We start from the raw sequence: 111,203 nt of genomic DNA on the forward strand, positions 1-111,203 counted from the left end.
CGCTCGAGTGCGCAGCGCTCGCAATCGCGTCAATGAGCTAATTCAGGTAAGTCGAGATTGAAAGGCTGACGACTGCTGCGCAGCCGAGCGGGAGCAAGCTCCCTCGCCACAGGGTTTGTGTTCGCCCACAGCCTGCGGCTCTCGCATGGCGGCGTATGAGTTGAGCGGGGCGGGGTGGGGCTCGGGTGGCCAATTGATCCTAAGGATTGACCCGATCCAGTGTGGCGAGGGAGCTTGCTCCCGCTCGAGTGCGCAGCGCTCGCAATCGCGTCAATGAGCTAATTCAGGTAAGTCGAGATTGAAAGGCTGACGACTGCTACGCAGCCGAGCGGGAGCAAGCTCCCTCGCCACAGGGTTTGTGTTCGCCCACAGCCTGCGGCTCTCGCAAAAACCCGTCAGAGAATGTTAGCGTGCTTGGCATTCTCCTCCGCCTGTCGAGCCTTCCTGCGATGAAAAAGACCGTACTTGCCTTCAGCCGTGTCTCGCCCGAAATGGTCGAGTCCTTGCGACACGACTTCGATGTGATCGTGCCCAACCCCAAGCTGGGTGACATCAATGCACAGTTCAACGAAGCCCTGCCCCACGCTCACGGCTTGATCGGCGTTGGTCGCAAGCTCGGTCGAGCCCAATTGGAGAACGCCAGCAAACTCGAAGTGGTGTCCAGTGTCTCGGTCGGCTACGACAACTACGACCTGGCCTACTTCAACGAGCGCGGGATCATGCTCACCAACACCCCGGACGTGCTGACCGAAAGCACCGCCGACCTGGCCTTTGCCTTGCTGATGAGTAGTGCCCGACGCGTCGCCGAGCTGGACGCCTGGACCAAGGCCGGGCAATGGCAGGCCACGGTCGGCGCGCCGCTGTTTGGTTGCGACGTGCATGGCAAGACCCTGGGCATCGTCGGCATGGGCAACATTGGCGCGGCCATTGCCCGACGCGGTCGCCTGGGCTTCAACATGCCGATTCTGTACAGCGGCAACAGCCGTAAGCCCCAGCTTGAACAGGAGCTCGGCGCGCAGTTTCGCAGCCTTGATCAGTTGCTGGCCGAAGCCGATTTCGTTTGCCTGGTAGTGCCGCTCAGCGACAAGACCCGGCACCTGATCAGCCACCGCGAACTGGCACTGATGAAGCCGAGCGCGATTCTGGTGAATATTTCCCGTGGCCCGGTGGTCGATGAACCGGCGCTGATCGAGGCCTTGCAGAACAACCGGATCCGCGGGGCGGGGCTGGATGTCTACGAGAAGGAACCGCTGGCCGAGTCGCCGCTGTTCCAGCTGAAGAACGCCGTGACCTTGCCGCACATCGGTTCGGCCACCCACGAAACCCGCGAAGCCATGGCCCACCGCGCCTTGGCCAACCTGCGCAGCGCGTTGTTGGGCGAGCGGCCGCAGGATCTGGTGAATCCGCAGGTGTGGAAGGGTTGATAGAAACAGGGCACGTTCCAGCTGAGCGCGCCCTGCCCCTCGTTACGACAACGCATCACGTCATTCGACGACATCAAAGTACTTGAAATTAGACGGTGTCGTTTCATTCACGAAGTACAGTGCAAATGCCGTTTCGCCAATCAATCGATTGATCGTGTCTTCAGGCACCTGCGCCTCGATTTTCTTCTCTTCGTTCAGCGTAAATCGGTCTTCATAATCGACAATTCCGGGGGTGGCGCTCCCCAGATAAAAAAGGATTTTGTCGGCGGGTTTGAATCCGGCATAAACAAGATCCACCCAAAGACCATCCTTCAAAACACACGCGTGACTCAATTTGCCATTGGCATCCAGCAACTGGATAACTGGCGCCGGCGGCAAAGCCTCGTTTGAGTAATCCTGATTATTTAAAAGCTCACGAATATTCGCGATGATTGCAAGTTGATCTTTATTCATGGCAACTCCACCCTAGGCATTATCGAGACACCTTCCAGAAGCCAGACCACGCTAAACAGAACACCCCCAGGTGTCTACTGTCACAGTTGACAGTAGACACCCCTGAAATAACTGTGACCACCCGAGCATTCAAACTACGACAGGACACAACTTGCAATTCAGTCCCCTGCCCGGCATTTTTTTTGCGTTATAAACTCATGCCCCGACAGCCTGCATAGTGCAGGCCCCGGATGTGGAGAGTGCGCAACATGATAAATTTCACGACGGCCTGCTTAATCAGGCGCAGTAAGTTGCTCCTGGTTTTAATGGCAGGAGGATTTGGCCTGCTTATTGTATTCAGCAATGTGACTGACTACGCCTCCAACTACGAATTTGTTGGACATATCCTCAGCATGGATACAACCCGTCCCAACGAAACCCTGCGCTATCGCGCCATCACTTCCCCCATGCTGCACCATAGAATCTACTGGATGATCATCACCCTGGAGACAACCTACACCGCCTGCTGTTTATTGGGCGCCTATCAGCTTTACACAAAACTCAATGCGCCGCGCAAAGAGTTCCACGAGGCAAAGAAATACGGAATTGTCGGTTTGATGATCGGCATTTTCGTGTATTACTTCTGTATACAGGTGATCGCCAATGAATGGTTCGACATGGACACTTCTGCAGAATGGAATGCCATGGCATGGACCCGAAGCATTATCGGTTACATGATGACCGCACTTATTTATCTGTCACTGAAAACCGACAATTAACCCACATCGTACGGATCACCCCGATAAGGCAAAGTGTAACTTGATCGATCACGCCAACTTGCCACTGCCCACCGTCACTCGCGCCTTGGGTTTGCGAAACACCAACACGTTACCCAACATGACCAGTACCAACCCGGCCAAAGCCGGCGTGGTCCATTGATAGCCTTCGGCGAAGGCCGACACGTTCAAAGCCACTACCGGGAACAGCACCGTGCAATACGCCGCACGTTCAGGGCCCATGCGTCCGACCAGGGTCAGGTACGCGGTGAAACCAATCACCGAGCCCGGAATCACCAGGTACAACAACGAGCCGATGTAACGAGTATTCCATTCAATGTCGAAGGGAATACCTTTGACCAGGCAGTACATCGACAGCATCGCGGCGCCATAGGCCATGCCCCAGGCGTTGGTGGTCAGTGGCTTGAGGCCGGCTTTCTGTTGCAGGCTCGAGAGCATGTTGCCGGCCGAGAAGCACAGCGTGCCCAGCAGCGCCAGAGCCAGGCCAAGCAAGGTTTGCGGGCTGGCGGTATGGCCGACCAGTTCCGGCCAGAACAACAAGCCCAGCCCGATCAACCCCAGCGCGCCGCCCATCAACACATTGCGGGCCACTTTCTGGCCGAAGAACACCCGCGCATTCAGCGCATTCCACAGCGTGGCAGTGGAGAACACCACGGCGACCAGACCGCTGGGAATCCACTGGCTGGCGGTGAGGAAGCACATGAAATTGATGCAGAACAAGCACAACCCCTGGGCCAGGCAGATCAGATGACCGCGCCGGTTCATCACTTGCAGGCGTCGGCTGAGTAGTAACATCACGAACAGCACCAGCGATGCCAGGCCGAAGCGATAAACGATCGACACCGGAATCGCCACCACCCCCAGTTGCAGTTTCAAGGCGATCCAGGTGGTGCCCCAGATCAGCACCGTGAGCAGGTATAGCGAGAGGTTCATGTCGGCAACTCCTGAAGATGGCCTTCAGTCTGTTCTCGAGGCAGGCCGTGCGCTTGCATAAACTTGCGCTTTTGTCAGGCGACGGGCTGGCAGCGTCGAGGCGACGGAGTAGGATGCAAGGCGTTGGAGAGAGCCGATCATGCCCGCACTGGAAACCCTGCAAGTCTTTCAAGCCCTCAACCGCTCGCCGAATGCTCGCCTTGAGCACAGTGCCGAGCTCGGTGACGGCATGGCTGCTGCCCTGTGGAGCAATCATCACGACGCCCAGGACTATGAAGCGCCCAGTCATCACACCCTCTCCTGCTACATCGCCGGTGGCACCGGGACCTTTCGCCGCGAGCAGCCCGGCACCAAGGGCGGCCCGGACAAACTCTGCATCCTGCCTGCCGAGCACCAGTCGGCCTGGGTGATCAACGGTGGAATCCGCCTGGCTCACCTGTACTTCAGCCCCGAGCAATTTTCCCTCGGCTGCGTCACCCTGCTCGACCGTGAACCGCGTGAACTGCAATTGCAGGAAAGCACCTTTCTCGAAGACCCGGTGCAAGCCCGGCGTTTCCGTCAGTTGATTGAATTGAACTGGGACGAGCCCGGCGAACGCCTGCTGACCAGCAGCCTCGCACACGAAATGCTCAGCCACACGTTGCTCAGCCAAGTCGGCCTGCGACAGGGTTTGCGCCTAAAGGGTGGGCTGGCGGCGCATCAGCGTCGACAGCTGATCGAGTACATCGACCAGCAATTGGCCGAGCCGATCAGCCTTGGTCAGTTGGCCGGTTTGTGCGCGTTGTCGGAGTACCACTTCGCGCGGATGTTTCGCGAAAGCTTCGGCCTGCCGCCGCATCAATACCTGTTGGCCCGCCGCCTGGCTCACGCCCGACATTTGTTGCGCAACAGCTCACAGCCGCTTGGAGAGATCGCGCTGGCCTGCGGCTTTGCCAGCGCCAGCCATTTCACCAATCGCTTTCGCCAGGCCATGAAGGGCACGCCCGGCGAATACCGCCAGGCGTTTTTGCGTTAACACGGTCCCGATGCAATGCTCCTACGGAGCCAGGGTGGTGACCGAAAAGGTGTTGGCGTGAAACAGCGGATCCGGCTTGGGCTCAGCCTTGCTCGGCACCAGCTGGGTGAAGTCCATCGCTGGCAGGTAAACCTTTTTACTGAGTGGATCGAAGGCCATGTTGTAGGCCATCGGCAAGGTGCTGACACTGGCCTGCGCCTGGTAGTGATCGGCATCGAGCTGCTGGACGATGCTCAGGTTGGCATCGACTCCGCTGGGGATCAGCAACTGCCGGTTGTCCGCGTCATAGACCAGCGCGTTGACGTCACGGGTGATCGGCAGACGGGCCTTCAACGCGCCGTTCTGAAGATCGGCGACGACCAGTTGCGGCTTTTCGCCCCGGCAGGCAATGAACAAACGTCCGCGCTCGGCATCCTGCGCCAGCGCACTGGGTCGCGCGCAGCCTTCGAATTGCCAGGTGTCGAGGACTTCAAAACTGCTCGCCGAGAAACGAGCGACCTTGCCCTCATCACGCATCGGCAGGAAGAAACTGCCGTCGCCCTTGACCAGCAACGGGTCGATTTTCTTCACGTCCAGTTCATGCGCGGCGCTGATGCGCTCTTGTTTCGGATCGAACACGAACAAGGTCGAACGATCGGCGCGCCGACCGCTGACGATGATCACCTGACCCGTGCGCGGTTCATACACCGCGCTGTTGAGGTTGCTCTGGGCCACCGGGATGCGCTTGAGCAGTTTGAGTGTGGACAACTCGACCACGCCCAGGCTGCCGTCGGTATTGAGCACAAACACCCGGTTCAATGTCGGCACGAACACCACGCCGTTGGCGCCCGCTGAGTCGTCGATGGTTTTCAGCAGACGTTGCTGCTCGACATCGAACACGCTCAGGCCGTTTTCCCGGCGGGCCAAAAACAGATAAGGCCGCGTCGGGTCGAGGGCGACAAAACCCCAGCTGTCTCCCGAGCCGGGCAAGCTCACCTGCTGCTCGCGATGGTAAACCCGGGCATCCGGTGCCGGCGCGGCAGACGCCGCGCCGCTGAATGCCAGGGCCAACATGGCAATCATCAAGGTTTTCATCAGAACTCCAACGTGCTGGACAGCGAGATCTGGCGCGAATCGCCCATCGACACAAAGAACCGGTTGACGGCCGAGGTGTAGTAGGTCCGGTCGAAGAGGTTTTTCACGTTGAGCTGGAACTTGACCTTCTGCCCGTCGAGTTTGGTGTCGTAGGTGGCGAAGGCATCGGCCACGGTATAGCTCGGCAGGTCGAAGTCGTTCACCGCGTTACCGGCCCGCTCGCCGACATACCGGGCGCCTGCGCCGACCCGCAACTGGTCGCCACCGACGATGGTGCCGAAGTCATAGACTGCCGACAGCGAGCCGGTATTTTTCGCCACGTTTTGCAGTCGCTTGCCTTTGTAGGTGGGATCTTCGGTGACCTCGGCGTCGGTGTAGGCGTAGCTGCCGATCATGCTCCAGCGGTCGCTCAACTGACCGGTCAGGTCCACTTCCAGGCCACGGGAACGCACTTCACCGGCTGCACTGTAAGTGGTGACCAGCGGGTTCTCGGAGTTGGACACCAGCACGTTGCGTTTCTTGATGTCGAACAGCGCAATATTGCCGGTCACGCGACCCGGCATGTCGAGCTTGGCCCCCAGTTCCCACGACCTGGCTTCTTCCGGTGCAATGCTGCCATCAAGAACGATCGAGCTGCCGCTCAATGGTGCGATGGTCGAGTTCGGTTTGAAGGATTCGGTGTAGCTGCCGTAGAACGACAACTCGTCGGTATAGCGATACACCAGGCCGGCACGCGGCACCCATTTCTGACCGTTGCTGTCGGTGTTGGCCTTGAACGGACGGCCCTTGCCGGCGTACTGGTCGTACTCCTGGAAACGTCCGCCAGCCACCAGAATCCACTGGTCGTTCAGGTGGATCGAGTCCTGCAGGAACACCGAATCGCTGCGCAGCAGATCGGTCTGATTGCTGTCCGCTGCGCTGACCGTGGTGCCTGCCACTTCACGGCCGTAGACCGGGTCCAGATAGCTGAAGGACGGGAACCGGCTCTTCTGCCGGATCAGGTCGGCGCGGTAGATCTTGCGGTATTCATCATCCACACCGAACACCAGATCGTGTTGCATGCCGGCGACATCGACCTTGCCTTCGAGGCTGGCGGTGGTGAAACGGTCGGTGGTCAGGGCGCCCTGGGTGCCGTCCATGCTACGGGTCAGCGTACCTTTTTTCGGGTCGATGGCGGTGATGCGAACCTGGCTGGCGTCGTAGGTTTCGCGGTTCCAGCTGTAGCCGAAGTGGGCTTTCCAGTTGTCATTGAGCTCGTGGTCGGCTTCGAAATGGTACAGGTCCGAACGGCCTTCCATATTGTTGAACGGCTCGTCGAGACGCCGGCCACGCGGGATGTCCAACGGATGATTGGTGCGCGGGTCAATGGCTGTGCCACGGTCGAACGGTGCAAGAAACTCGCGGTGCTCGTAGGCAAACAACAGCTTGGTGCTCTCGCCGAACCAGGCCAGGGACGGCGCGATCAACGTCTCGCGATGCGTGCCGAAATTGCGCCAGTAGTCTTCATCTTCGTGGTCCAGCACCATTCGGTAAGCCAGTCCGGAGTCGCCCAGTGGCCCGGTGCTGTCGAGGCTGCCACCGCTGCCGTTCTTGCCGTTGCCATAGCTCGAGCCACGCACGGTCAAGGCGTTGTATGGCTGCAATTCGGGCTTCTTGCTGACCATGTTCACCACGCCGCCCGGGTCCTGGATGCCATAGAGCAACGAGGCCGGCCCCTTCAGGACTTCAACCCGATCCACCGAGGCGTTCAGGCCACGGCCCTGCACCAGCGGCATGCCATCGCGCATGATCGAGCCGTTGCGGTTGTCACCGAAACCGCGAGTCATCACCGAATCCTGAGTACTCCCCAGCGTGTTGCCTTGGGTAATGCCGCTGACATTGGCCAACGCATCGTCGAGGTTGCGCGGCAGCTGGTCACGCAACACCTGAGCCGGGATCACGTTGATGGTCTGGGGGATTTCCTGGAGCGAGGCCGATGAACGTGCCACGGAGGTGGTGGACGGCGGCTGATAGCTCATCGGTTGCTCAACCGCCGAGGTGATGGTGGTTGCACCGAGATTCAGCGCGCCTTCGGTGGGCTGTGGTTCAAGGGCCAGCGTGTGGGCGTCGGTCTGGCGAAAGGTGAAACCGGATTTGCTCAGCAAGCGTTGCATGGCTTGCTCGGCGCTCATCTCGCCCTTGATGGCCGGTGCACTGAGACCGTAGGGCGCTTCATCGGTGTAAACCACGCTGATGCCGGTGACCCGGCTGAAGTCGCTCAACGCCTGGGGCAAGGGTTTGCTGGCAATGTTGAAGCTGAACAGCGCGCGGTGTTGCTCACTGGACTGCGCAGCGCACGCCACGCTCAACGGCAACAAGGCCAACACCGAAACGGCTAGCGCAGAAGCACCAAACCACTGTTTAACCGAACCGCCTGCCGCCGATTTTGCCCTGGACTTCATTGCTCGTGACCTGTGTGTAGAAATGCTGCGGATGCGAATGAATCGCACTTTCACCACTACACGAATGTCACTCGGGTTTACCTCACATGAAAATTGAAAATAGTTTCAAAGCCCCTTACACAACCAGACATGCCGCGCTATTTCACCTTCACGATGCGCCCTGCACTCTTCGCAGAACCAACGGGTTTGCCTTGTTGATCCATGCGGTGCAAGTAATCGATCAGGCTATCCAGGTCCGTCACTTCCAAATCGCTACGGTTGATGCCCTGTTTGAAAAGACTGAAGCGATCGCCACCGTCGGCCAGAAAGCCGTTCACCACCAGTCGATAATTGCGCTCAGGCTGCACTGGCTTACCGTTGAGACGAACACTGCCGGGGATCACCCGACTCCCCAACGGGCGCGTAGAGTCCCAGCGATAACTGAAGCCCCTGGAAACCTGCAGCGCATCAAAATTGCCTTCGGCCTTCCATTGCTGATTGAGCAATTGTTCGAGTTGCCGCCCCTTCAGGTCGAAGGCGATCAGGGTGTTGTTAAACGGCTGCACCGTCGCCACCTGCCCATAATTCAGGCGTTTGAGACCTGGCTCCAGGGCCAGGTCGCCACGAATGCCGCCCCTGTTCATAAAGGCGATCTGCGCGCCATGCGCCGCGCCAGCCGCCAGTTGAGCGTCGGCGATCAAGTCACCCAACGGCGTCTCCCCCGCCGCATTGGCACGTCGAGTGATCGGTGAAGCCGCGATGGCGCCGACCGGTTTGAGCAGCACGTTATTGCTGCGTGCTTCAACTTCCCGCTGCAAGGCAAGCATCTGTGGATCGGCTGGATACTGCGCCGGATCGGCCAGCAGGTTAGTCGCGTGAATGCCCGTGACCCGATGCTGACCGGGAGTCACGTCGAGCGTCAGGCGAGTCATCAGATGCCCGTACGAACTGCCCTGAGTCACCAGCAGAGGACCGACCTTGCACAGATAACCCTTATGGGAATGCCCGCTGATCAACACATCGACTGCCGGATCAAGACGCTTGGCTACATCAACGATATCGCCGCTCAGTTGGCTGCAGTCCTGTTTGTCGTAGGGTTCGGGGGTTGAGCCGCCCTGGTGCACCACCGCGACAATCGCATTGACGCCCTGGCGGTTGAGCTCCGGGATCAGCCGATTGATCGACTCGGCTTCGTCCTCGGTACGCAAACCCTGCATGCCCTTGGCGCTGACCACGGAGGCAACATCACGCAGGACCGCACCGACAAAGGCGATCTTCTGGCCTTTGACCTCTTCGATGCGGTACGGCGGCAACAGGGTTTTGCCGGTATCGGTGTCGATCAGGTTCGCCGCCAGGTACGGGAATCCACTGCCGGGATAGCGGGCGCGAAACTGGCAGGCCTTGGTCGGACGATTCGATTCGCAGCCTCCATTGAGCTGGCGCAGGAACTCCGCCTTACCGTTGTCCAGCTCATGATTGCCAATGGCGCTGAGTTTCATGTCCATGTACCGCAGCGCTTCGAGCGTCGGTTCGTCGGCCCACATCGCCGACAGCGGCGGACTGCCACCCACCAGGTCACCGGCACCGATGAACAACAGCTGTGGATCGTCCTTGCGCAGTTGCGTCAGCATCCCGCCGAGGGTCGCAATGCCCCCGGCCTTGAGCATGCGCACACCGTCAGCGGCCGCGCTGTCACGAACCGAATACGGATTGGCCTGCAAGTAACCGTGCAGGTCGTTGATTGCCACGATGTTCACGGCAACCGGTTGAGCTGGTGGCTGAACATGGGCGCAACCGCCCAGCGCGGCGACAGCCAGGGCGACTGCACTGAGAAGCCTTGGCAGGGAATGATGTGTCATGGGGTCATCCTTGTTCGCTAATCGAAATCCGCAGGAGATCAGGCCGATTGCAGTTGGCCGTGTATCGCTTGCGGCACTTCAACCTGCTTTAGCGTAGTACCCATCCCTGCACGCAGCAGGAGGATTTTCAGGTGGTCGGTAATACGCTCGCCCCTCAGCGCAAAATGATCATCCGTCCCAACAGATTGTGCTGCTCGAACCCCAACACCCCTTGCAGGGAATCGAGCACCGCTTGCGGGTCTTTGCTTGGAAAGCTGCCACTGATCCGTCGTGCGGCAAGGTCGTCGTTGAGCACGATGATCCGTCCCGGGTAATGCCGGCCAAGGTCTTTCACCACATCGGCCAAGGGTGACTTGTAGTAATTGAGCCAGCCCTGACGCCAGGCCAGTTGCGCTTCGCTGTCGACCGCGTGGAGTTTTGCCGCGGTGCCGGCGCCAAAAGCCACTTGCTCGCCGGCCGTCAGCACCTGCTGCTCGGCGCCCTTGGTCGGCGTCACACCGACGCGTCCAGAAAGTACCGTCACCTGCGCGCCCGCCGGTTGCAAGCGCACTTCAAACTGCGTGCCGAGGACCCGCGCCTCGCCTTTTTCGGCATCGACCACAAAGGGCTCGCCGGTATGGCTCACGTTGAAAAAGGCCGCACCGCGGCGCAGCCGAACATGCCGCTCACCGTGGCTGAAATCCACGGCAATGGCGCTGTCGGCATCGAGGATGACTCGGGATTGATCGGCCAAGGTCACGTTGCGCACTTCACCCGGTGCCGAGACGTAGTCCGCCGTTAAATCATCGAACCAACGCGAGGGCTGCCAGCCGGCGCCTATCGAAACCATCAGCAGCAAGCAGCCGGCCATGGCCAAACCGCCAGACCAGCGCCGCACGCCGGAACGCCTGGAGCGCTGCATCGCATTGAGATAACCCTGCAAGGCAACGGCATCTTCGTCGGCCAGGGTGCGGGCCGGCACTTCGCTCATTTCCCAGACTACTTGCGCCCGGGCGTAGGCTTCGGCATGCGCCGGATCGGCCTGCAACCAGCGGCTGAACGTGGCGTGATCGCCGCTGCTCGGTTGGTCGTGCAACAGGCTCAGCCAGGCCAGCGCGGCCTGCTCCTGAGCCGGCGTCGGAGTGACATTGACGGTGTGATTCACGGGGCTGTCCCTGGCGTGCGTGATTCAGGTTCTCGCAGACTGGCCTTGCAGGCTTCGAGGGCGCGCATCATATGTTTTTCAACGGCACTTTGGGAAAGCCCCATGGCCTTGGCGATTTCGGCGTACTTGCGCCCGTGGATGCGGTTGAGCAGAAAAATCTGCCGGGTACGTTCGGGCAAACCGCGCAACGCCGCCTCGACATGGCGCAGGTCATTGCCAGCTTCCAGCGCCGCTTGCGGCTCGACGCTGAGGTTGTGCTGTTGCTCCGGCAGCCAGCCTTCGTTGAGTCGCACCCGCGCGCCTTCGCTACGTAGATGGTCGATAGCAATGTTGCCGGCGCAGCGCAACAGGTACGTGCTGAGTTCTTCGACTTGCACCAATGGTCGGCGCCAGAAACGTAGAAACAGGTCCTGCACCAGATCGGCAGCCGTCGCCCGACAACCCACGCGCCGACTGACCAACGCTTCCATTTGCGGCCGCTGGGACAAGAATACCCTCAGAAAATACGCGCGACTGTCCGGGCTGTCGGAGCCGTCGATGTTCTGGGATTCGGGTGGAGTATTGATCATCAAAGGCCGACTCAACGTGGTCCATGCCCTACGCAGGGTCAACGGTGTGCCAATATTAATGATAAATATTCTCATGTGCAAAAGACTCTGATCAGAGCCCGCTACTCAGTCGGTCTGAGCTGATTGGCGAATGCAGTGATTTGCGACGCGGGAACCAGGCTGCTCCCGTGTGATGGGTGACAACAAGGGTCGAGACGCGGGGTCAGGAACAGGCGGTTTTCAACGCGGGGGGATCCAGCTGGTCACGAAACGCCAGGTAGTGCTTGAGCACCTGGATCGGCGCCTCGATTTGCGGGTAATGACCGATTCCGCGTAGCAATACCGTGTCCGGATTGGGGATCAACTGGCGGTAGCGTTCGACCATGTGGGCACCGGACACCGGGTCGACTTCGCCATCGATCACCCGCATCGCAACGGTGCCCGCTTGCATGGCCTTGACCCATCTGTCCCGCTGTATGCGGCGTTGCGGGATATAGTTGATCAGCTTGTGCATGATCCGCGTGCCACGGTTGTTGTCGATCAGGCTCCAGAAATCATCCAGTTCGCTTTCACTTGGACGGGTCCGGGGACCAAAGATCTGCCGGAAACTCTTGACCAGCCCATCCCGACTGAACGCCCGTCCGATCATCCAGCCCAACGGACTGAGCAACAGTTTTTGCATCAACACCGGCTGATGGGTTTCGGGAAACAGGCCACCGTTGAGGAACACACAACTGCCAATCTCGACACGCGCCTCATTATGTCGGGCCAACAACTCCTGAGCCACGCTGTCACCGTAATCATGCGCCAGCAGGTGCACAGGCTGCCGGACACCCAGATAGTCCAGCAGTGCCTGCTGCAAATCGGCCTGCTCCAACAGGCAATATTCATGGTCCAGTGGCTTGGCCGAGTCGCCAAAACCGAGCATGTCGCAGGCGATCACCCGATACCGCTGGGTCAAGGGTTGCCAAAGGTAATGCCAGTCCCAACTGGCGGTGGGGAATCCATGGATCAGCAACAAGGGCTCACCTTGCCCGGCCACCCAATAGCGAATGGTCTGGCCACGGAACACAAAGCTCTGTCCGCGTTTGCGCCAGACGCACAGAGGGATCTCGGAGAGTGGCATTAGAGTCTGAAACCCGGAGCTTGTTGATCGAGTTTACGCAGCAGCGCCGGCCAGGCCAGCGCGCCGCCCATCCCTTGAGCACTTTTGGTCACGCCGGCAATCATCGCCTTGGCGCCTGCAAGGATCTGCGGTTCGATGGCAATCAGTTCAGCCCCGCCGTTCTGCGCCAGCACCTGGATCTCGCAAGCACGCTGGAAGGTGAACATCATCAAGAAGGTATCGGCAATGCTGCTGCCACAGGTCAGTAGCCCGTGGTTGTGCAACATCAGAAAACTGTTTTCACCGAGGTCGGCTTGCAGGCGCGCCTTTTCGTCGTGGTTGAGTGCGACACCTTCATAGGCGTGATACGCCAGGCTGGAGAGCACAAACAGTGATTGCTGGCTGATGGGCAATACGCCCTGCTTCTGCGCGGAAACCGCCACACCGGCCGCCGTGTGGGTATGCAGCACGCACACCACGTCGTGACGCACCTCATGCACGGCGCTGTGAATGGTGTATCCGGCGGGATTGATCTCGTAGGGGCTGTCCATCAGCTTATTGCCGGCCTGATCGACTTTCACCAGGCTCGACGCGGTAATTTCGTGAAACATCATTCCGAACGGATTGATCAAAAAATCTTCAGTCCCCGGCACTTTGGCGGAGATGTGGGTAAAGATCAGATCGTCCCACCCCTGCAGCGCCACCAGCCGATAGCAGGCCGCCAGATCGACACGAGTTTGCCACTCGGCGGCGCTAACCTGGTCTTGCACATCGGATGTCGATTGAACGGGGGTTACGCTCACGGCAAGGACCTCTGGTTCTTATTATTAATTTCGTAGGGGTAAATGCAGTCTAGTCAGCTGTCGGGGTTCGTGTAGTTGCATTCGCAGCCAGCTTACTGACCCAACGAGTCAGCAAGCCTTCGGCTGCTAATAGACGTGAGCGATGTCACAACACCCGGATTATTAGCGGCGTCGCAAACAGGTGCATGTGTGCGGTCAGCCGCGTAGCGCGCTGATCAGTTCCGCCAGCCAAGGTTCGGCGTCAGTTTCCGGGGTCACGCTTTCGCTGGCGTCCAGGCGCAGCATGGGCAGCACTTCGCGCACGCCCAATTCACCGAACAGCTCACGCATTTGTTCACCGCCACCACAGAAAGTATCGCCGTAGCTGGCATCCCCCAGGCCAATCACCGCTCCCGGCAAACCGCGCCAGGCAGCGGGCAGTTGATCGCGAATCATCGAATACAGCGGTTGCAGGTTGTCCGGCAACTCGCCCATACCCGTGGTCGAGGTTACGACCAGGAAGGCTTCGGGAGCGAATGCCTGGACATCGGCCAGGGTTGCACGCGGGTTGTGCCAGGTTTCAAAACCTGCAGCCTTGAGAAGGATGGCCGCATGCCGGGCGACTTCTTCAGCCGTGCCGTACACCGAGCCGGAAAGAATGGCGACTTTCATCAATCTGATCCTGAAGCAGAGTAAAAGACCCGGATATTAACAGCTGAGGCAAAAAAGCTGCGATTGCCTCGCAATTAGGTCTGGTGGCCAGTGGACAGTCCACAACCATGTCATAGAATGCATCTCGTCATTCGATGCAGAAAGGATTCTCTGATGATCAATGCCCAACTGATGCAATTGGCAATCAACGCTTCGAACGATGGAATCGTCATCGCGGAAAGGGAAGGCGAAGACAACATCCTGATCTACGTTAACCCCGCCTTCGAAAAACTGACCGGCTATAGCGCTGAAGAAATCCTGTATCAGGACTGTCGCTTTCTCCAGTCCGGGGACCGCGACCAGGCTGCACTCAGCCTGATCCGTGAAACGTTGAAGGGTGGAAAATCCTGCCGGGAAATACTGCGCAACTATCGCAAGGACGGCACACACTTCTGGAATGAGCTGTCGCTTTCAACCGTCTACAACGAAAATGACAAACAGACTTACTTTATCGGCGTGCAGAAAGACGTCACCATTCAGGTCAAGACGCAACAACGGGTTAACCAACTGGAAGCCCAACTAGCCGAAGTTCAAGCGGAACTACAGGCACTCAAAGCGACAAACGGTCAAAACCAGCTGTCGAATTAATGGTCATTAACTACAATCACCAGTGACTTTGTAATTACTTCTTTCGAGCCAACCATGCATCGCGATACCCTCCTGACTCAGGATGAACTGGATTTCATCCAGACCATGCAGCACAACCCGCAGCTCAATGTTCGCGATGCGACGTCGAGCCTGCTGGTGAATGGGGGCTCGCAAATCCGCGATTTATTGACACGCCTGGCGGCCAACGAGCAGGTCACCATCCAGGCACACTTCGAAAATCAGCAAATGACCTTTCCTCTGCACCTGGTGGAGGATGAGTTTCATGCGCTGCATTTGCGCCTGGGCGTACCGAGCATCTACGAGGACGGACCGATGGTTCGCCCCTGGCGCCTGGCGCTTGAAGAACCCGTAGCCCTGGAGAACGCCAAAGGCCAACCCGGCACGCTATGGGTGCACGAAGTGTCGTTCAAGGGAGTCTTGCTGGAGGTACGCAACCGTACCAAGCCACCGAAAAGTTTCGCACTGTGGTTCAGCCCTTCAGGCTACGAACGCATTGCATTGCGCGGGGCTTTCGAGCGAGAAACCGAACAGGGCTATTACGCCTATCGGCTCAACCAAAGCGACAAGGATGAAACCGAACGCCTGCGTCAGTACATTCTCCAGCAGCATCGCCTGACACATCCCGCGCTGCACATCTGAGCCTCAGGTATCGAGCGTTCCCGCGAGGAACTGCTGCAAACGTTGCTGCATCAGTCCCCCTTCACTTCCAATACAGCCAATCGACGATCCGACCACGCTCTCCTGTGCCAGATCCGCCGAATCACCAGCGAGCATCAGACGGCAATCCAGGCCCATCGCCAAGCGATTCAGACGACGGATAAAGTCAGGTGTAGGCGATTGATTGGAGAACAGTACCAGCGCGTGCGGCTTGATCTTTTCACAGACCAGAGTCAGTTCATCAAAGGGCTGCCCCAGTGCCAACAGCCTGATTCCCACCTGCGCACTGCCCATATACAAAGCCGCCAAGAGCAACTCAAGCTTGCGGCACTGCCCATCAATAGCAGAAACGACTACCCGCAACGGCTGCGTCCCCCGCAACAAAAATAACCGCTGAAGAACCCTGGTACGTAGAAACCCGTCCAGCATCACCCACTCACTGGTTTCTCCGAACTGGTCGTGTTGCTGGAGTAACTGTATCCACAGCGGCATCAAAATGTGCTGGAACACCACGGTCAGGGAATACGTAGAAAATACCTGCCCATAAATCCGCCCCAATTCCACATCGTCGAAATGATTGAGCGCCGCTTTGATCTGTGTTTGCCACTGAACATAGTCAGCCTGAACTGACTCGTCCGCAATGATACTGGGCGATGCTTGGACTTCGCTGATCTTCGCCAGAATCCTGCCCACCTTGCTGACTGCCACGCCCCGTCCGATCCAGCCAAGAATGCTCTGAACCCGTTCAATATCGGTCATGGAGTACAGCCGATGCCCACTTTCGGTGCGTGCTGGTTGAATCAAACCATAGCGCCGCTCCCAGGCACGCAAGGTCACCGGGTTGACGCCCGTCAGGCGTGACACTTCACGAATAGGGAACAGCTGCTCCTGCTTTATCAAGAGCGGAGGCGGGTGAGGCATAGCGATAATAGCCATTACTAGGACGTCCGTGTCAGATTGGATCCCATTTAGCCCTGATCGGTCTTCTACATTCAAGAGGGGCTTATTCGACCAACATCTTTGGAGTATCGAGTGAAATCGGGAATAATCCTTGCTTGCTTTTAAACGCAGCCCTTTACCCCGGTGCTGCGTTTTGTACGCCTCCTACCCGGAACCGCGTGCTTGTCCTACGGAGATACACAATGTCTACCTCACCCGTCACCCTGATGGTTGCACGTCGCGTTGCCAACGGGCGTTATCAGGACCTGATCGCCTGGTTGCGCGAAGGCGAACAACTGGCCACTGATTTTCCTGGTTATCTCGGCTCTGGCGTGCTTGCACCGCCGCCCGGCGATGACGAATTCCAGATTATTTTCCGCTTCGCCGATGAGCAAACCCTGCATGCGTGGGAGCATTCCGTCTCGCGCACGGCGTGGCTGGCACGTGGCAGCGAGTTGTTTGCCCACCCTTCCGAGCATCGGGTCAGCGGCATCGACGGTTGGTTCGGTGCAGTCGGGCAACGTCCACCTCGCTGGAAACAGGCCGTGGCGATCTGGCTGGCATTTTTCCCGGTCTCGCTACTGTTCAACTTTGTACTCGGCCCGCTGCTGGGCGACATAAGCCTGCTGCCCCGAGTGTTCGTCAGCACCCTGGCCCTGACGCCTTTGATGGTCTACTTCTTCATCCCGCTGTCGACCCACCTGCTGGCCGGCTGGTTGAACAACACACAGGGTCGGCCATTGCCCACGGCACCGTCCACCCAGAATCGCTAGCCCTTCTACAGGGGTAGCGCTTGACGTAGGTATGCAGCACTCGTCGCTGGTATAGTTTTGCCATACCCGCGATGCGAGCCATCCATGACCTCTTCCTCAGCTCCGATCCTCATTACCGGCGCCAGCCAACGTGTCGGCCTGCACTGCGCGCAGCGGCTGCTGGAAGAAGGTCACCGCGTGATCATCAGCTACCGCAGCGAACGCCCGGGCGTGCAAACACTGCGCGACCTAGGCGCGATTACACTGTTTGCCGACTTCTCCAGCGAGGCCGGAATCCTGGCGTTTATCACGCAACTCAAAGCCCATACCCAGAGCTTGCGGGCGATTGTGCATAACGCTTCTGCCTGGCTGGCCGAAACCCCTGACACCGAAGTGGCTGCGTTCACCCAGATGTTCAGCGTGCACATGCTTGCGCCCTATCTGATCAACCTGCATTGTGCCGACTTGCTGGAGCGCTCCAGCCCCGCCGACATCGTGCATATCAGCGACGATGTCACGCGCAAGGGCAGCAGCAAGCACATTGCCTACTGCGCCACCAAAGCCGGGCTCGACAGCCTGACCTTGTCCTTCGCGGCGAAATTCGCCCCGAAAATCAAGGTCAACGGTATCGCGCCAGCCCTGCTACTGTTTAACCCCGATGACGACGCGGCGTACCGCGCCAAGGCCCTGGCAAAGTCTGCGCTGGGTATCGAACCCGGCAGCGAGGTTGTCTACCAGAGCCTGCGCTACTTGCTGGACAACCCTTATGTCACCGGCACGACCCTGACCGTCAACGGCGGACGGCACGTCAAATAGGCCGCCCCCCGCGAGGATGTTCCATGACCCTATCGCTGCCCCAGAATTATCGTGAAATCTTAATAGGCTTGGGCGAAGACCCTGAACGCGAAGGTTTGCTGGACACTCCAGCCCGAGCGGCCAAGGCCATGCAGTACCTGTGTCATGGTTACGAGCAGAGCGTCGACGAGATCGTCAATGGCGCGCTGTTCGCCTCTGACAACGATGAAATGGTGATCGTCGACGACATCGAGCTCTACTCGCTCTGCGAACATCACCTGCTGCCCTTCATCGGCAAGGCCCATGTGGCTTATATTCCTACCGGCAAGGTGTTGGGCCTGTCGAAGATCGCGCGAATCGTCGACATGTTCGCCCGGCGCTTGCAGATCCAGGAAAACCTCACCCGGGAAATCGCCGAGGCGGTGCAGCGCGTCACCCAGGCCGCCGGTGTTGCGGTAGTGATCGAAGCCCAGCACATGTGCATGATGATGCGCGGCGTCGAGAAACAGAATTCGACCATGAACACCTCGGTGATGCTCGGCGCCTTCCGCGAGTCGAGCAACACCCGTCAGGAGTTCCTGCAATTGATTGGACGGAGCAAGTAGCAATGCCACAACTTCAACCAGGAATGGCCCGCATTCGGGTCAAGGACCTGTGTCTACGGACCTTCATCGGAATCAATGAGGACGAAATCCTCAACAAGCAGGATGTGCTGATCAACCTGACCATCCTCTATGCCGCGCAAGACGCCGTGCGCGACAACGATATCGATCATGCGCTCAATTACCGCACCATTACCAAGGCGATCATCGCCCATGTGGAAGGCAACCGGTTCGCCCTGCTCGAACGCCTGACCCAGGAGATACTCGATTTGATCATGGCCAACCAAAGCGTGCTTTACGCCGAAGTCGAAGTCGACAAACCCCACGCCCTGCGTTTCGCCGAGTCGGTTTCGATTACCCTCGCCGCGAGTCGCTGACCGTGCCTGGCGCATAAACCGCCAGGCTTTTATTATCCGCGCCACGATTTGATAGCACCGAGCCCATCATGACCGAACAACAACGCCTGGAACTTGAAGCTGCTGCCTTCCGCCGACTGGTCGCGCACCTGGACAGTCGCAAGGATGTGCAGAACATCGACCTGATGAACCTTTCGGGTTTCTGCCGCAACTGCCTGTCCAAGTGGTACAAGGCCGCCGCCGACGAACGCCAGATCGAGGTCAGCCTCGATGACGCCCGCGAAGTGGTTTACGGCATGCCGTACGCCGAGTGGAAAGCCCAATACCAGCAAGAAGCCAGCGCTGACCAGCAAGCGGCGTTCGCCAAAGGAAAAACCCATGACTGATCTGAACACCCTGCGCGCCAGCCTCAAGAGCGGCGAACACGCCTTCGCCGATACCCTGGCGTTCATCGCCGCTGGCTATGATTACCAGCCTCAAGCCTTCAACAATGGTGGCGTGGAAAACGCCGCCGGACAGAACGAAGGCTCGTGCAAGACCCTCGGCCTGGCGCTGCTGGAAGGCTTGAGCGATGAAGAAGCGCTGCTGGCGTTTGGTGAGCATTACCGCTCGGTGGTTGCTACGCCGGATGGCAGCGACCATGGCAACATCCGGGCATTGATGGCGCAGGGTTTGGCTGGGGTGAAGTTCACAGCGCAGCCACTGACCCGTCGCTGATTTCCAGATTGGATGCAACACCCTGTGGGAGCTTGCTCGCGATGGCTGCGTCACATTCAAAACTGATGTCGACTGATACATCGCTATCGCGAGCAAGCTCGGCTCCCACAAAAGCAGTGGGTGCAAAAAAACCGGCCGAGGCCGGTTTTTTCATTTCAACGATTTCAGAACTTGGCGTTCTGCAGGTCGTCCAGGTAACGCTCTGCGTCCAGGGCCGCCATGCAACCAGCGCCGGCCGAGGTGATCGCCTGACGGTAAACGTGATCAGCCACGTCGCCGGCAGCAAAGATGCCTTCGAGGCTGGTCGCCGTTGCGTTGCCTTCACGACCGCCCTGCACCACCAGATAACCGTCTTTCAAGGTTAGTTGGCCTTCGAACAGCGACGTGTTCGGGGTGTGGCCGATGGCGATGAACACGCCGTCGACTTTCAGCTCGTCGAAGCTGCCGTCGTTGTTCTTCAAACGAGCGCCGGTCACGCCCATGTTGTCGCCCAGCACTTCGTCCAGAGTCGAGTTCAGCTTGAGGACAATCTTGCCTTCGGCAACTCGTGCATGCAGCTTGTCGATCAGGATTTTCTCGGCGCGGAAGGTTTCGCGACGGTGAATCAGGGTCACTTTGCTGGCGATGTTGGCCAGGTACAGCGCCTCTTCGACAGCAGTGTTACCGCCGCCGACCACGGCCACTTCACGGTTGCGGTAGAAGAAACCATCGCAGGTTGCGCAGGCCGACACGCCTTTGCCCATGAAGGTTTCTTCCGACGGCAGGCCCAGGTAACGAGCGCTGGCACCGGTCGCGATGATCAGTGCGTCGCAGGTGTAAGTGGCGCTGTCGCCCGTCAGGGTGTACGGCTTGGCGGCGAAGTCGACAGCGTTGATGTGGTCGAAAACGATTTCGGTCTCGAAGCGCTCGGCGTGTTCTTTCATCCGGTCCATCAGTGCCGGGCCGGTCAGGCCGTGCACGTCGCCCGGCCAGTTGTCGACTTCGGTGGTGGTGGTCAGTTGACCGCCAGCCTGCATGCCTGTGATCAGCAACGGCTTGAGGTTGGCGCGGGCAGCATAGACCGCAGCGCTGTAACCGGCAGGGCCGGAACCAAGAATAATCACTCGCGAATGACGTACATCAGACATGACTCACTCCTATCGACCGGCCGGTATTACCTGGCGCGGAACGCCGGATGACCGGCTGGAATTAAAAAAGGACTGTGCAAGCACTTGGGGAAGCGCCGTAGTTGGACAGCCCTGAAAAATAGTGGGTGCAGCGTATCGAGGAGGCGAAGATTAAGGAAATACGGAATAACAATCCAGCTCATAGGCGGTCTCTATCCCCTGGAGGCTGATTTAAAGACGCCTTTGTTACAGTTAATGTCGATGTCATTACCGCGCTTTCGCCTGTGTGGCAAAGCCGGTAAGGTCGGCGCGTTTTCCCATTGCTCGGAGCCCACTATGCCCGCCCCCGTTCTGTCCGGCCCGCAATACCTGCGCGAAGGCCTGAAGCTGGTCTTGAGTCCCGGCCTGCGTTTGTTCGTGTTGTTGCCGCTGGTCATCAACCTGGTGCTGTTCGTCGGATTGATTTATTTCGCCGGCCATCAGTTCAGCCTGTGGGTCGACACCCTGATGCCTTCACTGCCGAGCTGGCTGAGTTTTCTCAGCTATGTACTTTGGCCGTTGTTCGTCGTTCTGGTGGCGCTGATGGTGTTTTTCACCTTCACCATGCTCGCCAACGTGATCGCCGCGCCCTTCAACGGTTTTCTCGCGGAGAAAGTCGAAGTGGTGGTGCGTGGCACTGATGACTTCCCGACCTTCAGTTGGAGCGAACTGATCGCGATGATCCCGCGCACGTTCGCCCGGGAAATGCGCAAACTCGGCTACTTCCTGCCCAGGGCCCTCGCGTTGCTGATCCTTTCATTCATCCCGGTGGTCAACCTGGTCGCTGCCCCACTATGGCTGGCGTTTGGCGTATGGATGATGGCAATCCAGTACATCGACTACCCGGCGGATAACCACAAACTCGGCTGGAACGAGATGCTCGCCTGGCTGCGCCAGAAACGCTGGCAGAGCATGAGTTTTGGCGGGATCGTCTATCTGGCGCTGCTGATTCCGGTAATCAACATCCTGATGATGCCGGCAGCGGTGGCTGGTGCGACGTTGTTTTGGGTGCGCGAGCGTGGCGCTGAAAACCTGGTGGTCAAACCTGCCTGACTGCGTCACAAATCCATCATCGCCCTGACACAATGGCGACATGGCCTCAGTCGACACTGAGGCCATGACGACAGCTCTGCATATTACTCTGATCACCGAAACCTTCCCTCCGGAAATCAATGGCGTGGCCAATACCCTTGGCCGCCTGTGCGAAGGTCTGCGCGCACGCGGACACCTGGTAGAACTGGTGCGACCGCGCCAGGGCAGCGATCAGACCCGCCTAAGCGACGATGAACTACTGCTCTGCCGCGGCTGGCCGCTGCCGGGTTATCCGGGGCTGCAATGGGGTCAGTCGTCGATGCACAAGTTGCTCAGGCGCTGGCAGCGTCATCGCCCGGACGTGCTCTACATCGCTACCGAAGGACCACTGGGGTTGTCGGCCTTGCGCGCGGCGCGGCGGCTGGGTATTTCAGTGGTGAGCGGGTTTCACACCAACTTCCAGCAGTACTCCAACCAGTACGGCCTGGGACTGTTGACCCGGTTACTGACACATTACCTGCGCTGGTTCCATAACCGCACCAAGTTGACCCTGGTGCCCAGCGCCAGCCAGCGAATGGAGCTGGAACGTCGGCAGTTCGAGCGCCTGGCGTTGCTGTCCCGTGGCGTCGACAGTCAACTGTTCCACCCGGCCAAACGCCTGGGTTCGCTGCGTGAAAGCTGGGGGCTGGAGAACGACGACATTGCACTGATTCACGTCGGCCGGCTCGCTCAGGAAAAAAACCTCGGCCTGCTCAAACATTGCTACCAGGCTTTGCAGTCGTCTTATCCACAACGACGAATAAAGCTGATCGTGATCGGCGATGGCCCACAACGTGCGCTGCTGGAAAAGGCACTGCCCGACGCGATCTTCTGTGGCTCGCAGCGCGCAGAAGCCTTGGCGTGTCACTACGCGTCCGGGGATCTGTTTCTGTTTCCGAGCCTGACCGAAACCTTCGGCAATGTGGTGCTGGAAGCACTGGCCTCTGGATTGGGCGTGGTGGCTTACGATCAGGCGGCCGCAGCTCAACACATTCGCCATGGTTACAACGGTGTGTTGGCGATGCCGGGGGACGAAGAGGCATTTTGCGATGCCGCCCGTTGGTTGTTGGAAGAGGCAGAAACCTTGCGCTGCATACGACTCAACGCGCGTCAGCACGCCAGTCGGCAGGGCTGGGGGGCAATCGTCGAGCAATTTGAAGGACAGTTGCGCGGGGCTTGCGAGGTGCAAATCGGGGCACAGCCTTTGATGGCCATGCCCCATTCGATCAAACCAGCGTCATCAACGCCTCACGACTGAACGGCAGGATGTCCTGCTCGCGACCTTCGCGGACTTTCTGCGCCCAGTCCGGGTCGACCAGCAAGGCGCGTCCCACGGCCACCAGGTCGAACTCTTGGTTGTTCAAACGTTCCAGCAGGTTCTCCAGGCTGGCCGGTTGCGCGACTTTGTCGGTGTTGACCATGAACTGCAGGAACTCACCGTCCAGCCCCACGCTGCCCACGGTGATCGTCGGCTTGCCCGTCAGTTTGCGGGTCCAGCCTGCCAGGTTCAGCTCGGAGCCGTCGAACTCCGGCTCCCAGAAACGTCGCGTAGAGCAGTGGAAAATATCCACGCCGGCATCGGACAGCGGCTGGAGAAATTCGCCCAACGCCTCCGGGGTTTGCACCAGACGTGCGGTGTAGTCCTGCTGCTTCCACTGCGAGTAACGGAAGATGATCGGGTAGCCCGGACCGACCGCCGCACGCACGGCCTGGATCAGCTCAATGGCAAAGCGCGAACGATTGGCCAGGCTGCCACCGTATTCGTCGGTGCGCTGGTTGCTGCCCTCCCAGAAGAACTGGTCGACCAGATAACCGTGGGCGCCGTGGATCTCGACGCCGTCCATGCCAATGCTCTGCGCGTCTTTTGCGGCCTGGGCGAAGGCCGCGATCACGTCCTGGATATCTTGTTGGGTCATGCCGTGAACCACGACCTGACCGTCCTTGAGTTTTTCCGATGGCCCGTAGCCCGGCACGCTCGCATCCGGCTCGGTGCCGATGCGTCGTACGCTGCCGACGTGCCACAACTGCGGAACTATCTTGCCGCCTTCGGCGTGGACAGCATCAACAACTTTTTTCCAGCCGGCCAACGCCGCTTCGCCGTAAAAGTGCGGAACGTTCGGGTAACCGTTGGAAGCCTTGTGACCAACCGTGGTGCCCTCGGTGATGATCAGGCCTACACCCGCCGCAGCACGGCGGCGGTAGTACTCGATGACCTTCGAATTCGGTACGCCACCTGGGGAGAACGAACGGGTCATCGGCGCCATGACCACACGGGTCGGCAGCTCCAGGGCACCGAGGTTGAACGGTTTGAACAAGGCTTTGACGGGCATGGGACGCTCCACGTGAAAATAACTTTATGACGGCGATAATATGGAGGCTTGCCAGCCTTGAATAGCACTATTGATTTAGGTGATTAAGGTTCAAAAGACAGGGAGAGGTCTGTAGGAGCACGGCTTGCCGGCGATGGCGTTCTTGAGATCACTATCGCCGGCAAGCCGTGCTCCTGCGGGAGACAGGTTCAGACCAGGGCTTTTTCGATCGCCTGGACGATCGTCGGATCATCCGGTGCAGTACGTGGCGAGAAACGCGCCAGCACGCGACCATCTTTGCCGAGAAGGAATTTTTCAAAGTTCCAGGTGATGTCACCCGGGAATTCCGCGCCCTCGCCCGCCAACAGCCGGTACAGCTGATGACGGTCGTGACCGTTGACTTCCAGCTTGCTGGACAGCGGAAAGGTCACGCCATAGTTGAGGCTGCAGAACTCTTTTATCTCGCTTTCAGTGCCTGGCTCTTGCCCGGCAAACTGGTTGCACGGCAAACCCAGCACACTGAAACCTTTGCCCTTGTATTGCTGGTAGAGGTTTTCCAGAGCAGCGTATTGCGGGGTCAAACCACACTTGGAGGCGACGTTGACCACCAGCACGACGTGCCCTTTGAAGGGCGCCAGAGGTAACTCCTGGCCATCCAAAGTCTTCAATGTAAGGTCGTGAAAAGCACTCATGACGAACTCCAAATTTCCCGTGTTCTTCTCGAAACAGCCTCTTGGCGATATCGCCAAGGACAGCCGCGGACTAAAAAGGCGCCCCTCGGGCGCCTCTCCAGTTCTCGAAGCTTAGCGCAGAAAATCAGTGGTGATGGCCACCTTCGCCATGGACGTGACCATGAGCGATTTCTTCCTGGCTGGCATCACGGATGTCGATGATCTTGACCTTGAAGTTCAAGCGCTGACCGGCCAACGGGTGGTTGCCGTCAACGGTCACGTCGTCGCCGTCCAGATCACGGATGGTGACGATTTGCATCTGGCCGTCTGGCGCGGAAGCGTGGAACTGCATGCCCACTTCCAGTTCGTCGACGCCTTCGAACATGCTGCGGCTCAGGGTGCTGACCAGTTCGGCAGCGTATTCGCCGTAGGCATCTTCAGGTTCTACGGAGACGTTCAGTTCGTCACCGACTGCTTTACCTTCCAGGGCTTTTTCCAGGCCCGGGATGATGTTACCTGCGCCTTGCAGGTACACCAGCGGTGCGCCGCCGGCGGAGCTGTCGATGACCTCACCAGCGTCGTTGGTCAGGGTATAGTCGATGGAGACAGCCTTATTGGCGGCGATCAGCATGGGGCGAGACCTTTTGCATAAGAATATAGAAAGACCCAGTTTAGCGAAGCAAACGCCCGAAAGCGAACAGAACCCGGACGGACGGGTTGCTTCGGCAGGGTCGACGATCCAGGGCTTCCATCAGGACGAGGATGGACACTGGGTTGTAGAGCTTTCCTGCGGCCATACCCAGCATCTGCGCCACCAGCCACCGTGGCAATCACGAAGCTGGGTTCTGGATCCCGCCAAGCGTATTGAAAAAATAGGCCAACCCTTTGATTGCGGTTGGTGCGCTCAGGGCTCGGTTAGCGATAACCTTGACGTCTGAAATATCGGTAGAAGGCCAGTCATAGGCGTTCACCCTTGCCATGCACCTCCAGAGAATCCGCATGCAAACTTTTTTTATCGCGCCCACCGATTTTGGTGTGGGTCTGACCTCCATCAGCCTCGGGCTGGTGCGTACCCTTGAGCGAGCCGGACTGAAAGTCGGTTTCTTCAAACCGATTGCCCAGCCGCACCCTGGCGACACCGGCCCTGAACGTTCCACCGAACTGGTGGCCCGCACCCACGGCCTGAAACCGCCGCAGCCGCTGGGCCTGGCTCACGTCGAGCGGATGCTCGGCGACGGTCAGCTGGATGAGCTGCTGGAAGAAATCATCACCCTGTACCAGCAAGCCGCCATCGGCAAAGACGTGCTGGTCGTCGAAGGCATGGTCCCGACCCGCAGCGCCAGCTACGCCGCGCGGGTTAACTTGCACTTGGCGAAAAGCCTGGATGCCGAGGTGATTCTGGTCTCGGCACCGGAAAACGAAGTGCTCACCGAATTGTCTGGCCGGGTCGAGTTGCAAGCGCAATTGTTTGGCGGTCCAAAAGACCCGAAAGTGCTCGGCGTGATTCTCAACAAGGTCAAAACCGATGAAAGCATGGAGGCTTTCGCCGCACGCCTGAAGGAACACTCGCCCTTGCTGCGCAGCGGCGACTTCCGGCTGCTTGGCTGCATTCCGTTCCAGCCGGAACTGAACGCCCCGCGCACCCGCGACGTCGCGGACTTGATGGGCGCTCAGGTGCTCAATGCCGGCGACTATGAAACCCGGCGCATGAGCAAGATCATCATTTGCGCCCGCACCATGCGCAACACGGTCGAACTGCTCAAACCCGGCGTGCTGGTGGTAACCCCCGGCGATCGCGACGACATCATCCTCGCCGTCAGCCTCGCCGCGATCAACGGCGTGCCGCTGGCCGGGCTGCTGCTGACCAGCGGCACCCTGCCCGACCCACGGATCATGGACCTCTGCCGAGGCGCCTTGCAGGCCGGTCTACCGGTGTTGTCGGTGAGCACTGGCTCCTATGAAACCGCCAACCAATTGAACGGTTTGAACAAGGAAATCCCGATCGACGACCGCGAGCGTGCGGAGATCATCACCGATTTCGTCGCCAGCCACCTCGACGCCAACTGGCTACACCAGCGCTGCGGCACGCCGCGTGAAATGCGCCTGTCACCAGCAGTGTTCCGCTATCAACTGATCCAGCGCGCCCAGGCTGCCAACAAGCGCATCGTCCTGCCAGAAGGCAGCGAACCTTTGACGGTACAGGCGGCGGCGATCTGCCAGGCCCGCGGGATTGCTCGCTGCGTGTTGCTGGCCAAACCCGAAGACGTGCAAGCAGTCGCGCGCGCCCAGGGTATCGAGTTGCCTGAGGGCCTGGAGATTCTCGATCCGGACCTGATCCGTCAGCGTTATGTCGAGCCGATGGTCGCGTTGCGCAAGACCAAAAGCCTCAACGCGCCAATGGCCGAGCAACAGCTGGAAGACACCGTGGTGATCGGCACCATGATGCTCGCACTGGATGAAGTCGACGGACTGGTGTCCGGGGTCATCCACTCCACCGCCAATACCATTCGCCCGGCATTGCAACTGATCAAGACCGCACCCGGCTGCACGTTGGTGTCGTCGGTGTTTTTCATGCTGTTCCCGGAGGAAGTGCTGGTCTACGGCGACTGCATCATGAACCCGCACCCGAGCGCCAGTGAACTGGCCGAGATCGCCCTGCAAAGCGCCGACTCTGCCGCCGCCTTCGGGATCACGCCACGGGTGGCGATGCTCAGCTACTCCAGCGGCGAATCGGCCAGCGGCGAAGAAGTCGAGAAAGTCCGCGAAGCCACTTTGCTCGCCCACGAAGCGCAGAACGCGCTGCTGATCGACGGGCCGTTGCAGTACGACGCCGCGGCCAACGAAGACGTGGCCCGGCAACTGGCGCCGAACAGTCAGGTAGCCGGTCGGGCAACCGTGTTCATTTTCCCCGACCTGAACACCGGCAATACCACTCACAAAGCCGTGCAACGCAGCGCCGACTGCGTCAGCCTCGGACCGATGCTGCAAGGCCTGCGCAAACCGGTAAATGACTTGCCGCGCGGCGCTCAGGTCGACGACATCGTCTACACCATTGCCCTGACTGCGATTCAAGCCGCCAACCGACCTATGGATATTTAAATGCTGGATTCTCTACCTGCACCCTTGCGAGGCGTGATCGCCTCGCTGTTGTTGGCGCTGAACACGATCGTCTGCTGCACACCGCTGTTTGTCGTGGCAATCTTCAAATTGTTGCTGCCCTTCCCGACCGCACAGCGCTTCACCGACTGGCTGATGAGCCACATCCATGAAGCCTGGATCAGCAACAACAAGGCCTGGATGGACTTGCTCGGGCACACGCGCTGGACGCTCAGCGGGCTCGAAGGCCTGGACTATCAGCACTCGTACCTGATCACCAGCAACCACCAGAGCTGGGTCGACATTATGGTGTTGCAGTACGTGCTCAATCGCCGGATTCGCCCGCTGAAGTTCTTCCTCAAGCAAGAGCTGATCTGGGTGCCGGTGATCGGCTTGGCCTGGTGGGCGCTGGGCTTCCCGTTCATGAAGCGTTACTCCAAGGCCTATCTGGAAAAGCACCCGGAGAAGAAAGGCAAAGACCTGGAAACCACTCGCAAGACCTGCGACAAGTTCCGCCATAACCCGGTGGGGATTTTCAACTTCGTCGAAGGCACGCGCTTCACCGAAGGCAAGCATGCGCAGCAGCAATCGCCGTTCCGCTACCTGCTCAAGCCCAAGGCGGGCGGTATCGCGTTTGTGCTGGACGCCATGGGTGAGCAACTGGAAGCCATCGTCAACGTGACCATTCACTACCCGGCCGGGCGCCCCGGTTATTGGGACCTGCTGTGTGGCAACGTGAAAGACGTGGTGGTGCACTTTCAGGAACTGAAGATCCCGCCGCAGTTCATCGGCAAGAACTACGACCAGGATGGTGTTTACCGCCTGGAGTTCCAGGGCTGGATCAACCAGTTGTGGGAAGACAAGGATGCGCTGCTTGAGCAGATGCATCGCGAGTATCCCGCGAAATCTTGAGGTGTCTGGAAGGACCTCATCGCGGGCAAGCCTTGCTCCTACAGATTTGAGTTGATCACGCCATGTTGGTACGACGCCATCTGTAGGAGCAAGGCTTGCACGCGATGGCGATCTCAAGGACACAAAAAAGCCCGCAGATGATTGCTCATCTGCGGGCTTTTTATTAGCAGCTAACGCTTAGATCGCGCCGCGTTTACGCAGCAGGTCCAGCACTTGCTTGACGCTTTCTTCCAGCGACAGCGTCTGGGTGTCGACCACAAGGTCGGCGTCCAGCGGCACGTCATACGGGAAGGAATCGCCCGGGATGTTGTCGCCACCGGCAGCATACAACCCTTGCGGATCGCGTGCGGCGCAGACCATCGGTGACGCCTGCACGTAAACGGTCAGCAAGCGGTCATCGCCAATCAGCGCCTTGGCCTGTGCACGGCCTTCGGCGTCCGGTGCGACAAACGCCGCCAGGGTCAGCAAACCGGCTTCGTTGAACTGACGTGCGACGTGAGCCGCACGACGCCAGTTCTCGGTACGCCCGGCGCGATCCTGTGGCAGACCTTTGTTCAGGTCGTGACGCAGGTTCTGCCCATCGAGCACAAACACCGCACGGCCCATGTCGAACAGCTTGCGTTCAACTGCATAGGCCAAAGTGCTTTTGCCCGCGCCCGAGAGGCCGCTGAACAGCACGGTAGCCGGTTGCTGGCCGAAGCGCTGGGCACGCTCTTCGGTGGCTACATGGGCCAATTTTCCATGGTGCGTGGAGCTGCCATGCGCCAAAGGCTGGGCGACGATCATGCCGGCGCCGACGGTGCCGTTGGTCAAGCGGTCGATGATGATGAACGAACCGGTGGTGCGGTTGCTTTCATAACCGTCGAGGGCAATCGGCGCGTCGAGGCTGATCTTGACCTTACCGATCTCGTTCAGCTGCAAGGCACTGGCCGGGCCTTCTTCCAGAGTGTTCACGTCGACCTTGTTGACGATGCTGGCGATCGAGCCCGGCACGTAACTGGTGGCGCGCTTGATGTCGTATTTCTTGCCCGGTAGCATCGGCTCTTCAGCCATCCACACCAGCATCGCTTCGAAGCTGTCGGTGACCGGCGGCACGTTGTCGGCATGCACCAGCAAGTCGCCGCGGGAGATGTCGATTTCGTCTTCCATGGTCAGCGTTACGGCCTGACCCGGACCTGCGTGTTCCAGCTCACCTTCGAAAGTGACGATGGATTTCACGCGGCTGCTTTTGCCCGACGGCAGCACCACGACTTCGTCGCCCTTCTTGACGATGCCGCTGGCCAGGGTGCCGGCGAAACCGCGGAAGTTCAGGTTCGGCCGGTTGACGTATTGCACCGGGAAACGCAGGTCGGTGAAGTTACGGTCGCCCGCGACTTCCACGGTCTCAAGGATCTCCATCAGCGACTGGCCGGTGTACCACGGCGAGCGCTCGGATTTGTTCACCACGTTATCGCCCTTCAGCGCCGACATCGGCACGAAGTGCATGCTGGTAGGCTTCATTTTCAAGCCTTCAGCGAACTTCAGGTAATCGGCCTTGATCGACTCGAACACGCCCTGATCGAAGTCCTTGAGGTCCATCTTGTTGATGGCGACAACGATGTGCTTGATGCCCAGCAACGAGGCGATAAAGCTGTGGCGACGGGTCTGGGTTTGCACGCCATAACGGGCGTCGACCAGGATGATCGCCAGGTCACAGGTGGATGCACCGGTGGCCATGTTGCGGGTGTACTGCTCATGGCCAGGGGTGTCGGCAATGATGAATTTGCGCTTGGCGGTGGAGAAATAGCGGTACGCAACATCGATGGTGATGCCTTGCTCGCGCTCGGCCTGCAGGCCGTCGACCAGCAACGCCAGGTCGATGTCGTCACCGGTGGTGCCGACTTTTTTCGAGTCGCGGGTAATGGCTTCCAGATGATCCTCGTAGATCATCTTGGAGTCGTGCAGCAGGCGCCCGATCAGGGTGCTCTTGCCGTCGTCGACGTTACCGCAGGTCAGAAAGCGCAGCAGCTCTTTACGTTCGTGCTGGCCCAGGTAGGCGAGGATGTCCTCGCTGATCAAATCAGATTGATGCGACATGACAGCCCCTTAGAAATAACCTTGACGTTTTTTGTCTTCCATCGAGCCGGCGCCATCGTGATCGATGACTCGGCCCTGGCGCTCGGAAGTTCGCGTCAGGAGCATTTCCTGAATGATGTCCGTGAGGCTTTCGGCCTCGGACTCCACCGCGCCCGTCAACGGGTAGCAGCCAAGGGTACGGAAACGCACTTTCTTTTTGACGATGCGGGCTTTGTCTTCGTCGCTCAGGTGCTCGAGGATGCGCTCGTCGTCGATCATGATCAGCGTGCCGTTCTTCTCGATGACCTCGCGTTCGGCGGCGAAGTACAGCGGGACGATCGGGATGCCTTCAAGGTAGATGTACTGCCAGATGTCCAGCTCGGTCCAGTTCGACAACGGGAATACGCGGATCGATTCGCCTTTGTTGACCTTGCCGTTGTAGACGTTCCACAGCTCCGGGCGCTGGTTTTTCGGGTCCCAGCGGTGCTTGCTGTCGCGGAACGAGTACACGCGCTCCTTGGCGCGGGACTTCTCTTCATCGCGGCGCGCACCACCGAAGGCTGCGTCGAAGCCGTACTTGTCCAAAGCCTGTTTCAGGCCTTCGGTCTTCATGATGTCGGTGTGCTTGGCACTGCCGTGGGTGAAGGGGTTGATCCCTTGAGCCACGCCTTCCGGGTTGACGTAGGTGATCAGGTCAAGGCCCAGCTCTGCGACCATCTTGTCGCGGAAGCTGTACATCTCCTGAAATTTCCATTGGGTGTCGACGTGCATCACCGGAAACGGCAGCTTGCCCGGGAAGAACGCCTTGCGTGCCAGATGCAGCATCACGGCGGAGTCTTTACCGATGGAGTACAGCATCACCGGGTTGTCGAACTCGGCGGCCACCTCGCGGATGATGTGGATGCTTTCCGCCTCCAGCTGTTTCAGATGCGTCAGTTTGTCGACCATGGCTACTCACGAAAGCTTTCTTATGAACGGCCAGCGGGCCGTGTTCGAGCGGCGAATGCTAGCACAGCGACCTCTTCTAATCAGGACGCCGACTAGATCGAAAGAGCATATGAATATACCTGCTCGTTCGGGCGCCGCAGGCCCGCTCCCATCGTTGATTTTCGGTTATCAAATCGGATTCGGGCAATCGATGAAAATGTGTTCAAGGGCAAACCGTCGAGCCAGATAATCCCCCAGCGCCTGTACGCCGAAGCGTTCGGTGGCGTGATGACCGGCGGCGATGAAGCTGATGTCGTTTTCCCGGGCGCTGTGGAAGGTTTGCTCGGACGCTTCACCGCTCAGGTACAGGTCGACACCGGCCTGCACCGCCTGATCGATATAGCCCTGGCCACCGCCCGTGCACCAGCCGACGCGCCGGACCATTTTGCTGCCCTCGATCAGCAACGGCTCGCGGCCCATGACCTCTTGCACATGACGGGCAAAGTCGCGCGCGGTCATAGGTTCGGCCAACGAGCCGACCAACCCGACCACTTTGAGGTTTTCCGGGTCCAGCGGGCCTTCGACGGTAATGTCCAGTTGGCGAGCCAATTGCACGTTGTTGCCCACTTCCGGGTGCAAATCCAGCGGCAAGTGATAAGCCAGGAGGCTGATATCGTGCTTGAGCAGGGTTTTGAGCCTACGCTGCTTCATACCGGTGATGCAGGGGTTTTCACCTTTCCAGAAGTAGCCGTGGTGTACCAGCACCAGATCGGCCTTGGCTTCGACCGCTGCATCGAGCAACGCCTGGCTGGCCGTGACACCGCTGACGATACGCGTGACCTGCGGCCGACCTTCGACTTGCAAGCCATTGGGGCAATAGTCGGCAATCCGCGAACTGGCAAGGTAACGATCCGCTTCTTCTACCAGGGTGCTCAGGGCGACGGCCATAAAAGACTCCTAAATATCCCGTTCAGAGGCGCGCGCGGCCTCGTATAATGCGCGACATTATGGGCCACAGGCGGCCCTCCGTAACCTCCCAGGATTTGTTCAATGTTCAAGGGTCTGCGTTTTTTTGGCTGGCCGCTGCTGGCCGGCGTGCTTATCGCGTTGTTGATCATCCAGCGTTACCCGCAATGGGTCGGACTGCCAAGTCTGGATGTGAACCTGCAACAAGCCCCACAAACCACTCAGACCCAACAGGGGCCGGTGTCTTACGCCGATGCCGTGGTCATTGCCGCACCGGCAGTGGTCAACCTCTACACCACCAAAGTGGTCAACAAAACCAGCCATCCGTTGTTTGAAGACCCGCAGTTCCGGCGGTTCTTCGGCGACAACGCGCCCAAGCAGAAGCGCATGGAGTCGAGCCTCGGTTCCGGGGTGATCATGAGCCCTGAAGGTTATTTGCTGACCAATAACCACGTGACCACCGGCGCCGACCAAATCGTCGTCGCGCTCAAGGATGGTCGTGAAACCCTGGCTCGCGTGATCGGCAGCGACCCGGAAACCGACCTCGCGGTACTGAAAATCGATTTGAAGAACCTGCCGTCGATCACCGTCGGCCGCTCGGAAAACATCCGCGTCGGCGATGTCGCGCTGGCCATCGGCAACCCGTTTGGCGTCGGCCAGACCGTGACCATGGGCATCATCAGCGCCACCGGGCGCAACCAGTTGGGCCTGAACAACTACGAAGACTTCATCCAGACCGACGCCGCGATCAACCCAGGCAACTCCGGCGGTGCGCTGGTCGACGCCAACGGCAACCTCACCGGGATCAACACCGCGATTTTCTCCAAGTCCGGCGGCTCGCAAGGCATTGGTTTCGCGATCCCGATCAAGCTGGCGATGGAAGTGATGAAGTCGATCATCGAACACGGTCAGGTGATTCGCGGCTGGTTGGGGATTGAAGTACAGCCCTTGAGTCAGGAATTGGCGGAATCGTATGGCTTGTCCGGGCGTCCGGGGATTGTCGTCGCGGGGATTTTCCGCGATGGCCCGGCACAAAAGGCCGGTCTGCAATTGGGCGATGTGATCCTCAGCATTGACGGCGAACCAGCCGGCGATGGCCGCCGTTCAATGAACCAGGTGGCGCGGATCAAACCGACTGACAAGGTCACCGTTCAGGTCATGCGCAACGGCAAGGAGCTCAAGCTGACTGCGGAAATCGGCTTGCGTCCGCCACCCGCCCCGGTCAAAGAAGAAGAGTAAGCCCATAGGAGTTGCCGGAGGCTGTGATCTTTTAACGCCTTCGGCAACACCCAATACCTCTGCTGATGCAGACGAGCCCTAAAAGCATACATTCTCATTAGGCATGTTATATTGTTTCAATATCGCTATTGGAACGATCTCATGCCGTCTCGTAAATTTGCTCCTCTGGCAGGCCTGGCCCTGGGCCTGCTCGGGGATCCGGTGTTCGCCGAAGACCCACAACCGCTTGAACTGGACACCATCAGTGTCACCTCCGATTACGAGTCTGCCACCGGCCCGGTGAACGGCTATCGCGCCACGCGGTCGTCCAGCGCGACCAAAACCGACACAGCAATCCGCGATATCCCGCAATCCATCAGCGTGATTCCTGCCAGCGTGCTCAAGGACCTGGGCAGCCACAATGTCGAGCGCGCTCTGGAGTTTGCCGGTGGCGTATCGAAACAGAACAACTTCGGCGGCCTGACGCTGTATGAGTACAGCGTGCGCGGCTTCACCACCTCGGAGTTCTACAAGGACGGCTTCAGCGCGAACCGCGGTTACCCAAGCACCCCGGACGCCGCGAACGTCGAACGCATCGAAGTGCTCAAGGGCCCCGCCGCCAGTCTTTACGGGCGCGGCGACCCTGGCGGTACGGTGAACATCGTCACCAAAAAGCCGCAACCCGAAGCCTTCAGCACCTTGCAGACCAGCGCCGGCAGTTGGGATCGTTATCGTACCGCGCTGGACGTCAACACCCCGCTCGACCCGCAAGGCAATGTGTTGTCACGGGTCAATCTGGCGGTCGAGGACAACCACAGTTTTCGTGATCACGTCGACAGCCAGCGGGTGTTCGTTGCGCCGTCGCTCAGTTGGCAACTCAACCCGGACACCAGCCTGCTGCTGGAAAGCGAGATTGTCCGGCACAGCTCGACCTTCGACCGCGGCATCGTCGCGCCGAACAACCGCTGGAGCGGTGTCTCGCGCTCGACCTTCCTCGGTGAACCTGACGACGGCAACATCGACAACTACAACAATCTGTTGCAGGCGACCCTCGAACACCACCTCAACGACGCCTGGAAACTGCGCCTGGCCAGCCATTACAAAGAAGGCAAACTCTGGGGCTTTGCCTCGGAAGCCCGCCCGTTGAACGCCGATCAACACACGGTCAACCGCCGTTACCGTGAGCGCGACAACCGTTGGCACGACAGCATCACCCAGCTCGAACTACGCGGTTTGTTCGACATTGGCAGCTGGCAACACGAACTGCTGATTGGCAGCGAGTACGAAAACTTCCGCAAGAACGAGCGGGTCACCACTATCGCTGGCGGCCCTTACGCGATCGATATCTACGACCCGGTTTACGGTCAGCCCAAACCCGATGACAAGCGCTCGGGCCCGGACTTTTTCGAGCAGGTCGAAAGTCAGGCACTGAACCTTCAGGACCAGATCGTGTTCACCGACCGCCTGCGCGGCATGCTCGGGGCACGCTTCGAACACTTCGAGCAAACCATCGACGATCACACACTGAACAACCGCAGCCGACAGAACCACGACGCTCTGACCCAACGCGCCGGCCTGCTCTATCAACTGACGCCACAGCATGGACTGTTCGCCAACGCCTCGACCTCGTTCAAACCCAACAACGGCCTGGATGCCACAGGCAAATCCTTCGATCCGGAAGAAGGCGTTGGCTACGAGATCGGGATCAAGAGCGAGCTGTTCGATGAGCGCCTGAGCAGCACCCTCGCCGCCTTTCATATCGAAAAAGAAAACGTCCTCGCCCTCGACCCCGCCAGCGATAGTAACCGCGCCATGGGCAAGGCCCGCAGCCAGGGTTTCGATCTGCAAGTGAGCGGGCAACTCACTGACGCTGTGCGAGTGATTGGTGCGTTTGCGTACATCGACGCCGAGGTTACCCAAGGCGACAAAGCCATTGCGACCGGCAGCCGGATTCTCGGCGTGGCCAGGCACAGCGGCAGTTTGCTGGGCGTTTATGAATTTCAGGAAGGTCTGCTGCGTGGCTCGGATGTCGGCGCGGCCTACACCTATGTCGGCGATCGATCGGGCGAAGCCGGCAGCGACTTCGAACTGCCGGCCTACCACACCGTCGACCTGTTGGCCCATTACAAGGCCAGTGAAAACGTCACGTTGGGGCTGAACCTGAACAACCTTTTCGACGAGAAATACTTCGAGCGCTCCTACAGCAACTACTGGGTCAACCCCGGCGAGCCGCGCAATTTCACCGTCAGCCTGACACTCAACCTGTAAAAGGAAGTCACCATGCCACACCTCAAACCCGTAGCGCTCAGCCTGCTGCTCGGCCTGATGTTTACCGGCCAGGTCTCGGCCCATGGCCTGTGGACCGAACAACGTCGCGGCAACATCGAAGTCATCTACGGCCACGGCGCCGAAGACAACGCCTTCAAGGCGCAGAAAATCAGCGGCGCCTGGGCCTATGACATCGGCGGCAAAATGATCCCGGTTACCGTAGAACGCCTGGCCGATCACGCGCGCCTGCAACCGCTCAAATCGCCAGCGGTGCTGGCCGTGGCGCTGGACAATGGCATGTGGTCGCAGACCGCCGACAAAAAGTGGATCAATCAGGGGCGCAGCAAAGTGCCGGGCGCCATCGAGTCGACCCAGACGTTCAAGTACAGCCTGGCGATTTATCAGCCAGGAGCGAAGCTACCTGCACTTGATCAGATCAAACTGCTGATTTTGCCGGAAGTTGATCCGCTGACCGTCGGCCCGGGCAAATCATTGCCGGTGCGGGTGCTGCTCGATGGCAAACCGGCGGCGGGGATCAAGTTGATTGGCGACTATCGCAATGCGCCGAACACCTTGAGTACGGAAACCGATGCTGAAGGCCGGGCGCAGGTGCTGGTGCGCAATGAAGGATTGAATGTGATTGCCGCGCAGGTGGAAATCCCGTTGAAGGACAATCTGGATGTGGCGTCGCGAGGGGTGTTCAGTTCGTTGACGTTCCTCGGTGAACCGCATCACGAGTAAACCGCCACTATCAGACAACACCAAACCCTGTGGGAGCGTGGCTTGTCCGCGATGGGAACACCGCGGTCCAACAAGCTCACCGCGTTATCGTTCTTCGCGGGCAAGCCACGCTCCCACAGGATGACCAGCAGTTCAGAGATCGCCGAGGCCGTCGATCAACGCCTGGTTCTGCTCTGGCGTACCGATGGTGATGCGCAGGAACTGGGCAATCCGTTCCTGCTTGAAGTGCCGGACGATCACGCCTTGCTCGCGCAACTTCGCTGCCAGGCCTGCCGCGTCATGCTGCGGGTGACGGGCGAAGATGAAGTTCGCCGCCGACGGCAACACCTCAAAGCCCTTCTCCTGCATGTGCTTGACCACCCACTCGCGACTCTCGATCACCAACTGACAGGTCTTGTCGAAGTGCTCGCGATCGGCAAACGCCGCCGCCGCACCGACAATCGCCAGGCGATCCAGGGGATAGGAGTTGAAGCTGTTCTTGATCCGCTCCAGCGCCTCGATCAGGTCCGGATGCCCCACCGCCAGGCCCACGCGCAAACCGGCCAGCGAACGCGACTTGGAGAGGGTCTGAGTCACCAGCAGGTTCGGGTAACGGTCGACCAGGCTGATTGCGGTTTCACCGCCGAAATCGACATAGGCTTCGTCGACCACCACCACCGAATCAGGGCTGGCCTTGAGAATTTTCTCGACGGCGTCCAGCGCCAACAGGCAACCGGTCGGGGCGTTCGGGTTGGGGAAAATGATCCCGCCGTTCGGCTTGGCATAATCCGCAACACGAATCTGGAACTGCTCGTCCAGCGGTACCGCGTCGAATGGAATGCCGTACAAGCCGCAATACACCGGATAAAAGCTGTAGCTGATGTCCGGGAACAGCAGCGGTTTATCGTGTTGCAGCAAACCGTGAAAGATGTGCGCCAGGACTTCATCGGAACCATTGCCGAGGAACACCTGATTGCCCTGTACACCGTAATACTCAGCCACTGCCTGCTTGAGCAGGTCGCTGTTGGGGTCCGGGTACAGACGCAGGTTGTCATTCAGTTCGGTTTGCATCGCCGCCAGTGCTTTAGGCGATGGGCCGTAAGGGTTTTCATTGGTGTTGAGCTTGACCAGCTTCGCCAGTTTCGGCTGCTCGCCCGGTACGTATGGCACCAGATCCTTGACGAATGGACTCCAGAATTTGCTCATGCTCAGTTCCCCTGCTTGTCGTCAACGATGCGGTATTCGGCGCTGCGGGCGTGAGCGGTCAGCGACTCGCCACGGGCCAGCACGGAAGCGGTCTTGCCCAGTTCGGAGGCACCCTGCTCGGAGCAGAAGATAATCGACGAACGTTTCTGGAAGTCATACACACCCAGCGGCGAGGAGAAACGCGCGGTGCCGGAAGTCGGCAGCACGTGGTTGGGACCGGCGCAGTAATCGCCCAAAGCCTCGGACGTGTGGCGGCCCATGAAGATTGCGCCGGCGTGGCGGATCTGCGGCAACCAGGCTTGCGGATCGGCCACCGACAGTTCCAGGTGTTCCGGCGCAATGCGGTTGGCCACGTCGATGGCTTGCTGCATGTCGCGAACCTGAATCAGCGCACCACGGCCATTGATCGAGGTGTTGATGATTTCGGCGCGCTCCATGGTCGGCAGCAGTTTGGCGATGCTTGCCGCCACCTGGTCGAGGAACCCGGCGTCGGGGCTGACCAGAATCGCCTGGGCGTCTTCGTCGTGCTCGGCCTGGGAGAACAGGTCCATGGCGATCCAGTCCGGATCGGTCTGGCCGTCGCACACCACAAGGATTTCCGAAGGGCCGGCAATCATGTCGATACCGACCTGGCCGAACACGTGGCGCTTGGCGGTGGCGACATAGATGTTGCCCGGGCCGACGACCTTGTCGACCTTCGGCACGCTTTCGGTGCCATAGGCCAGCGCGGCAACCGCTTGCGCGCCACCGATGGTGAACACCCGGTCGACGCCCGCGATGCACGCCGCCGCCAACACCAGCTCGTTGACTTCACCGCGTGGCGTCGGTACGACCATGACCACCTCGGTCACACCGGCCACCTTGGCCGGAATCGCATTCATCAACACCGAAGACGGGTAAGACGCCTTGCCGCCCGGGACGTACAGACCGGCGCGATCCAGCGGCGTGACTTTCTGGCCCAGCACCGTGCCGTCGGCTTCGGTGTAGCTCCAGGAGTCCTGCTTCTGTTTTTCGTGGTAGCTGCGCACCCGCGCCGCGGCTTTTTCCAGCGCTTCGCGCTGAGGCACGGTGATCCGGGTCAGTGCCAGTTCCAGGCGCTCGCGCGGCAGGATCAGGTCGGCCATCGACGCCACTTGCAGACCGTCGAACTTCTGGGTGAATTCAACCAGCGCCGCGTCGCCGCGTTCACGCACAGCCTTGATGATGTCCAGCACCCGCTGATTGACCGAGTCGTCAGACACACTTTCCCAGCTCAGCAGATGATCCAGATGATGCGCGAAATCCGGGTCAGCAGCGTTGAGTCGGCGAATTGCAGTCGGTGCGGTCATAGCGAGAGCCTCATAGGTTGGCAAAAACTCAGGCGCCCGAAGCTACCATTCGATCCGCTTGGGCACCTGAGAATTCTGGCTATGAGGCGGATAGACGGGCGCGACTCAACGTCGCGCAGGTGAATCAGCCGCGGTGTCGAGACTCCACTGCCTTGCGCAGGGTGTCGATCAACGCCTGGATACGGGCGTGCTGCATTTTCATCGAAGCTTTGTTGACGATCAGCCGGGAGCTGATGGCAGCAATGAAATCCTGTGGCTCCAGGCCGTTGGCCCGCAGCGTGTTGCCGGTATCGACCACGTCGATGATCTTGTCCGCCAGACCGATCAGCGGTGCCAACTCCATCGAGCCATATAGCTTGATGATGTCGACCTGACGACCCTGCTCTGCGTAATAACGCTTGGCGACGTTAACGAACTTGGTGGCGATGCGCAGACGGCCCTTGGGCTCGATTGCGCCGACTTTACCCGCGGTCATCAGCTTGCACTGGGCAATTTGCAGGTCCAGTGGCTCGTACAGGCCCTGGCCGCCGTATTCCATCAGCACATCTTTACCGGCGACGCCCAGGTCAGCAGCACCATGCTCGACGTAGGTCGGCACATCGGTGGCGCGCACGATCAGCAAGCGCACATCGGCCTGGGTCGTGGGGATGATCAGCTTGCGGCTCTTGTCCGGATTCTCGGTCGGCACGATGCCCGCTTCAGCCAGAAGCGGCAGGGTGTCGTCAAGGATGCGGCCCTTGGACAGTGCGATGGTCAACATGGGAAACGTCAGTCCTTATCAAGGTACTCATGCCCGGTCGCAAATGGCGCCGGACACACATCGAGCCGTAACGGGCTCGATCTTAACAAATCAACGGGCACGTCCCTGCGCCCATGAAGCAGAAACTAGCCCGGTACGCGGCGGATTTTCGCGCCGAGCATCTGCAGTTTCTCTTCGATGCACTCGTAACCACGGTCGATGTGGTAGATGCGATCGATCAGCGTGTCGCCTTCGGCGATCAGCGCCGAAATCACCAGGCTGGCCGAAGCCCGCAGGTCGGTGGCCATGACTGGCGCGCCCTTGAGCTTTTCGATGCCGGTGACGATCGCGGTATTACCTTCGACCTGGATGTGAGCGCCCATGCGGTGCAGCTCGTAGACGTGCATGAAGCGGTTTTCGAAGATCGTCTCGATCACAGCGCCAGTGCCTTCGGCAATCGCGTTGAGGGAGATGAACTGCGCTTGCATGTCGGTCGGGAACGCCGGGTACGGAGCGGTACGCACGTTGACGGCTTTCGGCCGCTTGCCGTGCATGTTCAGCTCGATCCAGTCTTCGCCGGTAGTGATTTCGGCGCCCGCTTCCTTGAGTTTTTCCAGAACGGCTTCAAGGATAGTCGGATCGGTGTCCTTGACCTTCACGCGGCCGCCAGTCACGGCAGCTGCCACCAGGTAAGTACCGGTTTCGATACGGTCCGGCATCACTTTGTAAGTGGTCGTGTGCAGACGTTCGACGCCGTCGATGGTGATGGTGTCGGTGCCAGCACCGGAAACCTTCGCGCCCATGGCGTTCAGGAAGTTCGCCAGGTCGACGACTTCAGGCTCACGAGCGGCGTTAGCCAGAACGCTGCGGCCCTTGGCCAGGGCGGCTGCCATCATGATGTTCTCGGTACCGGTCACACTGACGGTATCGAAGAAGAAATGTGCACCGCGCAGGCCGCCTTCTGGCGCCTTGGCCTTGATGTAGCCGCCTTCCACGTCAATGACTGCACCCATGGCTTCAAGGCCACGGATGTGCAGGTCGACCGGACGCGAACCGATGGCGCATCCGCCAGGCAGTGCGACTTCAGCTTCACCGAAACGCGCAACCATCGGGCCCAGAACCAGAATCGACGCACGCATGGTTTTAACCAGTTCGTACGGAGCGATCAGGGTCTTGATGGTCCGCGGGTCGATTTCGACGCTGAGTTTCTCGTCGATCACCGGCTCAATGCCCATGCGACCGAACAGCTCGATCATGGTGGTGATGTCGTGCAGGTGCGGCAGGTTGGCGACGGTAACCGGGCCATCGCACAGCAGCGTTGCAGCCAGAATCGGCAGGGCAGAGTTCTTTGCCCCGGAAATGCGGATTTCGCCATCAAGACGAACACCGCCGGTAATAATCAGTTTATCCATAAGAATCTCGACGCCCTTGGGCTCAGGTGCGCTCGGCCCAGGCCGCGCTGCTGAAAAATTTCATAGTGACCGCATGGATGCTGCCATCGGTGATCCATGGGTTCAAATGGGCATAGATCTGCTGCTGACGCTTGACCGGGCTCAATGCCGCCAGTTCATCGCTAATCACGTTCAGCTGAAAGTTGCAGCCTTCGCCCTCAACTTCTACCTGTACTGATAAAAGAGTTTCGGACAGCTTTCCTTCAAGAAAGCTCTTCACTTCGTTGGCCTGCATGCTCAACCTCAATCGGCGCCCTGTGCGCGCGGGTCGGACATCATACAAAAAAGCCCCGCGCCTGCGAACCCCGCATAGCAGGACTCTGACGGGGGGCTTCTTTATAGATGATAGTTAGGGGTGTGCCAACAGCTCGGTCAATTCGCTGACCTGAGCGATTTCACGCATGTCGTCAGGCAAGGCACGGATGCTCAGCGCCTTGCCCGCCGCTTGCGCGTCACGCATGAAACACAGCAACAACGACAAACCGACGCTGCTGGACTTTTGCACACCCGAGCAATCAACTACCAGGGCTGACGCCGTGCTCGACTTGATCAAGGCCTGGCCCTGCTTGCGCAGGGCCGGCCCGGTACGGTAATCGAGTACGCCGCTGAGCATCAGCTCACCGGCCTCGCCCATGCTGACAGCCGGCTCACTCATTGGGCGGGCTTCTTCTGAGTCGTTTCTGCGTCGGTCTTTTCCTTGGCTTTGGCGACTTCACCGGCCCAACCATTGATGGTCGCGTCCAGGTTATTGCCATTGCGCTGCATCGCGTCGCTGAACTGATCACGGAACAGCTTGCCAATGTTGATGCCGTTGATGATCACGTTACGCAGCTTCCACTCGCCATTGATCTTTTCGAGTGTGTAGGACACAGGATAGATCGCGCCGTTGCTGCCTTTGACCGTCATGCCAACGCTGGTACGGTCTCCCGATTCATCCTTGGCCGCATCAACGGTAATGCCCTGATTGTTGTACTCAAGCAAAGCATTGCCATAGAACTGGAAGAGCCCGCGCTTGAAGTTATCTTCAAAGGTTTTCATTTGCGCAGGTGTGGCATTGCGCGAGTACTTGACCGTCATGATGCTCTTGGAGATGCCCTCGGCATCCACCACGGGCCCGACGATGGTGTTCAAGGCATCGTAGAAACCGTTCGGATCCTGCTTGTACTTCGCTTTATTGGCCGACAGATCGGCGAGCAACCGATTGGTGGTGTCCTGCACGATATCGTGCGCGGACTGCGCAGCCACGGCGTTACCCATGAACGGCAAGACCGCCAGTAATACCAACAGGCCACGTCGCAAGGTTGAGATCATGAAAAAACTCCTTATTTGGCGTCTTTGCTAACGGTATTGAGCAGGAATTTACCGATCAGGTCTTCGAGCACCAGCGACGACTGCGTGTCATGGATGGTCCCGCCATCCTTGAGCAGGGCCTGTTCCCCGCCCACGCTGATACCGATGTATTTCTCACCCAACAGGCCAGCGGTGAGGATAGATGCAGTGGAGTCGGTCGGTAGATTATCTACCCGCTTTTCCAGCTGCATGGTCACTCGTCCGGTGAAGCTGTCGCGATCCAGATCGATTGCCGTGACCTTGCCGATGGTCACACCGGCCATGGTCACTTTTGATCTGACCGTCAAACCGGCGATATTGTCGAAGTACGCATAAAGTTTATAGCTGTCGGTGCTCGAAACAGGGGACAGTCCACTGACCCGCAGGGCAAGCAACACTAAAGCCAGGATGCCAGCCAGCAAGAAAAGGCCGACACCGATTTCCAGGGTGCGGTTTTGCATCAGAAATCTCCAAACATCAAGGCAGTCAAAATAAAGTCCAGGCCGAGGATGGCCAATGAGGCATACACCACGGTTTTGGTGGTGGCACGACTGATCCCTTCCGAAGTGGGCTCACAGTCATAGCCTTGAAATACGGCGATCCAGGTCACGACAAAGGCAAAGACAATGCTTTTAATGATGCCATTGAATACGTCACCGTCGAACGTCACGCTGTTTTGCATGTTCGACCAGTAGGAGCCCTCATACACACCCAACCAGTCGACAGCCACCCAGGAGCCGCCCCAGATACCGACCACACTGAAAATCATCGCCAGCACTGGTAGGGAAATGAAGCCGGCCCACAGACGGGGGGCAATGATGTACTTGAGCGGGTCGACGCCAATCATTTCCAGACTGGACAACTGCTCGGTGGACTTCATGTTGCCGATCTCGGCGGTCAACGCAGAACCGGCACGCCCGGCGAACAGCAATGCGGTCACCACCGGCCCCAGCTCACGCAACAGCGTCAGCGCAACCATCTGCCCGACCGCCTGCTCCGAACCGTAGCTGGACAAAATGTTGAAGCCTTGCAGCGCCAGCACCATCCCGATGAATATCCCGGAGACCACGATGATCACCAGGGACATCACGCCGACCGAGTGCAACTGCTTGACCAGCAAGCCAAATCCGCCGCTGACGCCACCACGCCCCAGCAGGGCGTGAAACAGGAACAGTGATGAACGGCCGAGCACCGCGACGCTGTCGATGCCGGCCTGGCCGAATCGACGAACTCTCTCTATTAGTGAAATCTTGCGCATCAGCGCTTCCCCAGAAGATCTGCGCGGTAATCCGTCGCTGGAAAGTGGAACGGTACCGGCCCGTCTGGATCGCCCTTCATGAATTGGTGAATCCGCGGATTATCGGAGTTCATCAGTTCATCGGGAGTCCCCTGCCCCAACACCTGCCCATCGCCTACAACATACAGGTAGTCGGCAATACTCGCGGTTTCGGCCAGATCATGGGAAACCACGATGCTGGTGATGCCCAAGGCGTCGTTAAGCAGACGGATCAGGCGCACCAGAACGCCCATGGCGATTGGGTCCTGACCGACAAAAGGCTCGTCGTACATCAGAATTTGCGGATCGAGGGCAATCGCCCGTGCCAGCGCGACACGGCGCTTCATGCCGCCGGACAACTCATCGGGCATCAGGTCGATAGCACCGCGCAACCCCACCGCCTGCAATTTGAGCAGGACGATGTCACGGATCATTTCATCCGGAAGTTTGGTATGAACACGCAGCGGAAAGGCAATGTTTTCGAAAACATCGAGGTCCGTGAACAGCGCGCCGCTCTGAAACAGCACGCCCATATGCTTGCGCGCATCGAACAGGTCGCTACGAGACAGCGTGGGCAAATTTTGCCCGTTGACCCACACTTCGCCACTTGAAGGGCGCAACTGTGCGCCCATCAGGCGCAGCAGCGTGGTTTTTCCGCAACCGGAAGGTCCCATGATGCCGGTGACCTTACCGCGCGGAATGCGAATATCGACATTATTGAAAATGCTGCGCGCGCCGCGCTTGAAGGACACTCCCTTCAGCTCGACCGCGTAGGCGTTATCGGCACTCATCTAAACTCCTTGCGATGCAAGCCTCTCACTCGGACGCCGGGCTCCCTGCCGAGAGCACACAACATCCTGGGCAGGCCGAACTGGCGACGAACTATATCACCGCTAATGCAAAGCGCCCAAGGCCGAAGCCCGCGGTGTTCAGCATCAAGACAGGCAAATAGACACAAGTTTCAGCGTTTGCGGGGGTCGCCTGAATAAAGCACGACGAACTAACGTGAGGGATTTGCTCATTACCGCTATAATCGCCGCCTTTTCTCAGGCTATACGATTTCTGACATGAGCCAATCCAGCGACCTGATTCAATCAGCACAACGCACCATCCGCCTCGAGCTTGAAGCCGTAGAAGGCTTGCTGGCCCACATCGACGCAGATTTCGTACGCGCTTGCGAGATGATTCTGGCCAGCAAAGGCCGCGTGGTCGTGGTCGGCATGGGCAAATCCGGGCACATCGGCAACAAGATTGCCGCCACCCTCGCCAGCACCGGCACCACGGCTTTTTTCGTACACCCCGCCGAAGCCAGTCACGGCGACATGGGCATGATCACTCGCGATGACATCATCCTCGCGCTGTCGAACTCCGGCTCCACCAACGAAATCGTCACGCTGCTGCCGCTGATCAAGCGTCTGGGCATCAAACTGATCAGCCTGACCGGCAATCCTGATTCGCCGCTGGCCAAGGCTGCCGAGGTGAACCTCAATGTTCATGTCGAGCACGAAGCGTGCCCGCTGAACCTGGCACCGACCTCCTCCACCACGGCAGCGCTGGTAATGGGTGATGCACTGGCCGTTGCCTTGCTGGAAGCCCGCGGCTTCACTGCCGAAGATTTCGCGTTCTCACACCCGGGCGGCGCTCTGGGTCGCCGTTTGTTGCTGAAAGTCGAAAACGTCATGCATGCCGGCCAGGAGCTGCCGCAAGTAGTACGCGGCACACCACTCAAAGACGCGCTGATGGAAATGACCCGCAAGGGCCTGGGCATGACCGTGGTACTGGAAGCTGACGGCAAACTCGCCGGCATTTTCACCGACGGCGACCTGCGTCGCACTCTGGACCGGACCATCGACATCCATCAAGCCACCATTGACGACGTCATGACCCCGCATGGCAAGACCGCACGCGCCGAGATGCTCGCCGCCGAAGCCCTGAAAATCATGGAAGACCACAAAATCAACGCACTGGTGGTGGTCGACAACGAGGACCGTCCAGTGGGCGCCTTGAACATGCACGACTTGCTGCGCGCGGGAGTAATGTAATGAGCACGGACCTGCTGCAACGCGGCAAAAACATCAAGCTCGCGGTCTTCGACGTCGATGGCGTGCTGACCGACGGCCGCCTGTACTTTCTCGAAGACGGCAGCGAATTCAAGACCTTCAACACGCTCGACGGCCAGGGCATCAAAATGCTGATGGCCTCCGGCGTGACGACCGCCATCATCAGCGGACGCAAGACCCCGGTGGTCGAGCGGCGCGCCAAAAACCTTGGTATTCCTCATCTGTATCAGGGCCGCGAGGACAAACTGGTAGTGCTCGACGAGCTTCTGGCGCAACTGGGCCTAAGCTATGAACAGGTTGCCTACCTGGGCGACGACCTGCCGGATCTGCCGGTGATTCGCCGTGTTGGCCTGGGCATGGCAGTGGCCAACGCCGCCAGCTTCGTCCGCGAAAACGCTCACGGCATCACTCAGGCCCGTGGCGGCGAAGGTGCCGCTCGCGAGTTCTGTGAGCTGATCCTGCGTGCCCAGGGCAACCTTGAAGCGGCTAATGCCGCGTACCTGTGAGCCACTTATGCTGAGCAAGAAAATTCGCAACATAGTGTTTTTCGGGGTCATTGCCGCGTTGCTCGCGGCCGTTGGCTACTGGAACATCAGCCCGGAACGCTTTCTCGACAAGCCGGTAGCGCACGTCGACGAGAGCCAGATCGACTACTACGCCATCAACGCCCACAGCGTGCAGTACCTGCCCGATGGCAAATTGCAATATGACCTGACATCCGACAAGGTCGAGCACGTCAAAGCAACCGACATCACCCTGCTGACCAACCCCGACCTGAACATGTATCGGGGCACCGCGTACCCCTGGCACATCCAGAGCAAGCGTGGCGAGGTCAATTCAGGCGGCACTGAAGTTGAATTGATCGACTCGGTACGTATCGCACGCACGGACGAGCAGAACCGCCCGATGCTGATTACCAGTAGTCGTATGACGGTATTCCCGCAACAGCAATATGCGCAGACCCAGCAAGCCGTTAGAATCGACGGCGCTGGTGGTGTATCGACTGGTAACGGAATGAAAGCGTATTTGAAAGACAGCAGGATACACCTGCTATCGAACGTAAGAGGACAGTATGAGGCTCGTTAAAACTCTCCCTATTTTGCTCAGTCTGGGCGCAGCACTGGGAAGCGTGAGCGCCTGGGCTCTGCCGAACGATAGCCAGCAACCCATTCGCATTCAGGCTGACGATGCTCAGCTGGACGACAAGAATGGCGTGGCCACCTACAAAGGTGACGTGATCATTACCCAGGGCTCGATGATCATCAAAGGCAACACCGTGACCATCACCCGCACCAAGGCCGGCGACATCGATGTCGTGACTTCGGTGGGCAACCTGGCGTATTTCGAGCAGTTGCAAAAGCCGACCGACACGAAACCCGTCCAGGGCTACGGGGTGACTATCCAGTACCATGCCGCGCAAAACCGCATCGTACTGATCGACCGCGCCAAGGTGATCAACGAAGGCAACACCACCGAAGGCGAGAAAATCGTCTACGACACCGTCAAGCAGGTTGCTAACGCAGGCCGCGCTACCGGTGCCTCGGTCACCGCGCCGCGCCCACGGGTCGATATGGTTATCCAGCCGAAAAAGAAAACCGACGAGCAGAAGGCCCAGTAATGGCAACTCTGAAAGCCCAGCATCTGGCCAAGAGCTACAAGAGCCGCCAGGTCGTGCGTGACGTCAGCCTGTCGATCGACAGCGGCCAGATCGTCGGCCTGCTTGGCCCGAACGGTGCCGGCAAGACGACCTGCTTCTACATGATCGTGGGCCTGGTCCAGGCCGATCAGGGTCGCGTACTGATCGACGACCTGGACGTCAGCCACCAGCCAATGCACGGTCGTGCACGAGCGGGTATCGGCTATCTGCCACAAGAAGCGTCGATCTTCCGCAAACTTTCGGTCGCCGACAACATCATGGCCATCCTCGAGACCCGCAAGGAACTCGACAAGGCCGGTCGTCGTAAAGAGCTGGAAAGCCTGTTGCAGGAATTCCACATCAACCACATCCGCGACAACCTCGGCATGAGCCTTTCCGGTGGCGAACGTCGCCGTGTGGAAATCGCTCGCGCCCTGGCCACGGCACCGAAATTCATCCTGCTCGACGAACCTTTCGCCGGCGTGGACCCGATTTCGGTGGGCGACATCAAGCAGATCATTCATCACCTCAAAGCCAAGGGTATCGGCGTGCTGATCACGGACCACAACGTTCGTGAAACCCTGGACATCTGCGAAACCGCCTACATCGTCAACGACGGTCAATTGATCGCCGAAGGCGACGCCGAAACCATCCTGGCCAACGACCTGGTCAAGGAAGTGTATCTGGGCCATGAGTTCCGCCTGTAAGCACTGAGGTGTCTGGTCAGTCGCCGGAGCGCTTGCCCCAATAAAACTATACGTATTTATTGTTACAGCGCTCTAGGCAAACACTTCAGTTTCAGGCATATAATTTGCTTATGTTTGGCGCTCCGGCGCCCTGTAGTGGATGGCGCATGTGCGCCGGCGAATAAGGTGTTAAGCCCCTGCCATGAAACCATCGCTAGTCTTGAGAATGGGCCAGCAGCTGACGATGACACCGCAGCTGCAACAGGCCATCCGCCTGCTCCAATTGTCGACCCTGGACCTGCAACAGGAAATCCAGGAGGCACTGGAGTCCAATCCAATGCTCGAACGCCAGGAAGAAGGCGACGACTTCGATAACGCCGACCCGATGGCGGACAATATCGAGCAGAAACCCAACACCGACATCCAGGAACCCTCCTACCAGGAAACCGCGCCGACGGTAGATAACCTCGAGGAAGGCGACTGGAATGAGCGCATCCCTAACGAACTGCCGGTCGACACCGCCTGGGAAGACGTTTACCAGACCAGCGCCAGCAGCCTGCCGAGCAACGATGACGACGAATGGGACTTCACCACTCGCACTTCCGCCGGCGAAAGCCTGCAGAGTCATCTGCTCTGGCAATTGAACCTGGCGCCGATGTCCGACACCGATCGACTGATCGCGGTGACCCTGATCGATTGCATCAACAATCAGGGCTACCTGGACGAAACCCTCGAGGAAATCCTCGAAGCCTTCGATCCGGAACTGGACATCGAGCTCGACGAGATCGAAGCCGTCCTGCATCGCATCCAGCAATTCGAGCCGGCCGGTATCGGCGCACGCAACCTCAGCGAATGCCTGTCGCTGCAACTGCGTCAATTGCCCGCCAAGACCCCTTGGCTGGCTGAGGCCAAGCGCCTCGTCATCGATTACATCGACCTGCTGGGCAGCCGCGACTACAGCCAACTGATGCGCCGCATGAAGCTCAAGGAAGATGAGCTACGCCAGGTCATCGAACTGGTGCAAAGCCTGAATCCGCGTCCAGGCTCGCAAATCGAGTCCAGTGAAGCCGAGTACGTCGTTCCCGACGTCATCGTGCGCAAAGACAACGAGCGCTGGCTGGTGGAGTTGAACCAGGAGTCGGTTCCGCGCCTGCGCGTCAACCCGCAGTACGCCGGCTTTGTCCGCCGCGCCGACACCAGCGCCGACAACACCTTCATGCGCAATCAGTTGCAGGAAGCGCGCTGGTTCATCAAGAGCCTGCAAAGCCGCAACGAAACCCTGATGAAAGTCGCTACCCAGATCGTCGAGCACCAGCGCGGCTTCCTTGAGTACGGCGATGAGGCCATGAAGCCTTTGGTCCTGCATGACATCGCTGAAGCGGTCGGCATGCACGAGTCGACGATTTCACGGGTGACCACGCAAAAATTCATGCATACCCCACGCGGTATTTATGAACTGAAATACTTTTTCTCCAGCCATGTCAGCACCTCTGAAGGCGGCGAATGCTCGTCCACAGCGATCCGCGCGATCATCAAAAAACTGGTTGCAGCGGAAAATCAGAAAAAGCCGTTGAGTGACAGCAAGATCGCTGGTTTACTGGAGGCACAAGGCATTCAGGTGGCCCGCCGCACCGTCGCCAAGTACCGCGAGTCCCTGGGGATCGCGCCTTCGAGCGAACGCAAGCGGTTGATGTGACGGGCTACGCCATAGCGTTCCAGGGTGTGTTCGAAAGCTTTTCGGACACGCTCTAGTGGCAGGCAAGCCAGCCTGCCGCCTTATGCACTGGCAACGAAGGAGAAGCTGTATGCAAGTCAACATCAGTGGACACCAACTGGAAGTGACCGAACCCCTGCGCATCTACATCGGCGAAAAGCTCGACCGATTAGAAAGGCATTTCGACAAGATCACCAATGTGCAGGTCACGTTGACCGTCGAGAAGCTGCTGCAGAAAATCGAAGCCACGCTGCATATCCCCGGTGGAGAAGTGGTCGCCAACGCTGAGCATAACGACATGTATGCCGCGATCGACGCCCTGACCGACAAGCTGGATAAACAACTCAAAAAGCATAAGGAAAAGACCCAGAGCCTCCTCCAGGGCGCGACCGGTCGTTAACACTCCCAACCCATGATCCGACTTGAAAACATCCTGACCCCCGGCCGTTCTTTGGTGAACGTGCCGGGCGGCAGTAAAAAGAAAGCCCTCGAACAAATTGCCAACCTGATCGCCCGCGAAGTGCCGGGTCTGGCCATGCAGGATGTCTTCGAGAGTCTGGTCGCCCGTGAAAAACTCGGCTCCACCGGTTTTGGCAACGGCATCGCCATCCCCCACTGCCGCCTCAAAGGTTGCGAGTCGCCCATCAGTGCCTTGATGCACCTGGACGCTCCTATAGATTTCGACGCCATCGACGGCGCTCCGGTCGACCTGCTATTCGTTCTGCTGGTCCCGCAAGCCGCTACCGATGCGCACCTGGAACTGCTGCGCCAGATCGCCAGCATGCTTGATCGTAAAGAAGTCCGTGATCGCCTGCGCAGCGCAAAAAGTAATGAAGCCTTGTATCAGGTTGTCCTCGACGAGCAGAACGGTCACTAATCATGCGCTTGATCATCGTCAGCGGCCGTTCTGGCTCAGGTAAAAGTACCGCCCTCGATGTACTGGAGGACAACGGTTACTACTGCATCGACAACCTGCCGGCCGGCCTGTTACCGGAACTGGCCGAGCGCGCACTGATTCACACCGAACTGGCGCAACCGCTGGTTGCGGTTTCCATCGATGCGCGCAACCTGCCGAGCCACCTGTCACGCTTCCCGGAACTCCTGGAAGAAGTGCGCAGCCGGCACATTCAATGCGATGTGCTGTACCTGGACGCCGACGAAGAAACCTTGCTCAAGCGTTTCTCGGAAACCCGTCGCCGCCACCCGCTGAGCAGCGCCAACCGCTCGCTGGCCGAAGCCATCGATGACGAAACCAATCTGCTGGGGCCGATTGCCGACCTGGCGGACCTCAAGGTCAACACCACCAATCTGAACCTGTATCAGTTGCGCGATACCATCAAGTTGCGCCTCTTGAACCAGCCAGAGCCGGGCACTGCGTTTCTGGTGGAATCCTTCGGCTTCAAGCGGGGCATGCCGGTGGATGCCGATCTGGTGTTCGACGTACGTTGCTTGCCGAACCCATACTGGAAGCCGGAACTGCGCGGTCAGTCCGGGCTGGACCAGCCGGTTGCCGAGTACCTGGCAGCTCAACCGGATGTCGAAGAGATGTTCCAGGACATCTCCACTTACCTGCTCAAATGGCTACCGCGCTTTGCCGCCAGCAACCGCGCTTACGTCACCATCGCCATTGGCTGCACCGGCGGGCATCATCGCTCCGTCTACCTGACCGAACGCCTGGGTCAGGTCCTGCAACAATCCCTGAAGAACGTCCAGGTTCGCCACCGCGACCTTAGCTAAAGGATTCACACCGCGATGCCTGCTCTGGAAATTGAAATCATCAACAAACTGGGTCTGCATGCCCGTGCTTCCGCCAAATTCGTTGGCGTCGCGGGTCAGTTTCCCTGCCAGATCAGAGCCGGACGCACCCCGCAATCCATGGTCGACGGCAAAAGCATCATGGCCATGATGATGCTCGCGGCTGGCAAAGGCACCAAGATCCACCTGAGCACTGAAGGTGAGCAGGAGCAGGAAGCGATGGACGCATTGGTGGCGCTGATCAACAACTACTTCGACGAAGGCGAGTAAACACACAACCTTTTGGCGAGCGAGCTTGTGTGGCGAGGGAGCTTGCTCCCGCTCGATCGCGAAGCGGTCGTAATCCAACAATCGCATTCCACCTGAATACTCGCGGCGGCTGGCTTTAGGGCCGCTCCGCACCCCAACGGGAGCAAGCCCCCTCACCACAGGGTTTGCTTCAGGCAATAAAAAAGCGCGCCACCCATTGGGTGGCGCGCTTTTTTTGTATCGCGGTAGCGCTTAGCTGCCCGCTACCGTCATCCGCTCGATCAACACTGAACCGGTGCGAATGTTGCTGCGCAGTTCCAGGTCATTACCCACGGCAATGATCTGCTTGAACATATCGCGCATGTTGCCGGCAATAGTCACTTCCTGGACCGCGAACTGGATTTCACCGTTCTCGACCCAGAAACCCGCCGCGCCGCGAGAGTAGTCACCGGTGACCATGTTCAAACCCTGTCCCATCAATTCGGTCACCAGCAAGCCACGCCCCATGCGCCGTAACAACGCCGCCTGGTCCTCATCGCCATGGGTAACGAACAGATTGTGCACGCCACCGGCGTTGGCGGTGCTTGGCATGCCAAGTTTGCGTCCAGAATACGTACCGAGCACATAAGACACCAACTCGCCCTTCTCGACGAACGGTTTGGCGTACGTCGCCAGACCATCGCCATCGAATGCCGAACTGCCCAAGGCGCGCATCAGATGCGGACGCTCATCGATAGTCAGCCATTCAGGGAACAGTTTCTGGCCCAGTGCACCTTCAAGGAACGACGACTTGCGGTACAGATTGCCGCCCGAAATTGCGCCGAGGAAACTGCCGAACAAACCACCCGCCAGTTCCGCGGAAAACAGCACCGGCACTTCGCAGGTCGGTACCGGACGTGCACCCAAGCGGCTGGCTGCACGTTGCGCCGCACGTTGACCGATGCTCAGCGGATCGGCCAGCAGATTGCCCTGGCGATTAACGTCATACCAGTAATCGCGCTGCATCTGACCGTCAGCTTCGGCGATCATCACGCAACTCAGGCTGTGACGCGTCGACGCATAACCACCGATAAAGCCATGGCTGTTGCCATAGACGCGGCAGCCCTGGTGAGTGCTCAAGGTGGTGCCATCGGCGTTCTTGATCCGGCTGTCGGTGGCGAATGCCGCCGCTTCACAGGCCAGCGCCCGCTCGATCGCTTGCTCAGGGGTGATGTCCCATTCATGGAACAGGTCGAAGTCCGGCAAGTCCTTGGCCATCAGCGCGGCGTCGGCCAGGCCCGAGTGTTCGTCTTCGGAGGTGTGCTTGGCGATGGCCAAGGCCGCGGCGACGGTTTCGCGAATGGCCTCCGGGCCACTGGCCGAGGTGCTGGCCGAGCCTTTGCGCTGGCCAACATACAAGGTAATGCCAAAACCCTGGTCACGGTTGAACTCAACGGTTTCAACTTCCCGCTGACGCACCGTGGTCGACAGGCCTTGCTCCAGAGACACAGCCACTTCGCAGGCGCTGGCGCCCTGGCGCCTGGCTTCGGCGATGATCTGCTCGACTTGCTCTTGCAGTGCCGGCAACGCTTGTGGGCCGACGCTTTCAACTGCACTCATGCTGTTCTCCACTCAAATTCTGCTTTCGGTTAAGGTCATCGAGCGACCGGGCCGGACAAGCGGCCCCCGACTGGTTATCATGGCGGCGTTTCTTTGCGGACTGCCACCATGGTTGATTCTTACGACGACTCCCTCGACGGGGGAGAAAAAAGCAAATCCCAGGTCAAACGCGAGCTGCATGCTCTGGTTGACCTTGGCGAGCGCCTTACAACACTCAAGCCTGACTTGCTGGCAAAACTGCCGTTGACCGACGCTTTGCGCCGGGCCCTGGCCGATGCGCCCAAGCACACCGCGAACATCGCGCGTAAACGGCACCTGCAGTTCATCGGCAAGCTGATGCGCGATCAGGACACCAGCGCCATTTTGGTGCTGCTTGACCAACTCGATGCCTCCACTCGCCAGTACAACGAACGTTTCCACGGTCTGGAACGCTGGCGCGATCGCTTGATCGCTGGCGACGATGCCGTACTGGAAAAGTTCGTCGTCGACTACCCGGACGCGGATCGCCAGCAACTGCGCTCCATGATCCGTCAGGCCCAGCACGAGCTCGCCCAAAGCAAGCCTCCTGCCTCCAGCCGAAAAATCTTCAAGTACATCCGTGAGCTGGACGAGACTCAACGCGGTTTGCGTTAGTCTTCGACCGGGGTGTTCGGCCATGCCGCGCACCCCAGGCTCCATCCCTTACGCGCCCGTGCCACCCACGGTAATCGCGTCGATTTTCAAGGTTGGCTGACCGACACCCACCGGCACCGACTGACCATCCTTGCCACACGTCCCTACCCCGCTGTCCAGCGCCAGATCGTTACCGACCATCGACACCCGGCTCATGGCTTCCGGACCGTTACCGATCAATGTTGCGCCTTTGACCGGCGCAGTAATCTTGCCGTCCTCGATCAGGTACGCCTCGCTGGTGGAGAACACGAACTTGCCGCTGGTGATGTCGACCTGACCACCGCCCAGGTTGGCGCAGTAGATACCCTTCTTCACCGAAGCAATGATTTCTGCCGGATCGCTTTCGCCGCCGAGCATGTACGTGTTGGTCATGCGCGGCATCGGCAGGTGCGCGTAAGATTCGCGGCGACCGTTGCCGGTGCGCGCCAAGCCCATCAGGCGAGCATTGAGCTTGTCCTGCATGTAGCCCTTGAGCACGCCGTTTTCGATCAGTGTGGTGCATTCAGTCGGGGTGCCTTCGTCATCGATACTCAGCGATCCACGGCGACCGGCCAGTGTGCCGTCATCGACGATGGTGCAGAGTTTGGACGCAACCATTTCACCCATGCGGCCGCTGTAGGCCGAACTGCCTTTGCGGTTGAAGTCACCTTCCAGACCATGACCGACCGCTTCGTGCAGCAACACGCCGGACCAGCCCGAACCCAGAACCACCGGCAAGGTGCCCGCCGGCGCCGGAATGGCTTCGAGGTTCACCAGCGCCTGGCGCAATGCCTCACGGGCGTAGCTCATGGCACGGTCTTCAGCGAGGAAATAGCGGTAGTCGGTACGCCCGCCACCGCCATGACCACCGCGTTCGCGGCGACCGTTCTGCTCGACGATCACACTGACATTGAAGCGCACCAGCGGTCGTACATCCGCCGCCAGACCACCGTCGGTGGAGGCCACCAGAATCCGCTCCCAGACCCCGGCCATGCTCACGGTGACTTGCTGGATACGCGGATCGAGCGCGCGAGTGGCCACGTCGATACGCTTGAGCAGCTCGACTTTCTCGGCGCGAGTCATTACTTCCAACGGGTTATCAGGGCCGTACAAACGGGCAACGTCCTGGGTACTGAACGCCTGAACCGTACCGTTTTGCCCGGCACGGGAGATCGAACGCGCAGCACGGGCAGCCAGACCCAGGGCTTCCAGGGTGATCGCATTGCTGTAGGCAAAGCCGGTTTTTTCACCCGATTGCGCACGCACGCCGACACCCTGATCGAGGTTGAAGCTGCCTTCCTTGACGATACCGTCTTCAAGCGCCCAGGACTCGGAGATCTGTCCCTGGAAATACAGGTCGGCCGCATCGATGCCCGGGCCGGCCAGGTCACCCAACACGCTTTGCAGGTTCTCGATCGTCACGCCGCCAGGCGCTAACAGATGTTCACTGACTGAGGACAACAACTCGCTCATAGGTTTACGCCTTAATTCCACGTTCTGAGGCAGGTCGCTGTGCGCCCTGCGAGAAAAAGCGCCGGTGACTGGACACCGGCATCCGCGCCCGGATGGACGCCTGTTCGCTGCTATCGCGTTCGGCCAGCAGCACGGCCTCGCCTTGATCCTGTTCCGCCAGCACGCGCCCCCACGGGTCAACAATCGCTGCATGGCCAAAGGTTTCACGCGGTCCCGGATGAGTGCCACCCTGGGCAGCGGCCAGCACGTAACACTGGGTTTCGATGGCCCGCGCGCGAATCAACACTTCCCAATGAGCCGCGCCCGTCACCGCCGTAAACGCTGACGGTGCAGTAATCAGTTCTGCCCCGGCGGCGCGCAATTCGCTGTACAGCTCCGGAAAGCGCAAGTCGTAGCAAACTGTCAGGCCAACCCGACCGACCGGCGTATCGGCAACCACCACCTTACCGCCATGAGCATAGTCATCGGATTCACGGTAGCGTCCGCGATTGTCCGCCACATCGACATCGAACAAATGCAGCTTGTCGTAGCGCGCCACCGTGTCACCGTGCTCATCGATCAGTAACGAGCAGGCATTGGACTTCGCCAGCGGTTGATCCACCGGCGGCAAGGGCAAGGTGCCGGCCACTATCCATAACTTGAGGTCGCGAGCGGTCTGTTTCAACCAGGGCAGGATCGGGCCGTCGCCCAAGGCTTCGGCGCGACCGATGTCGGCGATGTCGCGACGGCCCATGGCCGCAAAGTTTTCCGGCAACACCGCCAGTCGCGCACCGCCCGCTGCAGCTTGCTCGAGCAGATGCCGAGCCTGGATCAGGTTGGCCGGCACATCGCTCTGGCTGACCATTTGAATCACCGCAAGAGACATGGTGCACTCCGTATCAGGTATGCGGCCATGCTACTCCATAGGACGAACCGTGGCTTTTCAAAAAAGACCTCAAAAAGGTTTGTCGTAAGAGATTTTCGGCTCTTTCCACGGGCCTTTAATGGTGTATTTGACGCTGGCAAAGCGCGCTACGCGATCACCGATCAACTTGTCGATCAGAAACAGTGCACCGCCTACCGCAGGCGCACCGACGATCAGCGCAGCAATCGGCAGGTTGTTGGTCAATGGCAAGGTCACCAACAGGTTCGCATCGACCCTGTCACCCACCAGGTCCAGCGTGCCGTTGAGTTCCAGGTTGCTCGACGGGCCAGTCATGATGATCGGCTCACGAGTGACGTAAACACCGTTGCTGGCCACCAGCAGGCCCTTGACCCGGTCATAACTCAGGCCTTTACCGAACAGGTCGGAGAAGTCCAGGCGCAAGCGACGGCCGATCGAGTTGAAGTTGAGCAGGCCAAACACCCGCAACGCCTGCGCGCCACCTTCGACTTCGACGAACTGACCTTTGCGCAGCGTCGCATCCAGGCTACCGGAGTAACGCTTGGGTCCGACCCAGGCCGGCGAGCCAGGCCAACGGCCGTCGATGTCCATATGGAACTCTTCGCTGGTCACTGTCGGTGCGAACCCCCAGCCCTTGAGCACGTCACCGAGGTTCTTGCCCTCAATGCGTCCCTTGTACCAACTGCTGGTGGATCCCGGCACACCTTCCCAGCCACCTGCGCCCTGCAACTGTATGCCTTTGAGGCCCAGATTCATGCTATTGAAGGCAATGCCCTTGACGATCGGGCGGACCTTCAACGACCAGGCACCTACCAGGTCCGGGCCCTGAAACAACTGGTCAATACTGATATCCAGTGCAGGAATTTTCGTTGGGTCGACCGACGCCAGCGGGTCCGGTGCATTCTCGTCGGCCTGCACTTTCGGATCAGGCGCCGGCAAACGCACATATTGCAGGTTGATCGCAATCGGCGCGGACTTGGCGTCGGGAATCCCGACAGTGCCTTTGGCCTGCTGGCTATCGAGTTGCAATGCCCAGGCTGTCGGCTTGCGATCCAGTTGCAGGCGGGCCTGATCCAGCGTGGTACCAAACCCCGTGAGCTTGTCGACCTTGAAGTCTGCGCCACTGAGCAATTGCTTGGCGTTGCCGCCCGGATCCTTCCCGGCGTATCGATCAATCAGGGCTTTCCACGGTTCGACATCCAGCTCCGACAGCACGCCCCGTATACGCAGACCTTTATCGCCCGGCAACAGTGCGTTGCCGTTACCCAGGAACAACTCGCCACGGCCATCGGCAAAATTGCCGCTGGGCGCCGCGTAAGTGAAGTCCGCCAGATCACCATAGTCGAGCCAGTAACGCCGTTCCGGCCCTTGCAGGGTCATGCGGAACACCGTGTCGCGGCCTTGCGCGGCGGGCATGCCGAACGGTGCCGGCAAGTCGACGACTACGCCCTTGAGGCTGGAACTGACCATCAATCGGCTGTCGGGGCCGTCGAGGTTGAGCTGCAACTGATAAGGGATCGTCCCGGAAACCGGCAACGGCTGAGTGACGTTGAGCCAATCGGTGAGTTTTTTCACCGCCACCTGGCCGCTGGCAGTGACCCGGGTGTTGAACTTGCCAGGGCTGCCATCGGCATAGATCTGTGCACTGATCGGTCGTTCAAAGGCCTGTGCCGTAATGTTCTGGCCACTGAGCCCCTTGGCACTGTCAAAACGGAAATCACCTTTGAGCTGCGTCAGCTCCAGCACAGGATCAGTCAATTTCAGACGCGACTTGGCGGTTTTGAAGTCGACCACAATCTTCGGCTCTTCGCCCTTGGCCAAGGGGATATCCAGTTTCAGGCTGCCCTGCAATTCACCCTCGCCCTGCCAACCGGCGAAGGTCGAACCGGTACCGATCGGTGCGTCCTGCAGAATCTTCAGGCCATCGCCCAGACCACCGTCGAAAGTGCCATCGAGGAACAGGTGCGGGTTCTGTCCGGCAGGCGCATGGGGGATGTTGACGTAAATATCGTGAACCTGAGTGTCGAGCAACTGGCCCTTGCTGGCCAGAATGCGCACCCCACTGTCCTCGATGAACACATCGCCGCTGACCTTGCCGACATGCGGCCAACCCGGCTGGAAGGCCAGCTCGGCGTCATGCACTTTGAAAAACAGGCTGATGCTGCGCGCCGCGGCGACCGCATCGTGGTTCAGCGAACCCTGGTACTGGAAGAAACCTTCATCCACCGCGCCTTTGAGAATCGCCGTGCGCAACCATTCATCCAGCGCGGGGCTCAAGACCGTGGGCAGGTACTTGGCGGTGTAGCGTCCATCACCTTCCAGCAGACCGACCCGCAGGTCCATATAGTCTTCCTGGGTGTGATCGAAATGCAGGCGAATCAGGAAATCGCCGGCAATCTTGCCCTCTTCGCCCAACACCTTCAGGTACGGCGCAATCAGGGTGAAACCTTGTTGATCGAGTTTCCAGGTCAGCCGGGCATTCGCCTGGATGTACTGCCATGGCTTGGCAAAGATCGGGTCCAGGTGCAGGGAAAAATCCTTGCTGTCCATGCGCAGCTCACCCTTGCCGAGGTCACCGCTGATGCTCCCGGAAACGTTACGCGCCGCCGGAGCACCGTGATAAGCATCAAACCCGACACGCTCCAGATTGGCAGCAAAACTGAATTTGCTGTCATCGGTCGCCTCGGGCCGGACATCGATCAGCACGTTGCGCAACGCACCGGTGACCTTCAGCCGCTCGACCACCGTGGCAAAGTCCTTGGGCAGTGGTCCCAGGGCATTCAGCAACGGAGTGATCGGGGTGAGGTCGAAGCGGTCGGCTTGCAGGTGCCAGAGCTCGGAGGTCGTTTCAGTGGTCGCGGTCTGCTGAAGTTGCAGACGGGTTTCCCAGCGGATGTCCTCCAGGGTCATGGCCAGGGAATCGAACGACACCTGGAAACCTTCGGTATTGCGCTGGAAATACCCGTTGAGCGCCAGATTGTTGATCTGGATCGGCTTGCGTTCGGCGTAGGCACCGTTGAGTTGCGGTGCATTGAGACGAATCGCAGCACGCTGCAGGGCTCCCTTGCTCCAGTTAACCCAAAGCTCGCCACCGGCCTTGATCTCGGAAAAATTCCATTTCCCGGTCAGACTCTCGGGCAGCCATTTCGACCAATCACTCTGCGGCAAGCTCAGGTAGGCATCGATTTCTGCCTCTTTCCACTGGCTGGCTTGAGTCCGGCTGCTCAGGCTCATGGCCAGCGGCTGGCCGTCAGGCAAGGTCAACCGGGCATCGAGGCGCTGCTGGCTGATACCGGTTTTAAGATTCAGGCCGACATAGGTCAGGGTCAGCGGCACGTGGTCGATCGGCAGCAAGGTGATCTGGCTGTCGAGCACCGACAATTGCTCCACCATCTGCATGCGGTTGAGCAGTTGCTCGGGGTCCAGCGGCTGATTCTCCTGCACCGGCAAGCCTTCGAGCGCCCATTGCCCCTGCGGGCCCTGCTTGAGGCTGATCTTCAGGCCGTTGAGTTCCAGGTGTCCGATCCGCACCGCACGCGCCAGCAAGCTGGCCCAGACATTCGGCACCACCCGCACCTGATCCAGGTGCAAGGCATTGGCACCCTCGCCGACCACCACGTCATGTGCCAGCAAAATTGGCGCCATGCCACTCCAGCGGCCTTCCAGGCTGCCAATGTGCAACGGCATGCCCAGCGCTTCTCGAGCCTTGGCTTCGACATCCGCGCGATACTCGGCCACCAACGGAATGAACTCACGACCGAGGCTGCTGTAAAGCGCCGCCAGCACCAGCAATAATGCGCAAAGCCCCAGCCCCCAGCGGGTCAACGTGGTCAAGATGCGGATCAGACGATCCATGTCAGTTGGCTCCCATGGCGAAATCGTGCAGCAAGCTGAGGCCGGCCGTTAGTAATGAAACACAGCGGATCAGAGCAGCACCACGTCGTATTGTTCCTGGGAGTACATGGTTTCTACCTGAAAACGAATGGTTCGCCCGATAAAACCTTCAAGTTCCGCGACATTACCCGACTCTTCGTCAAGCAACCGATCAACCACTTTCTGGTTAGCCAGTACACGATAGCCTTCAGCCTGATAGGCGCGAGCTTCACGCAGGATCTCCCGGAAGATTTCATAACACACGGTTTCCGGGGTCTTGAGCTTGCCACGGCCCTGGCAACTGCTGCACGGTTCGCAGAGCACTTGCTCAAGACTTTCGCGCGTACGCTTGCGCGTCATCTGCACCAGGCCCAACTCGGTGATGCCGATGATGTTGGTCTTGGCGTGATCGCGCTCCAGCTGTTTCTCAAGCGTACGCAGCACCTGGCGCTGATGCTCCTCATCTTCCATGTCGATGAAGTCGATGATGATGATCCCGCCCAGATTGCGCAGGCGCAGTTGCCGGGCAATCGCGGTGGCCGCTTCCAGATTGGTTTTGAAGATGGTTTCTTCAAGATTGCGGTGCCCGACGAAAGCGCCGGTGTTCACATCGATGGTGCTCATGGCTTCTGCCGGGTCGACCACCAGATAGCCGCCGGACTTGAGCGGCACTTTGCGCTCAAGGGCCTTTTGAATTTCATCCTCGACACCATACAGATCGAAAATCGGTCGCTCGCCCGGGTAATGCTCCAGGCGGTCGGCGATCTCCGGCATCAGCTCGGCAACGAATTGGGTGGTTTTCTGGAAGGTTTCCCGCGAGTCGATACGAATTTTCTCGATTTTCGGGCTGACCAGATCGCGCAAGGTCCGCAGGGCCAGGCCGAGGTCTTCGTAGATTACGTTCGGCGCGCTGACTGTCTTGATCTGCGTGCCAATTTGATCCCAGAGGCGGCGCAGGTAGCGAATGTCCATCAGGATCTCATCGGCACCGGCGCCTTCAGCCGCGGTGCGCAGAATAAAACCGCCGGCCTCCTTGATGCCTTCCTTCGCGACACAATCGGTGACCACTTGCTTGAGGCGTTCGCGCTCGGTTTCATCCTCGATTTTCAGCGAAATACCGACATGAGCCGTGCGCGGCATGTACACCAGATAGCGCGAGGGAATCGACAATTGGGTCGTCAGGCGCGCGCCCTTGGAGCCGATCGGATCCTTGGTGACCTGCACCACCAGGCTCTGGCCTTCATGCACCAGTGCGCTGATGCTTTCCACCGCTGGGCCTTCACGCAGGGAGATTTCCGAGGCGTGGATAAAGGCTGCCCGGTCCAGACCGATATCGACGAATGCCGCCTGCATGCCTGGCAGAACGCGAACGACCTTGCCTTTATAAATGTTGCCGACAATCCCGCGACGCTGGGTGCGCTCGACATGAACCTCTTGCAGGACACCGTTTTCGACCACCGCCACGCGCGACTCCATCGGCGTGATGTTGATCAGAATCTCTTCACTCATGGCAGGGTCTCGTTCAGGCATATTCACGATTATGGCCGCATCAAATCAGTACGGCGCTTGGCGCGCGACAAGGTTTTGCCAACAGGGTATGCCGAAATGGCCGAGCAGTTCCGCGGTTTCGCACAGCGGCAGGCCAACCACGGCGGAATAACTGCCGTTGAGTGCCGCGACAAACACTGCACCAAGGCCCTGAATGCCATAGCCGCCAGCCTTGTCCTGTGGCTCGCCGCTGGCCCAGTAGGCCGCTGCCTCTTTATGACTGATGAAGCGAAAACGCACCAGACTACGCACCACGCGTGATTCGCAATACTGGCCATCAAGCACGGCGATGGCGGTCAGCACTTCATGTTCACGCCCCGACAGGCTCATCAACATGCTCAGCCCTTCGGCCTCGTCGAGCGGTTTGCCAAGTATCTGCCCATCGAGCACCACAGCCGTATCGGCACCCAACACACAAACGGGCGCACCCGGCTGGTTGAGCGCCAGCAACGCATGACCGGCCTCGGCCTTGGCGCGCGCCAGACGCTCGACATAGGCCGCCGGGGACTCGTTAGTCAGAGGGGTTTCATCGATGTCCGCGCTGACGGCGGTGAACGGCACGCCGATCTGCGTGAGCAGTTCACGCCGACGCGGCGAGCCTGAGGCGAGGAATAGCGGATTCATCAAGACATCTCCCTGTCGAGGTGCGGGCTAATGCCTGACCGAATTAATTGATTTTGTAGCGGCGGCTTAACCCACGCAATCCAAAACTGACCCAGGGCCAGAGCAAGGCGCTGATCAGTGCAGGCAAAAGCACGGCCAGCGTCTGACGGTTACCGGTCAAGGCGCTGAGCCACAATTGCAGCAGTTGTGCGAGTCCCAGGATCACCAGGATCACCAGGCTTTGCTGCCACATCGGAAACATCCGCAAACGCGGTCGCAGCGTCATGATCAAAAAGGTGATCAGGGTCAGAATCAGTGCGTTGTGTCCCAGCAAGGTGCCGAACAGCACGTCTTGCGCCATGCCCAGACACCAGGCCGTGAGCATCCCGACTTTCTGCGGCACTTCCAATGCCCAATACGCCAACGGTAGCGCGAGGAACATCGGACGCAAAATCTCGACGTGCGGGAACGGTACGATACTGAGCAACAAGCCGATGACAAACGTCAGCCAGATCATCCAGCCATTACGGGAGCGGGTGCTGGCCATTATTCTCTACCCTGAGTGGTGGCTGCAGGCGCCGCGGCAGGCGGTTTGGCCGCCGCCGGCTTGGCGACCGCTGCCGGTTTGACTGCTGCGGAATGCGCAGCAGGCTTGGCCGGGGTCGAAGGTTTGCTCGCAGGCTTGGCCGCCGCGGGTGTTGCGGTTGCTGGAGCAACTGCAGTGGCGGCTGGCGCCGGGGCAACTGCGGCAGCAGGTTTTGGCACGGTGGCTGGCACAAATGCCGCACCACCGGGATGCTGATCTGCGTCCTGGGCCTGAGCAGCTTCGTTGGCACGCTCTTCCGGGGTGCGGCTATCGCTGAACACCAGCAACATGTAACGACTGCGGTTGAGCGCTGCGGTCGGTACCGCACGCACGATGGCGAACGGCTGGCCGGAATCGTGGATCACTTCCTTGACAGTCGCCACCGGGTAACCGGCCGGGAAACGCTGGCCAAGACCGGAACTCACCAGCAAGTCGCCTTCTTTAATGTCAGCCGTGTCCGCCACGTGACGCAATTCCAGGCGTTCCGGGTTGCCGGTACCGCTGGCAATCGCCCGCAAACCGTTACGGTTCACTTGCACGGGAATGCTGTGGGTGGTGTCAGTCAGCAACAACACCCGCGAGGTGTAAGGCATCAGCTCGACCACCTGCCCCATCAGCCCACGGGCATCGAGCACCGGTTGGCCGAGCACCACGCCGTCGCGCTCACCCTTGTTGATGATGATGCGATGAGTGAAGGGATTGGGATCGACGCCGATCAACTCGGCCACTTCGACCTTCTCATTGACCAGTGCCGACGAGTTGAGCAACTCGCGCAGCCGAACGTTCTGCTCGGTCAAGGCCGCAAGCTTTTGCATGCGCCCCTGCAGCAGCAGGTTTTCAGTCTTGAGTTTTTCGTTTTCGGCGACCAGTTCGGTACGGCTGCCAAATTGACTGCTCACACCCTGCCACAACCGCTCCGGCAGGTCGGTGATCCAATAGGCGTCCATCAAGACCAGCGACATCTGACTGCGCGCAGGCTTGAGCACTTCAAAGCGGGCATCGACCACCATCAGCGCGACCGATAGCACGGCCAGCACCAGAAAGCGCACGCCCATTGAGGGGCCTTTGGCGAAAAGCGGTTTAATAAGCCGCTCCTCCCAGGCAAATGTTCTCTTTATTCATACGCCATCAAACCGGCCTGGATGCAGACTGACAGAAGATAAACGCCAACAGGCAGCACTGCAAAGTGCTGCCTGCGCGCGAAACAGCATAGAAGCCTCCGGCGAAATTATTCGCTGGAGAGCAGGTCCATGGTGTGTTTATCCATCATTTCCAATGCACGGCCACCGCCGCGAGCAACGCAGGTCAGCGGGTCTTCGGCGACGATCACCGGCAGACCGGTTTCCTGGGCCAGCAACTTGTCGAGGTCACGCAGCAAGGCGCCACCACCGGTCAGTACCAGGCCACGCTCGGCGATATCCGACGCCAGTTCCGGCGGCGATTGCTCCAGTGCGCTTTTCACGGCCTGAACGATGGTTGCCAGGGACTCTTGCAGAGCTTCCAGCACTTCATTGGAGTTCAGGGTGAATGCACGTGGAACGCCTTCAGCCAGGTTACGGCCGCGAACGTCGACTTCGCGAACTTCACCGCCCGGGTAGGCAGTACCGATTTCCTGTTTGATGCGCTCGGCGGTGGATTCGCCGATCAGGCTGCCGTAGTTGCGACGCACGTAAGTGATGATCGCTTCGTCGAAGCGGTCGCCGCCAACCCGTACGGACTCGGCGTAAACCACACCGTTCAGGGAGATCAGTGCGATTTCAGTGGTACCACCACCGATATCGACGACCATCGAACCGCGCGCTTCTTCAACCGGCAGGCCGGCACCGATCGCAGCAGCCATTGGCTCTTCGATCAGGAACACTTCACGAGCACCGGCACCCAGGGCCGATTCACGGATGGCACGACGCTCGACCTGAGTGGATTTGCATGGAACGCAGATCAGCACACGAGGGCTAGGTTGCAAAAAGCTGTTTTCGTGAACCTTGTTGATAAAATACTGCAGCATCTTTTCGCAGACACTGAAGTCGGCAATAACGCCGTCCTTCATCGGACGAATGGCAGCAATGTTGCCCGGTGTACGGCCGAGCATGCGCTTGGCCTCGGTGCCGACAGCAACGACACTTTTCTGATTACCGTGGGTCCGAATGGCCACAACCGATGGTTCATTCAGGACGATACCGCGCTCGCGCACGTAAATAAGGGTGTTGGCAGTGCCCAGGTCAATGGAAAGATCGCTGGAAAACATGCCACGCAGTTTCTTGAACATGGGAAAGGGACCCTAGGCAACGCGTGGGTAAAAAAGTGCGGCAAACTCTAACAACGACAGGGATTTTGGGCAAGGCGCCAATATGTTAAATTGGCCGCTTTTCTGTGCACCAACCCCCACAATCGCGGCCTTATGACCGTAGAAATGCGGTAGTGTTCCGACAATCTAACACACGGACAGCGTCCGTTCTGTTTTCCACTGGAGAATCCCATGGCGCTTGAACGCTCCGACGTGGAAAAAATCGCTCATCTGGCCTGCCTTGGCCTTAATGATGCCGATCTTCCACACATCACTTCGGCCCTGAACAGCATTCTCGGGCTGGTCGACGAAATGCAGGCTGTCAATACCGACGGTATCGAGCCTCTGGCCCACCCGCTGGAAGCCAGTCAGCGCCTGCGCGCAGACGTCGTGACCGAGTCCAATCATCGCGAGGCCTATCAGTCCATCGCACCAGCGGTCGAAAACGGCCTGTATCTGGTTCCGAAAGTCATCGACTAAAGGGAAAGAGCCTGCAATGCATCAATTGACTCTGGCCGAGATCGCCCGCGGACTCGCCGATAAAAAGTTTTCTTCCGAAGAGCTGACCAAAGTGCTGCTGGCGCGTATCGCCCAGCTCGACCCTCAGCTCAACAGTTTCATCAGCCTCACCGAAGACCTCGCACTCTCGCAGGCGAAAGCCGCTGACGTACGCCGGGCCAATGGTGAGAGCGGCGCCCTGCTCGGTGCGCCGATCGCTCATAAAGACCTGTTCTGCACCCAGGGCATCCGCACCAGCTGCGGCTCGAAGATGCTCGACAACTTCAAGGCGCCGTATGACGCCACCGTGGTCGCCAAGCTGGCCGCTGCCGGGGCCGTGACCCTGGGCAAGACCAACATGGACGAATTCGCCATGGGTTCGGCCAACGAGTCGAGCTACTACGGCGCGGTGAAAAACCCGTGGAACCTTGAGCACGTACCCGGCGGTTCGTCCGGCGGTTCGGCGGCGGCCGTTGCCGCTCGCCTGTTGCCAGCAGCGACGGCCACCGACACCGGCGGTTCTATCCGACAGCCGGCCGCCTTCACCAACCTCACCGGCCTGAAACCGACGTACGGTCGTGTTTCGCGCTGGGGCATGATCGCTTACGCGTCCAGCCTCGATCAGGGTGGCCCATTGGCGCGCACCGCTGAAGACTGCGCGATCCTGCTGCAAGGGATGGCCGGTTTCGACCCGAAAGACTCCACCAGCATCGACGAACCCGTGCCGGACTACAGCGCCGGCCTCAACGGTTCGCTGCAAGGCCTGCGCATCGGCGTGCCGAAGGAATACTTCAGCGCAGGTCTCGACCCGCGTATCGCCGAGTTGATCCACAACAGCGTCAAGGAGCTGGAAAAGCTCGGCGCGGTGGTCAAGGAAATCAGCCTGCCGAACATGCAGCACGCGATTCCTGCGTACTACGTGATCGCCCCGGCCGAAGCCTCCTCCAACCTGTCGCGTTTCGATGGCGTGCGTTTCGGTTATCGCTGCGAAAACCCGAAAGACCTGACCGACCTCTACAAGCGTTCGCGCGGCGAGGGTTTCGGCCCGGAAGTGCAGCGTCGGATCATGGTCGGTGCCTACGCGCTGTCGGCCGGTTACTACGATGCCTACTACCTGAAGGCGCAAAAAATCCGCCGCCTGGTGAAAAACGATTTCATGGCTGCTTTTAATGAAGTCGACATCATCCTCGGCCCAACCACGCCGAACCCGGCCTGGAAACTCGGCGCCAAGAACAGCGACCCGGTCGCTGCGTACCTGGAAGACGTCTACACCATCACCGCCAACCTCGCGGGCCTGCCGGGCCTGTCGATGCCAGCCGGTTTCGTCGATGGTCTGCCGGTTGGCGTGCAATTGCTCGCCCCGTATTTCCAGGAAGGCCGTCTGTTGAACGTCGCCCACCAGTATCAGCTCAACACTGACTGGCACACCCGCACCCCGACAGGCTTCTGAGGAGAAACACATGCAATGGGAAGTCGTGATCGGGCTGGAGATTCATACCCAGCTCGCCACCCAATCGAAGATATTCTCCGGCAGCGCCACCACGTTTGGCTCTGAGCCCAATACCCAGGCCAGCCTGGTAGACCTGGGCATGCCCGGCGTACTGCCGGTGCTGAACCAGGAAGCGGTGCGCATGGCGGTGATGTTCGGCCTGGCGATTGACGCCGAAATCGGCCAGCACAACGTGTTCGCCCGCAAGAACTACTTCTATCCGGACCTGCCGAAGGGCTACCAGATCAGCCAGATGGAGTTGCCGATCGTCGGCAAGGGCCACCTGGACATCCCGCTGGAAGACGGCACGGTCAAACGCGTCGGCATCACCCGCGCGCACCTGGAAGAAGACGCCGGTAAAAGCCTGCATGAAGAATTCAACGGCGCCACCGGCATCGACCTGAACCGTGCCGGCACGCCGTTGCTGGAGATCGTTTCCGAGCCGGACATGCGCAGCGCCAAGGAAGCCGTGGCTTACGTCAAGGCGATCCACGCGCTGGTGCGTTATCTGGGCATCTGCGACGGCAACATGGCCGAAGGTTCGCTGCGTTGCGACTGCAACGTGTCGATCCGTCCAAAAGGCCAGGTCGAGTTCGGCACGCGCTGCGAGATCAAGAACGTCAACTCGTTCCGTTTCATCGAGAAGGCGATCAACACCGAAGTGCGTCGCCAGATCGAACTGATCGAAGACGGCGGCAAGGTGATCCAGCAGACGCGCCTGTACGACCCGAACAAAGACGAAACCCGCGCCATGCGCAGCAAAGAGGAAGCCAACGACTACCGTTACTTCCCCGATCCGGACCTGTTGCCGGTGGTCATCGAGGACTCGTTCCTCAATGACATCCGCGCCACCCTGCCGGAATTGCCACCGCAAAAACGCGAGCGCTTCCAGGAGCAGTTCGGCCTGTCGGTCTACGATGCCAGCGTATTGGCCTCGAGCCGCGAGCAAGCGGACTACTTCGAAAAAGTCGTGAGTATCGCCGGTGACGCCAAACTGGCAGCCAACTGGGTCATGGTCGAACTGGGCAGCCTGCTGAACAAACAGGGCCTGGAAATCGACGAAGCACCGGTCTCGGCCGAACAGTTGGGCGGCATGCTGTTGCGCATCAAGGACAACACCATCTCCGGCAAAATCGCCAAGACTGTGTTCGAAGCCATGGCCAACGGCGAAGGCAGCGCCGACGAGATCATCGACAAGCGCGGCTTGAAGCAGGTCACCGACAGCGGCGCAATCTCGGCCGTACTCGACGAAATGCTCGCAGCCAACGCCGAACAGGTTGAACAGTACCGCGCGGCAGACGAAGCCAAGCGCGGCAAGATGTTCGGCTTCTTCGTGGGTCAGGCGATGAAAGCCTCCAAAGGCAAAGCCAACCCGCAACAGGTCAACGAACTGCTGAAAAGCAAGCTCGAGGGCTGACCGGAATGGAGCCAGCTCTGACTACTGGCTCAATTCCCTGTGGGAGCGGGCTTGTTGTGGCGAGGGGGCTTGCCCCCGTTGGACTGCACAGCAGTCCCAAAACTTGGTGGCACGGTTTATCAGATACAACCGGAATCCAGGTTTTGGGGCTGCTTCGCAACCCAGCGCGGGCAAGCCCGCTCGCCACAATAGGCTCGCTCCCACATTTATTTGGGGAGCTCTTTCAATGAAACGTCTACTTGGCGCGTGCGCCCTGCTCTCTCTACTGGCCGGTTGCGCCAGCACGGATGTCATCGATCCACACGGCTACGACAAGACCGGCGTGGCCTCGTACTACGGCGCCAAACACCAGGGTAAACGCACCGCCAGTGGCGAGCGTTTCAACGCCAATTCTCTGACCGCCGCCCATCGCCAATTACCCTTTGGTACCCGGGTGAAGGTCACCAACCTCAATAACGATAAATCCTGTGTCGTGCGCATCAACGATCGCGGACCACACACCCGTGGGCGCCTGATCGATCTGTCTCGCGAAGCGGCCCAGCGGTTGGGCATGCTGGGCAGTGGCACTGCGCAGGTTCGCGTGCAATCCCTCGACAACTGACAGACGGAGCCCAGGCCATTTTCGGACTTGCCGATTTACCACTGCTCAGCGTGCTGCAACTGTTCAGTGGCCTGGTACTGCTGATCGCCGGCGCCGAGTTACTGGTCCGCGCCGCCGTGCGCCTGGCCGCACGCTTGAAGGTGCGACCGCTGATCATCGGCCTGAGCGTCGTAGCCCTCGGCAGCAGCGCACCGCAAATGGCAATCAGCCTGCAAGCGACGCTGATGCAAAACACCGACATCGCCGTCGGTAGCGTGATTGGCAGCAACATCTTCAACATCCTGGTCACCCTCGGACTCTCGGCGCTGATCATCCCGTTGCGGGTCTCCCGGCAATTGGTGCGCCTGGATATCCCGGTGATGATCGGCGCCAGCCTGCTGGTGTTCGCTCTCGCCTGGAATGAACGACTGACACCGCTCGACGGCACGATTCTGTTAGCTGCGCTGGTGCTGTACCTCGGGTTGTTGCTGCATCAGTCACGGCACTCGGTGCGCCCGCACACCACTCCGGCAGACAGCAACAACGCATCCGGCGCTCCGTGGTTGAGCAGCGTGTTGCTGATGCTCTCGGGGCTGGCGTTGCTGGTGTTTGCCGGGCATCTGTTGCTCAGCGCAGCGGTCGAGGTGGCGACCGACCTCGGCCTGTCAGAACGCATTATCGGTTTGACCATCATTGCCGTCAGCACGTCGCTGCCGGAACTGGCCACCTCGCTGATCGCCGCCCTGCGTGGTCAGCGCGACATCGCCGTGGGCAACGTGATCGGCAGCAATCTGCTCAACCTGCTGGGCGTGCTGGGCGTCACCGCCCTGGTCGCGCCGACACCGCTGTCGGTATCGCCCAACGCACTGGACTTCGACTTGCCGGTGCTGCTGGCGGTCAGCGTGCTGTGTTTACCTATGTTCTATTCAGGCTATCGAATCACCCGCGCCGAAGGCCTGCTGTTTCTGGCCTTGTACCTGGCGTATGGACTGCATGTCGTGTCGTTTACCACGGGCATGCCACTGGCCGGCAAGCTTGAACACCTGATGCTGTTTTTCGTCCTGCCGGCGCTGGTGGCGTTTTTGCTGTTTACGTCACTGCGCGCCTGGCACCGCCAACACCACAAGAGGGAATCGCCATGACCGACAAACCCGGCTCCAGCCAACCGACCGGCATTGAAGTACGGCGCCAGGTCATGGGCGACGCCTTCGTCGACCGTTCCATGGGCAATGCCACCGAGCTGACCCGACCGTTTCAGGAGTTCGTCAACGAACACGCCTGGGGTGCGGTATGGAACCGCGGTGGTCTGGAATTGAAGACCCGCAGCCTGATCACCCTCGCAGCCCTGACCTCACTCAAGTGCCCGCAAGAACTCAAAGGCCACGTGCGTGGCGCGCTGAACAACGGCTGCACGGTCGACGAGATCCGCGAAACGCTGATGCACTGCGCGGTCTACGCCGGCGTGCCAGCAGCGATGGAAGCGTTTCGGGCAGCGCAGGAAGTGATCGACAGTTACCAGAAGTCTGAGTAACAGGCTGGACGAATCCATTGTGGCGAGGGGGCTTGCCCCCGTTGGTCTGCGTAGCAGGCCCATCATGTGCAAATGGGCTCTGTCAGGAAAGTCACTGTCGCCGATTTTACGACCGCTACGCGGCCGAACGGGGCGGTGCGGCGTTCCGGCAAGCCCCCTCGCCACAAGTCCCGGTTTGGCACAGAAGCGGCTAAATCCACCCGCCCCACTGCAACACAAAGATCCCGAGGTTGGTGGTGACCGCCGCCATCAACGTGGTGATGACGATGATCGCCGCCGCCAGTTCATGGTTGCCATTGGCCGCCCGGGCCATGACAAAACTGGCGGCGGCCGTCGGACTGCCGAAGTACAGGAACAAAATCCCCAACTCGGGACCGCGAAAACCCCAGAGCCAGGCCCCCAGCGTGGCCAAAATCGGCAAGCCGATCATCTTCACCAGACTTGAACTCAACGCCAGGTCACCGCTCTTGCGCAACGCCGCCAGCGACAGCGTGCCGCCAATGCAGATCAACGCCAGCGGCAAGGTCATCTGCGCCAGGTAGTTGCCGGACGTTTCCAGCCAGCCGGGTAAGCCGATCTTGAAATAGGCGAACGGCGCGGCGGATATCACACTGATGATCAACGGATTGCTGAGCACGCTTTTGCAGATGCTCCAGGGATCGGACTTGATCACCGGGCTGTACACCGCCAGCACGATGGTCGACAGCGTGTTGTAAAACAGGATCACCAGCGCGGCAAGAATCGCCCCGAGGGAAATTCCGTAGTCGCCGTACATGCTCGCCGCCAGCGCCAGGCCGATGACCCCGTTATTGCCGCGAAACGCGCCCTGGGTGTAGATCCCGCGATCCTCGCGCGGGCAACGCCAGATCGCCCAGCCCCAGGCAATGGCGAAACACGCCAGGGTCGCCAGGGCGAAATAGATCAGCAGCGCCGGCTTCAAGGCCGCGTGCAGGTCGGCGTGCACAATCCCGAGAAACAGCAGTGCCGGCATGGTGACGTTGAACACCAATGCCGAGGCGGTGTGGATAAAGTCGTCGTTGATCCAGTTGATGCGCTTGAGCAGAACGCCCAAAAACAACATGGCAAAGACTGGCGCGGTGATGGTCAGCGTTTCGAGAAAGATTGCCAGCATGCCGGGTGAACCTTGAGGGGCGTCGTTAGGGGGCTAATGATAAGCCACTGAAGACGCTGGCGTCTGGTAGACCGCCATCGCGGGCAAGCCTTGCTCCTACAATATTTTTGCCGGGCACAAAACGACGCTACAAAACTTGTAGGAGCAAGGCTGCCCGCGATTGAGGTGACTCGGTCTCAGGTGATGGGCGCCGGGTTGAACAAGGTAATGTCGTTGTGCAGTTTGTGCTGCTCCGCCCAGGTCTGCTTCCTGCCACTGGCCACGTCCAGATAGAAATGGAACAACTCCCAGCCCAATTCCTCGATTGATGCGCGCCCCGTGGCAATCCGCCCCGCATCAATGTCGATCAGATCCGGCCAACGCTGGGCCAGCTCGGTTCGGGTCGAGACCTTGACCACCGGCGCCATCGCCAGGCCATAAGGCGTGCCGCGCCCAGTGGTGAACACGTGCAGGTTCATCCCGGCCGCCAGTTGCAAAGTGCCGCAGACAAAATCACTGGCTGGGGTTGCGCAGAAAATCAGCCCTTTGCGCTTGAACCGTTCGCCCGGGCCGAGCACGCCGTTGATCGCGCTGTTGCCGGATTTGACGATCGAGCCCAGGGATTTCTCGACAATGTTCGACAACCCGCCCTTCTTGTTACCCGGCGTGGTGTTGGCACTGCGATCCGCTTCGCCCTTGGCCAGGTAACGGTCGTACCAGTCCATTTCGCGCACCAGTTCCTGGGCGACTTGCTTGGTTTCTGCCCGCGAAGTCAGCAGATAGATCGCGTCGCGCACTTCAGTGACTTCGGAAAACATCACCGTCGCCCCGGCCCTTAGCAACAAGTCCGAGGCATAACCCAGCGCCGGGTTGGCGGTAATTCCGGAAAACGCATCACTGCCACCGCACTGCATGCCGAGGATCAACTCGGACGCCGGTACGGTTTCGCGGCGACGCAGGTCGAGTTTCTTCAGACGGACTTCGGCCAACGCCATGATCTGTTCGATCATCTCGCCGAAACCGTGACTGGAGTCCTGCAAGCGATACAACCACGGCTCGCTGAGGTCCACCGAGCTGTCGTTCTCGTGCATCACCTGCCCGGCCTGCAATTTCTCGCAGCCCAGGCTGATCACCAACGCTTCGCCGCCCAGGTTCGGGTTGCGTGCCAGGTTGCGCACAGTGCGGATCGGGATGTAGGCGTCGGTGGCGGTAATCGCCACGCCGCAGCCGTAACTATGGGTCAATGCGATCACGTCATCGACGTGCGGGTACTTGGGCAGCAACTCGTCCTTGATGCGCTTGACCGCATGGTCGAGCACCCCGGTGACGCATTGCACGGTAGTGGTGATCCCGAGAATGTTGCGCGTACCGACGGTGCCGTCAGCATTGCGATAACCCTCGAAGGTGAAGCCTTCCAGCGGCGCTTGTGCGGCCGGCACCTCGGTGGACAGCGGCAGGCTGTCCAGCGGCGGTGCGGTGGGCATGCGCAGTTGATCTTCCTTGACCCAACTGCCACGCGGGATCGGCTGCAAGGCGTAACCGATGGTCTGGCCGTAACGGATCACCTGGCCGCCCTCGGGGATATCCTCCAGCGTCACCTTGTGGCTCTGCGGCACGAACTCCACGGTCACCAAGCCGTCCAGGAATTCAGTGCCGGCCGGTACGCCCTGGTCATTGACCACGATCACCACGTTGTCGCGCTCGTGCAGCCGGATGTAGCGCGGCGAGTCGGAATGTTCAATCAACTGCATGACGCCGCTCCTCAGGAATGCGCTTGAGACAATTTGTTAGTCAGTTGGGAGCCATCGGCGGGTGGCTCTTTGAGTACCACGCGCTTGATCGGGCCGACGATCACCAGATAGCTGAACACCGCGACCAGCGCGTTGCAGCCGACAAACACCAGCGCCCATTTGAAGGAGCCGGTGGTACTGATGATGTAGCCAATCACGATCGGTGTAGTGATCGACGCGATATTGCCGAACATGTTGAACAGCCCGCCACTCAAGCCCGCGATCTGTTTTGGCGAGGTATCGGAAACCACCGCCCAACCCAATGCGCCCACACCTTTGCCGAAGAAGGCCAGGGCCATGAAGCCCACGACGATCCATTCAATGTTCACGTAGTTGCAGGCCACAATGCTGGTCGACAGCAACAGCCCACCGATGATCGGCGCCTTGCGGGCGAAGGTCAGCGAGTGGCCCTTGCGCAGCAGATAGTCGGAAATGAGTCCGCCCAGCACCCCACCGATAAACCCGCAGATCGCCGGCAGTGAGGCAATGAAACCGGCTTTGAGAATGGTCATGCCGCGCTCCTGCACCAGGTACACCGGGAACCAGGTCAGGAAGAAATAGGTGATGCCGTTGATGCAGTACTGGCCCAGGTACACGCCAAGCATCATGCGGTTGCTCAGCAGTTGGCGCACGTAATCCCACTTCGGCCCGTCGCTGCGCTTGCCCTGATTCTGATCCATGTCGACCAGACCGCCGTTGTCGGCGATGTGCTTGAACTCGGCGTCATTGATCATCGGGTGCTGGCGCGGACTGTGGATAATTTTCAACCAGATCAGCGAAAACACGATGCCGATCCCGCCCATCACCATAAACACGTGCTGCCAGCCGAAGGTGTAGACGATCCAGCCCATCAGCGGCGCGAAGATCACCGTGGCGAAGTATTGCGCCGAGTTGAAGATCGCCGAGGCGGTCCCGCGTTCGGCGGTTGGAAACCAGGCCGCAACGATGCGTGCATTACCGGGGAAGGATGGCGCTTCGGCCAGGCCCACCAGGAAGCGCAACATGAACAGCGCGACGATGGCGGTGGAGACACCGAACTCACCGACATAGCCTTGCAGCACGGTGAACAGCGACCAGGTGAAGATGCTCAGGGCATAGACTTTTTTCGAACCGAAGCGGTCGAGCAGCCAGCCGCCGGGGATCTGACCGGCGACGTAGGCCCAACCGAATGCAGAGAAAATGTAGCCGAGGGTGACGGCGTCGATGCCCAGGTCCTTTTGCAGGCTGGAGCCGGCAATGGCGATGGTGGCACGGTCGGCGTAGTTGATCGTGGTCACCAGAAACAGCATGAGCAGGATTAAATAGCGGACGTGGGTCGGCTTGGTCGCTTGCATGTAGATGTACTCCCACTAATTATTTTTTTTGCGGGTAATCGTTTTGATTTTTGCTTTCTGTGGGAGCGAGCGTGCTCCCACAGAAAACGGTGTTGCGTGTTACGAACCGATATAGGACGTCTTCACCACGGTGTAGAACTCCTGCGCGTAGCGACCTTGCTCCCGCGATCCATAGGATGAACCTTTTCGGCCACCAAAAGGCACGTGATAATCGACACCGGCAGTCGGCAGGTTGACCATCACCATCCCGGCCTGGGAGTGGCGCTTGAAGTGGTTGGCGTACTTCAGCGAGGTGGTGGCGATACCCGCCGACAAACCGAACTCGGTGTCGTTGGCCATCGCCAGCGCCGCGTCGTAATCGGCCACCCGAACGATGTTCGCCACCGGGCCGAAGATCTCTTCGCGGCTGATACGCATGGCCGCTTCGCTGTCGGCAAACAGCGTTGGCGCAAGGTAATAGCCTTCGGTGTCGCAGGTCACCAAACCACCGCCGCTGACCAGTCGCGCACCTTCGGACTGGCCAATGTCGATGTACTTCAAGTCCTGTTCCAGTTGTGTCTGGGAAACCACCGGGCCGATATCGGTAGCGCTTTTCAGGGCATGCCCGACCTTGATCGACTTCATCCGCTCAGCCATGGCCTCGACAAATTTGTCGTGAATCCCGGCGGTGACAATCAAGCGGCTCGAGGCCGTGCAACGCTGGCCAGTGGAATAAAACGCGCTCTGCACCGACAGTTCGACAGCTTGCTTAAGGTCAGCATCGTCGAGAATGATCTGCGGGTTCTTGCCGCCCATTTCCAACTGCACCTTGGCCTGACGCGACACACAGTTGACCGCGATCTGCCGGCCTACGCCCACCGAGCCGGTGAAGCTGATGCCATCGACTTTCGGGCTGTTGACCATGGCGTCGCCGATCACTCGACCGCTGCCCATCACCAGATTGAACACCCCGGCCGGGAAACCGGCACGGGAAATGATTTCAGCCAGGGCCCAGGCGCAACCGGGCACCAGTTCTGCCGGCTTGAGCACCACGCAGTTGCCGTAGGCCAAGGCCGGGGCGATTTTCCACGCCGGGATCGCAATCGGGAAGTTCCACGGCGTGATCAAACCCACCACGCCAAGGGCTTCGCGGGTGACTTCGACGTTGACGCCAGGACGCACCGACGGCAGGTAATCGCCGGACAAGCGCAGGCACTCACCCGCAAAGAACTTGAAGATGTTGCCGGCGCGAGACACTTCGCCGATGGCTTCGGGCAGGGTCTTGCCCTCCTCCCGCGCCAGCAAGGTGCCGAGTTCTTCGCGACGCACGAGGATTTCGCTGCCGACTTTATCCAGCGCATCGCTACGGGCCTGAATGCCAGAGGTCGACCAGGCCGGGAATGCAGCACGAGCGGCGTCGATGGCGGCGTTCACCTGAGCCAGGTCAGCCTTGGCGTATTCGCCAATGACATCGGACAACTCGGACGGGTTGATATTGGTCGAGTACTCGGCACCCGCGACCCATTGGCCGCCAATGAAGTTGTCGAATCGTTTTACGTCTGCCACAGCGCTTTCCCCTTAACAGAAGTTCTTACACAAAAAGCCGCCGATTGCTCAGCGGCCCTGGTTGATTCAGCGGGTTATTGCGCGCCTTGCTTGTCCATCAACGCCGCGAGCATTTCGAACTCTTCCGGCGTCAGGTCAGTCAGCGGGGTACGTACGGGACCGGCATCGTAGCCGGCGATTTTCGCGCCCGCCTTGACGATGCTCACCGCGTAACCGGCCTTGCGGTTACGGATGTCCAGGTAAGGCAGGAAGAAGTCATCGATCAGTTTGCCGACGGTAGCGTGATCGTCGCGGGCGATGGCGTGGTAGAAGTCCATCGCCATTTTCGGCAGGAAGTTGAACACCGCCGAGGAATAGACCGGAACGCCCAGCGCCTTATAAGCCGCGGCATAGACTTCGGCAGTCGGCAGACCACCCAGGTAGCTGAAGCGATCACCGAGACGGCGACGGATCGACACCATCAACTCGATATCACCCAGGCCATCCTTGTAGCCGATCAGATTCGGGCAGCGTTCAGCTAGGCGTTCCAGCAGCGGCGCGGTCAAGCGGCAGACATTGCGGTTGTAGACGATTACACCGATCTTGACCGATTTGCACACGGCTTCAACGTGAGCGGCAACGCCGTCCTGACTGGCTTCAGTCAAGTAGTGCGGCAGCAGCAGCAAGCCTTTGGCGCCCAGGCGCTCGGCTTCTTGAGCGTATTCGATGGCCTGACGGGTCGAACCACCGACACCGGCCAGAATCGGCACGCTGCTGGCGCAGGTGTCTACAGCCGTCTTGATCACTTCAGAATATTCGCTGGCCGCCAGGGAGAAGAACTCACCGGTGCCGCCTGCGGCGAACAAGGCCGAAGCGCCGTATGGGGCCAGCCATTCGAGACGTTTGATATAGCCCGCGCGATGGAAATCGCCCTGAGCATTGAAATCGGTAACCGGGAAGGACAGCAAACCGGAGGAGAGGATGGACTTCAGTTCTTGTGGATTCATTATTCGAACACCCTGGACGCACGTTGTGATGAGAAAACCTGCTCAGCTCTCGCCGAAGTTGTAAGTCATCGTACAACTTAAAATACGACCGTCAACTGCATTTCATCGCCAGATGGAAAATCCGGGTAAGAAAAAGCACTTCCTTGACGTAGGAGATTTTGCAGCTATGCTCGACAACAACTGTATATACATACAGTTATTAGAGACGCAACCTACGACATATCAAGGAGCTAGAAATGTCAGGTCTACACACCCAATCGCAGGAAAACCTCAATCATGACGACCGGATCATTGCCGATCTGGATCAGCTGTTCAGCGAACGTGGCATTGCCATTTCCGGTGACGGCGATCACCTGATACTGCTGACTCACAGTCAACACAGCCCCAAACATCACGCACCTGATCTGGCTGGAAAATCGCTGAACACCGAGCCTGCACCGCGCTTCGAAGGCGGCGAACACACCGCCATCGGCGATGCCACCCTGCTGCGCTTCGTCAAGGACGCACCGGCCATTGCGGCCTGGCAAGTGCCATTGCACCTGCCCAATGGCCTGGCACTGAGCTACGGCCAAATCGTTTCGCTAGGCGGTGATTTCTACGGCATTCCCGACCAGCCAATCTGCGATGGCGCGACCCCGGTTGATCGCATCCAGCGTTTTACTGCCGCGTTCAACTCACTGGCCGTACTGCCGGCGTCACGAGCAGAAGCCGGGTTGATTCTCGGCGTGATGCAGAAGGAAATCGCTGCCGCCAATCAGGCGATCAGGGACGGCAAACAACCCCACGAGGCCTACGACGCACTCGGTGATACGTTGTCCGAAGAGTGGAACAAAATCACCGGCGGCGGCAGTTTCGTCTCAGCACTGTTCCCCTTGGGGCGCTATCTGAAACTGGCGGCGAACAACGCCGACCACTTCGGTGAATGGGCGTTGCTGGCGTACATCGCCGGGCACACCGCCGCCCTGCAACAGGCCGTTCTGGCCCACAACAGTGGCGATGAAAAGCAGTTGGAACTGGCCTACGCAATGAACGCTTTTGCCGACCATTACCTGACCGACCTGTTCTCTGCCGGCCATCTGCGAATCCCGCGCAAACAACTGGCAGCAGCGGTTACGCCGAGTGACCTGGGTTCGCTGATCACCCGTTTCATGCACGACGAAGACAGCAAATACGGCCTCAACGTGAACAACGCCAACGGTGATCAGTGGCATGCCTACGGCGACAAACGCTACTTCGACTCGGTCGACAGCGCCAACCGCAAACAGGTCAAACTCGCGGTCCAGCGCTCGGCCGACGAAGTCTTCGGGACCTTCCTCAGCGGTTCACTGCCCGCGCCTTCCAGCTACGTTGCGCTGAAGTATCTGCCTGACCTCAACGCCGTGAAAAAACCGGCGGGCAACTTCTCCGGGTTATTTGTTCTGGATGGCAACAAGGTGCTGCGTCGCAGCGACGTCAACAACCTCAACGACAGCAGCCGGATCGACAACTGGTGGGGCTGGAGCACCTACTTGCTGCTCAAGGACTACACACCGAACAAACCGACCGGCTACCTGGAATCCCCCGCCATCGCACCGACGATCCAGGCTGACGGCTGGCAGAGCCAAACACCCGGCGAACCCAACTGGTTGCCAGGCAATGCCGTGCGTTACGCCTTCAGCTACACCAACGGCTTGAATGAGTCCTACATCGGCCCCTGGTCGAATTACGCGGAGTTGAGCGAACGCTTTCAGCCAACGCTGAACGTGCCGGGCAACGGCGCCTCACGCAACATTTTCCGCCAGTTTCGCGGTGGCTCACCCGAGCTGATCGGCTCGATCGACGCGCACACCAGCACCTTCATTGACCGCAACGCCTGATAAGGAAATCACCGATGACTATCAACCTGACACTCGAACTGGCCTCGGGCCAATCCCTCAACGGCGCACCGCTGGAACTGCTGGCCAATGGCGTGCCGGTTGCACGGGCAGTTGTGGATGAAAAGGGAAACGTAGCGTTTAACGCCAAACCCGGAGTCGGGAAACTGGCGGTGAGGGTGGATCGTTCGATCCTCAAGACTGGCTGAAGTTATAGTGAGATAGCTGGCGGCCCCTTCGCGGGCTTGCTCGCGAAGACAATCTGCCAGGCAACACCGTTCTTGCAACCGGACCTCCGAATACCTACCACTCGTCGAACCTGTAATTTCTGACAGTAGGCGGGCTTAGTCGGCTGTGACTTAAATAGCTCGGGAGTTAGCAAACCGGCTCCTTTAGCGCAGCGCTCAACGCCGCGCTTATCAAACGGTTTGAAATATCGTTAAAGGGATTTTGATCATGACCGCACAACAGAAGGTTCTGCTTGCCCCCCCCGCCCTTAAAGAAGCCCAAGAAGGGGTGCTTTACGTTCACAACTTGATAGACCCGGCCCACGGATTGGTTCCGTCGTATGCAAACATGGTGGCAGGCCAGACAGTCAAGTTTACCGTTCAACCCTCTTACGGCAATCATTGGAGCGCAGTGCACGTTGTAACTGCTGCGGAGGTGGGAAAAAATATTACTGTCGCCATCCCGAAACACGTCTTTGAAAAGAACCTCGTTGCAGGCGCCACTGCCAAACTGCATTACAGCGTCGTTGACCAATCCGGCAATGTGGTCGTATCCCCAGTCTTGACCATCAAAGTCAAAGAATAACCCCTCCCGCCTCAGCGCTGCGCTTCTGCCTCTTCATGGGCATGGCGCAGTCGATCACGGCTGTTGGTCAGGTGCAGGCGCATGGCTGCGCGGGCTGCGTCCGAATCCTGGCGGGCGATGGCGTCGTAGATTTCTTCGTGTTCACGCGCCAGACGATTCATGTAGTGCTGCTGGTCATCGTGGGCCAGCCGCGCAGAATTGAGCCGGGTACGCGGAATGATGCTGGTGCCCAAGTGGGTCATGATGTCGGTGAAGTAGCGGTTGCCGGTGGCCAGGGCAATCTGCAAATGGAACTGGAAGTCCGATGCCACCGCATCGCCGGCGTGGGCCGCGCTTTCGTTGAGGGCATCCAGAGCTGCGCGCATCAAGGCCAACTGTTCGGGGCTGCGGCGTTGCGCGGCCAAACCTGCGGACTCCACTTCCAGGCTTATGCGCAACTCCAGGATCGCCAGCACATCGCGCAAGGTCACCACGGTCGCCGGATCGATGCGAAAGCCGCTTGGGCTCGGCGTGTCGAGCACAAACGTGCCGATGCCATGACGGGTTTCAACCTGCCCCGCCGCCTGCAAACGCGATATCGCTTCACGCACCACGGTGCGGCTGACGCCATGGGCCTCCATGATCGCCGACTCGGTGGGCAACTTGTCGCCACGCTTGAGCATGCCGTCGCGAATCTGCTCGGACAGCACCGTAACCAGTTCCTGCGCGAGGCTGCGGCGCTTGCGCGGAAGACGGGGGGCGTCGATCGGGTTTTCCATGGTGAACATCAGTCTCAGGCAAACGGTGGTGAACGCATCATAGCGCAGCGCAGTTGTACGATCACTGCCGGTGAACTTCGCCCCGTAGAAGCAAGGCTTGCCCGCGATGAACGATGATGCGGTTTATCAGAGAGACCGCATCAAGACCATCGCGGGCAAGCCTTGCTCCTACGGCAAGCGAGACGGTGTTTACGCGGTAACGGTCTGCTCCAGCAGATGGCCGCTGTCGATCCGCACATGCCGTGGATGGAAACGTTTCAGGCTGCTGCGATGGCCGACGCTGACGATGCTCAGGCCTGGCAAGTGATCGATCAGTGCCTGATACAGCGACGCTTCATCTTCTTCGTCCATCGCCGAGGTCGCTTCGTCCATGTACAGCCATTGCGGCGCGTAGAGCAGCGCTCGGGCAAACGCCAGACGTTGCTGCTCACCCGGTGAGAGCATTCGCTGCCAGTGATTGGCTTCGTCGAGGCGGGAAACCAGATGCGGCAAACGGCAGGTTTCCAGCACGCGCACGTAGTGCTCGTGCGTGTAGGTGTCGCCGGCCTGTGGATAACTCAGGGCGTCACGCAGGCTGCCAATCGGTAGATACGGCTTTTGCGGGAGGAACAGATAACGCGCAGCCGGCAGTCGGATATTGCCGTGGCCTGCAGGCCAAAGGTGCCCCATCGCCCGCAGCAAGGTGGATTTGCCACTGCCGGAACGACCGCTGAGCATGACGCGCTCGCCCGCCTCTACCGTCATGTCGGCATTAGTCAGCAAGTGACGACCGTCGGCCAGGTCCAGCCCCAGGTTGTGGATCTTCAGCTCCGAGCCCTGATTCTGCACGTCGATGGCCGGCTGGCGCTCTTCGTTTTCGCTCATGGCCTGACGGAAACTCAGCAAACGGTCGCAGGTGGCGCGCCACGAGGCGAGTTCCTGGTACGCACTGATGAACCAGCTGAAACTCTCCTGCACGTTGCCGAAGGCCGAGCTGATTTGCATCAGCTCACCGAGTTCGATCTTGCCGGCAAAGTAGCGCGGCGCGGCGACCATGAACGGGAAGATAATCGCGATCTGGCCGTAACCGGAGGTAAAGAAGGTCAGGCGCTTGGACACTTTCATGATGTCCCAGAAGTTGTGCCAGACCCTGCCAAACCGTGTGCTCAAGCGCTGATGTTCGTTCGGTTCGCCGTTGTACAGGGCGATACTCTCGGCGTTTTCACGCACCCGGACCATGGAAAAACGCAGGTCGGCTTCGAAGCGTTGTTGTTGGTTATTCAGACCGATCAAGCGGCGACCGATCAAATGCGTCAGCCAGCTGCCAACCGCCGCATAGACCAGCACGCACCAGAACATGTAGCCGGGAATGGTAAAGCCAAACACCTCGATACTGCCCGACACACCCCACAGGATGATCGAGAACGACACCAGGTTGACGATATTGCGGATCAGGCCCAGCCCCAAAGCCAGGGTGTTGGACGTGAAGTTGTTAAGGTCTTCGGAAATCCGCTGGTCCGGGTTATCGGTGTAACCGCCCTGCTCCAGCTGATAGTAGTTCTTGTCGCCGAGCCAACGGGCGAAGTGCTTCTCGGTGAGCCAGGCCCGCCAGCGAATAGTCAGCATCTGGGTCAGGTAGAGCCGGTACACCGCACCGACAATCGCCACCGCGGCAATCGCGCTGAAATACAGGATCAGATGCCAGAACGCCGCTTCGTCCTTCTTTTGCAGGGCGTTGTAGAAGTCCTTGTACCAGGTGTTGAACCACACCGAGATCCCCACGCTGATCAGCGACAGCACGATCACTGCGATCAGCAGTGCCCAGGCGGTACCCTTCTCTTCACTGCGCCAGTACGGCGTGATCATCTGCCAGACACGGCGAAAAAACTGCCCGCGCACACTGTCGTTGACCGCGGAATATTCAGCGTTCTGATTCATGGTTCAGACTCGATAAAGAAAAGAACAGGCACAAGCCGATCATAGATGATCGGCTCGGGTTGTCGCGAGGTCTGGCGATAACCGTTCAGCGCCGGTTCAGCGACGAACGGGACGCTTCTGCAGTTTGCGCTGCAGGGTGCGCCGGTGCATGCCCAGGGCGCGGGCAGTGGCGGAGATGTTGCCTTCATGCTCGGTCAGCACGCGTTGGATGTGCTCCCATTGCAGGCGATCCACCGACATAGGGTTTTCCGGCACAAGGGTATCAAGGTCGGCGTGTTCTGAGAGCAAAGCGGCCAGCACGTCATCGGCGTCGGCCGGTTTGCACAGGTAGTTGCAGGCACCGCGTTTGATCGCCTCGACGGCAGTAGCAATGCTCGAGTAACCGGTGAGGATCACCACGCGCATTTCCGGGTCGAGTTCGAGCAGCTTGGGCAGCAGCACCAGGCCCGAATCGCCGTCCATTTTCAGGTCCAGCGCGGCAAAATCAGGCAGATCGGCCTGAGCGATGGTCAGGCCTTCTTCGGCAGAGCCTGCGGTGCTGACCCGAAAGCCGCGGCGGCTCATGGCGCGGGCCATGACGCGGGTGAATGTTGCGTCGTCGTCTACCAGCAACAAATGCGGCAGGTCTTCGCCTTCGACTTGGATCTCGTCACTCATGTTCGTCTCCTCGGGCGACACGGGGCAGGCGCAGCTCGGTGAGCGTACCGCCTTCCTCATGACTGTAGAGTTTCACTGAGCCGCCAGCGCGTGTCACGCTGGCCTTGCTCAAAAACAGGCCCAGGCCGAAACCTTTGCCCTTGGTGGTAAAAAACGGCTTGCCGATCTGTTCGGCAATCGCCAGCGGCACACCGGCGCCATGGTCGCGAATACTGATGGTCAGCTCGACGGAATCCCAGTTCAGCGTCACTTCCAGCCCTTCGGGGCAGGCATCGGCGGCGTTGTTCAACAAGTTCAGCAAGGCCTGGGTCAGGTCCGGCGGCGGCGCCAGACGCGGTTCATCGCCAAGTCCCAGGCGCCGCAAGCGGTAGGTTGCTTCGGGACGCATCAGATGCCAGCGGTTAAGCGCTTCATCGAGCCAGACGCTGACGCCCTGCATCTCTACCGCCAGCCGGCGATTGGCTTCGGCAGCGCGAACCAGCTGTTGCAAGGTCTCCTTGCACAGCTTTACCTGATCCTGCAGCACCCTCAAGTCATCTTGCAGCAACGGGTCGTGATGATCCTGCTGCATTTCCTTGAGCAGCACGCTCATGGTCGCCAGCGGCGTACCCAGTTCGTGAGCGGCGCCAGCGGCCTGAGTCGCCACGGCCAGCAATTGTTGATCGCGCAGACCTTCTTCCCGACGAATCGCCCGCAGTTCTTCCTGGCGGCGCAACTCTTCGGCCATCCGCGCAGCAAAGAAGGTAATCACCGCAGCGGCCAAGGCAAAACTCAGCCACATGCCGTAGATCTGCATCTTTTCCCGGTACATCGGGAATGTTTCCAGCGGGTAAAACTGCGCCAGTAACAAGGTGTACATCGCCAGCGCGATGCCCGAGAGAATCACCGAATAACGCCACGGCAGCGTGACGGCAGCGATGGTCAGCGGCACCAGGTAATAGGAAACGAACGGGTTGGTCGAACCACCGGAGAAATACAGCAGCGCACTGTGGATAAACAGGTCGCAGGCCAGTTGCACGGCGTATTCGAGCTCGGTGACCGGCCACGAAGTGCGCAAGCGGATCGCGGTAAATGCACACAGTAGCATTGAGCAGCCGAGGGTCGCCGCCAGTTGAAACCACGGCAGCGGCAACAGGTTGAACCAGTAGGCGAGCCCCACCGAACCGGCCTGAGCGGCCAGCACCAGGGTGCGGATGAACGTCAGTCGCCAGAGGTTCTGGCGAGTCGCGGAAAGCAGTTGTACGGGGGCGAGCATGAGCTCTCCTGATGAGCGCTCCAGGCGGATCGCGTCGAGTATAACCAAGCGAGGGCCCCGACAGGCAAAAGTGCGGCAAAGCGCCACAGGACATTGAAGATCCATTGTGGTGAGGGGGCTTGCCCCCGATGGACTGCGAAGCAGGCCCAAAACCTGTCGACTGGGTATATCTGGAGAACCGCGTACACAGGATTACGACTGCTTCGCAGCCGAGCGGGAGCAAGCTCCCTCGCCACAAAAGCTCTTCTGCCAAGGGGAACGGTAGGCGGTCAGATCTGTATAGAAGTTGTAATCGGGTGAACCCGACAATAAAAGCTACAGTCTGATGGTTTCACGCAGGCTTGGACCCTTACCCCTGCGCACCGCCCAAGGAGACTTCATGAACACATTGCGCCGCAGCGCCGCCCTTCTCGCCCTCAGTGCCGGCACCGTCGCCAGCCTGCCAGCGTTGGCCGCCGACGAACTTCACTACAACCAGATTGCCCTGCGCGCCGAAGTCAGTCAGGAAGTGGCCCGCGACCTGATGATCGTGACCCTCTACACCGAAGAACAAAACACCGACCCGGCGAAACTCGCCGCCGACGTCAGTACCACCATGAACAAGGCGCTGGCCCAGGCCAAACAGGTCAAGGACATCACCCTGCGCCAGGGCAGCCGTCACAGCTACCCGATCTACGACACCAAGGGCCAGAAGATCACTGGCTGGCGTGAACGTGCCGAACTGCGCCTGGAAAGCTCGAACTTCGCGGCGCTGTCCAAGCTCACCGGCGAACTGCTGACCGACCTGAAAATGGGCGGCATGGACTTCGCCATCGCCACCCCGACCCGCAAGGCCAGCGAAGATGCGCTGCTCAAGGAAGCCGTCACCGCCTTCAAGGCCCGCGCCCAACTGGCCACCGATGCACTGGGCGGCAAGGGTTACAAAATCGTCAACCTGAACCTCAACAGCAACGGCTATCCACAGCCTTACCTGCGTGCGCCGATGATGATGAAAGCCGCGGGCATGGACTCGGCACCGGTGACCCCGGATGTCGAAGCCGGCACCAGCCAGGTCAGCATGACCGCCGATGGCTCGATTGAAGTGTTGATGCCTTGAAGTTGAGGTGGGTCAGCCAGCCTTTCGCTGACTGACCCACCGCGCCCTACTTGACCTGGTACTCCGCTGGCTCCGGCACATCGAAATCATCCAGCGCCCTGTCCACCAGCAACTGCACGCGATCCACCAGCCGACAAATCGCCAGCGCCACATGGCGCCGCGAACCTTCGATCTCGAACGCCAGGTCGGCGGCCATGACTTTCACCGACGCCAGGTCTTCCGAGGCATTGGCCAACAGGCTTTCAGTGCCCACCTCAGGGGCGACACTGAATAACCGATCAGAACGCAAATCACTGAAGCGCAGTTTGGCGAGCGTCGGTTTCAGGTAGTGATCCAGTGCCCGGTGGGCAGCGTCATGGAGCTTTTTGGAATCGAGGGATTCGTACGGGGAAACGTCGTCGGGTGCGGGGGGATCGGGGATTAACTTGTCCATGCAGATGCTCCTTACTCGCAAATTGGAGCCATCTTTTGCCATTTCCACACGGCAAATAGGTGGCGGCTATACGTGGGGTGGAAAACGGGACAGTAGGACCCCGGTCAGACCGAAGTCTGCCCACGCACAGCCGCCATGACGCTTTTCTTGCCGACGAGAGAATACATCGGCAACGATTGCGGTGGTGAGGCTATACGCCTACTGAGATTCCAGGTTTCCACACCTGATCGCTGATTTTGCAGCGACAACCAAAGGTTAGGCGCAGCCCCGAACCCAGCGCAACCGCCACAACTCGTCGGAACATTCGTCCTCATGCCCTCGGCTGACAGCGCTTTTTGTAGGAGTCGCTGGTGTTGTAAACGTTAATGTCGGCATGCCAACGAATCGGATCATCCCTACACTCTTCGCCGAATCGCCCGGCATCATTTCTTGAGTCCACTCGCCACAGTCGCCCGTTTCCACGGAACGGGACACGGGCGTGACCAAACTCATCCCCAAAAGCCAACTCGCCGGCCAGCGCGGCCGGGTGCTCGACAGCAGCCAGGCGGCCTACGACCTGCGCCAGGCCCTGAGTTCTCCAGACAATTTGCAAGGCTTCGACGACCTGCTGAGCTCCGTCGGCGCCCATCGCTCCAACTACATGCAGACCGCCCATCAGAAAAAACTCATCGACGCCGTCAGCAGCGGCGACTGGGTGATGGTGGCACCACGCGTCGCCCCCGATAACGGCGGCGCCTCGTGGAATGCGTACAAGCCTAAATCCGAACCGCCACCGGCGCAGCATCTGGTCGAAGAACACGCCTTCACTCTGCCCCAACCGGTCGAATCAGGGTTTCACGTCATCCAGCGGCCGATGAGTCTCGAAACACTGGAACGCTCGCTGTACGAAAATCCGCCCAGCGATGCCTTGCGCAAAGTGTTCCGCTCGCTCAACCGGCATCTCGGCGAACAGGTGAAGCCCGGGCAGATGGTGATCTTCAGCGATCCTCGGCATTACATGTGTCGCCGGGAGGAGGCGCAATTGATGATCGCTGCAAATAAGGTCAACGAAGCGCTCAAGGACCTGAGCGATGAAGAAGCGGCATTCATGGTTGAGCATCATGAGGTGATTGAGCCGTTTCTTGAGGTGTCGGCGGGGTCGCTGGGGGTGGCTTCTTTCATGATCGGGCAACATCTGGAAACGCTGAAAATCACACTGAAACACTTCGAGGAGCTGCATCAACAGCACTACCGTCAATACGGTCACCTGCACTCACCAGAGTTCTTTGCCCAACGCAAACGCCTGATGGCAAAGCTGGATGCCAGTCTGGGACCTTTGGTGCGCAAGGGCATCGGAATTCCAGATCATCCCAAGCTCAAACGTGCGCTGGGGCTGTCGTCTCGTAGAACGATTCACCATTGGAATAAGGCAGGAGCGCCGGCGCAGTTGCCGGGTTATGCCACGAACATTGAAGGAGTAGCACGGGCCGCGAGGTTCATGCAGGCAGGAGGATATGTCGGCATCGGCTTAGCGACAGGGGCCTCAGCTATGCGAATCAATGAAGTCTGTCGCACCGGAACCGACGAAGAGTGCCGGAAGGTGAAACTCATAGAAGGAGGAAAGTTGGCCGGCAACGTTGGAGGCTCAGCCATCGCGGGTGCTTATGCCGCACCTGTCACAATGGAGTATTGTGCGGGTTTGGCGCTGAAAACTCGCGGAATTGGAGGCGTAATATGCGTCTTGGTTTTAAGTGGCGCGACAGCATCTGTTGGAGGAAATCTAGGCTCGAAAGCCCTGGAATCCGCCGGTGAAATCATTTACGAAGCTACAACGCCATGAATGAAACGAAGTTGCTTTACGCGGCTGTTGCTGTTGTCTTGTTCACGCTGATTTTTATCAACTTGGCCGTCATGGCGTACGTGAGCCTTTTCAAACTCGACGAAATTGAGTCTCACCTCACGCACTGTTATCTCGTTCAAAGCAACCGCCGGGATATGGGCAATGGCTTATACGGCCGCAGGTACAGACTCAGCCAAATCACTGCAATACTTCGCGGGCGCGCTTCGGTGTTGCTAATAAACAACCCGCAGGCACTTGAAGACATCAGGCGCTTTCCCCCGCATCTACGACGCTGGGTCATTATTCCGTTTCGAATGGCGGCTTTTTCTTTCGGCGGTGTACTTGTTCTAGGGGTATTGAGCGAATGCCTATAAAAGTCTAATAGCCGTATGGGGCCCGCACCAGCCAGTCTGGATGTCGAAGCCGGCACCAGCCAGGTCAACATGACCGCCGATGGCTCGATTGAAGTGTTGATGCCTTGAAGTTGAGGTGGGTCAGCCAGCCTTTCGCTGACTGACCCACCGCGCCCTACTTGACCTGGTACTCCGCTGGCTCCGGCACATCGAAATCATCCAGCGCCCTGTCCACCAGCAACTGCACGCGATCCACCAGCCGACAAATCGCCAGCGCCACATGGCGCCGCGAACCTTCGATCTCGAACGCCAGGTCGGCGGCCATGACTTTCACCGACGCCAGGTCTTCCGAGGCATTGGCCAACAGGCTTTCAGTGCCCACCTCAGGGGCGACACTGAATAACCGATCAGAACGCAAATCACTGAAGCGCAGTTTGGCGAGCGTCGGTTTCAGGTAGTGATCCAGTGCCCGGTGGGCAGCGTCATGGAGCTTTTTGGAATCGAGGGATTCGTACGGGGAAACGTCGTCGGGTGCGGGGGGATCGGGGATTAACTTGTCCATGCAGATGCTCCTTACTCGCAAATTGGAGCCATCTTTTGCCATTTCCACACGGCAAATAGGTGGCGGCTATACGTGGGGTGGAAAACGGGACAGTAGGACCCCGGTCAGACCGAAGTCTGCCCACGCACAGCCGCCATGACGCTTTTCTTGCCGACGAGAGAATACATCGGCAACGATTGCGGTGGTGAGGCTATACGCCTACTGAGATTCCAGGTTTCCACACCTGATCGCTGATTTTGCAGCGACAACCAAAGGTTAGGCGCAGCCCCGAACCCAGCGCAACCGCCACAACTCGTCGGAACATTCGTCCTCATGCCCTCGGCTGACAGCGCTTTTTGTAGGAGCGAACTCTGTTGTTACCGTAAATGTCGGTAACGAATGGGTGGCGGCTCCGTTTGACAGAGGCCTGTGTATGCCCAAACAGAGGGGTCCCCCTAACAAACTGATATTTCCGCGCTCCCCGTCAACAACGCTACTCTCCAGAAAAAGCCGCCGCCAAACCCTCGGGGACTCCATGGATCGAACCACCGTCAAACCGCTTCTGCTTGCCCTCACCCTCGCCACCATCGCCCCATTCGCCCAGGCCGCGACGACCCTCGTCTACTGCTCCGAAGCCAGTCCTGCCGGGTTCGACCCGAGCCAGTACACCAGCGGCACGGATTTCGATGCCTCGGCGGAAACAGTCTTCAACCGCCTGACCCAGTTCAAACGCGGTGGCACCGAAGTCGAGCCAGGATTGGCAACGAGTTGGGAGGTCTCCAAAGACGGCCTGACCTACACTTTCCACCTGCGTGACGGGGTGAAGTTTCATACCACAGACTACTTCACGCCGAGCCGCGATTTCAACGCGGACGATGTGCTGTTCACCTTCCAACGCTTGCTCGACCCCGCCAACCCATTTCGCAAGGCCTACCCCGCCGAGTCGCCGTACTTCACCGACATGGGCCTGAACACCACGATCAAGAGTGTCGACAAGGTCGACGAACACACCGTGCGCTTCAGCCTGAACAACATCGACGCCGCGTTTGTGCAGAACCTGGCGATGAGCTTCGCGTCGATCCAGTCCGCCGAGTACGCCGAGCAGTTACTCAAGGAAGGCAAAGCCGCCGACCTCAACCAGAAGCCGGTTGGCACCGGGCCCTTTGTGTTCAAGCGTTATCAGAAGGACTCGCAGATCCGCTACAGCGCCAACCGCGCCTACTGGAAACCCGAGGACGTGAAACTCGACAACCTGATTTTCTCGATCACCCCGGACGCCGCCGTGCGCCTGCAAAAGCTCAAGACCGGCGAGTGCCAGGTCAGCGGTTATCCGCGACCGGCCGACATCGAGGTGATGGAGCAGGACCCGAATCTGCGGGTGCTCAAGCAAGCCGGTTTCAACCTTGGCTTCCTGGCCTACAACGTATCCCACCCGCCACTGGATCAACTCAAGGTTCGCCAGGCGCTGGACATGGCCATCGATAAGCCGGCGATCATCAAGGCCGTCTATCAAAGTGCCGGGCAGTTGGCGCAGAACGCCCTGCCGCCAGCGCAATGGTCGTATGACCCGACCATCAAGGACGCGCCCTACGACCCGACCAAGGCAAAGGCGCTACTAAAAGAAGCAGGGGTTGCACCCGGTACTACTATCAATTTATGGGCAATGACCGTGCAGCGGGCGTCCAATCCGAACGCGCGAATGTCGGCACAGATGATTCAGCAGGACTGGGCCAAGGTCGGCATCACGGCCAACATTGTCAGCTATGAATGGGGCGAGTACATCAAGCGCGCCAAGAACGGCGAGCACGACGCGATGATCTACGGCTGGACCGGCGACAACGGTGACCCGGACAACTGGCTCGGCGTGCTCTACAGCTGCGCCGCCGTAAAAGGTAGCAACTACGCCAAGTGGTGCGACCCGGCGTACGACAAGCTGGTTCAGCAGGCCAAGGTCTCCACTGACCGTGACGAGCGGGTCAAGCTCTATCAACAGGCACAAAAAATCCTTAAGCAACAAGTGCCTATCACACCGATCGCCAACTCGACGGTTTTTCAACCTCTGCGCAAGGAAGTTTCCGACTTCAAGATCAGCCCGTTCGGCCTCACACCCTTTTATGGCGTGGGTATAAATAAGTAACACCACGCTCCGGCCGGGTGCGCCAGGCGCCCTGGCCGCACCTCAATGGTGCGTCGTTTGCACCGAGAAATACGACCGCAAACGGTCAAATGCGTCAACTTTTATACATATGCGACATTTAGGTACGTTCGTGCCACTGTTTAAGGCTTGTAGCTCCCCGGCATCTTGCATTGGGTATGGGCCCTGCATAAGTATCGGCAGGTCGACTCACGAGGTCGTCCTCTAATTCCAAAAATGACAACAAATCATGAGGCCACCATGCTTAAACACGCGGTCATTCCGTTTTTAGTCGGCGCAAGCTTGTTAGCTAGCGCACCTTTCGCCCAAGCGGCGACTAACCTGGTGTTTTGCTCCGAAGGGAGCCCGGCCGGTTTTGATCCTGGTCAGTACACCACCGGAACCGACTTCGACGCCTCAGCAGAAACCATGTTCAACCGTTTGAGCCAGTTCGAACGTGGCGGCACCGCCGTTGTTCCTGGCCTGGCCACCAGCTGGGACATTTCCCCCGATGGCCTGACTTACACCTTCCATCTGCGCGATGGGGTGAAGTTCCACACCACGCCGTATTTCACGCCGACCCGTAACTTCAACGCCGACGACGTGCTGTTCACCTTCAATCGCATGATTAACAAGGATGACCCGTTCCGTAAGGCGTACCCGACCGAATTCCCGTACTTCACCGACATGGGGATGGACACCAACATCACCAAGATCGATAAAGTCGACGATCACACCGTCAAGTTCACCCTCAAGGAAGTTGATGCCGCGTTCATCCAGAACATGGCCATGAGCTTCGCTTCGATCCAGTCCGCCGAGTACGCTGCCCAGCTGCTCAAGGAAGGCAAAGCCGCCGACATCAACCAGAAGCCGGTCGGCACTGGTCCGTTCGTGTTCAAGAGCTACCAGAAAGACTCCAACATCCGCTACACCGGGAACAAGGACTACTGGAAGCCTGACGACGTCAAGATCGACAACCTGATCTTTGCCATCACCACCGACCCGTCGGTACGTATTCAGAAGCTGAAAAAGAACGAGTGCCAGATCACCCTGTTCCCACGCCCGGCTGACCTGAAGGCGCTGAAAGAAGACAAGACCCTGAAGGTGCCTGACCAGGCTGGTTTCAACCTGGGTTACATCGCCTACAACGTGATGGACAAGATCAAGGGCAGCGATCAGCCAAACCCGATGGCTCAACTGAAAGTGCGTCAGGCACTGGACATGGCCGTCAACAAGCAGCAGATCATCGACTCGGTTTACCAGGGTGCGGGTCAACTGGCGGTCAACGCCATGCCGCCAACCCAGTGGTCCTACGACACCACCATCAAGGATGCGCCATACAACCCTGAGAAAGCCAAACAGCTGCTCAAGGAAGCCGGCATCAAGGAAGGCACCGAGATCAACCTGTGGGCGATGCCGGTGCAGCGTCCTTACAACCCGAACGCCAAGCTGATGGCTGAAATGCTGCAGTCCGACTGGGCCAAGATCGGTATCAAGGCCAAGATCGTGACCTATGAGTGGGGCGAGTACATCAAGCGCTCCAAAGGCGGCGAAAACGGCGCGATGCTGATTGGCTGGAGCGGCGACAACGGTGACCCGGACAACTGGCTGAACGTGCTGTTCGGCTGCGATTCGCTGCAGGGCAACAACTTCTCCAAATGGTGTGACAAGAAGTTTGACGGCATCGTGAAAGAAGCCAAGCGCACCACCGATCAGGCCAAGCGCACCGAACTGTACAAACAGGCGCAACACGTCCTCAAAGACGCCGTTCCAATGACACCTATCGCTCACTCGACGGTGTTCCAACCCATGCGCGACAACGTGCAGGACTTCAAGATCAGCCCGTTTGGCTTGAACTCCTTCTACGGAGTCAGCGTCAGCAAATAAGGTTTTGCAACGGTGACGTCCCTGACGTCGCCGTTGCCTTATCTGCCAAGACAGCTGGAATTCGCCTACTTCCCAAACCACTGCGGACCACTGCAGCGGGCTTAGGACGTGTCGCCTTTTCCTACCTGTTTTTCAGGCCTTACGCATTTACCGCCTGACCTTCGACTCATACCGTCGGGGTACGGCCGTTTTTTCGCTGCGGCTGGCAACTGCTGACCCCATGGCTTTGGATCAGTGATGTCTGCACGTCCCAGGACGGGACGACGACTCACTGTTTAACACCTAAAAAGAGAGGGAGCGTTATGCGCCATACCTTGGTTTTATCCGCATTACTGGGCACCGGTCTGTTGGCCGCCACGTCAATCAGCCAGGCCGCCAATAACAGCCTGGTGTTTTGCTCTGAAGGCAGCCCGGCGGGCTTCGACACCGCGCAGTACACCACTGCGACCGATAACGACGCCGCCGAACCGTTGTACAACCGGCTGGCCGAGTTCGAAAAAGGCTCCACCAATGTCGTACCGGGCCTGGCCACACGTTGGGATATTTCCGAGGATGGTCTCAAGTACACGTTCCACCTGCGCGAAGGGGTGAAATTTCACACCACCCAGTACTTCACACCGAGCCGCGACTTCAACGCCGACGATGTGCTGTTCACCTTCAATCGCATGCTCGATACCGAGCACCCATTCCGCAAGGCTTACCCGACCGAGTTTCCGTACTTCAACGGGATGAGCCTGAACAAGAACATCGCCAAGGTCGAGAAGACCGGGCCGTTGACCGTGGTCATGACCCTGAACTCGGTAGACGCCGCGTTCATTCAGAACATCGCCATGAGTTTCGCCGCGATTCTTTCCGCCGAATACGCCGACCAGCTGCTCGCGTCCGGCAAGCCGAGCGACATCAACCAGAAGCCGGTCGGCACCGGGCCGTTCGTGTTCAAGAGCTACCAGAAAGACTCCAACATCCGTTACACCGGCAACAAGCAGTACTGGGACCCGAGCCGGGTCAAGCTCGACCAGCTGATTTTCGCCATCAACACCGATGCGTCGGTGCGCGTGCAGAAGCTCAGGAAAAACGAGTGCCAGATCACCCTGCACCCACGTCCGGCCGATGTCGACGCGCTGAAAAACGACCCCAAGCTGCAACTGATCGAGAAGCCCGGTTTCAACCTTGGCTACATCGCCTACAACGTGCAGCACAAACCCTTCGACCAGCTCGAAGTACGCCAGGCATTGGACATGGCGGTGAACAAGCAGGGGATTCTCAAGGCGGTGTACCAGGGCGCCGGCCAACTGGCGGTCAACGCCATGCCACCGACCCAGTGGTCCTATGACGAAACCATCAAGGACGCCGCCTACAACCCGGAAAAAGCCAAGGAATTGCTCAAGGCTGCCGGGGTCAAGGAAGGCACCGAGATCACTCTCTGGGCCATGCCGGTCCAGCGCCCGTACAACCCGAACGCCAAGCTGATGGCTGAGATGCTGCAGTCGGACTGGGCGAAAATCGGCCTGAAAGTAAAGATCGTCAGCTACGAATGGGGCGAGTACATCAAGCGCACCAAGAATGGCGAACACGACATCAGCCTGATCGGCTGGACCGGCGACAACGGGGACCCGGACAACTGGCTGGGCACCCTGTACAGCTGCGACGCGATTGGCGGCAACAACTACTCCATGTGGTGTGACCCGCAATACGACAAGCTGATCAAGCAGGCCAAGATTGTCACCGACCGTGAGCAACGCACGGAGCTCTACAAACAGGCTCAGCAATTGCTCAAGCAGCAAGTGCCGATCACGCCTGTCGCCCACTCGACGGTCAACCAGCCGTTGAGCGCCAAAGTCGAAGGATTCAAGGTCAGCCCCTTCGGCCGTAACGTCTTCTCGGGTGTCAGCATCGACCAATAACTGATTAGCCAAAAACCTGAGGGCGATTTTCGCCCTCACGCAAAGGTGTTGCCTGAATTCGGCGAACACGCCAAATGCAAACGTTTGCGATGCGTGAATGAGTTCAAAACCAAATAGCCGGATCACCAAAAAAGACCGGCATTAAAAAAAGAAAGAAAGGAGCTTCACCCATGAAACTGAGCAGCACCGCGTTATTGGCCTTGGCCATCAGCAGCATCACGGCTACCGCCTACGCTGAACCTGCAAGCCAGGATTTCGTTCCAACTACCCTGGCCGGCACCAGCGCCCAAAGCGAGGCCAAAGGCTTTATCGATGGACAAAGCCTGGGCGGCACTACCCGTAACTGGTACGCCAACGAGCTGAAACGTCGTGACGACCGCTTCAGCTACAAGCCAAACAGCGTGAAGGACGATCCAAACGCTCCCAAGACGCCGACTCCCCGTCGTATCAACTGGGTCCAGGGCACCATCGTCAACTACACCTCGGGCTTCACCCAAGGCACCGTTGGTGTCAGCACCGAAGTGGCAGCCTACAACGCCATCGCGCTGGACCGTGATCGCAAGGACATCGCCGGTGGCTCCAACCGTACCCTGGCAAACTCGACCGGCGATGCCGTAGACCAGTGGAGCAAATTGGGTCTGGCCAACGTCAAGTTCCGTGTGGCGAACACCACCTTGACCGCCGGTCGCCAGAATTTCAGCACGCCAATCGTCGACGTGATCGGCAACCGTCCGCTGCCTTCGAGCTTTGAAGGTATCAGCCTGCACAGCGAAGAATTCAACAACCTGTCGTTTGACCTGGCCGGGTTTGACCGCGTTTCGCCACGGACCGAGCAGAGCCTGTCGAAATTTCGCTCCGAGTATTCCGCCACTGGTGTTGAAACCGACAAGGTCTACACCGCAGGTGTGAACTACCAGCCGTTCAAGAGCCTGAAGACCAGCCTGTATGGCGCCAATGTCGAAGACTTCTGGAACCAGTACTACTTCGGCGCCACCCACGAACTGGGTGACAGCCAGATCGTCAGCCTGACCACTGGCCTGAACTATTACAAAACCAAAGACACCGGCAAAAAGCTGATGGGTGACATCGACAACGATACCTACTCGCTGTCGTTCGGCCTGACTCACCAGGCACACAGCCTGACCTTCTCCTACCAGGAAGTGAACGGCAACGAGTACTTCGACTACCTGCACGAAACCAACGGCATCTACCTGGCCAACTCCCTGCTGTCCGACTTCAACGGCCCGAACGAGAAGTCCTTCCAGATCGCCTATGGCCTCAACATGGCCGAATACGGCGTACCAGGCCTGAAGTTCAACATCTACCAGGCACGCGGCTGGGGCATTGACGGTACACACTACCGTGGCACTGCCTACACCGATCCAGGCGCACAACGTGGCGACCTGAGCCTGATGAACGGCGAAACACACTACGAATACGGCATCGGTGCTTCGTATGCCGTGCAGAGCGGCCCACTCAAGGCCACCGCCATTCGCGCGACCTACACCACGCACCGCGCCAGCGAGCACCAGGCTGACGGCAACATCAACGAGTTCCGTCTCGTGACCACCATCCCGTTCAACATTCTGTAAAAGCGCTGCCAAACGGCTGACTCACGATGAGTCGGCCGTCTGGTTTTTTCCTGTTCAACCGATTGCAGAGGGCTCTTGATGAAAATGCTACCCCTACGTGCGGCCATCGCCGCCGCGCTGCTGAGTGTCGCTATTGGCGCCTCGGCCAAACCCTTGGTGGTCTGTACCGAAGCCAGCCCGGAAGGCTTCGATATGGTCCAGTACACGACTGCAGTCACAGCCGATGCGGTGGCCGAAACCATCTTCAACCGTCTGGCGGACTTCAAGCCCGGCACCACTGAAGTGATTCCGGCACTGGCCGACTCCTGGGACATCAGCGAGGACGGTCTGACCTACACGTTCCACCTGCGCAAAGGCGTCAAGTTTCACACCACCGAATACTTCAAGCCGACCCGCGACATGAATGCCGACGACGTGGTCTGGAGTTTCCAGCGTCAGCTGGACCCGAACCACCCGTGGCACACCAAGTCGAGCGTGGGCTTCCCGTACTTTGAAAGCATGGGCTTCAAAGAGCTGCTCAAGAGTGTCGAGAAGGTTGACGACAACACGGTCAAATTCACCCTGACCCGCCGTGAAGCGCCGTTCCTGGCGGACATCGCCATGGCCTTCTCCTCGATCTACCCTGCCGAGTACGCCGATCAGTTGCTCAAGGCCGGCAAAACCGGTGACCTGAACAACAAACCGGTCGGTACCGGCCCGTTCATCTTCCAGCGTTACGCCAAGGATGCGCAGGTTCGCTTCAAGGCCAACCCGGAGTACTTCCGTGGCAAGCCACCGGCTGACGCGCTGATTCTGGCCATCGCCACCGACAACAACGTTCGCCTGCAAAAGCTCAAGGCCAACGAGTGCCAGATCGCCCTCTACCCGAAACCGGATGATATCCAGAGCATCAAGGCTGACCAGAACCTGAAGGTCGATGAAATAGCGGCCATGACCACCAGCTACACCGCTCTGAACACCACACGCAAATACATGAGCGATGCACGAGTTCGCCATGCAATCAATATCGCTTTCGACAAGGAGGCCTACACTGATGCCTTGTACGGTAAAGGCAACGCAGTGGTCGGCACCGGCCCATATCCGCCGACCCTGCTAGGCTTCAACGACACGTTGACGAACCCTCCACGTGACCTCGACAAGGCGCGTGCACTGCTCAAGGAAGCCGGTGTGCCGGAAGGTACGGTGTTCACCCTGTTCACGCGCAACGGCGGCGGACCGACCAATCCGAACCCGATGCTCGGTGCACAAATGATGCAGTCGGACCTGGCCAGGATCGGTATAAAGGTCGATATCCGCGTGATGGAATGGGGCGAGATGCTCAAACGTGCCAAGAACGGGGAACACGACATGGTCTCGGCTGGCTGGGCGGGAGATAACGGAGATCCGGACAACTTCCTGACTCCGAACCTGAGTTGCGAGGCTGCAAAAAACGGCGAGAACTACGCCCGCTGGTGCAACAAATCGTTCCAGGACCTGATCGACAAGGCTCGCGCCGGCACCGACTCTGGGGAACGGAAAAAACTCTACGAGCAGTCCCAGACGGTTTTCGACAAGGAGCAGCCATGGATTCCAATGGCTTACCCGAAAATATTTACCGCCATGCGTAAAAACGTCGAGGGCTTCCACCAGAGCCCCCTGACCACAAACAACTTCGCTACTACCGAAGTGAAGTAGATAAGAAAACGCCCGGCAACGTTGACCCAACGCTGCCGGGAACGCCTAACCGGCTGATGAGGTACACCACAAGATGTTTAGTTTTATTGCCCGCCGATTGGGATTATTGATCCCCACGTTCTTCGGCATCACCTTGCTGACTTTCGCGTTGATTCGCATGATTCCCGGCGACCCCGTGGAAGTCATGATGGGCGAACGTCGGGTCGATCCCGAAATGCATGCTCAGGCAATGGAACGCCTTGGTCTGAACAAACCGTTGTATGCCCAATACCTGGACTACATCGGCAAACTGGCCCACGGCGACCTGGGTGAATCCCTGCGGACCCGTGAAAGCGTATGGACTGAATTCACCTCGCTGTTCCCCGCCACCCTGGAACTGTCCATGGCAGCCCTACTGTTCGCCGGCGTTCTCGGCCTGCTGGCCGGGGTGATCGCGGCGCTGAAGCGAGGGTCCCTGTTCGACCATGGGGTGATGGGCATCTCCCTTGCCGGGTATTCGATGCCGATTTTCTGGTGGGGCCTGATTCTCATCATGTTCTTCTCCGTATCCCTGGGCGTGACCCCGGTGTCCGGGCGGATCGACCTGCTGTATGACATCGAGCCAAGAACCGGCTTCATGCTCATCGACACCCTGCTGGCCAATGACACCGGCGCGTTCTTCGACGCCCTGCACCACCTGATTCTTCCGGCCATCGTGCTCGGCACCATCCCGCTGGCGGTGATCGCCCGGATGACCCGTTCCTCGATGCTCGAAGTCCTGCGTGAAGACTACATCCGCACCGCCCGGGCCAAAGGCCTGTCGCCGTCGCGCGTAGTGTTCGTTCACGGCCTGCGCAACGCCTTGATCCCGGTACTGACCGTGGTCGGCCTACAGGTCGGCACATTGCTGGCCGGTGCGGTCCTGACCGAAACCATCTTCTCGTGGCCCGGTATCGGCAAATGGCTGATCGAAGCCATTGGCGCCCGGGACTACCCCGTGGTGCAAAACGGAATTCTGTTAATCGCCTGCCTGGTGATTCTGGTCAACTTTGTAGTGGATATTCTTTATGGCTTCGCAAACCCACGCATCCGTCACCAGCGCTGAGACCCTACGTATGAGTACTCCAACTACCGCCGTAGCAGTCGACCAAAGCCTGCTTTATCCGTCGCCGTACAAAGAGTTCTGGCAAGCGTTCTCCAAGAACAAGGGCGCCGTCGCCGGCCTGTTGTTCATGCTGCTGGTTATTTTTTGCGCGATTTTCGCCCCATGGGTTGCTCCGCATAACCCGAGCGAGCAGTTCCGCGACTTCCTGCTGACCCCACCGGCCTGGCTGGCAAACGGGCAGATGCAATTCCTGCTCGGCACCGATGAGCTGGGACGCGACCTGCTGTCGCGCCTGATCCATGGTTCGCGCCTGTCCTTGCTGATCGGCCTGTCGTCGGTGGTCATGTCGCTGATTCCGGGGATCCTGCTGGGTCTGTTCGCCGGGTTCTTCCCACGCCTGCTGGGCCCGACCATCATGCGCCTGATGGACATCATGCTGGCCCTGCCGTCCTTGCTGCTGGCTGTGGCGATCGTCGCCATCCTCGGCCCTGGCCTGATCAACACCGTGATCGCTATCGCCGTGGTGTCCCTGCCGGCCTACGTTCGTCTGACCCGCGCTGCGGTCATGGGCGAACTGAACCGCGACTACGTGACCGCCGCGCGCCTGGCCGGTGCCGGTCTGCCGCGCCTGATGTTCATCACCGTGCTGCCCAACTGCATGGCGCCGCTGATCGTTCAGGCAACCCTGAGCTTCTCCTCGGCGATTCTCGATGCCGCGGCACTGGGCTTCCTCGGCCTTGGCGTACAACCGCCAACCCCTGAGTGGGGCACCATGCTGGCTTCAGCTCGCGACTACATCGAACGCGCCTGGTGGGTCGTCAGCCTGCCTGGCTTGACCATTTTGCTCAGCGTGCTGGCAATCAACCTGATGGGCGACGGCCTGCGCGATGCGCTGGACCCGAAACTCAAGAACGCCGCCTGAGGAGATTCAAATGTCACTGTTGGAAATCAAGAATCTCAACGTTCGCTTCGGCGACAAGAACGCCGTTCCGGTGGTCGACGGTCTCGACATTTCCGTGGACAAGGGCGAAGTCCTGGCCATCGTTGGCGAGTCGGGGTCCGGTAAATCCGTGACCATGATGGCGCTGATGGGCCTGATCGAACACCCGGGGATCGTCACCGCTGACGCCCTGAATTTCGACGGCAAGAACATGCTCAAACTCAGCAATCGTCAGCGTCGGCAAATCGTCGGCAAAGACCTGGCCATGGTCTTCCAGGACCCGATGACCGCGCTGAACCCGAGCTACACCGTCGGCTTTCAGATCGAAGAAGTACTGCGCCTGCACCTGAAAATGTCCAGCAAGGATGCCCGCAAGCGCGCCATCGAGCTGCTGGAAAAAGTCGAAATCCCGGGCGCCGCGAGCCGTATGGATGCCTACCCCCACCAACTCTCCGGCGGTATGAGCCAACGTGTGGCGATTGCCATGGCGATTGCCGGCGAGCCGAAACTGCTGATCGCCGACGAACCGACCACCGCACTGGACGTGACGATTCAGGCGCAGATCATGGACCTGCTGCTGGCGCTGCAAAAAGAGCAGAACATGGGCCTGGTGCTGATCACTCACGACCTCGCCGTGGTAGCCGAAACCGCCCAGCGCGTATGCGTGATGTATGCCGGCCAAGCGGTAGAGGTCGGTCAGGTGCCGCAGTTGTTCGACATCCCGGCACACCCGTACAGCGAAGCGCTGCTCAAGGCTATTCCCGAGCACAGCCTGGGTTCCTCGCGCCTGTCCACCCTGCCGGGCATTGTTCCCGGTCGCTATGACCGTCCGCAAGGCTGCCTGCTGTCGCCGCGCTGCCCGTACGTGCAGGACAGCTGCCGTCAACAACGTCCAGGCCTGGACCCGAAAAGCAACAGCCTCGCCCGCTGCTTCTATCCTTTGAATCAGGAGGTGGCGTAATGGCCGTCGTTCTCACCGCCCGTGACCTGACCCGTCACTACGAAGTCTCCCGCGGCCTGTTCAAAGGCACCGCGCTGGTACGCGCACTCAATGGCGTGTCGTTCGAACTCGAAGCCGGCAAAACCCTAGCCGTGGTTGGCGAATCCGGCTGCGGCAAGTCGACCCTGGCCCGCGCCCTGACGCTGATCGAAGAGCCGTCTTCGGGCTCGTTGAAAATCGCCGGGCAGGAAGTCACCGGCGCCAACAAGGCCGAACGCAAACAGCTGCGCAAAGACGTGCAGATGGTCTTTCAGAGCCCTTACGCGTCGTTGAATCCACGGCAGAAAATCGGCGATCAGCTTGCAGAGCCACTATTGATCAACACCAAGCTTTCCGCGGCCGAACGCCGTGAAAAAGTCCAGGCGATGATGAAGCAGGTCGGCTTGCGTCCTGAGCACTACCAGCGTTATCCGCACATGTTCTCGGGCGGCCAGCGCCAACGGATCGCCCTGGCGCGCGCCATGATGCTGCAACCCAAAGTGCTGGTCGCGGACGAACCGACCTCGGCACTGGACGTGTCGATTCAGGCCCAGGTGCTGAACCTGTTCATGGACCTGCAGCAAGAGTTCAACACCGCCTATGTATTCATCTCCCACAACCTGGCGGTGGTGCGCCACGTCGCCGACCAGGTGCTGGTGATGTACCTCGGCCGTCCGGTGGAAATGGGCCCGAAAGAAGACATCTACACCCGTCCCCTGCACCCGTACACACAGGCTCTGCTGTCGGCCACGCCGACGATCCATCCGGATCCGACCAAGCCGAAAATCAAGATCGTCGGCGAACTGCCGAACCCGCTGAACCCGCCGTCCGGCTGTGCGTTCCACAAGCGCTGCCCGTACGCCACCGAACTGTGCAGCAAAGAAGAGCCGGCCCTGCGCCAGCTCGACAGCCGCCAGGTGGCCTGCCATTACGCCGAGCAATTCGTCGTCTAGGCCGGGCATGAAAAAGCGCCCTCTCGGGGCGCTTTTTGAAACGCGTTGACCAACCCTCCTCCTGTCGGACTGCGCATCAGTCCGACAGGAGGAGGGTTCTTTTGTCTGAATCCTTAAGCCTTAACCCTGGGTATCGTCTTCGGAATCGTCGGAGGATGGGTCCTCATCGCCTTTAGTGTCACTTTGACTCTGATCACCGGTGGCAACCATCAAGCCACTGCCCTGCACACTTTTTGCTGCCCAAAAACCCTGGTCCTGCACCGCGCCGCTGCTCGCCCACGCTGCCGAAGTGCCCACCGACAGCAGCACCAGCACTTTGATCAGTAAAACCATGCGTTGAAAAATGCTCATAGCTGATTCCATCCTTTCGTAGGTGAATCACGAGTAGCTACGGATCGTATGTCCAACGAGCGTAGCGCTGTCTGAAATCTAGTCTGGATAGATCGGATTGACCAGATAGGACACTAACGATGGTCGCCAATTGCCGTTTGCCAAAAGACAGGTTTGGAATAATGGCTAGGTCGAATCGCTATTTAATTGCCACTGGGCACTGGTGGCGACTTGCATCTAGATGAGGCGGAATCACATCCGCCGTCCTCTCACAGCATCGTATATTCGGTTACATATACAGCGGTTCAGTTTATTCGGCTAAGCCGGTTTACCGTATCCTGTAACGAGACCAATCCGAGTCGATCCCGCAATTTCTTCGGCAGAGTCTGATTCATATGTGGCGCTCCCGAGTTCCACCATGGAGCGCGACCATTGAAGGCTGACTTTCTGGCGCGCGCTTCTCCAAACCCCAAGCGCATCAAGTTACGCGCCCTTATTGAGGGCCGCTTACATTGACACCAGATGACACAGCGAAGTTTATGCCGCACCCAGCCGTCCAGTTCCTCAAGTGACAGCTTGCTCTGACTGAGATTGAAATAGCCAACCCAACCACGCAGTACGGGTTTTACTCCTACTGCCGTCGGCTGGCGATCCCGCCCGACCTCATCCCCGCTTCGAGGTAACGACGAACCAGCCTGAGCACTCACCTATCCGTGACTCAGCGTTGCACATAGCCCATCAACGCATCGCGGTTCACTCGATCGAAGAGTTTCTCGAGATCGGGCTCCACGCTCCAGCGGTGACCCGCCGCCACATGGGCACGGGTTGTTTCGATGGCTTGGAGGGCGCTTCTGCCGGGACAAAAACCGTAACTGTAGTCCGAGAACTGGGAGCGAAGATCGGGGTGAGCTGTCGCAGCAGAGCCTGTTGGATCAGGTGATCCACGACACAGAGAATGCCCAGCTATCTTATCCCACTTTTGGGTTTGGGGATGTCGACGGCACGCACACCTTGCGGGCGATAATCGCCGGCCAACATCCGAGCCTTAAGGATCAGCCAATACTGTTTCACGTAGCCTGCCAATTGCTCGACCGTCATGCCATCAGCACCCGCTCCATCAGCGTGTCCAACTCCGCGTTCGTCCGCGTCACAGACGCCGCTGATACCTGTGCACTGTCAGCAGTCATCCTCAGATTCTGTCCGGGACTCGGGGTAACAGTCTTCTCTGGGAGAAATTCCTGCATTTCGGTATTCAACGAGACTCTGAGGCCTACTGGCGGTATAACCTGTTCGGCCCTTGGTGACGTGGTTATTCGTCACTTACTACGGCCTCGGCCAACTTCTGCAGGCTCATCCCGTCGCCTCTCGACGTTCGGTGCACACTGGCAAACGGGCAGATATCCCTGGGTAATTCACGCGACCTTCCTGCTTATGCCTGTCGGATTTACGTCACAGAGTTCCGTGCAAGTATTGGGCTTTAACGATTTTGGTCGTCTTACTGACCCCGCTGCGCCATCTCTATCCGCTTCCTGTTCGTCAGCCAGTATTTTACCTCGGGCTTCCTTCAGATTCGCAGTCGCCCGCGACACCCTTGCCTCTGGCTAACACTTCCCCTTGCTGGGTATGTAGAGGACTTTCACCTCCAAGTCTCTAGCGTGGCCACCCAGCCAAATTGGTTGCGCTTACGCGCAACGCGCTATGCCTGGCGCACTCACAAAAAAGCCCGAGGCTTTCGCGTCGCGGCTTTGTACGTAGCTGTTCAGCGCTTAATGATACTCACGCTTGGCACAGAATTTCACGTCCGGCCAGCGCTCTTCCATCAGCGCCAGGTTGACTCCGGGCGGGGCCAGATAGGTCAAGTGACCGCCGCCGTCGAAGACCATCAGTGCCGAGTCCATTGTTGGGGGATATGGCTGGACTTCATGGGTAAATCTATGGAACTCAAACTTTGATTATTAATATTCTTGGTTTTTTAGAACACTCCGTTGTTTTTATAGTGTTTTTTTGAGGCGGGGGAGCCACGCATCTCAAAACCAAATGTCAACTGTCAGAAGTGACAGTTGTAGGCTTTAGGGGACTTCGTTAGATTCGATAACGCGACAAGATAAAAACAACATTCACCTTTCAACAAAAGGAACGTTTTATGAGCAGCACCATTGAGTTTGCCCCAACGCAAACTAAAATAACCGCAGACGATATCAACCAAGTGCAACGCTACGTAAGAAAGGGGTTATCACTACCTACAACGATAGAGCGTGTCAATAACGAATTTAAAGGGAGTGTCGAAGATTCAGGTATTAGCCCGCCAGACCTCTTAACTACGTTCACTAACATTCATGGCCATGCCAGTGAATGGGCGTACTTGGAAACAAGTATCATAAAAACTGCCGGCACACTAAAAAGATTTTCAACCGACCTAGAGGATTATACCAAACCCGCCATTGATGAAATCAAAACAATCAAGGGCTACGAGGACTATGCATTTGAGACCAAGGACCTGACTGAAGAACAGGTCAGAATATTCAAAGTACCTGTGGACACCCGTGACCCAAGCGTAGACGACACTTATGCGACTATCAATGAATACGCACTGTCAATTATTGACTCCATCCAGCAAAAACAAAACGAAGCGACCGCTATAAAAAACCAGCTTTTGAATTTTGATCAGACGCTAATTCAGATTGAACAGGATGTGGGTGCAAAGGCGGCGAAAGCACTAGGGTCTAACACGCTACAGGAGTTGAGAGACATTACGGCAAAGCTTATCGCTAACAATAACGCCCTCAGTGACCTACAAAAGAAATCAGAAAGGGTATGGTGGGACGTGGTTTGTTGGTTCGCCATTTTCCCATATCTAGTTGCAAAATCTATCGCACAAATTGTCCGGGACGACCAAATGGAAGCATTACGCAACGAAAACGATAAATTGCTGGAGAAACAGGCTACCTTACAAAAAACCGCCGCCGTACTCAATGCCATTCAGTCTGAAATGCGCAGCCTTAGTATCTTTACAAGGGGGGCTATCGAAGGAATGAAGCAAATTGAGACGGTATGGAACGCTACTCTCAATGAAGTTATAGCCTCTAAAAATCTACTGGCCAACCCCAAGGACCTTAGCGTACTTAGAATTTTCATTATAAAAATGACGGCAGTGCTCGAACGCTGGAAAAAAATCAATAATTACATGAATTCTGTAACAACCGCCTTTAGTTCCTGAGGCTATTTTCAGAGGACGAAAAAATGATATTCTGCCTAGTTAAACCGTATGCACCCGATCTTAATAAAGCACGAATCTTGATACGTGAATACGCTAATGTAAAGTTGACCAACGTGTACATTCCAGCGTTAGGTCAAGAGCTGACAAGCCTTAAGACCGCACTCGACAATGTGGACAGCTCCTTTAATAGCAGCCTAAGCAAAATGTCGAGCACTTTGGACACCGTCGAAATTGTAGAATACTCAACAGCCCTTAATAACACTTGCGGCGAAACAGCTACCCCCTATAAAACCCGATTAAAAAGGAGCCTTGAAACTGTTAAATCAGAGCTACAGGAGCTTGCGAATAGTATGACATCGTCCTTAGGTGGTTTTGAAACAGTGCATATCAGTGATACGTCCGGAGAACTTTTAACTCTTGACTCTGAACGCAACAAGTTTTTAGCAAATCTCCCCACCGATCTTAAAAAATTATCGGGCAATCGTGAGAAATTGGAGGTCCTCGAAAAGTCGATTCTTGAATTCGAATCAAAAACATTCATTGATAGAGCACAACCAATCGTTAAAGAACTGGAAGCAGCGGTTACAAAAACCATTGACGCCCCTTCAGAGAATGCAAAGACAGCTATTAAAGCAGGCATGACGATTGCTCAAAATCTGCTTACTATTGCGAACGAAACAATCAAGTACAATCATCTTGTTGATGCACGCAACAAATTAATTAATGAAAACACTATTTTGCAGTCTCAAATGAACTATGAGCAAAAACAGGTAAACACCATCGATGATAAAAAATCACAATTAGCAGCGTTGCAAGACGTTGTCGAGCCACGCAAATTGTACGTCGCTGAAGCACGAAAAATCATTGGAATGCTTGTTGACTTCATTAATGACATTTTTCCCACCGATAGCGACTTAAACACCCAGGAAGGGCTGATTTCCATAGCGGATAGGTTTATTGAAAGCTGCCCTGCGGTTCCTAGCCACTTTGACTCGCTCGCATTTTATTGGTTACGCAACGTGTAACCATGTAAGCAGTCAGTATTTTTAAGTGAGCGGTTAGGTGCCGCGACTGGAAACGCGTTTTTCTCGGTGTTTGTGTGGGTTGTGACGTTACAGGTGTACCAGTTGCAAGTATGATTTTTTACACCTCCCACTTGACAATCAAAAATATTTATATATGAGGCATACAGCATGGATAGTTTAACGATTAGTCTTTTTTTAGAAAATCGGGCATCAGATTGCATAGTTACGAAGTGGAGCAGTTGGGATAGAGCTAATCGAATACACGGGGGATTGGATAAGGCCATTATCAATAGTGTCAATTGGTTTGAAGAGTGCTGGCCTCACCTTCCACACTATTGGACAGGCAACCACGATAAACTTCAACAGTTCGCTCAGGACACTATTGAGTACTCGGAAAAATGCCAAGAGATTAGTGCGAAGTCCTTAACTGTTCGCAACAGCCTTTTAACTATGGCAGAAAAAATCCAACTCTTTGGCGATTCAGTTATAAAAGCAATTGATAGCACTTCGGCAGGCACCAGAACTGACAACTTGACACAAGCACAAATAGAGCAGTTTGATTCTTCGTTACTGAACATTGAAGATACCAGTTGCGTGCAGAGTTTTTCGAGTTATATGGAGGCGCTCCAGGAATCAGTTTCAACGTCTCTAGCTGAGGTTTCTACATTTCAAAACAAGATTTCTGAACTTAAGTTTTTTTTGGTTAACAAAGTGCGCCCGGTTGTTGACGGCGCGCTGGAATTTAGTTTTCCAGACATTACGATGCGCATTAAGCATATTCGTGAAACTATACGAGAAGCAATAAAAAATGAAAATACCGAAACACAAAAATCCGCTGAAGAAGAAGAGAAGCGTATATTGAAATTACAAAAGGACATTGCTCAAGAAACCGGCGGGGAAGAATTTACGCCGATGAAACTTGAACAATTATGCATGGTTTTTATAGAGCTCTCTGAATCCATGTCACGCGTGGATCCAGCACTTGCAAAATTTGAAATACTTTGGATAGAAACAGCCAGCTTTATTCGAAACTCAAAAACCAACGCTGATTCTATTCAAAACATAAAAATGCTTAAAGTCTTTAAGACGAGAATGCAAAAAATCATGAACGATTGGAACAATGTAAAAGCACTGCTAGGTGCTCGACCCGTGGCTCTTCAGTAAGTCATCAGTGTATCTATTCTTCGGCACCACCCTCTCCAGCATTTCCAGCACCCTATGAATACTGAAGCCAAAAAATTAAACAAAGTGAACCCAAATGAAAAAGAAAGTCAGCACCCTCCCAGGCTACGTAGCAAAACTGTCGCACGGCAAAGTTGTCGTGTACAAAAACTGGATTACGTTTGATAAAGGCACGACCAAAGTATTCCGAAGTTCACAACCCTACTACAACGACTCGGATGATACACCTCAAAAATTTGACGCCTCGGCAATTGCACTTTTAAAAAATTACGGAATTAAGGGCATCATCAGCCTGAATCAAAAATTATTAGAGGGCACCAGTGCGAGTGAATTAAGCAAGGAAAGCATCACCTATCACCATCTTGAAGTTAAAGATTTTAACACCCCTACAGGCAAAGAACTTCTACAGGGATGCAAGGCAATAGAAAGCGCGCTGAGCAAAGGAAACACTTTGGTTTATTGTGGCTTTGGTCAGGGACGAACAGGAACGATGATGACGGCTTATGAAATATACAAACTTCCCAAAGGAAGTTCGGCCACCAAGTTAGAAGCCCTTATCACCGCCTCTACTGCGGAGACCGATGACCAGGAAAAAAGTCTTCGTGCACTTTATAAGCTGCAAAATCCCTAGAAAGGCTGCGCAATGGTCAAATGAGGGTGGTCATCATGACCACTCTCTATTTCGACTTCCACTCAGCGCTTAATGATGCTCACGCGTCGCACGGAATTTCACGTCCGGCCAGCGCTCTTCCATCAGCGCCAGGTTGACTCGGGTCGGGGCCAGGTAGGTCAGGTGGCCGCCGCCGTCGAGGGCGAGGTTTTCTACAGCCTTGACGCTGAACTCTTCGAGCTTCTTCTTATCGCTGCAATCGATCCAGCGTGCGGACCACACGGTGATCGGCTCGTAGGCGCATTCAACCTTGTATTCCTCTTTCAGGCGGCTGGCGACCACATCGAACTGCAGCACACCGACGGCGCCAAGGATGATGTCGTTGCTGCGTTCCGGGAAGAACACCTGGGTCGCGCCCTCTTCGGCCAGCTGCTGCAAGCCCTGGCGAAGTTGCTTGGATTTCAGCGGATCCTTCAGGCGTACGCGACGGAACAGTTCTGGAGCGAAGTGCGGGATACCGGTGAAGCCCAGGGCTTCGCCTTCGGTGAAGGTGTCGCCGATCTGGATGGTGCCGTGGTTGTGCAAACCGATGATGTCGCCGGCAAACGCTTCTTCCAGCTGTTCACGTTCGGAGGAGAAGAAGGTCAGCGCGTCGCCGATCCGGACGTCTTTGCCGGTGCGCACATGGCGCATCTTCATGCCTTTTTCGTACTTGCCGGAGCAGATACGCATGAAGGCAATGCGGTCGCGGTGTTTAGGGTCCATGTTCGCCTGGATCTTGAACACGAAACCGCTGAACTTCTCTTCTACCGGTTCCACCGTGCGCTCATTGGCGACACGGGCCAGCGGCTTCGGTGCCCAGTCGACCACGGCGTCGAGCACATGATCGACTCCGAAGTTACCCAACGCGGTACCGAAGAATACCGGGGTCAGTTGGCCGTCCAGGAATTCCTGTTGATTGAATTCGTGGCAGGCGCCCTGCACCAATTCCAGCTGTTCGATGAAGCGCTCGTACTCGTCACCCAAGTGGGCGCGGGCTTCATCGGAGTCGAGCTTCTCGATGATTTTCACATCGGTCCGCTCGTGGCCATGGCCAGCGGTGTAGACAATGATGTAGTCGTCGGCGAGGTGATAGACGCCTTTGAAATCGCGGTAGCAACCGATCGGCCAGGTGATCGGCGCAGCCTTGATCTTCAGGACGGCTTCGATTTCGTCGAGCAGTTCGATCGGGTCACGGATGTCGCGGTCGAGTTTGTTGATGAAGCTGACGATCGGCGTGTCACGCAGACGGCAAACGTCCATCAGGGCGATGGTCCGTGGCTCTACACCCTTACCGCCGTCGAGGACCATCAATGCCGAGTCGACCGCCGTCAGGGTGCGGTAGGTGTCTTCGGAGAAGTCTTCGTGGCCCGGGGTGTCGAGCAGGTTGATCATGTGATCGCGATACGGGAACTGCATGACCGACGTGGTAATGGAAATACCACGCTGCTTTTCCATTTCCATCCAGTCGGAGGTGGCATGGCGGTCGGATTTGCGAGACTTCACCGTGCCGGCAACCGCAATCGCCTTGCCCATCAGCAAGAGCTTCTCGGTGATGGTGGTCTTACCCGCATCGGGGTGGGAAATAATGGCGAAAGTGCGGCGTTTCGCGACTTCGGCGGCCTGTTTGGTCATGGGAAATCGCCTGGCAGGTGATTCAAAAAAGGGCGGCGAGTATAGCTCAAAACGACATCTACGGACCACCATTCGCCCTGTAGCAGCTGCCGAGCTTGCGAGGCTGCGTTCGGCTGCGAAGCGGCCGTAAATCAAACAATGCGGTCTTTCAGGTATACCGTGTGTAACGGTTTTACGACGGCTTCGCCGCCGAACGCAGCCTCGCAAGCTCGGCAGCTGCTTGTATGTTGCACCGACATCAAACGAGAGGATTTAATCTCGTCGGTGCACACATGCAAATGCGT

The 111,203-nt window shown here is 58.5% G+C and carries 105 protein-coding genes and 3 pseudogenes; 56 read left to right on the forward strand and 52 right to left on the reverse strand.

From position 1 onward, the window contains the following. The first annotated feature begins 449 nt into the window (after positions 1-449). The gene (locus AC3WK5_RS24395) at positions 450-1,424 is read left to right on the forward strand and encodes a 2-hydroxyacid dehydrogenase (protein WP_103315737.1); all 975 of its coding nucleotides are present in this window, start codon (positions 450-452) and stop codon (positions 1,422-1,424) included. A 60-nt stretch (positions 1,425-1,484) separates the two neighbouring features. On the opposite strand, the gene AC3WK5_RS24400 is transcribed toward AC3WK5_RS24395, so the two are convergent. Next, positions 1,485-1,877, reverse strand: a complete 393-nt coding sequence (locus tag AC3WK5_RS24400; protein ID WP_103315738.1) for a hypothetical protein — start codon at positions 1,875-1,877, stop codon at positions 1,485-1,487. A gap of 248 nt (positions 1,878-2,125) precedes the next feature. Between AC3WK5_RS24400 and AC3WK5_RS24405 the strand changes: the two genes are divergently transcribed. Further along, a complete protein-coding gene (locus AC3WK5_RS24405; RefSeq protein WP_103315739.1) occupies positions 2,126-2,635 on the forward strand; it encodes a DUF2165 family protein in 510 nt (169 codons plus the stop codon). A gap of 48 nt (positions 2,636-2,683) precedes the next feature. Here AC3WK5_RS24405 and AC3WK5_RS24410 read toward each other — a convergent pair whose 3' ends face one another. Then, positions 2,684-3,586, reverse strand: a complete 903-nt coding sequence (locus AC3WK5_RS24410) for a DMT family transporter (protein ID WP_103315740.1) — start codon at positions 3,584-3,586, stop codon at positions 2,684-2,686. A 139-nt stretch (positions 3,587-3,725) separates the two neighbouring features. On the opposite strand from AC3WK5_RS24410, the gene AC3WK5_RS24415 reads away from it, so the two are divergent. After that, positions 3,726-4,601: a helix-turn-helix domain-containing protein gene (locus tag AC3WK5_RS24415; protein WP_103315741.1), complete on the forward strand. Its 876-nt coding sequence runs from the start codon at positions 3,726-3,728 to the stop codon at positions 4,599-4,601. Between the two features lie 21 nt (positions 4,602-4,622). On the opposite strand, the gene AC3WK5_RS24420 is transcribed toward AC3WK5_RS24415, so the two are convergent. The 8 genes from AC3WK5_RS24420 to AC3WK5_RS24455 form a co-directional block, all read right to left on the reverse strand. After that, positions 4,623-5,675: a WD40 repeat domain-containing protein gene (locus tag AC3WK5_RS24420; RefSeq protein ID WP_103315742.1), complete on the reverse strand. Its 1,053-nt coding sequence runs from the start codon at positions 5,673-5,675 to the stop codon at positions 4,623-4,625. Continuing rightward, positions 5,675-8,116, reverse strand: a complete 2,442-nt coding sequence (locus AC3WK5_RS24425; RefSeq protein WP_103315743.1) for a TonB-dependent siderophore receptor — start codon at positions 8,114-8,116, stop codon at positions 5,675-5,677. The genes AC3WK5_RS24420 and AC3WK5_RS24425 overlap by 1 nt, the downstream gene beginning before the upstream one ends. 137 nt (positions 8,117-8,253) lie before the next feature. Further along, complete coding sequence (locus AC3WK5_RS24430) at positions 8,254-9,954, reverse strand: bifunctional metallophosphatase/5'-nucleotidase (RefSeq protein WP_103315744.1); 1,701 nt, start codon at positions 9,952-9,954, stop codon at positions 8,254-8,256. Positions 9,955-10,108: 154 nt separating this feature from the next. Next, entirely contained in the window at positions 10,109-11,098 is a 990-nt protein-coding gene (locus AC3WK5_RS24435; RefSeq protein ID WP_103315745.1) for a FecR family protein, read from the reverse strand. After that, positions 11,095-11,670, reverse strand: coding sequence for an RNA polymerase sigma factor (locus AC3WK5_RS24440; protein ID WP_173860022.1), 576 nt, complete (start codon positions 11,668-11,670; stop codon positions 11,095-11,097). The genes AC3WK5_RS24435 and AC3WK5_RS24440 overlap by 4 nt, the downstream gene beginning before the upstream one ends. A gap of 199 nt (positions 11,671-11,869) precedes the next feature. Then, on the reverse strand, positions 11,870-12,772 hold the full coding sequence (locus AC3WK5_RS24445; protein WP_103315746.1) for an alpha/beta fold hydrolase: 903 nt from the start codon (positions 12,770-12,772) through the stop codon (positions 11,870-11,872). Next, a complete protein-coding gene (locus AC3WK5_RS24450) occupies positions 12,772-13,554 on the reverse strand; it encodes a class II aldolase/adducin family protein (protein WP_103315747.1) in 783 nt (260 codons plus the stop codon). The genes AC3WK5_RS24445 and AC3WK5_RS24450 overlap by 1 nt, the downstream gene beginning before the upstream one ends. 195 nt (positions 13,555-13,749) lie before the next feature. After that, positions 13,750-14,205 carry a flavodoxin gene (locus AC3WK5_RS24455; RefSeq protein WP_103315748.1) on the reverse strand — a complete coding sequence of 152 codons (456 nt, stop codon included), beginning with the start codon at positions 14,203-14,205 and terminating at the stop codon, positions 13,750-13,752. Positions 14,206-14,358: 153 nt separating this feature from the next. On the opposite strand from AC3WK5_RS24455, the gene AC3WK5_RS24460 reads away from it, so the two are divergent. Further along, positions 14,359-14,832, forward strand: coding sequence for a PAS domain-containing protein (locus AC3WK5_RS24460; protein ID WP_103315749.1), 474 nt, complete (start codon positions 14,359-14,361; stop codon positions 14,830-14,832). 54 nt (positions 14,833-14,886) lie between these two features. Further along, positions 14,887-15,492, forward strand: coding sequence for a hypothetical protein (locus AC3WK5_RS24465; protein WP_054593953.1), 606 nt, complete (start codon positions 14,887-14,889; stop codon positions 15,490-15,492). A 3-nt stretch (positions 15,493-15,495) separates the two neighbouring features. Here AC3WK5_RS24465 and AC3WK5_RS24470 read toward each other — a convergent pair whose 3' ends face one another. Next, positions 15,496-16,446 carry a MerR family transcriptional regulator gene (locus tag AC3WK5_RS24470; RefSeq protein ID WP_103315750.1) on the reverse strand — a complete coding sequence of 317 codons (951 nt, stop codon included), beginning with the start codon at positions 16,444-16,446 and terminating at the stop codon, positions 15,496-15,498. A 206-nt stretch (positions 16,447-16,652) separates the two neighbouring features. Between AC3WK5_RS24470 and AC3WK5_RS24475 the strand changes: the two genes are divergently transcribed. From AC3WK5_RS24475 to AC3WK5_RS24500, 6 genes are all read left to right on the forward strand, one after another. Next, positions 16,653-17,222 (forward strand): antibiotic biosynthesis monooxygenase, encoded by a 570-nt coding sequence (locus AC3WK5_RS24475; protein ID WP_054593955.1) that lies wholly within the window; start codon positions 16,653-16,655, stop codon positions 17,220-17,222. Positions 17,223-17,306: 84 nt separating this feature from the next. Then, positions 17,307-18,017, forward strand: a complete 711-nt coding sequence (gene folM / locus AC3WK5_RS24480) for a dihydromonapterin reductase (RefSeq protein WP_054593956.1) — start codon at positions 17,307-17,309, stop codon at positions 18,015-18,017. 23 nt (positions 18,018-18,040) lie between these two features. Beyond that, entirely contained in the window at positions 18,041-18,601 is a 561-nt protein-coding gene (gene folE, locus AC3WK5_RS24485; RefSeq protein ID WP_054593957.1) for a GTP cyclohydrolase I FolE, read from the forward strand. 2 nt (positions 18,602-18,603) lie between these two features. Continuing rightward, positions 18,604-18,975: a dihydroneopterin triphosphate 2'-epimerase gene (folX, locus tag AC3WK5_RS24490; RefSeq protein WP_054593958.1), complete on the forward strand. Its 372-nt coding sequence runs from the start codon at positions 18,604-18,606 to the stop codon at positions 18,973-18,975. 68 nt (positions 18,976-19,043) lie between these two features. After that, on the forward strand, positions 19,044-19,340 hold the full coding sequence (locus AC3WK5_RS24495; RefSeq protein ID WP_054593959.1) for a DUF1244 domain-containing protein: 297 nt from the start codon (positions 19,044-19,046) through the stop codon (positions 19,338-19,340). Continuing rightward, positions 19,333-19,671, forward strand: coding sequence for a HopJ type III effector protein (locus AC3WK5_RS24500; RefSeq protein WP_103315751.1), 339 nt, complete (start codon positions 19,333-19,335; stop codon positions 19,669-19,671). The genes AC3WK5_RS24495 and AC3WK5_RS24500 overlap by 8 nt, the downstream gene beginning before the upstream one ends. Positions 19,672-19,835: 164 nt before the next feature. Here AC3WK5_RS24500 and trxB read toward each other — a convergent pair whose 3' ends face one another. Next, complete coding sequence (gene trxB, locus AC3WK5_RS24505; RefSeq protein WP_103315752.1) at positions 19,836-20,798, reverse strand: thioredoxin-disulfide reductase; 963 nt, start codon at positions 20,796-20,798, stop codon at positions 19,836-19,838. A 315-nt stretch (positions 20,799-21,113) separates the two neighbouring features. Here trxB and cysZ point away from each other — a divergent pair, with 315 nt between their 5' ends. Next, positions 21,114-21,869 (forward strand): sulfate transporter CysZ, encoded by a 756-nt coding sequence (gene cysZ / locus AC3WK5_RS24510; protein ID WP_103315753.1) that lies wholly within the window; start codon positions 21,114-21,116, stop codon positions 21,867-21,869. 40 nt (positions 21,870-21,909) lie between these two features. Beyond that, entirely contained in the window at positions 21,910-23,145 is a 1,236-nt protein-coding gene (locus AC3WK5_RS24515; protein ID WP_371919123.1) for a glycosyltransferase family 4 protein, read from the forward strand. On the opposite strand, the gene AC3WK5_RS24520 is transcribed toward AC3WK5_RS24515, so the two are convergent. The 3 genes from AC3WK5_RS24520 to AC3WK5_RS24530 all read right to left on the reverse strand — a co-directional run bounded on the left by AC3WK5_RS24520 (position 23,114) and on the right by AC3WK5_RS24530 (position 25,498). After that, the gene (locus tag AC3WK5_RS24520) at positions 23,114-24,217 is read right to left on the reverse strand and encodes an NADH:flavin oxidoreductase (RefSeq protein ID WP_103315754.1); all 1,104 of its coding nucleotides are present in this window, start codon (positions 24,215-24,217) and stop codon (positions 23,114-23,116) included. The two genes, AC3WK5_RS24515 and AC3WK5_RS24520, sit on opposite strands and share 32 nt — an antisense overlap. Before the next feature lie 188 nt (positions 24,218-24,405). Next, the gene (locus AC3WK5_RS24525; RefSeq protein WP_103315755.1) at positions 24,406-24,888 is read right to left on the reverse strand and encodes a glutathione peroxidase; all 483 of its coding nucleotides are present in this window, start codon (positions 24,886-24,888) and stop codon (positions 24,406-24,408) included. A gap of 124 nt (positions 24,889-25,012) precedes the next feature. Further along, positions 25,013-25,498 carry an FKBP-type peptidyl-prolyl cis-trans isomerase gene (locus tag AC3WK5_RS24530; RefSeq protein WP_103315756.1) on the reverse strand — a complete coding sequence of 162 codons (486 nt, stop codon included), beginning with the start codon at positions 25,496-25,498 and terminating at the stop codon, positions 25,013-25,015. Here AC3WK5_RS24530 and AC3WK5_RS24535 point away from each other — a divergent pair. From AC3WK5_RS24535 to yihG, 3 genes are all read left to right on the forward strand, one after another. Then, positions 25,467-25,805 carry a DUF3565 domain-containing protein gene (locus AC3WK5_RS24535; protein ID WP_103315802.1) on the forward strand — a complete coding sequence of 113 codons (339 nt, stop codon included), beginning with the start codon at positions 25,467-25,469 and terminating at the stop codon, positions 25,803-25,805. The two genes, AC3WK5_RS24530 and AC3WK5_RS24535, sit on opposite strands and share 32 nt — an antisense overlap. Before the next feature lie 61 nt (positions 25,806-25,866). Beyond that, entirely contained in the window at positions 25,867-27,966 is a 2,100-nt protein-coding gene (gene pta / locus AC3WK5_RS24540; protein ID WP_103315757.1) for a phosphate acetyltransferase, read from the forward strand. Continuing rightward, positions 27,967-28,875, forward strand: a complete 909-nt coding sequence (yihG, locus tag AC3WK5_RS24545) for a 1-acylglycerol-3-phosphate O-acyltransferase, YihG family (protein ID WP_103315758.1) — start codon at positions 27,967-27,969, stop codon at positions 28,873-28,875. Positions 28,876-29,052: 177 nt separating this feature from the next. On the opposite strand, the gene cysN is transcribed toward yihG, so the two are convergent. The 3 genes from cysN to AC3WK5_RS24560 all read right to left on the reverse strand — a co-directional run bounded on the left by cysN (position 29,053) and on the right by AC3WK5_RS24560 (position 32,805). Beyond that, positions 29,053-30,951 carry a sulfate adenylyltransferase subunit CysN gene (gene cysN, locus AC3WK5_RS24550; protein WP_054593977.1) on the reverse strand — a complete coding sequence of 633 codons (1,899 nt, stop codon included), beginning with the start codon at positions 30,949-30,951 and terminating at the stop codon, positions 29,053-29,055. A 9-nt stretch (positions 30,952-30,960) separates the two neighbouring features. Further along, positions 30,961-31,878, reverse strand: a complete 918-nt coding sequence (cysD, locus tag AC3WK5_RS24555) for a sulfate adenylyltransferase subunit CysD (RefSeq protein WP_019691910.1) — start codon at positions 31,876-31,878, stop codon at positions 30,961-30,963. 168 nt (positions 31,879-32,046) lie between these two features. Beyond that, positions 32,047-32,805 (reverse strand): Nif3-like dinuclear metal center hexameric protein, encoded by a 759-nt coding sequence (locus tag AC3WK5_RS24560; protein ID WP_054593978.1) that lies wholly within the window; start codon positions 32,803-32,805, stop codon positions 32,047-32,049. Between the two features lie 102 nt (positions 32,806-32,907). Here AC3WK5_RS24560 and algW point away from each other — a divergent pair, with 102 nt between their 5' ends. The 3 genes from algW to AC3WK5_RS24575 all read left to right on the forward strand — a co-directional run bounded on the left by algW (position 32,908) and on the right by AC3WK5_RS24575 (position 37,050). Continuing rightward, a complete protein-coding gene (algW, locus tag AC3WK5_RS24565) occupies positions 32,908-34,062 on the forward strand; it encodes a Do family serine endopeptidase AlgW (RefSeq protein ID WP_054593979.1) in 1,155 nt (384 codons plus the stop codon). Positions 34,063-34,203: 141 nt separating this feature from the next. After that, entirely contained in the window at positions 34,204-36,309 is a 2,106-nt protein-coding gene (locus AC3WK5_RS24570; protein WP_103315759.1) for a TonB-dependent siderophore receptor, read from the forward strand. A gap of 12 nt (positions 36,310-36,321) precedes the next feature. Continuing rightward, positions 36,322-37,050 carry a DUF4198 domain-containing protein gene (locus AC3WK5_RS24575; protein WP_103315760.1) on the forward strand — a complete coding sequence of 243 codons (729 nt, stop codon included), beginning with the start codon at positions 36,322-36,324 and terminating at the stop codon, positions 37,048-37,050. A 132-nt stretch (positions 37,051-37,182) separates the two neighbouring features. On the opposite strand, the gene hisC is transcribed toward AC3WK5_RS24575, so the two are convergent. The 10 genes from hisC to AC3WK5_RS24625 form a co-directional block, all read right to left on the reverse strand. Continuing rightward, positions 37,183-38,235, reverse strand: coding sequence for a histidinol-phosphate transaminase (gene hisC, locus AC3WK5_RS24580; protein ID WP_103315761.1), 1,053 nt, complete (start codon positions 38,233-38,235; stop codon positions 37,183-37,185). 2 nt (positions 38,236-38,237) lie between these two features. Next, positions 38,238-39,563, reverse strand: a complete 1,326-nt coding sequence (gene hisD, locus AC3WK5_RS24585; protein WP_054593983.1) for a histidinol dehydrogenase — start codon at positions 39,561-39,563, stop codon at positions 38,238-38,240. Positions 39,564-39,687: 124 nt separating this feature from the next. Then, a complete protein-coding gene (gene hisG / locus AC3WK5_RS24590; protein ID WP_095144983.1) occupies positions 39,688-40,323 on the reverse strand; it encodes an ATP phosphoribosyltransferase in 636 nt (211 codons plus the stop codon). A gap of 125 nt (positions 40,324-40,448) precedes the next feature. Then, positions 40,449-41,714 carry a UDP-N-acetylglucosamine 1-carboxyvinyltransferase gene (gene murA, locus AC3WK5_RS24595; RefSeq protein ID WP_054593984.1) on the reverse strand — a complete coding sequence of 422 codons (1,266 nt, stop codon included), beginning with the start codon at positions 41,712-41,714 and terminating at the stop codon, positions 40,449-40,451. Between the two features lie 22 nt (positions 41,715-41,736). After that, on the reverse strand, positions 41,737-41,988 hold the full coding sequence (locus AC3WK5_RS24600; RefSeq protein ID WP_019691904.1) for a BolA family protein: 252 nt from the start codon (positions 41,986-41,988) through the stop codon (positions 41,737-41,739). A 114-nt stretch (positions 41,989-42,102) separates the two neighbouring features. Beyond that, a complete protein-coding gene (locus AC3WK5_RS24605) occupies positions 42,103-42,408 on the reverse strand; it encodes an STAS domain-containing protein (protein WP_103315762.1) in 306 nt (101 codons plus the stop codon). Further along, the gene (locus AC3WK5_RS24610) at positions 42,405-43,064 is read right to left on the reverse strand and encodes an MlaC/ttg2D family ABC transporter substrate-binding protein (protein ID WP_054593986.1); all 660 of its coding nucleotides are present in this window, start codon (positions 43,062-43,064) and stop codon (positions 42,405-42,407) included. The genes AC3WK5_RS24605 and AC3WK5_RS24610 overlap by 4 nt, the downstream gene beginning before the upstream one ends. 11 nt (positions 43,065-43,075) lie before the next feature. Beyond that, complete coding sequence (mlaD, locus tag AC3WK5_RS24615) at positions 43,076-43,543, reverse strand: outer membrane lipid asymmetry maintenance protein MlaD (protein WP_054593987.1); 468 nt, start codon at positions 43,541-43,543, stop codon at positions 43,076-43,078. Continuing rightward, positions 43,543-44,340: a lipid asymmetry maintenance ABC transporter permease subunit MlaE gene (mlaE, locus tag AC3WK5_RS24620; RefSeq protein WP_054593988.1), complete on the reverse strand. Its 798-nt coding sequence runs from the start codon at positions 44,338-44,340 to the stop codon at positions 43,543-43,545. The genes mlaD and mlaE overlap by 1 nt, the downstream gene beginning before the upstream one ends. Next, the gene (locus AC3WK5_RS24625; protein WP_054593989.1) at positions 44,340-45,149 is read right to left on the reverse strand and encodes an ATP-binding cassette domain-containing protein; all 810 of its coding nucleotides are present in this window, start codon (positions 45,147-45,149) and stop codon (positions 44,340-44,342) included. Before AC3WK5_RS24625 ends, mlaE begins: the two co-directional genes overlap by 1 nt. Before the next feature lie 276 nt (positions 45,150-45,425). Between AC3WK5_RS24625 and AC3WK5_RS24630 the strand changes: the two genes are divergently transcribed. The 10 genes from AC3WK5_RS24630 to AC3WK5_RS24675 all read left to right on the forward strand — a co-directional run bounded on the left by AC3WK5_RS24630 (position 45,426) and on the right by AC3WK5_RS24675 (position 52,479). After that, positions 45,426-46,400 carry a KpsF/GutQ family sugar-phosphate isomerase gene (locus tag AC3WK5_RS24630; protein ID WP_054593990.1) on the forward strand — a complete coding sequence of 325 codons (975 nt, stop codon included), beginning with the start codon at positions 45,426-45,428 and terminating at the stop codon, positions 46,398-46,400. After that, positions 46,400-46,924, forward strand: a complete 525-nt coding sequence (locus AC3WK5_RS24635) for a KdsC family phosphatase (RefSeq protein WP_054593991.1) — start codon at positions 46,400-46,402, stop codon at positions 46,922-46,924. The genes AC3WK5_RS24630 and AC3WK5_RS24635 overlap by 1 nt, the downstream gene beginning before the upstream one ends. A 7-nt stretch (positions 46,925-46,931) precedes the next feature. Then, positions 46,932-47,504, forward strand: a complete 573-nt coding sequence (gene lptC / locus AC3WK5_RS24640; RefSeq protein ID WP_103315763.1) for an LPS export ABC transporter periplasmic protein LptC — start codon at positions 46,932-46,934, stop codon at positions 47,502-47,504. Further along, positions 47,491-48,036 (forward strand): lipopolysaccharide transport periplasmic protein LptA, encoded by a 546-nt coding sequence (gene lptA, locus AC3WK5_RS24645; protein ID WP_019691896.1) that lies wholly within the window; start codon positions 47,491-47,493, stop codon positions 48,034-48,036. The genes lptC and lptA overlap by 14 nt, the downstream gene beginning before the upstream one ends. Further along, positions 48,036-48,761: an LPS export ABC transporter ATP-binding protein gene (lptB, locus tag AC3WK5_RS24650; protein ID WP_019691895.1), complete on the forward strand. Its 726-nt coding sequence runs from the start codon at positions 48,036-48,038 to the stop codon at positions 48,759-48,761. Before lptA ends, lptB begins: the two co-directional genes overlap by 1 nt. A 181-nt stretch (positions 48,762-48,942) precedes the next feature. Beyond that, positions 48,943-50,436 (forward strand): RNA polymerase factor sigma-54, encoded by a 1,494-nt coding sequence (locus AC3WK5_RS24655; protein ID WP_103315765.1) that lies wholly within the window; start codon positions 48,943-48,945, stop codon positions 50,434-50,436. Positions 50,437-50,545: 109 nt separating this feature from the next. Continuing rightward, the gene (gene hpf, locus AC3WK5_RS24660) at positions 50,546-50,854 is read left to right on the forward strand and encodes a ribosome hibernation-promoting factor, HPF/YfiA family (protein ID WP_054593994.1); all 309 of its coding nucleotides are present in this window, start codon (positions 50,546-50,548) and stop codon (positions 50,852-50,854) included. A 12-nt stretch (positions 50,855-50,866) separates the two neighbouring features. Continuing rightward, positions 50,867-51,331 carry a PTS IIA-like nitrogen regulatory protein PtsN gene (gene ptsN, locus AC3WK5_RS24665; RefSeq protein WP_054593995.1) on the forward strand — a complete coding sequence of 155 codons (465 nt, stop codon included), beginning with the start codon at positions 50,867-50,869 and terminating at the stop codon, positions 51,329-51,331. 2 nt (positions 51,332-51,333) lie between these two features. After that, positions 51,334-52,191 carry an RNase adapter RapZ gene (gene rapZ / locus AC3WK5_RS24670; RefSeq protein WP_054593996.1) on the forward strand — a complete coding sequence of 286 codons (858 nt, stop codon included), beginning with the start codon at positions 51,334-51,336 and terminating at the stop codon, positions 52,189-52,191. 15 nt (positions 52,192-52,206) lie between these two features. Continuing rightward, positions 52,207-52,479, forward strand: a complete 273-nt coding sequence (locus AC3WK5_RS24675) for an HPr family phosphocarrier protein (RefSeq protein WP_054593997.1) — start codon at positions 52,207-52,209, stop codon at positions 52,477-52,479. A 231-nt stretch (positions 52,480-52,710) separates the two neighbouring features. On the opposite strand, the gene pmbA is transcribed toward AC3WK5_RS24675, so the two are convergent. Continuing rightward, positions 52,711-54,057, reverse strand: coding sequence for a metalloprotease PmbA (gene pmbA, locus AC3WK5_RS24680; RefSeq protein ID WP_054593998.1), 1,347 nt, complete (start codon positions 54,055-54,057; stop codon positions 52,711-52,713). 108 nt (positions 54,058-54,165) lie between these two features. Here pmbA and yjgA point away from each other — a divergent pair, with 108 nt between their 5' ends. Further along, positions 54,166-54,690 (forward strand): ribosome biogenesis factor YjgA, encoded by a 525-nt coding sequence (yjgA, locus tag AC3WK5_RS24685; protein WP_054593999.1) that lies wholly within the window; start codon positions 54,166-54,168, stop codon positions 54,688-54,690. A gap of 48 nt (positions 54,691-54,738) precedes the next feature. Here yjgA and tldD read toward each other — a convergent pair whose 3' ends face one another. The 8 genes from tldD to mreB form a co-directional block, all read right to left on the reverse strand. Then, positions 54,739-56,181, reverse strand: a complete 1,443-nt coding sequence (tldD, locus tag AC3WK5_RS24690; protein WP_019691887.1) for a metalloprotease TldD — start codon at positions 56,179-56,181, stop codon at positions 54,739-54,741. Between the two features lie 4 nt (positions 56,182-56,185). Continuing rightward, entirely contained in the window at positions 56,186-57,046 is an 861-nt protein-coding gene (locus tag AC3WK5_RS24695) for a carbon-nitrogen hydrolase family protein (protein ID WP_103315766.1), read from the reverse strand. 69 nt (positions 57,047-57,115) lie between these two features. Next, positions 57,116-60,919, reverse strand: coding sequence for a YhdP family protein (locus AC3WK5_RS24700; protein ID WP_103315767.1), 3,804 nt, complete (start codon positions 60,917-60,919; stop codon positions 57,116-57,118). 69 nt (positions 60,920-60,988) lie between these two features. Next, complete coding sequence (rng, locus tag AC3WK5_RS24705) at positions 60,989-62,446, reverse strand: ribonuclease G (protein ID WP_054594003.1); 1,458 nt, start codon at positions 62,444-62,446, stop codon at positions 60,989-60,991. Positions 62,447-62,491: 45 nt separating this feature from the next. Then, complete coding sequence (locus AC3WK5_RS24710) at positions 62,492-63,109, reverse strand: Maf family protein (RefSeq protein ID WP_103315768.1); 618 nt, start codon at positions 63,107-63,109, stop codon at positions 62,492-62,494. A 43-nt stretch (positions 63,110-63,152) separates the two neighbouring features. Continuing rightward, positions 63,153-63,635 carry a rod shape-determining protein MreD gene (gene mreD / locus AC3WK5_RS24715; protein ID WP_019691882.1) on the reverse strand — a complete coding sequence of 161 codons (483 nt, stop codon included), beginning with the start codon at positions 63,633-63,635 and terminating at the stop codon, positions 63,153-63,155. After that, complete coding sequence (mreC, locus tag AC3WK5_RS24720; protein WP_256585154.1) at positions 63,635-64,759, reverse strand: rod shape-determining protein MreC; 1,125 nt, start codon at positions 64,757-64,759, stop codon at positions 63,635-63,637. Before mreC ends, mreD begins: the two co-directional genes overlap by 1 nt. 143 nt (positions 64,760-64,902) lie before the next feature. Next, complete coding sequence (mreB, locus tag AC3WK5_RS24725; protein ID WP_002555108.1) at positions 64,903-65,940, reverse strand: rod shape-determining protein MreB; 1,038 nt, start codon at positions 65,938-65,940, stop codon at positions 64,903-64,905. 210 nt (positions 65,941-66,150) lie between these two features. Here mreB and gatC point away from each other — a divergent pair, with 210 nt between their 5' ends. The 6 genes from gatC to AC3WK5_RS24755 all read left to right on the forward strand — a co-directional run bounded on the left by gatC (position 66,151) and on the right by AC3WK5_RS24755 (position 71,473). Continuing rightward, positions 66,151-66,438, forward strand: coding sequence for an Asp-tRNA(Asn)/Glu-tRNA(Gln) amidotransferase subunit GatC (gatC, locus tag AC3WK5_RS24730; protein ID WP_007915356.1), 288 nt, complete (start codon positions 66,151-66,153; stop codon positions 66,436-66,438). Positions 66,439-66,454: 16 nt separating this feature from the next. Then, the gene (gene gatA, locus AC3WK5_RS24735; protein WP_054594006.1) at positions 66,455-67,906 is read left to right on the forward strand and encodes an Asp-tRNA(Asn)/Glu-tRNA(Gln) amidotransferase subunit GatA; all 1,452 of its coding nucleotides are present in this window, start codon (positions 66,455-66,457) and stop codon (positions 67,904-67,906) included. A gap of 10 nt (positions 67,907-67,916) precedes the next feature. After that, positions 67,917-69,362 (forward strand): Asp-tRNA(Asn)/Glu-tRNA(Gln) amidotransferase subunit GatB, encoded by a 1,446-nt coding sequence (gene gatB, locus AC3WK5_RS24740; protein WP_054594007.1) that lies wholly within the window; start codon positions 67,917-67,919, stop codon positions 69,360-69,362. Positions 69,363-69,588: 226 nt separating this feature from the next. After that, the gene (locus tag AC3WK5_RS24745; protein WP_103315770.1) at positions 69,589-69,963 is read left to right on the forward strand and encodes a septal ring lytic transglycosylase RlpA family protein; all 375 of its coding nucleotides are present in this window, start codon (positions 69,589-69,591) and stop codon (positions 69,961-69,963) included. Positions 69,964-70,013: 50 nt separating this feature from the next. Continuing rightward, positions 70,014-71,084, forward strand: coding sequence for a calcium/sodium antiporter (locus tag AC3WK5_RS24750; RefSeq protein WP_103315771.1), 1,071 nt, complete (start codon positions 70,014-70,016; stop codon positions 71,082-71,084). Continuing rightward, positions 71,081-71,473, forward strand: coding sequence for a carboxymuconolactone decarboxylase family protein (locus AC3WK5_RS24755; protein WP_054594010.1), 393 nt, complete (start codon positions 71,081-71,083; stop codon positions 71,471-71,473). Before AC3WK5_RS24750 ends, AC3WK5_RS24755 begins: the two co-directional genes overlap by 4 nt. Before the next feature lie 190 nt (positions 71,474-71,663). Here AC3WK5_RS24755 and AC3WK5_RS24760 read toward each other — a convergent pair whose 3' ends face one another. The 5 genes from AC3WK5_RS24760 to kdgD all read right to left on the reverse strand — a co-directional run bounded on the left by AC3WK5_RS24760 (position 71,664) and on the right by kdgD (position 78,239). Next, positions 71,664-72,605 (reverse strand): AEC family transporter, encoded by a 942-nt coding sequence (locus AC3WK5_RS24760; RefSeq protein ID WP_103315772.1) that lies wholly within the window; start codon positions 72,603-72,605, stop codon positions 71,664-71,666. Between the two features lie 176 nt (positions 72,606-72,781). Then, a complete protein-coding gene (gene garD / locus AC3WK5_RS24765) occupies positions 72,782-74,335 on the reverse strand; it encodes a galactarate dehydratase (protein ID WP_103315773.1) in 1,554 nt (517 codons plus the stop codon). Positions 74,336-74,346: 11 nt separating this feature from the next. Next, positions 74,347-75,708 (reverse strand): MFS transporter, encoded by a 1,362-nt coding sequence (locus AC3WK5_RS24770; protein WP_103315774.1) that lies wholly within the window; start codon positions 75,706-75,708, stop codon positions 74,347-74,349. Between the two features lie 99 nt (positions 75,709-75,807). Further along, complete coding sequence (locus AC3WK5_RS24775; RefSeq protein WP_103315775.1) at positions 75,808-77,253, reverse strand: aldehyde dehydrogenase family protein; 1,446 nt, start codon at positions 77,251-77,253, stop codon at positions 75,808-75,810. A 74-nt stretch (positions 77,254-77,327) separates the two neighbouring features. After that, positions 77,328-78,239, reverse strand: a complete 912-nt coding sequence (gene kdgD / locus AC3WK5_RS24780; RefSeq protein ID WP_054594015.1) for a 5-dehydro-4-deoxyglucarate dehydratase — start codon at positions 78,237-78,239, stop codon at positions 77,328-77,330. Positions 78,240-78,475: 236 nt separating this feature from the next. On the opposite strand from kdgD, the gene AC3WK5_RS24785 reads away from it, so the two are divergent. From AC3WK5_RS24785 to AC3WK5_RS24795, 3 genes are all read left to right on the forward strand, one after another. Continuing rightward, on the forward strand, positions 78,476-80,095 hold the full coding sequence (locus tag AC3WK5_RS24785; RefSeq protein ID WP_103315776.1) for a phospholipase: 1,620 nt from the start codon (positions 78,476-78,478) through the stop codon (positions 80,093-80,095). 14 nt (positions 80,096-80,109) lie between these two features. Further along, positions 80,110-80,301 carry a hypothetical protein gene (locus AC3WK5_RS24790; protein ID WP_103315777.1) on the forward strand — a complete coding sequence of 64 codons (192 nt, stop codon included), beginning with the start codon at positions 80,110-80,112 and terminating at the stop codon, positions 80,299-80,301. A gap of 247 nt (positions 80,302-80,548) precedes the next feature. Further along, positions 80,549-80,905: a hypothetical protein gene (locus tag AC3WK5_RS24795; protein WP_103315778.1), complete on the forward strand. Its 357-nt coding sequence runs from the start codon at positions 80,549-80,551 to the stop codon at positions 80,903-80,905. Positions 80,906-80,916: 11 nt separating this feature from the next. Here AC3WK5_RS24795 and AC3WK5_RS24800 read toward each other — a convergent pair whose 3' ends face one another. From AC3WK5_RS24800 to AC3WK5_RS24815, 4 genes are all read right to left on the reverse strand, one after another. Next, positions 80,917-81,663, reverse strand: a complete 747-nt coding sequence (locus AC3WK5_RS24800) for a FadR/GntR family transcriptional regulator (protein WP_177474799.1) — start codon at positions 81,661-81,663, stop codon at positions 80,917-80,919. Between the two features lie 189 nt (positions 81,664-81,852). Further along, entirely contained in the window at positions 81,853-83,580 is a 1,728-nt protein-coding gene (locus tag AC3WK5_RS24805; protein ID WP_103315780.1) for an ABC transporter ATP-binding protein/permease, read from the reverse strand. A 96-nt stretch (positions 83,581-83,676) separates the two neighbouring features. Continuing rightward, entirely contained in the window at positions 83,677-84,237 is a 561-nt protein-coding gene (locus tag AC3WK5_RS24810) for a response regulator transcription factor (RefSeq protein ID WP_103315781.1), read from the reverse strand. After that, positions 84,230-85,492: an ATP-binding protein gene (locus AC3WK5_RS24815; protein WP_103315782.1), complete on the reverse strand. Its 1,263-nt coding sequence runs from the start codon at positions 85,490-85,492 to the stop codon at positions 84,230-84,232. Before AC3WK5_RS24815 ends, AC3WK5_RS24810 begins: the two co-directional genes overlap by 8 nt. A 379-nt stretch (positions 85,493-85,871) precedes the next feature. On the opposite strand from AC3WK5_RS24815, the gene AC3WK5_RS24820 reads away from it, so the two are divergent. Beyond that, positions 85,872-86,588: an SIMPL domain-containing protein gene (locus AC3WK5_RS24820; protein WP_103315783.1), complete on the forward strand. Its 717-nt coding sequence runs from the start codon at positions 85,872-85,874 to the stop codon at positions 86,586-86,588. Positions 86,589-86,634: 46 nt separating this feature from the next. Here AC3WK5_RS24820 and AC3WK5_RS24825 read toward each other — a convergent pair whose 3' ends face one another. Next, a complete protein-coding gene (locus tag AC3WK5_RS24825; RefSeq protein WP_103315784.1) occupies positions 86,635-87,021 on the reverse strand; it encodes a DUF6124 family protein in 387 nt (128 codons plus the stop codon). A 478-nt stretch (positions 87,022-87,499) separates the two neighbouring features. On the opposite strand from AC3WK5_RS24825, the gene AC3WK5_RS24830 reads away from it, so the two are divergent. From AC3WK5_RS24830 to AC3WK5_RS24840, 3 genes and pseudogenes are all read left to right on the forward strand, one after another. Continuing rightward, a complete protein-coding gene (locus AC3WK5_RS24830; protein ID WP_103315785.1) occupies positions 87,500-88,840 on the forward strand; it encodes a hypothetical protein in 1,341 nt (446 codons plus the stop codon). Then, entirely contained in the window at positions 88,837-89,214 is a 378-nt protein-coding gene (locus AC3WK5_RS24835) for a hypothetical protein (protein WP_054594025.1), read from the forward strand. Before AC3WK5_RS24830 ends, AC3WK5_RS24835 begins: the two co-directional genes overlap by 4 nt. A gap of 24 nt (positions 89,215-89,238) precedes the next feature. After that, positions 89,239-89,322 (forward strand): annotated as a pseudogene (locus AC3WK5_RS24840) (SIMPL domain-containing protein); the annotation flags it as partial. Between the two features lie 46 nt (positions 89,323-89,368). Here the strand turns inward: AC3WK5_RS24840 and AC3WK5_RS24845 are convergent. Beyond that, entirely contained in the window at positions 89,369-89,755 is a 387-nt protein-coding gene (locus AC3WK5_RS24845; protein ID WP_103315784.1) for a DUF6124 family protein, read from the reverse strand. Between the two features lie 514 nt (positions 89,756-90,269). Between AC3WK5_RS24845 and AC3WK5_RS24850 the strand changes: the two genes are divergently transcribed. The 9 genes from AC3WK5_RS24850 to AC3WK5_RS24890 all read left to right on the forward strand — a co-directional run bounded on the left by AC3WK5_RS24850 (position 90,270) and on the right by AC3WK5_RS24890 (position 102,881). Next, a complete protein-coding gene (locus AC3WK5_RS24850) occupies positions 90,270-91,871 on the forward strand; it encodes an ABC transporter substrate-binding protein (RefSeq protein ID WP_103315786.1) in 1,602 nt (533 codons plus the stop codon). A gap of 258 nt (positions 91,872-92,129) precedes the next feature. Beyond that, the gene (locus tag AC3WK5_RS24855) at positions 92,130-93,755 is read left to right on the forward strand and encodes an ABC transporter substrate-binding protein (RefSeq protein ID WP_054594027.1); all 1,626 of its coding nucleotides are present in this window, start codon (positions 92,130-92,132) and stop codon (positions 93,753-93,755) included. Between the two features lie 302 nt (positions 93,756-94,057). Beyond that, positions 94,058-95,659 (forward strand): ABC transporter substrate-binding protein, encoded by a 1,602-nt coding sequence (locus AC3WK5_RS24860; protein WP_103315787.1) that lies wholly within the window; start codon positions 94,058-94,060, stop codon positions 95,657-95,659. Between the two features lie 170 nt (positions 95,660-95,829). Continuing rightward, positions 95,830-97,251, forward strand: a complete 1,422-nt coding sequence (locus AC3WK5_RS24865; protein WP_103315788.1) for an OprD family porin — start codon at positions 95,830-95,832, stop codon at positions 97,249-97,251. 78 nt (positions 97,252-97,329) lie between these two features. Continuing rightward, entirely contained in the window at positions 97,330-98,925 is a 1,596-nt protein-coding gene (locus AC3WK5_RS24870; protein WP_103315789.1) for an ABC transporter substrate-binding protein, read from the forward strand. Positions 98,926-98,998: 73 nt separating this feature from the next. Further along, on the forward strand, positions 98,999-100,009 hold the full coding sequence (locus tag AC3WK5_RS24875) for an ABC transporter permease subunit (RefSeq protein WP_103315790.1): 1,011 nt from the start codon (positions 98,999-99,001) through the stop codon (positions 100,007-100,009). Positions 100,010-100,019: 10 nt separating this feature from the next. Next, a complete protein-coding gene (locus AC3WK5_RS24880) occupies positions 100,020-100,931 on the forward strand; it encodes an ABC transporter permease subunit (RefSeq protein WP_054594032.1) in 912 nt (303 codons plus the stop codon). A 10-nt stretch (positions 100,932-100,941) separates the two neighbouring features. Then, positions 100,942-101,910, forward strand: coding sequence for an ABC transporter ATP-binding protein (locus tag AC3WK5_RS24885; RefSeq protein ID WP_054594033.1), 969 nt, complete (start codon positions 100,942-100,944; stop codon positions 101,908-101,910). Further along, positions 101,910-102,881: a peptide ABC transporter ATP-binding protein gene (locus tag AC3WK5_RS24890; protein WP_054594034.1), complete on the forward strand. Its 972-nt coding sequence runs from the start codon at positions 101,910-101,912 to the stop codon at positions 102,879-102,881. Before AC3WK5_RS24885 ends, AC3WK5_RS24890 begins: the two co-directional genes overlap by 1 nt. A 120-nt stretch (positions 102,882-103,001) precedes the next feature. Here the strand turns inward: AC3WK5_RS24890 and AC3WK5_RS24895 are convergent, their stop codons facing one another. The 3 genes and pseudogenes from AC3WK5_RS24895 to AC3WK5_RS24905 all read right to left on the reverse strand — a co-directional run. Then, complete coding sequence (locus tag AC3WK5_RS24895) at positions 103,002-103,244, reverse strand: hypothetical protein (RefSeq protein ID WP_371919124.1); 243 nt, start codon at positions 103,242-103,244, stop codon at positions 103,002-103,004. A 272-nt stretch (positions 103,245-103,516) separates the two neighbouring features. Further along, a pseudogene (locus AC3WK5_RS24900) lies at positions 103,517-104,494 on the reverse strand (group II intron maturase-specific domain-containing protein). Positions 104,495-104,977: 483 nt separating this feature from the next. Further along, positions 104,978-105,085: pseudogene (locus AC3WK5_RS24905) on the reverse strand (hypothetical protein); the annotation flags it as partial. 269 nt (positions 105,086-105,354) lie between these two features. Between AC3WK5_RS24905 and AC3WK5_RS24910 the strand changes: the two are divergent. The 4 genes from AC3WK5_RS24910 (at position 105,355) to AC3WK5_RS24925 (ending at position 109,266) form a co-directional block, all read left to right on the forward strand. Further along, complete coding sequence (locus AC3WK5_RS24910; RefSeq protein ID WP_103315792.1) at positions 105,355-106,428, forward strand: alpha-xenorhabdolysin family binary toxin subunit A; 1,074 nt, start codon at positions 105,355-105,357, stop codon at positions 106,426-106,428. A gap of 113 nt (positions 106,429-106,541) precedes the next feature. Next, entirely contained in the window at positions 106,542-107,453 is a 912-nt protein-coding gene (locus AC3WK5_RS24915) for an alpha-xenorhabdolysin family binary toxin subunit B (protein WP_146039806.1), read from the forward strand. A 168-nt stretch (positions 107,454-107,621) separates the two neighbouring features. Further along, positions 107,622-108,617: a hypothetical protein gene (locus AC3WK5_RS24920; RefSeq protein ID WP_103315794.1), complete on the forward strand. Its 996-nt coding sequence runs from the start codon at positions 107,622-107,624 to the stop codon at positions 108,615-108,617. A 94-nt stretch (positions 108,618-108,711) separates the two neighbouring features. After that, complete coding sequence (locus AC3WK5_RS24925) at positions 108,712-109,266, forward strand: protein-tyrosine phosphatase family protein (protein WP_103315795.1); 555 nt, start codon at positions 108,712-108,714, stop codon at positions 109,264-109,266. Between the two features lie 69 nt (positions 109,267-109,335). On the opposite strand, the gene AC3WK5_RS24930 is transcribed toward AC3WK5_RS24925, so the two are convergent. Beyond that, the gene (locus AC3WK5_RS24930; protein ID WP_103315796.1) at positions 109,336-110,919 is read right to left on the reverse strand and encodes a peptide chain release factor 3; all 1,584 of its coding nucleotides are present in this window, start codon (positions 110,917-110,919) and stop codon (positions 109,336-109,338) included. Positions 110,920-111,203 lie beyond the last annotated feature (284 nt).

Source organism: Pseudomonas sp. FW306-02-D09B (genome assembly GCF_058782685.1).

Bases quoted from the DNA above. Each gene is read 5' to 3' on its own strand.
- AC3WK5_RS24395 (WP_103315737.1), top strand. From the start codon at position 450: ATGAAAAAGACCGTACTTGCCTTCAGCCGTGTCTCGCCCGAAATGGTC.
- AC3WK5_RS24400 (WP_103315738.1), bottom strand. From the start codon at position 1,877: ATGAATAAAGATCAACTTGCAATCATCGCGAATATTCGTGAGCTTTTA.
- AC3WK5_RS24405 (WP_103315739.1), top strand. From the start codon at position 2,126: ATGATAAATTTCACGACGGCCTGCTTAATCAGGCGCAGTAAGTTGCTC.
- AC3WK5_RS24410 (WP_103315740.1), bottom strand. From the start codon at position 3,586: ATGAACCTCTCGCTATACCTGCTCACGGTGCTGATCTGGGGCACCACC.
- AC3WK5_RS24415 (WP_103315741.1), top strand. From the start codon at position 3,726: ATGCCCGCACTGGAAACCCTGCAAGTCTTTCAAGCCCTCAACCGCTCG.
- AC3WK5_RS24420 (WP_103315742.1), bottom strand. From the start codon at position 5,675: ATGAAAACCTTGATGATTGCCATGTTGGCCCTGGCATTCAGCGGCGCG.
- AC3WK5_RS24425 (WP_103315743.1), bottom strand. From the start codon at position 8,116: ATGAAGTCCAGGGCAAAATCGGCGGCAGGCGGTTCGGTTAAACAGTGG.
- AC3WK5_RS24430 (WP_103315744.1), bottom strand. From the start codon at position 9,954: ATGACACATCATTCCCTGCCAAGGCTTCTCAGTGCAGTCGCCCTGGCT.
- AC3WK5_RS24445 (WP_103315746.1), bottom strand. From the start codon at position 12,772: ATGCCACTCTCCGAGATCCCTCTGTGCGTCTGGCGCAAACGCGGACAG.
- AC3WK5_RS24455 (WP_103315748.1), bottom strand. From the start codon at position 14,205: ATGAAAGTCGCCATTCTTTCCGGCTCGGTGTACGGCACGGCTGAAGAA.
- AC3WK5_RS24460 (WP_103315749.1), top strand. From the start codon at position 14,359: ATGATCAATGCCCAACTGATGCAATTGGCAATCAACGCTTCGAACGAT.
- AC3WK5_RS24465 (WP_054593953.1), top strand. From the start codon at position 14,887: ATGCATCGCGATACCCTCCTGACTCAGGATGAACTGGATTTCATCCAG.
- AC3WK5_RS24470 (WP_103315750.1), bottom strand. From the start codon at position 16,446: ATGGCTATTATCGCTATGCCTCACCCGCCTCCGCTCTTGATAAAGCAG.
- AC3WK5_RS24475 (WP_054593955.1), top strand. From the start codon at position 16,653: ATGTCTACCTCACCCGTCACCCTGATGGTTGCACGTCGCGTTGCCAAC.
- folM (WP_054593956.1), top strand. From the start codon at position 17,307: ATGACCTCTTCCTCAGCTCCGATCCTCATTACCGGCGCCAGCCAACGT.
- folE (WP_054593957.1), top strand. From the start codon at position 18,041: ATGACCCTATCGCTGCCCCAGAATTATCGTGAAATCTTAATAGGCTTG.
- folX (WP_054593958.1), top strand. From the start codon at position 18,604: ATGCCACAACTTCAACCAGGAATGGCCCGCATTCGGGTCAAGGACCTG.
- AC3WK5_RS24495 (WP_054593959.1), top strand. From the start codon at position 19,044: ATGACCGAACAACAACGCCTGGAACTTGAAGCTGCTGCCTTCCGCCGA.
- AC3WK5_RS24500 (WP_103315751.1), top strand. From the start codon at position 19,333: ATGACTGATCTGAACACCCTGCGCGCCAGCCTCAAGAGCGGCGAACAC.
- trxB (WP_103315752.1), bottom strand. From the start codon at position 20,798: ATGTCTGATGTACGTCATTCGCGAGTGATTATTCTTGGTTCCGGCCCT.
- cysZ (WP_103315753.1), top strand. From the start codon at position 21,114: ATGCCCGCCCCCGTTCTGTCCGGCCCGCAATACCTGCGCGAAGGCCTG.
- AC3WK5_RS24515 (WP_371919123.1), top strand. From the start codon at position 21,910: ATGGCCTCAGTCGACACTGAGGCCATGACGACAGCTCTGCATATTACT.
- AC3WK5_RS24520 (WP_103315754.1), bottom strand. From the start codon at position 24,217: ATGCCCGTCAAAGCCTTGTTCAAACCGTTCAACCTCGGTGCCCTGGAG.
- AC3WK5_RS24525 (WP_103315755.1), bottom strand. From the start codon at position 24,888: ATGAGTGCTTTTCACGACCTTACATTGAAGACTTTGGATGGCCAGGAG.
- AC3WK5_RS24535 (WP_103315802.1), top strand. From the start codon at position 25,467: ATGGAGACAGCCTTATTGGCGGCGATCAGCATGGGGCGAGACCTTTTG.
- AC3WK5_RS24530 (WP_103315756.1), bottom strand. From the start codon at position 25,498: ATGCTGATCGCCGCCAATAAGGCTGTCTCCATCGACTATACCCTGACC.
- pta (WP_103315757.1), top strand. From the start codon at position 25,867: ATGCAAACTTTTTTTATCGCGCCCACCGATTTTGGTGTGGGTCTGACC.
- yihG (WP_103315758.1), top strand. From the start codon at position 27,967: ATGCTGGATTCTCTACCTGCACCCTTGCGAGGCGTGATCGCCTCGCTG.
- cysN (WP_054593977.1), bottom strand. From the start codon at position 30,951: ATGTCGCATCAATCTGATTTGATCAGCGAGGACATCCTCGCCTACCTG.
- cysD (WP_019691910.1), bottom strand. From the start codon at position 31,878: ATGGTCGACAAACTGACGCATCTGAAACAGCTGGAGGCGGAAAGCATC.
- AC3WK5_RS24560 (WP_054593978.1), bottom strand. From the start codon at position 32,805: ATGGCCGTCGCCCTGAGCACCCTGGTAGAAGAAGCGGATCGTTACCTT.
- algW (WP_054593979.1), top strand. From the start codon at position 32,908: ATGTTCAAGGGTCTGCGTTTTTTTGGCTGGCCGCTGCTGGCCGGCGTG.
- AC3WK5_RS24570 (WP_103315759.1), top strand. From the start codon at position 34,204: ATGCCGTCTCGTAAATTTGCTCCTCTGGCAGGCCTGGCCCTGGGCCTG.
- AC3WK5_RS24575 (WP_103315760.1), top strand. From the start codon at position 36,322: ATGCCACACCTCAAACCCGTAGCGCTCAGCCTGCTGCTCGGCCTGATG.
- hisC (WP_103315761.1), bottom strand. From the start codon at position 38,235: ATGAGCAAATTCTGGAGTCCATTCGTCAAGGATCTGGTGCCATACGTA.
- hisD (WP_054593983.1), bottom strand. From the start codon at position 39,563: ATGACCGCACCGACTGCAATTCGCCGACTCAACGCTGCTGACCCGGAT.
- hisG (WP_095144983.1), bottom strand. From the start codon at position 40,323: ATGTTGACCATCGCACTGTCCAAGGGCCGCATCCTTGACGACACCCTG.
- murA (WP_054593984.1), bottom strand. From the start codon at position 41,714: ATGGATAAACTGATTATTACCGGCGGTGTTCGTCTTGATGGCGAAATC.
- AC3WK5_RS24600 (WP_019691904.1), bottom strand. From the start codon at position 41,988: ATGCAGGCCAACGAAGTGAAGAGCTTTCTTGAAGGAAAGCTGTCCGAA.
- AC3WK5_RS24605 (WP_103315762.1), bottom strand. From the start codon at position 42,408: ATGAGTGAGCCGGCTGTCAGCATGGGCGAGGCCGGTGAGCTGATGCTC.
- AC3WK5_RS24610 (WP_054593986.1), bottom strand. From the start codon at position 43,064: ATGATCTCAACCTTGCGACGTGGCCTGTTGGTATTACTGGCGGTCTTG.
- mlaD (WP_054593987.1), bottom strand. From the start codon at position 43,543: ATGCAAAACCGCACCCTGGAAATCGGTGTCGGCCTTTTCTTGCTGGCT.
- mlaE (WP_054593988.1), bottom strand. From the start codon at position 44,340: ATGCGCAAGATTTCACTAATAGAGAGAGTTCGTCGATTCGGCCAGGCC.
- AC3WK5_RS24625 (WP_054593989.1), bottom strand. From the start codon at position 45,149: ATGAGTGCCGATAACGCCTACGCGGTCGAGCTGAAGGGAGTGTCCTTC.
- AC3WK5_RS24630 (WP_054593990.1), top strand. From the start codon at position 45,426: ATGAGCCAATCCAGCGACCTGATTCAATCAGCACAACGCACCATCCGC.
- AC3WK5_RS24635 (WP_054593991.1), top strand. From the start codon at position 46,400: ATGAGCACGGACCTGCTGCAACGCGGCAAAAACATCAAGCTCGCGGTC.
- lptC (WP_103315763.1), top strand. From the start codon at position 46,932: ATGCTGAGCAAGAAAATTCGCAACATAGTGTTTTTCGGGGTCATTGCC.
- lptA (WP_019691896.1), top strand. From the start codon at position 47,491: ATGAGGCTCGTTAAAACTCTCCCTATTTTGCTCAGTCTGGGCGCAGCA.
- lptB (WP_019691895.1), top strand. From the start codon at position 48,036: ATGGCAACTCTGAAAGCCCAGCATCTGGCCAAGAGCTACAAGAGCCGC.
- AC3WK5_RS24655 (WP_103315765.1), top strand. From the start codon at position 48,943: ATGAAACCATCGCTAGTCTTGAGAATGGGCCAGCAGCTGACGATGACA.
- hpf (WP_054593994.1), top strand. From the start codon at position 50,546: ATGCAAGTCAACATCAGTGGACACCAACTGGAAGTGACCGAACCCCTG.
- ptsN (WP_054593995.1), top strand. From the start codon at position 50,867: ATGATCCGACTTGAAAACATCCTGACCCCCGGCCGTTCTTTGGTGAAC.
- rapZ (WP_054593996.1), top strand. From the start codon at position 51,334: ATGCGCTTGATCATCGTCAGCGGCCGTTCTGGCTCAGGTAAAAGTACC.
- AC3WK5_RS24675 (WP_054593997.1), top strand. From the start codon at position 52,207: ATGCCTGCTCTGGAAATTGAAATCATCAACAAACTGGGTCTGCATGCC.
- pmbA (WP_054593998.1), bottom strand. From the start codon at position 54,057: ATGAGTGCAGTTGAAAGCGTCGGCCCACAAGCGTTGCCGGCACTGCAA.
- yjgA (WP_054593999.1), top strand. From the start codon at position 54,166: ATGGTTGATTCTTACGACGACTCCCTCGACGGGGGAGAAAAAAGCAAA.
- tldD (WP_019691887.1), bottom strand. From the start codon at position 56,181: ATGAGCGAGTTGTTGTCCTCAGTCAGTGAACATCTGTTAGCGCCTGGC.
- AC3WK5_RS24695 (WP_103315766.1), bottom strand. From the start codon at position 57,046: ATGTCTCTTGCGGTGATTCAAATGGTCAGCCAGAGCGATGTGCCGGCC.
- AC3WK5_RS24700 (WP_103315767.1), bottom strand. From the start codon at position 60,919: ATGGATCGTCTGATCCGCATCTTGACCACGTTGACCCGCTGGGGGCTG.
- rng (WP_054594003.1), bottom strand. From the start codon at position 62,446: ATGAGTGAAGAGATTCTGATCAACATCACGCCGATGGAGTCGCGCGTG.
- AC3WK5_RS24710 (WP_103315768.1), bottom strand. From the start codon at position 63,109: ATGAATCCGCTATTCCTCGCCTCAGGCTCGCCGCGTCGGCGTGAACTG.
- mreD (WP_019691882.1), bottom strand. From the start codon at position 63,635: ATGGCCAGCACCCGCTCCCGTAATGGCTGGATGATCTGGCTGACGTTT.
- mreB (WP_002555108.1), bottom strand. From the start codon at position 65,940: ATGTTCAAGAAACTGCGTGGCATGTTTTCCAGCGATCTTTCCATTGAC.
- gatC (WP_007915356.1), top strand. From the start codon at position 66,151: ATGGCGCTTGAACGCTCCGACGTGGAAAAAATCGCTCATCTGGCCTGC.
- gatA (WP_054594006.1), top strand. From the start codon at position 66,455: ATGCATCAATTGACTCTGGCCGAGATCGCCCGCGGACTCGCCGATAAA.
- gatB (WP_054594007.1), top strand. From the start codon at position 67,917: ATGCAATGGGAAGTCGTGATCGGGCTGGAGATTCATACCCAGCTCGCC.
- AC3WK5_RS24745 (WP_103315770.1), top strand. From the start codon at position 69,589: ATGAAACGTCTACTTGGCGCGTGCGCCCTGCTCTCTCTACTGGCCGGT.
- AC3WK5_RS24755 (WP_054594010.1), top strand. From the start codon at position 71,081: ATGACCGACAAACCCGGCTCCAGCCAACCGACCGGCATTGAAGTACGG.
- AC3WK5_RS24760 (WP_103315772.1), bottom strand. From the start codon at position 72,605: ATGCTGGCAATCTTTCTCGAAACGCTGACCATCACCGCGCCAGTCTTT.
- garD (WP_103315773.1), bottom strand. From the start codon at position 74,335: ATGCAGTTGATTGAACATTCCGACTCGCCGCGCTACATCCGGCTGCAC.
- AC3WK5_RS24770 (WP_103315774.1), bottom strand. From the start codon at position 75,708: ATGCAAGCGACCAAGCCGACCCACGTCCGCTATTTAATCCTGCTCATG.
- kdgD (WP_054594015.1), bottom strand. From the start codon at position 78,239: ATGAATCCACAAGAACTGAAGTCCATCCTCTCCTCCGGTTTGCTGTCC.
- AC3WK5_RS24785 (WP_103315776.1), top strand. From the start codon at position 78,476: ATGTCAGGTCTACACACCCAATCGCAGGAAAACCTCAATCATGACGAC.
- AC3WK5_RS24790 (WP_103315777.1), top strand. From the start codon at position 80,110: ATGACTATCAACCTGACACTCGAACTGGCCTCGGGCCAATCCCTCAAC.
- AC3WK5_RS24795 (WP_103315778.1), top strand. From the start codon at position 80,549: ATGACCGCACAACAGAAGGTTCTGCTTGCCCCCCCCGCCCTTAAAGAA.
- AC3WK5_RS24800 (WP_177474799.1), bottom strand. From the start codon at position 81,663: ATGGAAAACCCGATCGACGCCCCCCGTCTTCCGCGCAAGCGCCGCAGC.
- AC3WK5_RS24805 (WP_103315780.1), bottom strand. From the start codon at position 83,580: ATGAATCAGAACGCTGAATATTCCGCGGTCAACGACAGTGTGCGCGGG.
- AC3WK5_RS24810 (WP_103315781.1), bottom strand. From the start codon at position 84,237: ATGAGTGACGAGATCCAAGTCGAAGGCGAAGACCTGCCGCATTTGTTG.
- AC3WK5_RS24815 (WP_103315782.1), bottom strand. From the start codon at position 85,492: ATGCTCGCCCCCGTACAACTGCTTTCCGCGACTCGCCAGAACCTCTGG.
- AC3WK5_RS24820 (WP_103315783.1), top strand. From the start codon at position 85,872: ATGAACACATTGCGCCGCAGCGCCGCCCTTCTCGCCCTCAGTGCCGGC.
- AC3WK5_RS24825 (WP_103315784.1), bottom strand. From the start codon at position 87,021: ATGGACAAGTTAATCCCCGATCCCCCCGCACCCGACGACGTTTCCCCG.
- AC3WK5_RS24835 (WP_054594025.1), top strand. From the start codon at position 88,837: ATGAATGAAACGAAGTTGCTTTACGCGGCTGTTGCTGTTGTCTTGTTC.
- AC3WK5_RS24845 (WP_103315784.1), bottom strand. From the start codon at position 89,755: ATGGACAAGTTAATCCCCGATCCCCCCGCACCCGACGACGTTTCCCCG.
- AC3WK5_RS24850 (WP_103315786.1), top strand. From the start codon at position 90,270: ATGGATCGAACCACCGTCAAACCGCTTCTGCTTGCCCTCACCCTCGCC.
- AC3WK5_RS24855 (WP_054594027.1), top strand. From the start codon at position 92,130: ATGCTTAAACACGCGGTCATTCCGTTTTTAGTCGGCGCAAGCTTGTTA.
- AC3WK5_RS24860 (WP_103315787.1), top strand. From the start codon at position 94,058: ATGCGCCATACCTTGGTTTTATCCGCATTACTGGGCACCGGTCTGTTG.
- AC3WK5_RS24865 (WP_103315788.1), top strand. From the start codon at position 95,830: ATGAAACTGAGCAGCACCGCGTTATTGGCCTTGGCCATCAGCAGCATC.
- AC3WK5_RS24870 (WP_103315789.1), top strand. From the start codon at position 97,330: ATGAAAATGCTACCCCTACGTGCGGCCATCGCCGCCGCGCTGCTGAGT.
- AC3WK5_RS24875 (WP_103315790.1), top strand. From the start codon at position 98,999: ATGTTTAGTTTTATTGCCCGCCGATTGGGATTATTGATCCCCACGTTC.
- AC3WK5_RS24880 (WP_054594032.1), top strand. From the start codon at position 100,020: ATGAGTACTCCAACTACCGCCGTAGCAGTCGACCAAAGCCTGCTTTAT.
- AC3WK5_RS24885 (WP_054594033.1), top strand. From the start codon at position 100,942: ATGTCACTGTTGGAAATCAAGAATCTCAACGTTCGCTTCGGCGACAAG.
- AC3WK5_RS24890 (WP_054594034.1), top strand. From the start codon at position 101,910: ATGGCCGTCGTTCTCACCGCCCGTGACCTGACCCGTCACTACGAAGTC.
- AC3WK5_RS24895 (WP_371919124.1), bottom strand. From the start codon at position 103,244: ATGGAATCAGCTATGAGCATTTTTCAACGCATGGTTTTACTGATCAAA.
- AC3WK5_RS24910 (WP_103315792.1), top strand. From the start codon at position 105,355: ATGAGCAGCACCATTGAGTTTGCCCCAACGCAAACTAAAATAACCGCA.
- AC3WK5_RS24920 (WP_103315794.1), top strand. From the start codon at position 107,622: ATGGATAGTTTAACGATTAGTCTTTTTTTAGAAAATCGGGCATCAGAT.
- AC3WK5_RS24925 (WP_103315795.1), top strand. From the start codon at position 108,712: ATGAAAAAGAAAGTCAGCACCCTCCCAGGCTACGTAGCAAAACTGTCG.
- AC3WK5_RS24930 (WP_103315796.1), bottom strand. From the start codon at position 110,919: ATGACCAAACAGGCCGCCGAAGTCGCGAAACGCCGCACTTTCGCCATT.